The sequence below is a fragment of the Streptomyces sp. NPDC005866 genome (assembly GCF_040629895.1).
In the GTDB taxonomy this organism is placed as follows: domain Bacteria; phylum Actinomycetota; class Actinomycetes; order Streptomycetales; family Streptomycetaceae; genus Streptomyces.
Genome location: NZ_JBEXWP010000012.1, coordinates 1 through 111,153 on the forward strand (window position 1 = coordinate 1; position 111,153 = coordinate 111,153).

Consider the following 111,153-nt stretch of genomic DNA (forward strand, 5'->3'; position numbering starts at 1 on the left):
TGGTACTGCAGGGGGGACCCTGTGGGAGAGTAGGACACCGCCGAACAAACATTGGGAAAGGCCCACGCCATGACGGCGTGGGCCTTTCTGCGTTTACGGCTGCGTTTAAGCTCGGTGGCATGCGCTACGACCTGGTCATCCTCGACAACGACGGCGTGCTCGTCGACAGCGAGCCCATCTCCAACCGTCTCCTGGCCGCCTATCTCACCGAGCTAGGGCATCCCACCTCCTACGAGGAATCCATACGGGACTACATGGGATCCGCGATGCACCGGGTCCATGACCTCGTCCAGGAGCGCACGGGTCAGCGGCTGCCCGACGACTTCGACGACGTCTTCCATGCGCGGGTGTTCGCCTCCTTCGAAGAGGAGTTGAAGCCCGTCGCCGGGGTGGCGGAGGTGCTTGAGCAGCTGGCGGCGGACGGGGTGCCGTACTGCGTGGGGTCGTCCGGGAGTCATGAGCGGATTCGGGTGGGGCATCGGGCGACCGGCCTTGACCGGTGGTTCGACGAGTCGCGGATCTTCAGTTCGCAGGACGTGGGGAGGGGCAAGCCGGCGCCGGATCTCTTCCTGTACGCGGCCGAGCGGATGGGGGCCGCGCCGGGGCGTTGTGCCGTCGTGGAGGACAGTCCGCTGGGTGTGCAGGCGGCTGTCGCGGCCGGTATGGACGTGTACGGGTTCACGGCTATGACGCCGGCCGACAGGCTCCGAGGGGCAACTCAACTCTTCTCTGATATGGGGCAGTTGGCTGACCTGCTGGAATGACTGAGGGCATCGCGGCGGCGCTGACAATTGTCATGCCGAGCTCCGGACGATCGTTTCTACTGGGGAACCCCGCCCCGGCGTGAAGCTGAGGGCATGACGAAGACGACGAACGCCGGGTCCCGGAACAACAACCAGGGCAAGCAGCAGCCCAGCGTGCTGGTGAACTTCAAGCCGCTGATCGTGGACGTGGCGGTTCCCCTCGGGTCGTACTACCTCTTCAAGGGCGCCTTCGGGATGAGCACCTTCGCGGCGCTCGCCTGGAGCAGTGTGGTGCCGGCTCTGCGGACGGTGTGGAGCGTGGTCAAGGAGCGGCGGGGCAACGCGTTCGCGGGGCTCATCCTGCTGGTGAACCTGGTGTCGTTGGCGCTGAGCTTCGTCTCCGGGGACCCGCGGCTGATGCTCGCCAAGGACAGCGGGGTCAGCAGCGCGATCGGGATCGCGATTCTGGTGTCGGTGGTGATGGGCCGGCCGATGATGACCGAGGGTCTCAAGCCGTTCGTGCTGAAGGGCGACGAGGCCAGGGCGGCGGCCTTCGAGGGACTGCGGTCCGGGTCCGCCGCGTTCCGGCGGTCGGAGCGTATCTATTCGCTGGTGTGGGGTGTGCTGCTGCTCGCCGAGTGTGTGGTGCGGGTCGTGGGGGCGTACACCCTGCCCGTGGACACCATGGTGTGGCTCGGCACGGTCATTCTGGTCAGCGTGATCGTCATCGGGATGGTGGTCAGCGGGGGACTCGCCGCCGAGCCGATGGCCCGGATGATCTCCGCCGAGGTGAAGGCCACGGAGGATGCCGCGGAGGACTCCGAGGAGGACGCTTCGGAGGATGCCGAGGACACCGTGAAGCGTGAGGTGGCCGTCGCCGCCTGACGCCACCGACAGTAAAGCTGAAGGGAATTCATCTTTGGCTGGATCTACCCACGAGTACGCCGGGGCCCTACGCTCGCCGCCATGACAGATGTGCTGCGGCGCGGTAGGGCCTCGTTGGCGTTCAGCTTCTTCACGCAGGGCGCCACGTTCGCGCTGCTCGTGACGCGCATTCCCGCCATCCAGGACCGGTACGGCGTCTCCGACGCGCTGCTGCCGGTCTTTCTCGCCGCCGTGCCGATCCTGGCCGGCGTCGGCAGTGTGACCACCGAGCAGTTGGTGAAGCGCATACGGCCCAGCCGGCTGCTGCGCTGGTCCCAGCCCGTGGTGATGCTGGCGCTGCTCGGGGTCGGAGCCGGCGGGAACATGGCCGAGTTGGCGGTCGCGCTGGGAGTGTTCGGGCTGGCCGTGGGGGCGCTGGACGCCTCGATGAACATGCTCGGGGTGAGCCTGCAGCGGACGTACGGGCGCAGCATCATGCTCAGCTTCCATGCCGTGTACAGCCTGGGCGGGATTCTGGGGGCTTCGCTGGCGTGGGTGGGGGCGCACTGGCATCTCACGCTGTGGGTGTCGTATCTGCCGGTCGCGGCGGTGCTGTTGCCGGCGGCGCTGGTGGGGAGCCGGTGGTATGTGGACGGCGAGCCCGCGCCGGTCGAGGACGGGGCGCGTACGAGTGCGGGCGGCGGTGTCGTCTTCAAGCTGCTGCTGCCGCTGTGTCTGGTGATGACCTTCGCCTACATCGGGGACTCGACCGTCTCCAACTGGAGTGCGAAGTATCTGAAGGACGTGCTGGGGAGCAGTGAGCAGATGGCCACCGTGCCGTACAACGTGTACATGGTGACCACGCTGGTCGGGCGGGCCATCGGGGACTTCGGGGTACGGCGGTTCGGGGCCGTGGCGGTCGTACGGCTGGGGACGCTGGTGGCGGCCGCCGGGTTCGCGGTGGTGGCGGGTGCGTCCGGGGCGTGGGTGGGGATGGTCGGGTTCACTCTGCTGGGGCTGGGTTTGTGTGTGCTGGTGCCGCAGACCTTCGCGGCGGCCGGGCGGTTGTTCCCGGCGCATTCGGATGCGGCCATCGCCCGGCTGAACATCTTCAACTATGTCGGGTTCCTGATCGGTTCGCCGTTGGTGGGCGCTCTGGGCGACGCGTGGAGCTATCGCGGGGCGATGCTGGTGCCGATGGCGTTGGTGCTGGTGACGTTGGTGTACGCCCGTTCGTTCGCGGCTCGGCCGGACCGATACGGTGGCGGGCATGAGCGGCCGCGCACAGCTGATGTGGGACGAGGCAGTAACGGGCTATGACTTCGGTCCGGGCCATCCGATGGATCCGGTCCGGCTGGCGTTGACCCGGAGACTCGTCGACGCCTTCGAGCTCGATCGGGTGGTGGATGTCGTCGCGGCGAAGCCGGCCGGGGAGTCGACACTGCGGCTGGTGCACCGGGAGGACTACATCGAGGCGGTGAAGGCGGCTTCGGCGGATCCCGCGGCGGCTGATCAGTCGTATGGGCTGGGGACGCTGGATGATCCCGCGTTCGCCGGTATGCATGACGCGTCCGCGTTGATCGCCGGGCAGTCGGTGGGGGCCGCGGAGGCGGTGTGGCGCGGGGACGTCGAGCACGCCGTGAACTTCGCGGGTGGGTTGCATCACGCGATGCCGGGGGCGGCTTCGGGCTTCTGTATCTACAACGACGCTTCGCTTGCCATCGCCCGGTTGCTGGAGCTCGGGGCCGAGCGGGTCGCCTATGTCGACGTCGATGTGCATCACGGGGACGGGGTGCAGGCCGCGTTCTGGGAGGATCCGCGGGTTCTGACGATCTCGCTGCATGAGCATCCTCGGACGCTGTTCCCGCAGACCGGGTGGCCGGAGGAGGTCGGGTCCGGGGCGGGGGAGGGCGCCGCGGTGAACCTGGCGTTGCCTGCGGGGACCGGGGACGCGGGGTGGTTGCGGGCGTTTCACGCGGTCGTGCCGGAGCTGGTCGCCGACTTCCGGCCGCAGGTGCTGGTCACCCAGCACGGCGCCGACACGCATTTCGAGGATCCGTTGGCGCATCTCGCCGTCTCGCTGGACGCGCAGCGGGCTGTGCAGGTGGCCTGCCATGAGCTGGCGCACGAGTACGCCGGGGGGAAGTGGGTCGCGTTGGGGGGCGGAGGGTACGAGGTGGTGGATGTCGTGCCTCGGTCGTGGACGCATCTGGTGGCGATCGCCGCGGGGCGGGAGATCGAGCCCGGGACGCTGGTTCCTGAGAGGTGGCGGCAGGAAGTGTTCGCCCGGACCCGGCAGTTGGGGCCGGGGCGGATGACGGACGGGCGTTGGCCGGTGGGGTGGGCGGAGTGGGAGGCGGGGTACGACCCGGCTGATCGCCTGGACCAGGCGGTGCTGGCCACTCGGCGGGCTGTGTTTCCGTTGCGGGGGTTGTTGGCGTAGGGGTTTTCTCGCCCCCGCCCCGCCACCGCCCTGGGATGTGCCTAATCCTTACGCCAACCGTGCGGTGTTCGTCTGTTCTCGGGTTCTTCGGGGGCTGTGTCCGTCACCATCTCAGCCGTGTGGAGTGTCGGTGAGCTTCGGGCGTATCTGGTGGCCGTTGGGCTTGCCGGGGTTGTGGCTACCTCCCGGGAGCGGAGTCTTCGGTGTTATCGGCTGTTCGCGGCTCGGGATCCTCGGGCGTTGATCGGTATTGATCCGCAAGGCGGGTGGAGCGAGCGCGAGTTGGTTCGGTTGATGGCGGGCAAGTGTGGGGTTTCGGACGATCCTCGGTGTGTTTCAGGGCATGATGTGATCGATCCTGAACTCACCGTGGCTGCGCTGGATGCCTTCGCGGAGCGGGTGGGGGATGTGGCCCGGCGGCGGGCGCCCGTGTTGTTCGGGACCGGGCACCCGCATCGGCTGATCGGCTTCTACGCCGGTCTCGCGGACGCGTTGTCGGCGGCGGGATGTGAGGTCCTCACCCCCGCGCAGGGTCGCTGTGTCGACATAACGACCCGGTTCGGTCTACGTACATGCAACCTTGATTACGTACAAGGTGTCGGGTTGGTGCGGGAATCGGGAGGTGAACGCCCCGGTTGTGCGCCGGGTACGCACACGCATTCACCGCTGCCGGTTCGCGTGGCGCTGGATGCGGCGGCCGGCGGTGGCGGGCCGTTGCCCGAGCTGGTGGTGGGGGACCACGGGTGGGTCTGCGGTGCTGGTCAGCTGGGGTTTGAGGCCATTGGGCTGGCGGATACGGATGACCCTGCGCTCTTTGTGGGGGAGGCCGAGGGGGTCGTGTCCGTCGCCGTTCCGGTTGATGACGGCGTGCGGTCTGATTACTACACGCCGCTCACCCGCTACGTACTCAATCGAGCGTGTCTGTCACAGTAGGCCGCCGATGGGTGCACCTCTTCCCCACTCGCATCACACGCCCCTACATTGGGGAGTGAGCACGCAACGACGAAGAGTCACCGGAAGGGGAAGCCGGTGGCCCGTCGAGTGCGGAAGGTTCAGGTGTTGTCATGGCAGCTGGCGAGAGGCCTCTCAACGAGGTTGTGTTCCTTACCGTGGCGGAGGTTGCCGCGGTGATGCGAGTGTCGAAGATGACCGTGTACCGGCTGGTGCACAGCGGTCATCTGCCCGCGATTCGGGTGGGGCGGTCCTTCCGCGTGCCCGAGCAAGCGGTACACGAGTACCTTCGCGAGAGCTATGTGGGGGTGGAGACCGCCTGACGACGGTTTCGGGATACCCGGAGCACCTCGATTACGACCTCAGCGCTCGGGCGGGTAGGCTGGCCCCTCGTAGGTCGTATGGGCCCATGGCGCCCAGCACCGAGTGATGAGAAGTGAGCGAGGGTAGTCGTGGGCTCTGTTATCAAGAAGCGGCGCAAGCGGATGGCCAAGAAGAAGCACCGCAAGCTGCTCAAGCGCACGCGCGTTCAGCGCCGTAACAAGAAGTAATTACGGCGCCGAGCCGCGAGAGCTTGTGTATGGCCCCCCACCGCTACGGTGGGGGGCCATACACATTTTCCGGCCGCGATGACTCGCCCTGGCCCGCTTGGGGGCATGCCGGCGCAACCTCAACCCGCTAAGTTGGCCCGCATACGGGAACACGGAAGAAAGGCGCTGATCTTGGGGAAGGTCGTGCTCGTGACCGGAGTGGCCCGTCAACTTGGGGGCCGGTTCGTCCGACGGGTCCAGCGTGATCCCGAAGTGGACCGGGTCGTAGCCGTGGACGCGGTGCCGCCGGGGCACCACTTGGGCGGGGCCGACTTCATCCAGACCGACATCCGCCAGCCGACCATCGCCCGCGTCCTCGCCGAGACCGGCGCCGACACCGTCGTCCACATGGACGTGACCGGTACGCCCCTCGGCAGCGGGAGCCGGGCCACCGTCAAAGAGACCAATGTCATCGGCACCATGCAGTTGCTCGGCGCCTGTCAGAAGTCGCCGAACGTCAAGCGGCTGGTGATCAAGTCCAGTACGAACGTGTACGGCTCCGCGCCGAAGGATCCCGCGGTCTTCACGGAGACCACCCCGCCGAAATCGCTGCCCAGTGGCGGGTTCGCCAAGGACACGGTCGAGGTGGAGGGATATGTGCGCGGGTTCGCCAGGAGGCGACCCGATGTGGCGGTGTGCGTGCTGCGGTTCGCCAATATTCTCGGGCCGACCGCCGATACTCCGCTCGCGTCCTATTTCTCGCTGCCCGTGCTGCCCACCGTCTTCGGGTACGACCCCCGGCTGCAGTTCGTGCACGAGGACGATGTGATCGACGTCCTGCGGATCGCCTCGCGCGAGCCGGCGCGGGGGACCCTGAACAGCGGCACGTTCAATATCGCGGGGGACGGCGTGCTCCTGCTCTCGCAGTGTTCGCGGCGGCTGGGGCGGCCCACCGTGCCGCTGCTGCTGCCGGCGGTCACCTGGGCCGGGTCCCTGGTGCGGACGCTCGGCATGAGCGACTTCTCGCCCGAGCAGATCCGGCTGCTGACGCACGGCCGGGTGGTCGCCACCGACCAGATGCGCGAGACGCTGGGATTCCAGCCGAGGTACACGACGGCGGAGACGTTCGCGGACTTCGTGCGCGCCGGAGCCCCGGGGCTGCTGCCGCCGCAGGCGGTGGCCGCGGCCGTCGACCGGATCGCCGCCCTGCCCGTCCTGAGCGGCGGGAAGACACCGACGCAGAGCGCCAACTGAGGAGCGCAACACGATGGCGGACGCCAAGGTCATTCCGTTCGACGACGACCGGTCCCGCGGGGCCGCCGTGCAGCGGCCGGCCCGGCGCCGGGGTCCGGGGAGCCGGCGCAAGGGCGGCGGCGAGCAGGCGGCGGTGCGCGAGTCCGGGGTGGTGCGTGAGGTCCAGCCTCTCGCCGGGCGGACCCCCACGCAGGAGGATGAACATGTGACCCGGGAGAGCCCCGAGACGGGCGTGGAGGAGCCGCACGACGACGCCGGCCTTGAGCAGCGCGTCGCACGCGGTCTCGCGTTTCTGCGGCGCCGGCTGACCGGGGACTACGAGGTCGACGACTTCGGGTACGACGAGGAGTTGACCGACCACGTCCTGATGTCCATGCTGCGGCCGGTGTACGAGAAGTACTTCCGGGTCGACGTGAAGGGCATGGAGAACATCCCGGCCGAGGGCGGTGCGCTGATCGTCGCCAACCACTCCGGGACGCTGCCGCTTGACGGGCTGATGATGCAGGTCGCCGTGCACGACCAGCACCCGGCGAATCGTCACCTCAGGCTGCTGGCGGCCGACCTGGTCTTCGTGCTGCCGGTGGTGAACGAACTGGCGCGCAAGCTCGGGCACACGCTCGCGTGCGCGGAGGACGCCGAGCGGCTGCTGGGTCAGGGTGAGCTGGTCGGGGTGATGCCGGAAGGGTTCAAGGGCATCGGGAAGCCGTTCAGCGAGCGGTACAAGCTCCAGCGGTTCGGGCGGGGCGGGTTCGTCTCGACCGCGTTGCGGCAGGGGGCGCCGATCATTCCCTGCTCGATCGTGGGGGCCGAGGAGATCTACCCGATGCTCGGCAACGCGAAGACGCTGGCGCGGGTGCTGGGGATTCCGTACTTTCCACTGACGCCGACGTTTCCCTGGCTCGGGCCGCTCGGGGCGGTTCCGCTGCCGACGAAGTGGACGATTCAGTTCGGGGAGCCGATCCCTACGGAGGGCTACCCGCCGGAGGCCGCCGAGGATCCGATGCTGATGTTCAATCTGACGGATCAGGTGCGGGAGCAGATTCAGCACACGCTGTACAAGTTGCTTGTGCAGCGGCGGTCGGTGTTCTTCTGAGTGGCGATACGTCGAATGGGGTGCCCCTCGATTGAGAGGCACCCCATTCGACGTCAGTCGCTCGCGTCCTGGCTGTCGATGCCCAGGCCCGGCAGCAGACCCGGGAGGAGCGGCGGCAAGGTGACATCCGGTTCCGCGGACGGGGACTTGCCCGTCGACGGGGTCGCGCTGCCGCCCGTGCCGGTCTTCGGGGGGTCCAGGAGGCCGCCCGTCGTACCGCCGATCAGGCCGTTGTCGGCGTTTCCGGAGGCCGAGCCGCTGGGGCTGCCGGTGCCGGACTCGTGGCCGGAGGAGGAACTGCCGGAGGACGACGGGGCCGTCGACCGGTGGCTGCCGGAGGAACCGGTGGACGCCGTGCCGGAGCCCTCCCTGCCGGTGCCGCCCCCGGTGCTCTGGGACGGCTGGGGGAGCAGGGACTGCAGCGGGGCGACCTCTTCGTCTATGGCGTCGAAGACCGACGACACCTGCTGGCTGACGTCCCCGAGTTGGACCGGGAGCTTTTCGCGCAGGGCGCCCCAGGCATCTCGGTGGGACTGGGCGAAGGCGGACAGGGCCTGGATGGGGCCCAGCGAGTTCGGATCGCGCTCGTACGCCTCGTGGAGCAGCCGGTGCCCCTCGGTGACGTCGTGCTGCATACCGGACAGGGTATGGCGGATCTCGCCGATGGACTCGTGGTCGAGGTGGCCGCCACGGCCCCGGTCCATCAGCCGGCGGGCCTCCATCAGCCGGGTCGAGGCCTGGTCGAGGTAGGTCTGGCCGCGTTGGTCGTTGCCGTCGGACAGACAGTTGAGCTTGAAGTCCTCGATGCCGCGTTTGAGGCCGTAGAGCGAGTCGCCGGGCAGCGCGTCGGAGCTGGCGGCGGCCACCCCGCCGAAGGCTCCGGCGGCCACACCGACGCTCAGGCCGCCCGCGGCGAGCCCCTTGGTGAGCCGGGAACGCGGTCGCAACTTGCCCAGCGGACTGGCCCGGTGCGCGCCCTTGGACCGGTGGGTGCGCTGCTCTGGAACCGACGCGTCCGCCGCCCCGCCCAGGGTGCCCTCCGCCAGCATGGCCTCCATCGCGGCCACCAGCTGGGCCCTCTGGACGACCTTGACCTCCGGGTCGAGCACCGGCTTGGGCAGCTCGGCGAGCCCTGTCGCCAGGGCCAACAGCTCACCCTGCTCGGTCCGTTCGGCCCGATCCGCCGCGGCCGGCGGATCGCCCGCCGGTCCCTCGGACCGCACGGCCGCCGGGTCCCGGTCGGGCTGCTCCTCCAAGGCCTGGGCGAAGGCGTTCGCCCGCCGGTGCGCCGATACGTTCGCGATCACTGGCGGCACCTCCTCTCGTCATGACGGTCGACTCCCCAGGGGGTCCTGAGGGTTGCACGCCCTCGACCGATCCACACGATCGTGTGATCGGGGTCTACCAGGACGTGACCACAGGGAGCCTGTATCCCGCACAACGAGCGGCTCGGCACTTGGGTTACGGACGACCGTTGATCGGCTGAGAAAGGCAACAGGCCTTCACCGACCGTGAGTTGGGTATCGCTGAGCGTGCCCGGCTCAGCGTGCGTCGTCCGGAAGGAGCCGGGCGAGAGTGCGCACGGCCCGGTACTGGAGGGTCTTGATGGCGCCCTCGTTCTTGCCCATGACGCGGGCGGTCTCGGCGACCGAGAGGCCCTGGAGGAAGCGGAGCGTCACGCACTCCTGCTGCTGGGGGTTGAGGCGTCGTACGGCGTCGAGCAGTGCCGCGTTCGAGAGGGACTCCAGGACGGAGTCCTCCGGGGAGCGCTCGACCTCGTTGGCGTCGAGCATCTCGCCGGTGGTGACCTCCAGCCGGAAACGGCTCGACTTGAAGTGGTCGGCGACCAGGTTGCGGGCGATGGTGACCAGCCAGGCGCCGAAGTCGCGGCCCTGCCAGGTGAAGGTGCCGATCCTTCTCAGGGCGCGCAGGAACGTCTCGCTGGTGAGGTCCTCGGCGGTCGCCTTGCCGCCGACGCGGTAGTAGATGTAGCGGTACACGGTGTCGCTGTACTGGTCGTAGAGGCGGCCGAAGGCGTCGGACTCGCCGGCCTGGGCGCGCTCCACGAGGTCCATCATCCGGGCGCTGTCGCTGTCCGCCGCCGGGCGGCGGGCGGTGGCGGCGGTGCTGGTGGCGCGGCCGCGTCTGACGACGGCCGCGCTGCTGTCGGCCAGTGCGTAGCACGGGCCGATCGGTGCGGCGGTGGCGAGGGCGGTGTACGCGGTCGGGACAAGGCCGCGCAGCGTCTCTTTGACCGTTGCGCGCAGCGTAGCCAGGCCCGAGGCGTCAACCCCGACGTGTGGGTACACGGGACTCCCAGAGGCAGAGCTTCCATCACGTGCAGTGCGGGACCGTTCACCCGTCGTAGCGACGGAGGGGTACCGGTTTGCGTCTGAGGAGAATAACGCTTCGTGCAGGCACTGCTACACCGAGTTGCTCAAATCATCGATTGCGTCGCTTCTGTAACCGGTTTGGGATGGTTCAAGAGCCGCAACGTGATCAGTTGTTGATCAGAAAGATGCGTGTTGAGGCAGAGTCGAGGGCGTGTTGGGATGACTGCGCGATAATTCGGGCGCGCGAGGATTTTGGGGGGCGGCGTGTCGTACGGGTGAGCGGGGGGCGGGGAGGGGGCCGCTCACCGGCGCCGGCGGGGTGCCGCCCCTTCAGGTGAGCGGGGAACCGCGCAACCAGCCCCCACCGGGCCGCGGTGGCGTACGGCCCGGGCTATCGACGCCGTCGGCTCAACGCGATCGCCGCCGCTGTGCCACCGGCGACCGCGCCCACCCCGGCCGCCGCCGGGATGCCCACCTTCGCCGCCTTGCGGCCCGTCCGGTAGTCCCGGAGCCGCCAGTCCATCTCCCGTGCGTGCTTGCGCAGCTTCGTGTCCGGGTTGATGGCGTACGGGTGGCCGACCAGGGACAGCATCGGGATGTCGTTGTGGGAGTCGCTGTAGGCCGCGCAGCGGGAGAGGTCAAGGCCCTCGGCGGCGGCGAGGGCGCGTACCGCCTCGGCCTTCGCAGGACCGTGCAGGGGCTCGCCGACCAGCTTGCCCGTGTAGACGCCGCCGACCGACTCGGCGACCGTGCCGAGCGCTCCCGTCAGGCCCAGGCGGCGGGCGATCACGCCGGCGATCTCCACCGGCGCCGCCGTGACGAGCCACACCTTCTGGCCCGCGTCAAGGTGGGCCTGGGCGAGGGCGCGGGTGCCGGGCCAGATGCGCTCGGCCATGTACTCGTCGTAGATCTCCTCGCCGATGGTCTGGAGCTCGGCCACCCGGTGGCCCTTGACGATGGACAGGGCGGAGTCCCGCGCGTCCTGGATGTGCTGCGGGTCCTCGACGCCGGCCAGCCGGAACCACGCCTGCTGCCAGGCGAACTTGGCCAGGTCGCGGGTCTCGAAGAACTTCCGCTTGTACAGGCCCCGGCCGAAGTGGAAGATGGCGGCGCCCTGCATCACCGTGTTGTCGAGGTCGAAGAACGCGGCGGCCTTGTCGTCGCCGAGTACCGGGAACTGCGGTTCCGCGGCGTCCGGGGACAAGGGCCTCACGGCCGGAGCCGACGCGTCCTCGGCCAGGGCTTCCTGGCTCTTGCGCGCGGCCTCCGCCGAGGCCTCGCCTGCCAACACGCTCCGCGCCGTGGCGGAACGCCTACGGGGAGTGAGCCATCCGAGAGCGGCCATGTCGTGAGCATAGCCAGTCTGTTCGGTGGTCCCGGAGTCGCGCGAGTTGGGTGGGCATGAACTCTCCGCGACCGGTCCGTTAAACAGGCAGTCGAAAAGGGCGCGGCAGGGCAGGACAATGGACCGCATGAGTCCTCTCTTCGGCCGGAAGGCACCTGCGTCTCGTGCGCATCTGGTCACTCTGATCCGTAAGCCGGGTTGTCATTTGTGCGATGACGCACAGGTCGTGGTCGAGAAGGTGTGCGGCGACCTGGGTGTTGCCTGGGAGCGGAAGGACATCACCCAGGATTCGCAACTTCACGATCTGTACTGGGAGCAGATTCCGGTCGTACTCGTCGACGGTGAACAGCACACCTTCTGGCGTGTGAACGAAGAGCGGCTCCGCAAGGCACTGACTGACTAGTCCAAACGGGCCGGAAAGTCGCTTAGGATCGACGGCGGCTGGTCTCGGGGGCGGGATTCATGAGGAGTGTGTACCGTTTTGCCCCCATGCAAGAAGGAGCGCGAGCGCGTCTGCGCCGGTTCCCCGCGAACGCGCGGGGGGCGCGTGACCCCGGTCACGTTGGCCGGGCAAATCGGACATCATCTTTGTGCACGCGTTCACAAAGACATAGCCTGCTGTGGACGGGGCGGTCTGGGAACGTGTGACCGTCCGCAGCCCCGCTCTACCCGCAGGAGCACCGTGGCAACTGGCCGAACTCACCGACCGGCGACCCGCAGCCGAGGGATCCCCGAGGCCACCGTCGCCAGGCTTCCGCTGTACCTCCGTGCCCTGACCGCACTGTCGGAGCGCTCGGTACCCACGGTCTCCTCCGAGGAACTGGCGGCCGCCGCGGGGGTCAACTCCGCGAAGCTGCGCAAGGACTTCTCCTACCTGGGCTCGTACGGAACGCGCGGTGTCGGCTACGACGTCGAATATCTCGTCTACCAGATCTCCCGTGAGCTGGGTCTGACCCAGGACTGGCCGGTCGTGATCGTCGGTATCGGAAATCTGGGTGCCGCCCTCGCCAACTACGGCGGGTTCGCCTCCCGTGGCTTCCGGGTCGCCGCCCTCATAGACGCCGACCCGGCGATGACCGGGCGGCAGGTCGCCGGGATCGCCGTGCAGCACAGCGACGACCTGGAGAAGATCGTCTCCGACAACGGCGTCTCCATCGGCGTCATCACCACCCCGCCGGGCGTCGCCCAGCAGGTCTGCGACCGGCTCGTGGCCGCCGGGGTCACCTCCATCCTGAACTTCGCGCCGACCGTGCTGACCGTCCCGGACGGCGTCGACGTGCGCAAGGTCGACCTCTCCATCGAGCTGCAGATCCTCGCCTTCCACGAGCAGCGCAAGGCCGGCGAGGAGCAGGAGGCGGCGGTCCCGCCCGTCGCCGCGCACCGGGAGGCCACCGAGCAGGGACCCGACGGGGACGTACCCGCCGTGATGCCGGCATGAGTGTCCTCGTCGTCGGGCTGAGCCACCGCAGCGCCCCGGTCAGCGTCCTGGAGCGGGCCGCGCTCACCGCGGACGCCCAGGTCAAGCTGGTCCAGGACACGGTCGCCGCCGAGCCGGCCAGCGAGGCCGCGGTGCTCGCCACCTGCAACCGCATCGAGCTCTACGCCGACGTGGACAAGTTCCACGCCGGTGTCGCCGAGCTGTCCACGCTGCTCGCCCAGCACAGCGGGGTCGGCCTCGACGAGCTCACCCCTTATCTCTACGTGCACTACGAGGACCGGGCCGTCCACCATCTGTTCTCGGTGGCCTGCGGGCTGGACTCGATGGTCGTGGGCGAAGGGCAGATCCTCGGCCAGATCAAGGACTCGCTAGCCCTGGCACAGGAGCTGAACAGCGCCGGCCGGCTGATGAACGACCTCTTCCAGCAGGGGCTCAGGGTCGGCAAGCGCGCTCACTCCGAAACCGGGATCGACCGGGCCGGACAGTCCCTGGTCACCTTCGGTCTGGAACAGCTCGCCGCCGGCACCGACCCCGAGGCCTGGGCGCAGGGCAGGAAGGCGCTGGTCATCGGCGCCGGTTCGATGTCCTCGCTGGCCGCCGCCACGCTGGCGCGGGCGGGCGTCGCGGAGATCGTGGTGGCCAACCGCACGTACGACCGTGCGGAGCGGCTCGCGCAGATCCTGAACGAGGCCGACGACACGGACGTGGTGGCCCGCGCGGTACCGATGGACTCGGTGCCGGTCGAGCTGACACGTGCCGACGTCGCCGTCTCCTGCACCGGGGCGACCGGGCTGGTCCTCACGGCCGACGCGGTCGCGGCGGCGGTCGAGGGGCGCACCGGTGAGCCCGTCGCGCAGATCGAGGACGACCGTCCCGCGCAGACCGTGCAGCGGCCCACCGGCATCGGCGCCGACGAGAACTGCCCGCTCGACCTCACGGCCGCGCAGAGCGGTTTCTCCGTGATGGGCGAGGCCGCCGTCGCCGGGATGGCCGCCGCCGAGCTGGAGCAGCACGCGGCCTGGGTGGACAACGGCACGGTCGACATCCGCGAGGCCGGACGCCATACGCCCGACGCGGAGCTGATCGGCGCGCTCGCCGCGACCGCCGCCCGGATGGGGCGCATCCCCGAGCTGCGCAAACCCGAGCCGGTCGCCGGCTTCGTCCGGCCCGCCCCCGCACTCTTCCTCCTCGACCTCGCCATGCCCCGCGACATCGACGCAGCCGCGCACCGGCTGGCCGGGGTGCGGCTGGTGGACATCGAGTCGCTGGCGGAAGCCTCCGCCGACGCGCCGATGGCCGCCGACGTCGACCAGGTCCGCCGTATCGTCGCCGACGAGGTGGCCGCCTTCGGGGCGGCGCAGCGGGCCGCGCACATCACACCGACCGTGGTCGCGCTGCGCACCATGGCCGCCGATGTGATGGCCGGCGAGATCGCGCGGCTCGACGGGCGCCTGCCGGACCTGGACGAACGGCAGCGCGGGGAGATCAGGCAGGCCGTGCACCGGGTCGTCGACAAACTGCTGCACGCGCCGACCGTACGGGTCAAGGAGCTCGCGGCCGAGCCCGGCGGTGCCGGGTACGCCGACGCGCTGCGGACCCTGTTCGACCTCGACCCCGAGACGGTGGCCTCCGTTTCCCGGGCCGTGGACAGCACAGACAAGAAGGACCGACCGGCATGAGTGACAACCCACTGCGACTGGGGACCAGGCGATCCAGACTCGCCCTGGCCCAGTCCGGGCGAGTGGCGGAAGCCGTGAGCCAGGTGACCGGACGGCCCGTCGAGCTCGTCGAGATCACCACCTACGGCGACACCACCCGCGAGCACCTCGCACAGATCGGCGGCACGGGAGTCTTCGTGACCGCCCTGCGGGACGCGCTGCTGCACGGCGAGGTCGACTTCGCGGTTCACTCGCTCAAGGACCTCCCGACCACGCAGCCCCAGGACCTGGTCCTGGCCGCCGTACCGGTGCGCGAGGACCCGCGCGACGTGATCGTCGCCCGGGACGCGCTGAAGTTCACCGACCTGCCGCGCGGGGCGCGCATCGGCACGGGTTCGCCGCGCCGGATGGCGCAGCTGAACGCGTACGCGCGCGGCCACGGGCTGGACGTCGAGACCGTCCCGGTCCGCGGGAACGTGGACACGCGGATCGGACATGTACGCGACGGCGAACTGGACGCGGTGGTGCTGGCCGCGGCCGGACTGAGCCGCATCGGCCGCATCGACGAGGTGACCGACTTCCTGTCGGTCGACACGGTTCTGCCCGCCCCCGGCCAGGGGGCACTGGCGATCGAATGCGCCGCGGACAACGCGTCGCTGGTCGCCGCGCTCGGGGAACTCGACGACCCGTTCACGCGGTTCGCCGTGACCGCCGAGCGATCACTGCTCGCCGCCCTGGAGGCCGGCTGCTCCGCCCCTGTGGGCGCGCTGGCCGACCTTCTGGCCGACGGGCAGACTGTCAAGGAAATGCGCCTGCGTGGCGTCGTCGGCACGACCGACGGCACACGGATGGTGCAGTTGTCCACCACCGGTCCCGTGCCCGAGACAAACGACCAGGCGACGGCGCTCGGTCGCGAACTCGCCACCGAGATGCTTGCCCAGGGCGCGGCCGGTCTGATGGGGGAGCGAGCACATTGAGCCCCACCAACCTTCCCGCCGGCCTTGAACACGGGCACGTCACCTTCCTGGGTGCCGGACCCGGGGATCCGGGACTGCTGACCTTGCGTGCCGTGGAGGCACTGTCCAGCGCGGACGTCCTGGTCGCCGAGCACGATGTGCTCGACGTGATCAGAGCACACGCCAGGCAGGGCGTCTCCGTCGTGCCGACGGATCCGGATCCTTCGTCGGAGCCGTATCCGGGCACAGGCACGCCTCAACTAACGGTTGTTGACGGAGCGTCAACCACCGCTGCGCTCCCGCCCGCGCGGGATGCCGCTCATCTTGTCATGGAGGCCGCGCGGGGTGGCAGGCGGGTCGTCCGTGCGGTGTCCGGGGACCCGGGACTTGATACGTACGCGACCGAGGAAATGCTCGCCTGCGTCGCCGCCGGTGTGCCCTTCGAGGTCGTACCGGGTGTAGCGACGGCGGTGGGCGTACCCGCGTACGCCGGTGTGCCGCTGCGGGACGCGCAGGGCGCGGATGTCCGGTTCGTGGACGCGCGGACGGCCTCCGACCGGTGCTGGACCGAGGTGGGTGCCTCGGACGGCACGGTCGTCGTGTCGACGACCCTCGACTCGGTGGCCGCGGCCGCCGGGGAACTGGTCGCCGCCGGCCGTAAGCCGGACACCCCGATGACGGTCACCGTCGCCGGTACCACGACCCGGCAGCGGACCTGGACCGCCACCCTCGGCACCGTCGCACAGACCCTGAAGCAGGCGAAGGTACTGCCCTCGCCGGACGGCGGCCGGCAGGTGATAGCCGTGGTCGGTGACCGGTCCGCCGCCGCACAGCGCGACCAGCTGTCGTGGTTCGAGTCCAAGCCGCTGTTCGGCTGGAAGGTGCTCGTGCCGCGGACGAAGGAGCAGGCGGCGACCCTCTCCGACCAGCTGCGCTCGTACGGCGCCGTACCGCACGAGGTGCCCACGATCGCCGTCGAACCGCCGCGCACCCCCCAGCAGATGGAGCGCGCGGTCAAGGGCCTGGTCACCGGGCGGTACGAGTGGATCGCCTTCACCTCGGTGAACGCGGTCAAGGCCGTGCGGGAGAAGTTCGAGGAGTACGGGCTCGACGCGCGCGCCTTCGCGGGCATCAAGGTCGCGGCGGTCGGGGAGCAGACCGCGAAGGCGCTGGTCGCCTTCGGCGTGAAGCCGGACCTGGTGCCGTCGGGTGAACAGTCCGCCGCCGGACTCCTTGACGACTGGCCGCCGTACGACCCGGTCTTCGACCCGATCGACCGCGTGTTCCTGCCGCGGGCCGACATCGCCACGGAGACGCTGATCGCCGGGCTCATCGAGCTGGGCTGGGAGGTGGACGACGTCACGGCCTACCGGACCGTGCGGGCGTCGCCGCCGCCGGCCGACACCCGGGAGGCGATCAAGGGCGGTGGCTTCGACGCGGTTCTCTTCACGTCGTCGTCCACCGTGCGGAACCTGGTGGGTATCGCCGGGAAGCCGCACAACGTGACGATCATCGCGTGCATCGGTCCCGCCACGGCCAAGACGGCCGAGGAACACGGGCTGCGGGTGGACGTGATGGCTCCGGAGCCGTCGGTCGCGAAGCTGGCGGAGGCGCTGGCGGAGTTCGGGCTGCGGCGGCGGGCCGCCGCGGTGGAGGCCGGGGATCCGGTGACGCGGCCGAGCGAGCGGCGGCCGGGGGCCCGGCGGCGGCGTAGCACCACGTGAGGCACCGGGGGCTGGGGGCCGCGCCCCCCAGGCCCCCGGCTCATGAGCCAAGGGCTGCCGACGCCACGTCGGCAAGTGCGCCCAGGTGACCGGCGTAGCGTAGGGGACATGACGAAGTACGGCTCCTTCCCCGGCACGCGGCCGCGTCGGCTGCGGACCACCCCCGTCATGCGGCGCATGGTCGCCGAGACGCGGCTGCACCCCGCGGACTTCATCCTCCCGGCGTTCGTGCGCGAGGGTGTCGGCGCACCGGTGCCGATCGCCGCCATGCCCGGCGTCGTGCAGCACACCCGGGACACCCTGAAGAAGGCGGCCCTGGAGGCCGTCGAGGCGGGGATCTCCGGGATCATGCTGTTCGGTGTGCCGGAGGAGGGCAAGAAGGACGCCCTCGGCACGCCCGGCACCGACCCGGACGGGATTCTGCAGGTCGCGCTGCGGGACGTGCGGGCCGAGGTCGGCGACGAACTGCTCGTGATGTCGGACCTCTGTCTGGACGAGACGACCGACCACGGGCACTGCGGGGTGCTGGACGCCGAGGGGCGCGTCGACAACGACGCCACCCTTGAGCGGTACGCCGAGATGGCCCAGGTGCAGGCCGACGCGGGCGCCCATGTCGTCGCGCCCAGCGGGATGATGGACGGGCAGATCGGTGTCGTCCGCGACGCCCTCGACCAGATCGGGCGGGAGGACGTCGCCGTCCTCGCCTACACCGCCAAGTACGCCTCCGCCTTCTACGGGCCCTTCCGGGAGGCCGTCGGCTCGTCCCTCGAGGGAGACCGGAAGACCTACCAGCAGGACCCCGCCAATGTGCGGGAGTCCCTGCGGGAGCTGGCCCTGGACCTGGAGGAGGGGGCCGACATGGTGATGGTCAAACCGGCCGGGCCCTACCTCGACATCCTCGCCCGGGTCGCCGGCTCCGTGGACGTGCCGGTCGCCGCCTACCAGATCTCCGGCGAGTACTCGATGATCGAGGCCGCCGCCGAGAAGGGCTGGATCGACCGCGACCGGGCCATTCTGGAGACACTGACCGGCATCAAGCGGGCTGGCGCGCAGAACGTCCTCACCTACTGGGCCGTGGAGGCCGCGCGGATGCTGGGCTGATCCGTTAGGGAGCAGAGGTGGTGCCCGCTGTGAGTTCTCGCAGCGGGCACTGCCAAGTCCCCTGCGCAGTTAGGTTGTCGACCCCGGAGGATCGACACCACCAGGGCACACCCGGCCCGCGTCTACGACGTCTTCCTCGGCGGCCAGGATCACTACCCCGCCGACCTCGCCGCGGCTCCGCCGCGCTCTCCGCCAACCTGCGCGGCTACCTCGACGTCCGGCACAACCGGGACTTCCCGTGGCCCGCCTAAGAGTTCCCGCTGGGCGGCGCGGCCTGGCGGGCCGCGTCGTCGGCGGGCTGAGCGAGGGAGGCGGCGGAGGGGCCCTCGTCGCGCACGCCCTCGCCGCCCCGGCAGCCGCTGAGGGTGGTCGCGGCGACCAGTGCCAGGGCCGCCGCCAGGAAACGGCGGCGGCGAGCCGCCGGGGTGGGACGCGTGGCGGACATGCGAGGGCTCCCTTGACGTCGTCGGCATGATCGGCGCGGTCGGCGATCTCGTGTGCCCCCAGCCTGTGGGGCAGGGCGCCCGGACCGCCAGACCCCGCGGGCGATTTGGGACGAGTCAGCCCGGTCCACGCGCCTGACCTGCACGGATCCCACCCCGTGGGACGGCAGTACGGGACGCCTGCGGAGCCGGATAAGGGGGCATGTCCCTCTGGCGCCGGTGAGCCCTTCCACACCGGCGAGGGACTCAGCGGCTGAGGCGGGTCAGTCCCACCAGAAGTGCCACAGCCGCTCGCCGACCAGCTGCTCGGCGTACGACGAGAGGGTGTCGTCGGCGCCGGACAGCACGGTGTCGGGGCAGAACGCGAAGTGCTCGGCGGCGACCGCCTCCGCCTCGTCGAGGTCGGCGGGCGGGGCGGCCACGGAGACGGCGAGATGGTCCAGGCCGAGGGCCACCACACGTATGCCGAAGCGGTCCTCCCAGGAGCGCAGCACCGCGCACAGCCGGGCCACGTCCTCCTCGTAGTTCACCGGACCGCTCCAGCCGATGGCCGCCGGTATGTCCGCGCTGCGCCGGGCCGAAACCAGCGCCAGATGCGGCTCCTTGAGCCAGGGCCGACCCTGGCTCAGCGCGTCGGCGACATCGGCGGCCCGCGCGTCCGGGTCGGCGACCAGTGCCGGGGCGAGGGCGAGCCCCGGCCACTCCTCGCCGTCCGGCGGGTCCTCCTCCCAGTAGTCCTCCAGCACCTCGTCGGCGTCGTGATCCCCGGGGTACGACGTCTCCCCGGGCGCGAAGTCCCAGTCGTCGACCTCGGTCACGTCGATGAGCACCGGCAGCAGCCCCGCGCGGGCGGCCGGCGCGCCCAGCGCGGTCCAGGTCCCGGGTCCGGCGGGCTGCCCGGCGTACCACAGCAACGGCTGGTGCCAGGGGCCGTCGAGGGTGTCGTCCAGCAGTGTCCCGGGCGGGAGTTGGAGCCCCAGGGAACGACCGCTCGGGTCGGTCGCCAGCCTGGGCAGCGGGTTGGGAAGAGTCGCCATGCCACAGACTGTAAGGGCGCCCACTGACAACGACGGTTGCGATCACATGAAGCGTCAGGTCAGCCCCCGCCGCAACCTCGGCGCCGGTGCCGTCGACGGAGTCGTCGGAGCCCACACGATCCGCGGCGTTGCAGCGCTACCTGAACTGGTTCGGCTACAACCTCGCCGTCGACGGCGCCGCAGGACCGGCGACCAGGGCCGCGTTCTGAGACTTCAACTCCAGCGGCTGCTGAGCCCGCGAACACGGACGGTCCGCCCCCTCTCAAGGGGCGGACCGTCCGTCGTCGTCTGGTTCAGAGGCGCTCGGGCGTCCTGATGCCGAGCAGGGCCATGCCCTGGTGGAGGGTCCGCGCCGTCACGTCGCACAGGAACAGGCGGTTCTCCACCTGCTCCGGCGTCTCCGCCTTCAGCACCGGGCACTTGTCGTAGAACGTCGTGTAGAGGGACGCCAGCTGGTACAGGTAAGCCGCCAGCTTGTGCGGGGCGTACTCCGTCGCCGCCTCCGCGACCGTCTCCGCGAACGCGTCCGCGTGCAGGCCCAGCGCCCTCTCCGCCTCGTGCAGTTCCAGCTCCGGGTGCGCGGCCGGCCCCACCTCGCCCGCCTTCCGCAGGATCGAGCGGACACGGGCGTACGCGTACTGGAGGTAGACGCTCGTGTCGCCGTTCAGCGAGACCATCTGGTCCAGGTCGAACTTGTAGTCCCGGTTCGCCGACGTCGACAGGTCCGCGTACTTCACCGCGCCGATGCCCACCTGGGCGCCCCGCTCGGCGATCTCCGCCTCGGACAGGTCCTGAGCCTTCTCCCGTACGACGGCGGAGGCGCGGTCGATCGCCTCGTCAAGGAGGTCGACCAGCCGTACCGTCTCGCCCTCACGGGTCTTGAACGGCTTGCCGTCCTTGCCGAGGACCGTGCCGAAGGCCAGCTGGTACGCCGCCACGTCGTCGTTGAGCCAGCCCGCCCTGCGCGCCGTCTGGAACACCATCTTGAAGTGCAGGGACTGCCGGGCGTCCACGACGTAGAGGAGGCTGTTCGCCTTCAGGTTGAAGACCCGGTCGCGGATCGCCGACAGGTCGGTGGCCGCGTAGCCGTAACCGCCGTCCGACTTCTGGACGATCAGCGGGACCGGGTTGCCGTCCGGGCCCTTGATGTCGTCGAAGAAGACACAGAGGGCGCCCTCCGAGCGGACCGCCACCCCGGACTCCTCCAGGAGACGGCAGGTCTCGGCCAGCATGTCGTTGTACCCGGACTCGCCGACGATGTCGGCGTCCCGGACCTCCATGTCCAGCTTCTCGAAGACCGAGAAGAAGTAGATCTTCGACTCGTCGACGAACTTCTGCCAGGTGGCGAGCGTGTGCGGGTCGCCGGCCTGGAGGTCGACCACCCGACGCCGGGCCCTGGTCTTGAACTCCTCGTCCGAGTCGAACAGCTTCCGCGCGGCCTTGTAGAGGCGGTCGAGGTTCGACATCGCCTCCTCGCCGCTCACCTCGCCGGCCTTGTGGTCCAGCTCGTGCGGGTGCTCGTCCAGGTACTGGATGAGCATGCCGAACTGGGTGCCCCAGTCGCCGATGTGGTGGCGCCGGACCACGTTCTCGCCGGTGAACTCCAGGAGCTGGACGAGTGCGTCGCCGATCACCGCGGAGCGCAGATGGCCGACGTGCATCTCCTTCGCCACGTTCGGCTGTGCGTAGTCGATCACGGTGGTGCCGGGGTGCGCGGCGAGGGGCACGCCGAGGCGGCCGGTGTCGTCGGCGTAGCGCGCGGCCAGGTTCGACGTGATCGCCCGGTCGGAGATCGTGATGTTGAGGAAGCCGGGGCCGGAGACCTCGACGTCCTTGATCAGGTCCTCGCCGGTGACGATGTGGGAGACGACCTGCGTCGCCAGCTCCCGGGGGTTGGCCTTAGCCTTCTTGGCGAGGGCGAGGATGCCGTTCGCCTGGTAGTCGGCCCGGTCGCTGCGTCGCAGCAGCGGGTCGACGGCGGCCTCCGGCAGGGTTGCCGAGAGGGCGTTCGCGAGGCGCTGATTGACGAGACCGGTGAGCGACGTGACCGAGGCCATGGAGTGGGAGCCGTTCTCCTCGTGGATTGATGGATGGAGTCAGTATCCCACGGAGGGTAAAGCGGTTTTCCGCCCGCGGATCGCGGCAGCACACGCGTGGGCGCCGGTGACGAAAAGCCGTTTTCGTGGATGCGGCCTCGGCTGGGACAATGGAGCGGTCAGCCGTGCGACCGTACCGGCTGCCCCATGTCAGAAAGAAGGACGTGCCGATCGTGGCTCAGAGCACCGAGACCACCGACTGGGTCTCCCGTTTCGCGGATGAGGTCATCGAGGAGTCGGAGCGTCGGGCCCCGGGCAAACCGGTCGTCGTCGCGTCCGGCCTCTCCCCGTCCGGCCCCATCCACCTCGGGAACCTGCGCGAGGTCATGACCCCGCACCTGGTCGCGGACGAGATCCGGCGGCGCGGGTACCAGGTGCGGCATCTGATCTCCTGGGACGACTACGACCGGTACCGCAAGGTGCCGGCGGGCGTCGCCGGCGTCGACGAGTCCTGGGCCGAGCACATCGGCAAGCCGCTCACCTCCGTGCCCGCCCCCGAGGGGTCCGCGTACCCGAACTGGGCCGAGCACTTCAAGGCCGCGATGACCGAGTCGCTGGCCGAGCTGGGCGTGCAGTTCGACGGGATCAGCCAGACCGCCCAGTACACCTCCGGGGTGTACCGGGAGCAGATCCTGCACGCCATGAAGCACCGCGGTGACATCGACGCGATCCTCGCCCAGTACCGGACCAAGAAGGCCCCTGCGAAGAAGCAGCAGCAGAAAGCCGCCGACGAGGCCGAGCTGGAGGCCGAGGAGGGCTCGGGCGCGGCGAGCGAGGACGACGGTTCCGCGGGCTCCGCCGGATACTTCCCGTACAAGCCGTACTGCGGCGGCTGCGGGAAGGACCTGACGACCGTCACGTCGTACGACGACGACACCACCGAGCTGACGTACGTCTGCACCGCGTGCGGGTTCGGCGAGACCGTCCGGCTGAGCGAGTTCAACCGCGGCAAGCTGGTCTGGAAGGTCGACTGGCCGATGCGCTGGGCGTACGAGGGTGTCATCTTCGAGCCGAGCGGTGTCGACCACTCCTCGCCGGGGTCGAGCTTCCAGGTGGGCGGGCAGATCGTCGGGATCTTCGGCGGGAAGCAGCCCATCGGGCCCATGTACGCGTTCGTGGGCATCAGCGGAATGGCGAAGATGTCCTCCTCGCGCGGTGGCGTGCCCACGCCCGCCGACGCCCTGAAGATCATGGAGCCGCAGCTCCTGCGCTGGCTCTACGCCCGCCGCCGGCCCAACCAGTCCTTCAAGATCGCCTTCGACCAGGAGATCCAGCGGCTCTACGACGAGTGGGACAAGCTGGACGCGAAGGTGAGCGAGGGCACCGCGCTGCCCGCCGACGTCGCCGGGCACTCGCGTGCGGTGGGCACTGCCGCCGGTGAGCTGCCGCGCACCCCGCGGCCGCTGCCGTACCGCACGCTGGCGTCGGTCGCCGACATCACCGCCGGACACGAGGACCAGGCACTGCGGATCCTCAGCGAGCTGGACCCGTCGAACCCGCTGGGGTCGGTGGACGACGCGCGGCCGCGGTACGACAAGGCCGAGGCCTGGATCAACACCCAGGTGCCGGCCGATCAGCGCACCATCGTGCGGGACGAGCCGGACGCCGAGCTGCTGAAGTCCCTCGACGAGGCGTCCCAGCAGTCGGTACGGCTGCTGCTCGACGGGCTCGCCGACCACTGGTCGCTGGACGGGCTGACCCACCTCGTGTACGGCGTGCCCAAGGTGCAGGCCGGGTTCTCCGCCGACGCGACCGCCAAGGAGCTGCCGGCTGAGATCAAGACGGCCCAGCGGACGTTCTTCGCGCTGCTGTACCACCTGCTCGTGGGACGCGACACCGGGCCCCGGCTGCCCACGCTGCTGCTCGCCGTGGGGCAGGAGCGGGTGCGGCGGCTGCTCGGGGAGTAGGCCGACACGAACAAGGGGCCCTCTGGTCAGAGGGCCCCTTTTTCATGACGTAGTACGCCCTACGCGATGTGGTCTTCCTGCAGTTCCGCCGTGTGACGGTTGGTGAAGCGGTTGACCATGCGTTCCGCCTCGCGCTGCGGGAGGGTGGTGCCGTACGTCGCCTCCACGTCGCCCCTGAACTGGCTCGAGCTGGGGTAGCCCCCGTCTATGGACTTCTTGAAGACCAGGTAGAAGTCTTCCTCGGTCGGCTCCGGGGGGCCGCCGCCCTCGCCGAGCTCACGGGTCCGGCCGGGGCCGGAGGGGATGGGGAAGCTGCCGGTCGTCTCCGAGGGGGACTCCTCGGGGAGGGGCCGCTGCTCCGGCGGGAACTGTTCTTCCGCGAACTGGGCCGGCGGGAACTGCTGTTGCTGCCTGATCAGTTCCTGCTGGTACTGCTCCTGCTGGTACTGCTGCTGTCGCTGCCAGGCGGCGTACTGCTCCTCCTCGGTGTACTGGGGCTCGAACGTCGGGTCGTAGTCGCCCTGGTACTCGATCTGCTGGGGGTCCCTCGCGTGCAGCCAGGGGTTCAGCTGAGGGTCGGGCTCCGGCTCCGCTTCGTACGCGGGCTGCTCGACGTGGCGGCTGGGTACCAGTTCGGGGCGCTGCTCCCCGGGAGGTGCCGCTTGCCGCGGGACGGGCGCCGCCCCAGCGGAGCGACTGCCCGCGGCTACGGCGGGTGCCTCCGCAGCCGAGATGGCCGGCCGTGAGGGCAGCTCTATGCCCGCCGCCGCCAGGCCCTCCGGGGCCGTCTCCGCCAGGGGGACGCCGTAGCGGGCCAGCCGCAGGGGCATCAGGGACTCCACCGGGGCCTTGCGGCGCCACGCCCTGCCGAAGCGGGAGCGCAGTCTCGCCTGGTAGACGAGACGTTCCTGCTCCAGCTTGATGACCTGGTCGTAGGAGCGCAGCTCCCACAGCTTCATCCGGCGCCACAGGAGGAACGTGGGGACCGGGGAGAGGAGCCAGCGGGTGAGGCGGACCCCCTCCATGTGCTTGTCCGCCGTGATGTCCGCGATGCGGCCGATCGCGTGGCGGGCGGCCTCGACGGCGACCACGAACAGGATCGGGATCACCGCGTGCATGCCCACGCCCAGCGGGTCCGGCCAGGCCGCCGCGCCGTTGAACGCGATCGTCGAGATGGTCAGCAGCCAGGCCGTCTGCCGCAGCAGCGGGAAGGGTATGCGGATCCAGGTGAGAAGCAAATCCAGGGAGAGCAGGACGCAGATGCCCGCGTCGATGCCTATCGGGAAGACGTAGGCGAAGTTCCCGAAGCCCTTCTTGATGGCCAGCTCACGGACGGCCGCGTACGAGCCGGCGAAGCCGATACCGGCGATGATCATCGCGCCGGCCACGACCACGCCGATGAGAACGCGGTGCATCCGAGTCAGCTGCATTGGCGCGGCCACCCGTACTCCCCTCCCCTTGCGTGTTGTTGCGCGCAACAGGGTGGCACATGAGTGCGGCGCGTGTGTTGCCGGTCAGCCCTTCTTGGCTGACGACTTGGAGGGCGACGCACTCGCGGAGGGTGATGTGGAGGCCGATTTCGAGGGCGTCGCGGCAGGTGAACTCGGAGTCGTACCCGAGCCGTTGGCCGTTGCCACCGAGGTCACCGCCTCCTTGGCGGCCTTCTCCGCCGCCTTCGTGAGGGTGGCGGCGTCCGGCGTCTTCTCGCCGGCCAGACCCGCGCCGTTGTAGTCGACCGTGACGACCACGTTCTCGACCCGTGCCACGACCGTCTGCTGCCTGAAGGCGCCCTCCTTCTTCTTCAGGTCGTAGCGCACGACGGTCGCCTGGTCACCGATCCCGGTCACCGGCTGGGTCCTGGTGTTCTTGGCGCCGCTCACGGACTGGGCGTCCTGCACCTGGCTCGTGTAGTACGCCGCGGCCTGCTTCGCGCCGGAACCGCGGTTGGTGTCCGAGTCGAAACGGAGGAAGGCGATGTTGAGCCAGCGGAACTGCGAGCCCTTGACGCCGTTGTTGTCCAGGCTGCTCCACGAGCAACTGCCCCGCGTGGCCACATTGTCCGAAGAGCCCTCCTTGCCCGACTTCGCGCCCTTCGGTGCGAGTGCCGTGAGCGTCTTCTGTGACAGCACCGCGCACGGCTTCGGCAGCTTCTGGTACTTGGCCGCCTGGACGGTCGGCGAAGGGGCGGCAGCGGAGCTGCCGGGTGCGGTGGCCGGGTTCGAGCCGCCACCCGTCTCCTTCGCGGCGCTGCCGGAGTCCGAGGAGCAGGCCGCCGCGAACAGCGCCACGGCGGGGACGGCGGCCGCGCAGACGAGGCCGCGGCGGAGGCGCCCCGCCCGTCGCTGTGCGTTCCGCTCGTTCCGGGCGCGCTGGTCGTCTCGCTGGACTGCTACTCGCTGCATGGTTCCTTCACTCATACGTCCGGGGTTCCTGCGGTCGGATCGGGTCCGAGGGGCCACGGTACGCGGTGAGGGAGCTGTGCGGTTTCGGTTCGCGCGCTTTGCGGGCGGCGTGGAGAGGACGTGTCCGGGCGCTCAGCTGTTGAGGGCCTCGGCCAGGTGGGCGGCCAGATTCTGGGCCCTGTCCTGCAATTCCTTGCTGTCCGGGACGGTCCCGGCGGCCATCGGCTGCTCCTCGTACTGGATGGTCACCACGACGTTGGACGTGCGGAACACCACAGTCACCGTGCGCTGTTCGGCCGTCGAACCGGAGCCGCTGAGCTGGTCGTCGAGATACGCCTGATCGCCGAGGTTGACGAGGGCACGGGGCTGGAGGTCGGCCGGGGTGGTCGAGGGAGAGGCCGAGGTGGACGTCGAGGTGGACGCCGAGGCGGAGGGGCTGGTGGATCCCGAGGGAGACGTGGACGGAGACGGCGTCCCGGTCGCCGAACCGGTCGCCGAACCGGACGGCGAACCGGACGGCGAGTCCGTCTCGGTCGCGCTCGAGGGCGCCGACTCGGGGATGCCGGCCGCCGACTCCCGCTGCGTGTAGATGGTCTGTGCCTCGCCGTCGTCGCTGACCGCGTTGTCGTAGGACACCACGCGTTCGAAGTCGACGTAGAGCCGGTCCGTGGCGGCGGTGGACTCGACCTTCCAGTGGCAGCCGACCTTGCGGTCCGTGTCGTAGGTGAGTGTGGCCTCGCCCTGGTAGGCCTTGTTGCGCTGCTCCTCGTCGGTGATCTGGGCGATGCCCGGGAGCAGGGAGTCGAGGGTGTCGTGCCTGACCGCGCCGCAGGCCTCGGGGAGCGTGCGGTACTTGCCCGGCTGGGCGGCGGTGGTGGGGGTGCCGGTGTCCGCGTTCTTGTCGCTGATGTCGGCGCCACCGCTGGAACCGCTCGTGCAGCCGGCCAGCAGGGCCGCGAGGAGGGCGGCGGTGCCGGTTACGTACGCCTTCCGCTGCACGGTCAGGCTCCTTTCCGTTCGGCTGGGTCGCTCGGTCCTGCTCCAGTGTCCCCGCTGGTTAATCGCTTGCCGCAGCGGGGCGCCCCCTGGAGACAATGTGTATCGCACGCACTGCTGTGAACGCCGGTCCCATGTCTGATTTCAGTGACCTTGGCGACGCATTTGCGTTCTGTGCCTATTAAGTCTTTTTGTCCTTTTTGTTTGTTGTCCGCGGGGGAATGAGGAAGTCATGTCGTACGTGGAGATACCGGGCGCGAAGGTGCCGATCCGGATGTGGACCGACCCGGCGGCCGTCGAGGATGTGGCGCTCCAGCAGCTGCGCAACGTCGCGACCCTGCCGTGGATCGAGGGCCTGGCGGTCATGCCGGACGTCCACTACGGGAAGGGCGCGACGGTCGGTTCGGTCATCGCCATGCGGGGGGCCGTGTGCCCGGCGGCGGTCGGCGTCGACATCGGCTGCGGGATGTCAGCGGTGAAGACGTCGCTCACGGCCAACGACCTGTCCGGGGATCTGTCGCGGCTGCGCTCGAAGATCGAGCAGGCGATTCCGGTGGGGCGGGGGATGCACGCGGATCCGGTGGAGCCGGGGGACTTCCACGGGCTGGCGACGGCCGGGTGGGGGGAGTTCTGGGGAAGGTTCGACGGGGTCGCGGAGGCGGTCAAGTTCCGTGAGGGGCGGGCACATCAGCAGATGGGAACGCTCGGAAGCGGCAACCATATGATCGAATTGTGTCTCGATCAGTCAGATTCCGTCTGGCTCATGCTGCATTCCGGTTCCCGGAACATCGGCAAGGAACTCGCCGAGTACCACATCGGCGTGGCCCAGACGCTTCCGCACAACCAGGGGTTGGTCGACCGTGACCTGGCGGTGTTCGTCTCGGACACCCCGCAGATGGCGGCCTACAGGAATGATCTCTACTGGGCGCAGGAGTACGCCAAGTACAACCGTGCGCTCATGATGGCACTCCTGAAAGACGTGGTCCGCAAGGAATTCAAGAAGGCGAAGCCGACCTTCGAGCAGGAGATCTCCTGCCATCACAACTATGTCGCGGAAGAGCGGTACGAGGGTATGGACCTGCTCGTGACCCGCAAGGGCGCGATCCGGGCCGGCTCAGGTGAGTTCGGGATCATCCCGGGTTCGATGGGTACCAGCTCGTACATCGTGAAGGGGCTCGGAAACGAGAAGGCCTTCAACTCGGCGTCCCATGGCGCGGGTCGGCGTATGAGCCGTAACGCGGCGAAGCGTCGCTTCACGACCAAGGATCTGGAGGATCAGACGCGGGGTGTGGAGTGCCGCAAGGACTCCGGGGTGCTGGACGAGATTCCGGGCGCCTACAAGAACATCGACCAGGTCATGGACCAGCAGCAGGACCTCGTGCAGGTCGTGGCGAAGCTGAAGCAGTTCATCTGTGTGAAGGGCTAGGAACAGTGATGGGCGCGCGCGGTGTTCGTGGCCGCGCCCATCACGTGTCGCTCAGTCTGGGAGCGGTACTACACCGATAAGCAGTTTCCACCGGCGGTTATGGCAGGGGCTCGGCGAGTAGCCGAGTTCGGCCGCTGCGTGGGCGATGGTCGGTGCGGCGAGCAGGATCCGGTCCATTTCGCGGGTCCAGTCGATTCGCGGCGGCCTGCGTTGCATGCCTGCTGGGCGAACCCAGGAGCTGAAAGAACCGGCGGCGACCTGCTTCCGTACCAGTGAGAGGCAGCTTGGGTAGTAGAGATCGGCTGCCAACTCCTGAGCGCTTCCCTTCGTGTAGAGGATGTTGTAGATGCCGTCTCGCGCGTTGCGCTTGAGCGTGCGCTTTGCCTCTGTGACCTCCTGGACGTAGGAGCAGAGGCAGGTGCCGATGGCTGTGCTGGCTGTCGTCAAGGAGACGAAGGGAAAGCCCTGGTTTGTGTAGCCGACCGAACCGTCAGCGTCGATGATGCCTCGAAGGTAGCCGCGTCGCGAGAACTGACCGCGGGGCGGAGCGATCGTCTTTGACTTGCGGCGTAGGGCAGGCCGAGTTCGTTGAGTGTGGTCCCAGCTTCCAGGGAACAGAGGGTCCAGATCGCCGAGGTGTGAGTCTCGGCGAAGTTCGTGGACCGGGTGCGCTGGGTGACGCTGCTGTTGTACGGCGTCAATTTCTGGAAGGCTCGCAGGACATCGGCGCCTCGGGCGCTGAGCTCGACACTCAACCTGCCCTTCTGCCCGACGCCCTGTTGTAGATGCCCGTCCGCCTGCAAGAACCCGAACATGTACGCGTACTCGGGCACTGTGAGGTCCATGAACCGGTGCGCGTTAGGCTCGCATTCAGCCGCAGGGAAGCCTCCACTTCCATGATGGTGAAGCCCTCGGCCGGGAGTGCCATCCCTGCCGAGGGCCGTCGAATTGATCGTGTGGTGCGAGCCTAGGGTGGATGTTCGTGTGGCGGTCGGGTGATCGACGAGGTTCGCCCGTGTGGGTTACCCGCCGCTCACTTCGCGTGCCGGACCGCGTAGATCATGATGAACGCGAGGAAGTGGATGCCGAAGAGGAAGTAGGCCAGGAAGTACCAGACCTGGCGTTCGTTCTTGGTCTCCTGCTCCAGGCGGCGTTTTTCCAGTTGCCTCTCCAGCGCGGCCGCGGGGTCCTCTTCCGGACGGTCGTGCATCACAGTTCCCGGTGGACCTTGGAGTTGGAGGCCTGGGCGCGGGGGCGCACCACCAGGAGGTCGATGTTGACGTGGCTGGGGCGGGTCACCGTCCAGGTGATCGTGTCCGCCACGTCCTCGGCCGTCAGGGGCTCGGCGACGCCCTGGTAGACCTTCGCCGCCTTCTCCTCGTCGCCGCCGAAGCGGGTCAGCGCGAACTCGTCCGTCCTGACCATGCCGGGGGCGATCTCGATGACACGGACGGGCTTGCCGACGATCTCCAGGCGGAGCGTCTCGGCGAGGACATGGGCGCCGTGCTTGGCGGCGACATAGCCGGCGCCGCCCTCGTAGGTGGCGTGGCCGGCGGTGGAGGAGACGACGACCACCGTGCCGTCGCCGCTCGCCTCCAGCCTGGGCAGCAGGGCCTGGGTGAGGTTGAGGGTGCCGATGACGTTCGTCTCGTACATCGTGCGCCAGTCGGCCGGGTCGCCGGTGGCCACCGGGTCGGCGCCGAGGGCTCCGCCGGCGTTGTTCACCAGGACGGCGACCGTCTTGAAGGCGGTCGCGAACTCGTCTACCGCCGCGCGGTCCGTCACGTCCAGCGGGTAGGCGGTGGCCTCGTGGCCGGCCTCGTTGATCTCCTTGGCCAGCGCCTCGATGCGGTCCTCTCGGCGGGCCGTGACGACCACGCGATAACCGGCCTCGGCGAGCTTGCGGGCGGTGGCGGCGCCGATTCCGCTGCTTGCGCCGGTGACGACCGCGATGGGGGAGGGGGCCATGGGGTGCTCCTCGGCGGGGTGAGGGTGCGGCTTGTCCGGGAAAGTCTAGGCGTCGTCCCCGGTCGCGGATTCGGCGGCTGCGGGTGGCTCCGGGGGCCGCTCAGGGTCTGCTGCGGGTCTGTCGTGTGACGGTCTCATCCTCCGTTGCGTGGGGCCCACATGATCACCGCCATGCCCGCCAGGCAGATCGCCGCGCCTGTGAGGTCCCAGCGGTCCGGGCGGTAGCCGTCGGCCACGACACCCCACAGGATCGAGCCCGCCACGAAGATCCCGCCGTACGCCGCCAGGATGCGGCCGAAGTGGGCGTCCGGCTGGAACGTGGCGACGAAGCCGTAGGCGCCCAGGGAGAGGATGCCGCCCGCGATCCAGAGCCAGCCCCGGTGCTCCCGTACGCCCTGCCAGACCAGCCACGCGCCGCCGATCTCGAAGAGGGCGGCGACGATGAAGAGGGTGGCGGAGCGGACGATCAGCATGCCCGCAGCCTGCCATGTCGTCCGGCTGTCACCTGTTGGAGGGCGCCTGCCGCGGGGTTCGGGTGGCATACATCCGTACGAACGCCGGAGACGGACGGGATGGACGGGATAGACGGGACGGGTGCCATGGCAATGCGTCGTTGCGGGCTTGCGGTGGTCGGTGCGGTGGCGGTGGGTGCGCTGGTGGTCGGGGCGGGCGGTACCGCGTGGGCCGGGGACGCCGATATTGAGGTGCACGGGTCGGCGGTGATGAGCGAGGACCTGGTGGAGGTCCGGGTGACCCCGCGCAATCTCGGGCCGGACACCGTGTCCGACGCGACTGTGCGGCTGAGCTGGTCGGCGGCGCTGGCGGACGCGCAGCAGCTGCCGGCCGCCTGCGCGCGCACCGGCGACCGGGAGGTGGTGTGCGGCACCGGGCCGCTGACCCTCGACATGCCGGGCGAGCAGCTGGTGGTTCCGGTACGGCTGCGGGAGCGGCCGTCGGAGGTGACGCTGGGGGTCGACGTGGCGTGGGGCGGGGGTGCGGAGGACCACGACCGTACGAACGACAAGCAGCGGGTACTGGTGCTGGCGACCGGGGATCCGTACGCCTTCTGACGGGAACACCAGGAGCCGATCCGGCTGACGGTGTAGGCGCTGATCCCCTTCGCACCAAGGGACGCGATACCCGTCCGCGCACGGACGGTACGGCGGCCGCGGCGGCGGGCCGGGTCTTCCGGGCGGCACGCCGAGCGCATGCCCGGTCCGCGGTCAGCCGTTGGCCGCGTATGCCGTCGGTGGCACGCCGACCGTCGCCTTGAAGTCACGGATCAGGTGGGCCTGGTCGGCGTAGCCCAGTTCGGCGGCCAGGGCCGCCCAGTCCACGTCCTCCTTTCCTTCCCTCCCCGCCCGTTCCAGGGCCTCGTGGATCCGGTGGCGGAGGATGGCCCACTTCGGGGTGATGCCGACGTACGAGGAGAACAGGCGTTGCAGGGCTCTGGTCGAGAGGCCCTGGCTCTCGGCGAAGTCGGCGACCCGGCTGACCGTGCGGTCGGAGCGGATGCGGTCGGCCAGGGCCATGGCCCGGTCGGCCTGGGGGTCGGGGACCGGTGCGCGGGCGAGGAGGAAGGCGTCCAGGGCGACCACCCGGTCGTGGTCGTCGGCCGGGATGACGATGTTCCGGGCCGTGTCGGCCGTGGCCTGCGGGAACACCTCGCTCGCCCGGAGCGCCCGGCCCGTCCAGTGGGAGACCGGGTGGGCCGGGGCGTACGGCCGGAAGCCGCCGGGGCGGAACTTCACGCCGCACACCCGGCCGCGGCCGGTCAGCTTGCGGGCGTAGAGGCCGAGCGCGACGCCGGTCAGTTCGGCGTAGGGCGCGCCCTCGTCCTCGTCCCACTGAAAGGTGAGGTTGACGGACGGGTGCGGGACCAGGTGGGAGACGTACGGCTCGGGCAGGTCCCAGTCGATGAGCCAGTACGTCTCGATGTGCCGGCGCAGCGGCTCGGCGGGCCGGTGGCGGCGGAACCGGACGCGGGACAGGAGTCCGGCGGGGTCGACGATCCCGCGGGTGTCGTGGACGGGGGCGGCGGCCATGGCCGGATCGTACGTCCGGACGCGGCGTGTCGTGTTCGTCCGATGCGGCGTCGCGTTTGTTCAAGAGGGGCGGCTGTGGGCGTTCGTACGGTCGTGGGCATGGAGACGAACACGGACAGCGCGCAGGAGTACGGCATCGGTGAGCTGCTGGGGAGGGCGCGGGACGGGGCCCTGCCGGTGGTGCGGGGGATCTCGGACGGGACGCTCGGGGGGCCCACGCCCTGTGCCGAGTACGACGTGAAGGCCCTGGTCAACCATCTCTTCCAGGTGATCGTGGAGTTCCAGAAGCTGGCCGAGAAGGGGTCGGTGGACTTCACGCGGACCCCCGACCGGGTCGGGGAGGGCGCCGACTGGCGGGAGCGGTTCGCGGACGAGGCGGAGCGGCTGGTGGCGGCCTGGTCCGTGCCCGGGGCGGAGGACGGCAAGGCGGGGGCGATGGACATGCCCGCGCGCACGGTGGGCGCGATGGCGCTGCTCGATCTGACCGTGCATGGGTGGGATCTGGCCCGGGCCACCGGGCAGCGGGAGCCGTCGGCCGACCCGGCGGTGGTGGCGGAGCTGGCGGGGCAGGTCGCGGGGCTGGCGCCGACCGCGCGGGCGATGGGGGTGTTCGGGGAGCCGGTTGCGGTGGCGGAGGGAGCGTCGGCGTTCGAGCGGCTGCTGGCGGAGACCGGGCGGGACCCGGGCTGGAAGGCGTAGGGAATACCGGTGGGTGGGGTCTCGTTCTCCGGGTATAGTTGAATCGTAAACAACCTGGAGGGTGAGCGAGCATGCAGTTCGGGATCTTCACGGTCGGCGATGTCACGCCGGACCCCACGACGGGTCGGACGCCGAGCGAGCGGGAGCGCATCAAGGCGATGGTCGCGATCGCGCTGAAGGCCGAGGAGGTCGGCCTGGACGTCTTCGCGACCGGTGAGCACCACAACCCGCCGTTCGTGCCGTCGTCGCCGACGACCATGCTCGGCTACGTGGCCGCGCGGACGGAGAGGCTGATCCTCTCCACCTCCACCACCCTCATCACCACCAACGACCCGGTGAAGATCGCAGAGGACTTCGCGATGCTCCAGCACCTGGCCGACGGTCGGGTGGACCTGATGATGGGCCGCGGCAACACCGGCCCGGTCTACCCCTGGTTCGGCCAGGACATCCGGCAGGGCATCAACCTCGCCATCGAGAACTACGCCCTGCTGCACCGGCTGTGGAGCGAGGACGTCGTGAACTGGGAGGGCAAGTTCCGCACACCGCTGCAGGGCTTCACCTCCACGCCGAGGCCGCTGGACGGGATCGCCCCGTTCGCCTGGCACGGCTCGATCCGCTCGCCCGAGATAGCCGAGCAGGCCGCCTACTACGGCGACGGCTTCTTCCACAACAACATCTTCTGGCCCGCCGACCACACCAAGCGGATGGTCGAGCTGTACCGGGCCCGGTACGCCCACTACGGGCACGGCACGCCCGAGCAGGCGATCGTCGGCCTCGGCGGCCAGGTGTTCATGCGCCGCAACTCGCAGGACGCGGTGCGCGAGTTCCGGCCGTACTTCGACAACGCGCCGGTCTACGGCCACGGGCCCTCCCTGGAGGACTTCACCGAGCAGACCCCGCTGACCGTCGGCACGCCCGAGCAGGTCATCGAGAAGACGCTGGCCTTCCGGGAGTACGCCGGGGACTACCAGCGCCAGCTGTTCCTCGTCGACCACGCGGGGCTGCCGCTGAAGACGGTGCTCGAGCAGATCGACATGCTCGGCGAGGAGGTCGTGCCGGTGCTCCGCAAGGAGTTCGCGAACGGCCGTCCGGCGGACGCCCCGGAGGCGCCCACGCACGCGTCGCTGCTGGCCGCTTCGGAGAAGGCCGCCGCTTCCGAGAAGAAGGAGGTCGAGGCATGAAGCTCGTCGTCGTCTCGGCGGGGCTGAGTGTGCCCTCGTCCACCCGGCTGCTGGCCGACCGGCTGGCCGCCGCGGTGGGCCGGCAGGCCGCCGGTGTCGAGGTCGAGGTCGTGGAGTTGCGCGACCTCGCGGTCGAGATCGCCCACAACTTCACGAACGGATTCCCGGGGCGCAAGCTGGCGGCCGCGCAGGAGGCGGTGACGGAGGCGGACGGCGTGATCGCGGTCTCGCCGGTGTTCACGGCCTCCTACAGCGGCCTGTTCAAGTCGTTCTTCGACGTCCTGGACAAGGAAGCGCTGGTGGGCAAGCCGGTGCTGATCGCGGCGACCGGGGGTACGGCCCGGCACTCGCTGGTGCTGGAGCACGCGCTGCGGCCGATGTTCGCGTACCTGCGGGCGGTGGTCGCACCGACGGGCGTGTACGCGGCGTCGGAGGACTGGGGCGCGGAGGGCCTGGACGACCGGATCGAACGGGCGGCGGGGGAGCTGGCGGCGCTGATGACGGGGCTCAGCGGGGCCAGGCCGGAGAAGCTCGAGCCTCTGCCGGTCGTGCCGTTCGAGGAGCAGCTGGCGAGGTTGGCCGTGAGCTGAGGTGAGCCCCGTAAGCGACAGTCAAAACTCCAGGCCCGTTGCTTCTGTAAGGGTGAGAGGCAGGTAAAAAGGGTGATCGTAGGCCCGCTCACTCCGGCCGAACCCCCGGAGCCTTGGCAGACTGGGGGCGTGCCCCAGACTGTGCTGCTCGCCGAAGACGACCGCGCCATCCGACACGCCCTCGAGCGGGCGCTCACCCTGGAGGGTTATGAGGTGACGGCGGTCGCGGACGGCGTGGAAGCCTTGGCGCACGCCCACCGTGACCGGCCCGACGTCCTCCTCCTCGACGTGATGATGCCCGGCATCGACGGCCTCCAGGTCTGCCGCGTGCTGCGCGCCGAGAGCGACCGCACCCCCATCCTGATGTTGACCGCGCTGGTCGAGACCGCCGACCGGATCGCGGGACTGGACGCCGGCGCCGACGACTACGTCGTCAAGCCCTTCGACGTGGAAGAGGTCTTCGCGAGGCTGCGGGCCCTGCTGCGGCGCACCTCCCCGGTGACCACGGGCGTGGGGTCCGGCGCCGTCGCCGACCCCGGCCGGGAACCGCAGGTCTCCGACCGGCAGGTCGAGGCGGCCGGCCTGCGGATGGACCTCCAGGCCCGCCGGGTCTGGCGCGGCAGCCGCGAGCTGGAGCTGACCCGCACCGAGTTCGAGCTCCTGGAACTGCTCGTCCGCAACGCCGGGATCGTCCTCGACCACTCCACGATCTACGACCGTATCTGGGGCTACGACTTCGGCCCCGGCTCCAAGAACCTCGCCGTCTACGTCGGCTACCTGCGCCGCAAGCTCGACGAGCCCGGCGCCCCGCAGCTGATCCACACCGTCCGGGGCGTGGGTTACGTGCTGCGGGAGGACTGAGTGGTCCGCCTTCAGCGGCTCCGGCGGGTGCTGCTGCGGCGTCGGCCCAGACTCGTCTCCCTGCGCACCACCTTCGTCGTCTCCTTCGCGGCCGTCACCGCCGTCGTCACGATCGTCGTCGGCATCCTGTCCTACAACGCCGCCGCCCGGCTGGTCCGCGTCGACGAGCAGTCGGTGTTCACGCAGGTCGTCTCCGACGTCCAGGACGAGGTCAAGCACCAGAGGATGGTCCCGGAGGACTTCTCCTCCTCCCGGTCGGGACATGACGTGGTCCGCCCGGCCCGCACCGACGTCCAGGTGCTCGGCGCGCAGGGCCAGATCGTCGACCACGGCAGGCCGGTGCTGCCCGTCACCGACGAGGACAGGGCGGCGGCCACCGCGAAGACGGCCGGGAAGACGGTCCAGCGCAAGGACGTCCGGGTCGGCGACGACCTGTTCCGGATCGCCACGGTCGCGCTCGGCGACGGCCGGGGCGCGGTACAGGTGGCACAGGAGTTCAGCGAGACGGAGGACCTGCTGCGGGCGCTCCAGCAGCGGACGCTGGTGCTGATGGCGGTGGTGGTCGTGGCCGCGGGGCTGTTCGGCTGGTGGCTGGCCCGCCGGATCACCCGGCGGCTGGTGATCCTCACCTCGGCCGCGGAGGACGTGGCCCGCACCCGGCAGCTCGACGTCCAGGTCCCCGTGACGGGACTCGACGAGGTGGGCCGCCTGGGCAGGGCCTTCGACCGGATGCTGGGGCGGCTGGCCCAGTCGGAGGAGGACCAGCGGCGCCTGGTCCAGGACGCCGGCCACGAACTCCGTACCCCCCTGACCTCCCTCCGTACGAACATCTCCCTCCTGCGCCGTATCGACGAACTCCCGCCCGCCACCCGCGACGAACTCGTCGCGGACCTCGGCCAGGAGGCGCGCGAGCTGACCGACCTGGTCAACGAGCTGGTCGACCTCGCGGCCGGGCAGTCCGACGCGGAGCCGCCGCAGCGCGTGGACCTGGCCGACATCGCGGAGGACGTCGCCGGGCTGTCCCGCCGCCGTACCGGCCGCGAGGTCCTGGTCCGCGCCAGTGGCGACACCATCACCGACGGCCGCCCCGGCATGCTCCAGCGGGCGGTCTCCAACCTCGTCGAGAACGCGGCCAAGTTCGACCGGTACGGCAAGGCCCCCATCGAGATCAACGTCACCGGCCCCGCCCGGCCGGGCACGGTCCGCGTCGAGGTCCTCGACCGCGGCCCCGGCATCGCCGAGGGCGACCTGATCCGGATCTTCGACCGCTTCTACCGCGCCGCGGACGCCCGCTCCCTCCCCGGCTCGGGCCTCGGCCTCTCCATCGTCCGCGAGGTCGCGATGGCCCACGGCGGAGCCCCCTTCGCCTTCCGCCGCGAGGGCGGCGGCGCGGTGATCGGCTTCACGGTGGGCGGGGGATTCGCGGGCGGCGCAGCCCCACGCGCGTGAACCGCCGCTTCCCGTCCGGCCCGGTCACGCCCCCCAGGGAATCGTGAGGAACCCCTCGGCGCGGGCGCTCGCCAGGCCGATCCTGGGGATGTCGCTGCTCCTCGCGAACAGCAGGTAGCGCGGTTCCCACACCGGGCGGTACTTCGCGTTCGCGCGGTACAGGGACTCGATCTGCCACCAGCGGGAGAAGAAGGTCAGGGTGGCGTGCCAGAGGCGCAGGACCGGGCCCGCGCCGAGGCGGGAGCCGCGTTCGAAGACCGAGCGGAACATCGCGAAGTTCAGGGAGACCCGGTCCACCTTCAACTCGGCTGCCCTGAGCAGGAGTTCCACGACCATGAACTCCATCAGGCCGTTCTCGGAGCCGCGGTCGCGGCGCATCAGGTCCAGGGAGAGGCCGTGGTCGCCCCAGGGGACGAAGCTGAGGAGGGCGCGGGGCACGTCGTCGGCGTCCCGGCACTCCAGCATCACGCAGCGGCCGTCCGCCGGGTCGCCGAGGCGGCCCAGGGCCATCGAGAAGCCCCGTTCCGTGGTGCCGTCGCGCCAGTGGTCGGCTCGGTCGATCAGAAGAGACAGCTCGTCGGGCGGGATGTCCTCGTGGCGGCGGATGCGGACCGTGTAGCCGGCTCGGCGGACCCGGTTGTGGGCCTGGCGGACGACCCGCATCGGACGGCCTTCGAGGGTGAAGTCGGCGATGTCGACGATCGCCTCGTCGCCCAGTTCCAGGGCGTCCAGGCCGTGGCGGGCGTAGATGGTCCCCGCTTCCTCGCTCGCGCCCATGACAGCGGGGGTCCACGCGTGCCGGCGCGCCTCCGCCAGCCAGGCGTCGATCGCGCCGGGCCACGCCTCCGGGTCACCGATCGGGTCGCCGGAGGCCAGGCTGACGCCGCCGACGACCCGGTAGGTGACCGCCGCCTTGCCGGTGGCGGAGAAGATCGCCGCCTTGTCGCGGCGCAGGGCGAAGTAGCCGAGGGAGTCGCGGGCGCCGTGCCGGTCCAGCAGACACCGCAGCTTCGTCTCGTCCTCCAGGCTCAGCAGGCGGCGGCCCCGGGGGGAGCGGAAGCAGGCGTACAGGACCAGGCAGAAGGCCGCCGCGAGGAGGACGTTGATGATGATGTCGGTCCAGCGGGGGGCGTGGACCGCGGTGACGTGGTCGGCGAGCGGGCCGACGCTGACGCCCCGCAGGAGCGTGTAGGCGATCTCGTCGGGGAGCGTGGCGCCCGGGAGCTTGTTCGTCGCGTGGACCAGGAGCGTGCCGAGGCCGCCCGTGACGGCCACGCCGCCCACGCCCACCGCCAGCGCCAGCCTCGGGTTCGACGGGTCGCCCACCGCGTTGAACTCGCGGCGGCTGATCAGCAGCGCGGCCACGAACAGGCCGGTGAGGGCGGCGGAGACCCAGTTGAAGACGTGGGCGCGGTACTCGTGCTGGGTGAGGGCGAGGACGTAGAGGGCGAAGAGGGGCGTGGACAGGAGTACGTTGACCACCCATGCCGCTCGCTTGCGGCGGCGCATCACCAGGACGAAGAAGATCGCCAGGGCCGCCGAGACCAGACCTGCCGTGGCCAGGTACGGCGTGAAGAACTGGCCGGAGTGGTGGGCGTGCTGCCGGTGGAGGTGGAGGGTGATGCGACCGTTGTTGTGTTCGTCGACCTCCTGGCGGAACGGGAGCGACATCACTGCCACTATGTTCAGCACGGCGATCAGACGCAGGTACCAGACGGTGGCGTCGGCGGCCCGTCTGCGCAGTGCGCCGCCGGAGGCGGCGGGGGCGCGGCGGTCGGTGGACGCGCGTGGGGGGATCAGGGCCGACAGGTGTGGGGGCATGGTGACAGGTCACCTTGGGGACGGGAACGATGACGGAGGGGGCTGACGCTACAGGCTGTAGGGTAACGGCGGGAGTGGGGGGAGCGGCCGGCCGCGGTGCGGAAAACGGTGTGAAAGGGGCCCCGGATTCTTACGGGCACTCCCGCTCACGAGCATTCGGGACCAGGGCACTCCCGCCCGGCCCGCCGCCGTGCCACCAGCACCCACGCCAGGTTCCCGACCGCCGCGCCCGCCAGCACCGCCGCGACGATCACCCCGCCCGTCGCCAGCCCGTCGCTGAACAGGTGCGGGCGCCGGTCGAGGCTGTGCAGGCCGAAGCCGGACAGCTCGTACACGCCCACCGCCGCGACCAGCAGGCTCACCACCAGCATCGCCACCGTGGGGGCGAGGCTGCGCCGCGCCTCCTGTGTGTCCGTGCCCTGCATGAGTACCCCCGATGAGCTGACGTGCCGCCGTGGCCGATGGGGAACCTACAATACGTAGGGTCTGGATGGTCTCAGCGCGTGCGTATTTACCTCAGCGTGGACATGGAAGGCATCACCGGGCTCGTCGACCGGGACGATGTGCAGCCCGGCGGCCGGGACTACCAACGCGGCCGGACGATGATGGCAGAGGACGTGAACGCCGCACTTCGCGGCGCGGTCGCCGCCGGGGCCACCGACTTGCTCGTCAACGACGCCCATGGCCCCATGCGGAACCTGCTCCCCGAGGCCCTGCACCCCGCCGCCCGCCTGGTACGCGGCAAGCCGAAGCGGATGGGCATGCTGGAAGGGCTCACCGACGGGCACGACGCCGCGATATGTGTCCGCTATCACGCCCGGGCCGGTGCCCTCGGAGTGCTCAGCCAGAGCTTCATGGGCCACTAGATCGAGGACATCTGGCTGGACGGCCGCCCGGCCGGCGAGATCGGGCTCGGGCACGCCACCGCCGCCGCGCTCGGCGTCCCCGTCGTGGCCCTCACGGGTGACGACGCGGCGTCGAGATGACGGCGTGGGACGAATCGGTCGCCACCGTCCCGGTGAAGTACGCCCGGGACCGGTTCGCCGCCGAGTTGCGCCCGTCCGAGGAGGCCCGCCGGGCGTTCGAGGAGGCCGTCGCCGAGGCCCTCTCGCCCGCGCCGAAGCGGCCCGCCCCGCCGGACGGCGACTCCACGCTCGCCGTCCGCTGGCAGTCCGCCTCGGTCCCCGCCGTTCTCCTCGGCATCCCGGGAGTGACGGCCACCGACAGCCGTACCGTCCAGGCCCGTGGCCAACTCCCGGCGCTGTAGCGGCAGTTCGGCGTCTGGATGCGGGTGGCCGCCTCGCTCACCAACCAGCCCCCGTACTGCTGAGCCGGCTCAGCCGAACCGGCCCGCCACGTAGTCCGCGGTCCGCTGGTCCTGCGGGGAGTTGAAGACGGCCTCCGTGGCGCCGTGTTCGACGATGCCGCCCGGGGTGCCCTGTTCGGCCAGGAAGAACGCGCACTGCTGGGAGACACGCGCCGCCTGCTGCATGTTGTGGGTGACGATCACGATCGTGACCTGGCCGGCCAGGTCCTGGATGGTCTCCTCCACGCGCCGGGTGGAGGTGGGGTCGAGGGCCGAGCACGGCTCGTCCATCAGCAGGACCCGGGGGCGGACCGCCAGTGCCCGCGCGATGCGCAGGCGCTGCTGCTGGCCGCCGGAGAGGGCACCGCCAAGGAGCCTGCGAGCGAGCCGAGTTCGGCCAGGGGTCGGGGGTCGACGGCTGCGGCCGGGTGACGGGGAAGTTAAGTCTCGGGCGACGTCGGGGAGTTGAGCCACGGCCGGGGCGGGGGAGCCCGGGCGACGGGCGGCCGAGGAAGTCAAGCCAAGTGCCGGGCGGGCGAGTTCGGCCCCCGGCCGGGCGAAGGAGCCCGGAGTCCGGCGACGGGCGGGTGAGGGAGTGGGGCAAGCGCCGGGGCGCCGACTTCGGCACGGGCCGGGGGAGGTCCGGTCGTAGGGGGAGGGCAGGGACCGGGGCGGGGCGTGGGTCAGCTCGGCTCGGCGCAGAACTGTGACGCGGGTCGTCGCCGTTGCCCGAGCGGCCGGCCTCGCGCCGGGCGTGTCGCGCGCAACCCCGCTGCGAATGCCGGGCGGCCCGGGTATAGCGTCGCGCAGTGGGTCTGACCTGACCCGTTTCGTCCCGAACCCAAGAAGGGGGAGCCGGATGGCCGAGCTGACCGCGGACCGGCTGCTGACGTCGTGGCAGCTGGACGTACCGGCGCTGCTGCTGGTCGTGGTTCTGGGCGGCCTGTACGGCTGGGGCGTGCTGCGCGTACGTGCCCAGGGCGAGCCCTGGTCGCCGGTCCGCACGGTCGCCTTCACGTTCCTGGGGCTGGGCACGGTGGTGGTGGCGACGATGTCCGCCCTCGCCGTCTACGACCACGTGCTGTTCTGGCCGGCTGCCGTCCAGAACATCCTGCTCGACCTGGTGGCGCCCCTGGGCCTGGCGTTGGGCGATCCCCTCCGTCTCGCGGCGGAGGCGCTGCCGGAGCCCGCGGCGGCGCGGCTCCGCCGCACGATGACCGGCCGCCTGGTCCGCTTCCTGACGTTCCCTCTGGTCAGTACGGCGCTGGTGCTCACCGCCGAGTTGACGATCTACTTCACCCCGTATTTCGCCACCGCGCTGCGGGTGGGCTGGCTGCACGAGCTGATGTATCTGCACCTGCTGGTGGTGGGCTGTCTGTTCGTCGTACCGGTGCTGACCCGGGAGGAGACCCTCCCGGCCTGGTGCACCCACCCGGTCCGGGCGGCCCTGGTCTTCCTCGACGGTGTGATCGACGCGATCCCGGGCGTGGTCGTCATGACGCACGGCACGCTGATCGCCGGCGCCTGGTATCTGCACCACCACCCGTCCTGGTCCCCGGACGTGCGGCACGACCAGCAGATCGGCGGCGGCGCGATGCTGACCATCGCCGAACTGGTCGCGCTGCCGTTCCTGCTGTCGATCCTGTTCCAGTGGGCGCGGGCGGAACGCGTACAGGCGGCGGCTCTGGACCGCCACCTGGACCTGCAGCAGGCCGCCGCGATCCCCGCCCCCGCTCCGTCCAGCCCGTCTGCCCCGTCCGCCCCCTCTTCCCCGTCCGCCCTGTCCGCCGAACGGGTCCGCCCCTGGTGGGAGACGGAGGAGAACGAGGTGGCCGCGAGGATCCGCCGACAGCGCGGCGAACACTGACCGGCTCTGAAGGGCCGTCACGCGGTCGCGAGGGACACCTCGGTCGACTTGATCAGGGCCACCACCGGTGAGCCGGCCGTCAGGCCGAGGTCGGTGACCGCGTCCTTGGTGATCGCGGCCGTCAGTTCGCCCCCGTCGACCGTCACCTTGACCGTGGCCATCGCCCCGCCCGTGGTGACGTCGCTGACCGTGCCGGGCAGCTGGTTGCGGATGGAGACGCCCGACAGCCGGCCGGTGGCGAGCGCTACCTCGGTGGACTTCACCATCGCGCGTACGGCCGAGCCCTCGGCGAGCGCCAGCTCCCTGACCGCCTCCAGGGTGATCGCGGCGGTGAGGTCCTGGCCGCCGTCGAGGCGCACCTTCACGGTCGCCATCACCTCACCGGGGATGACGGCCGTGACGGTGCCGGGAATCTGGTTGCGGATGCTCAGGCTCATGACGGACCGCCTCACAGAAGAGAGGAAAGGGGTGGATTGCCTGCTTTGCGACGACTGCGAATCCACACGTTATCCGGCAGCGCCCGTCATGACCCGCGTCTACGTCCGTCCCTGGATCTGAGGGCGGGGCCGTAGGGCGCGCTTCGCTGCTCAGGGGGCTGCGGGCGGCACGGCCCGCCGGCGGGCGCTACGGCGCAGGCGGCCTGCTCGGCGGTTCCCAGCCGTGGGTGAGGATGTCGAAGACTGCCTCGACGGCGGCCCGGCGGTCCTGCCGCCCGCGAGCGAGGGCCGGGATCTCGAGAACGAATCGGGCGAGGGCCACGCAGGCTAGGTTGTCGTGCTCCACGCCGAACTCGTCGGCGATGGCCGCGCTGAGGCTGTCGGTGTACCGGGTCCACATGCGTTCGGCGTACGCGCGCAGCACCGGCGTGGAGTTCACCAGGTTGGTGAACTCGGCCGACTGAGGATGTGCCTCGATCGAGGGCCAGGTGTTCAGGACGTGCTCTCGGAGGGCGTCGGGGACGGTCTGACCGGAGGGCCGCTGCCGCACCACGGCGATCAGTTCCGACTCCCGGTCCTCCTCCTGGTCGAACACCAGCGCTTCCTTGCCGCTGAAGTGCTTGAACACCGTGGCGGTCGACACGTCGGCGGCGTCGGCGATGTCACGGATGCTCACCTGGTCGTAGCCGTGCTCCAGGAACAGTCGCAGTGCGGCGTCGGCGATCGCCTGCCGGGTGGCCGCCTTCTTGCGGTCGCGGCGGCTGACAGAGGGCGCGTTCATGGCTGGAGCGTACCCGATAGTCGAATCAATCGCTAAGTAGAGTCGTTGCACTTTTCCATTCGCTCTGTTTTTATCTTCATTGCGAGTACTGGAGCGGTGCCCGCTCGCCCCTCCTTCACCCCCTCCGCCACCTCCTCACCCCTCTTCGCCGACGAAGGGAACCACCAATGAACTCCCCAGCGCCCACCCGTGCCCGCATCAGCATCATCGGCGCCGGACCCGGCGGACTGACCTGCGCCCGCATCCTCCAGCGACGCGGCATAGCGGTCACCGTCTACGAACGTGACCCCGGCCCCGAGGCGCGCAACCAGGGCGGCACCCTCGACCTGCACGCAGACAACGGTCAGATCGCCCTGCGGGAAGCCGGCCTGCTCGACGAGTTCTTCACACTGGCCCGTCCCGAGGGCCAGGAAATGCGCCAGATGGATCCGGCCGGCACCATCACGTCACATCAAGTCCCGCAGGCCGACGAGCTGTTCAAGCCGGAAATCGACCGCGGCCAGCTGCGCGACCTGCTGCTCGACTCTGTACAGCCGGGAACCGTGCAGTGGGGCCGCGGCCTCGACATGGTCAGCGGACCCGCCGACGGGCCGCGGCGGTTGCACTTCGCCGACGGCACCAGCGTCGAGACCGATCTGGTCATCGGCGCCGACGGCGCCTCCTCCCGGGTGCGCCCGGCCGTGTCCCCCGCCGTCCCCGGGTACACCGGGGTGAGCTTCCTGGAGGCCTGGTTCGCCGACGTCGAGAACCGGCACCCGGACATCGCCGAACTCGTCGGCCAGGGGAGCGCCCACGCGGCCGACGGTGAGCGAGCCCTGTTCGCCCAGCGCAACAGCGGAAACCACATCCGCGTCTACATCATCCGACGAGTCCCGGCCGGCTGGATCAGCGCGAGCGGCCTGCGGACCGAGGACACCGACGGCATCCGCGCCCTGCTTCTCGGCGAGTACGGCCACTGGTCACCCCGTATGCGCCGGCTGATCGCCGAGAACGAGGGCCGCTATGTCGACCGCCCGATCTTCGCTCTCCCCGTACCGCACACCTGGGAGCCCAACCCGACGGTGACCCTGCTCGGCGACGCCGCCCACCTCATGCCCCCGCTCGGCGTCGGCGTCAACCTCGCCATGCTCGACGCCTGCGAACTCGCCCTCGCTCTCGCGAACGCCGCCACCGTCGCCGACGCGGTCCGCACCTACGAGAAGACCATGCTCGGCCGCTCCACCGAGACGGCCAGGGCCCTGGAAGGCGGTGCCGAAGACCTGCTGTCCGCCGGAGTACCCGACTTCGGCAGCGACGCCTGACCGTGCGTTACGGCGGCCTGCCCGACCCGGTCGCTCAGCGGGCCGTTGCGACGAGTCGCCGTAGGGCCGCCCGGGCCGGCGGGCCCCAGCTGGGCTTGCCGCCGGGGCGGCCGTGGATGCCGGCGTCACCGATGAGGATTCCGCCGAGGGCTTGCCGCACGGCCCAGCCGCGGGCCCGGCGCAGGGTCGCGGCGTCCGGGGCCGGCCGGTAGGCGTCAAGGAAGCGGTCGACGGCGCCGTCCGGCAGCAACGACCAGGGCGCGGCGAGGTCGCGGGCCGGATCGCCCACGCAGAGGTCGCCGAAGTCGATCACGCCGCAGAAGGTGCCGTCCGCGGTGAGGACGTTGGCCGCATGCAGGTCGCCGTGGATCCACAGGGCCGGACCCGTCCACGCGGGCGCGGCGACGGCGTCCTCCCAGACCGCGCGGACGGCGTCCGGGTCGGGGATCAGCCCCAGCTCGGTGGCCGAGGCGAGGCCCGCGGCGAACTGCTCGGTGAGGGGGGCCAGCGGCCCGCCGTTGCCGTCACGGCCGGTGGGCGCCCCGTCAGGTGCGGGCCGGTGAAGGGCCGTCAGGAAAGCGGCCAGGGCGTCGGCCGCCTCCGCGGCACGCGTGACAGGGGCGTGGTCGGCGGGCGTGCCCGCCACCCAGGTGGTGACGATCCAGGGCCGCGGAAACCGCTCGGAGGGCTCGCCGAGCCGCTGTGGGACGGGGACCGGCAGGGGAAGACACGGCGCGAGGCCCGGCAGCCAGGCGTGTTCCTTGCGCAGCAGGTCGTCCGCGGACCGCGTCGCCCACGGCAACCGGACCGCGAGGTCGTCGCCGAGCCGCCACAGCTGGTTGTCCCAGCCACGCGCGCCGAGCCGCAAGGGGCGATCGGCCAGGCCGGGATGCTGCTCGCTCAACAGATCCCGGACCAGTTCCGCGGTGATCTCGATCTCGGTGAGGGCCATACGGGGCGACGCTAGCAGCACGGGTGGCTCACCCTGCCCTTCCTCCGGTCCGGATGCTCCCGCTGCCGCGTCCCGCGCACGGTGTCGTTCGCCCCCGGGGCCGACGTCACTGTCGGCCGGCGGTCAGTACGTCGGCCAGCTCCCGCAGGTCCCCTGCGGCGTAGTCGGGCCGGGTCATCGTCTGTGGGTACATACAGGCTCCACGGCGCAGCCAGGCACCGGCCAGTCCGGCGCGCCGGGCGCCGTCGATGTCCCAGGGGTGCACGGCCACCAGCAGAGCCTGGTCGGGCCGTACCCCGGCGCGCCGGACGGCGTAGTGGTAGGCGGCCGGGGCCGGTTTCCAGCAGCGCGGGCCACCCACGTCCCATACGGCCTCGAAAAGATCCAGCAGCCCGGCCCTGTCCAGCAGCCGCTCGGCCAGGTCGGCACGGCCGTTCGTCATGGCCGTCAGCCGGTACCCCGCGTCGCTCAACTTCCGTACTCCGTCGGGCACATCGGGATGCACGTCCAGTTTGGCGAAGCCGTCCAGCACATGCCGGACCGCGCCCTCCTCGTCCCCCGACCAGCCCGCCAGCCCGGACAGCACCGCTCGCACACCGTCCTCGGCGACGGCGCCGAAGTCGGCGTACCCACCGGCGGCCGTCAGCGCGAACCCGTCCCGCAGCACCCCGGCGAACCAGCCCGGCATCAGATACCCGGGTACGCCGATGTCCTCGAAGCGGTTGCCCAGCGAACCGAGATCACTGAGCGTCTCATTGACGTCGAACACGATGACCTGATGCCGGTCGTCAGACATGCTCTCCTCCGCTTCACTCACGCGCGCCGTGCCCTCGCGATGCGAGTCCCGTCAGACGCGAGTACCCACCGCACGCCGATTGGCGCGGCGGCCGGCCCGGTTCACCGAAGACCACCGGAGACAAGGCAGTACGGCTGATGCCCCGCCTGGTGTTTCGCGAGGGAGTCCGCGTTGACCTGGGAAAGCTCCTCTCCGTAGTTATCACGGGTCAACGCCGTTTCCCAGGCTCATGCGCCCTGGACGTGCCCTCTCCGGCGTCCAGCGCAGCACATCGATGCCGGGCACCCGAGTCAGGTACTTCTCGTCCACGATGCCGTCTTCGTCACGCCACCGGACGCGCCCGCGCCCAGCGCTGCTCAAGTCGCCTTCTCTCCACGGCGGATGAGATGACGAGTACGATCACCGCGAACTGGCTCTGTAGTTCTCACCGGCGCGATGGAGTTGCCATGACGACCAATCCTCAGCCGTCTCCGTCGATCGACACCAGTAGGGCACACCCTGCGCGGGTCTACGACTGGCTGCTCGGCGGCAAGGACAACTACCCGGTCGACGAGGCGGTCGGTGAGAAGCTGCCGCCGGAGGCGAGGGACGCCGCCCGGCAGAACCGTCAGTTCATGCACCGGGCCGCCGCGTGGCTCGCCGGCCAGGGCGTCGACCAGTTCCTGGACATAGGCACCGGAATTCCCACCGAGCCGAATCTCCACCAGATCGTGCAGAACGTCGTGCCGTCGGCCAAGGTCGTCTACACCGACAACGACCCGATCGTCCTGCGGCACGCGGAGGCGCTGCTGATCAGCCGCCCCGAGGGGACGACCGACTACATCCAGGCGGATGTGCGCGACCCGGAGGCGATCGTCCGGCACGCCCGGCACGTCCTGGATTTCGACCGCCCCGTAGCGCTGTCGCTCATCGCGCTGATGCACTTCATCAGCGACGAGCAGGACGCCCACGGCATAGTCCGTGCCCTGGTCGACACGCTGCCGTCGGGCAGCCACCTGATCCTGTCGCACGCCGCATCCGACCTGTTCCCGGACCTTGTCGAACAGGTCGTCGCCGAGTACGCCAAGGGCGGCATCCGACTCGCCTTCCGTACCCGCCCGGAAGTGGAGCGGTTCTTCGAGGGCATGAGTCTCGTGTCACCGGGCCTGGTCACGGCGACGGAGTGGTTCGCCACCACCCCGGCCCCGGCCCCCGAGGGCAGCGGTATCTACGCGGGCGTGGCCCGCATCCGCTGAACCGGCGCGTGGACGTCCGCTTCGGGCACACGAAAAAGGCCGGGTTCGAAAACCCCGGGCACTTCGCCGGCTCCCACGGCAGTTGAGAGCCCGGTCAGCCGGCGTCTATGCGCCCGCTCGGTCGGCGAGCGAGTCCAAGGCGGCAGTCACCGTCTTCCGCAGCGTCGCGGCATCGGCACCGGCACGGGAGCGCAGGTTCACGCCGTAGGCGAGCAGCGCCAGCAAGTCGGCGGAAGCGCCGGGGTCGGTGCCGGGGGCGAGTTGCCCTTGGGCCTCGCCGGCGACGAGCGCCGCGTACAGCGCGTCCCGCAACTGCTGGTGATGCCGGTCCAGGACGGCACGCACCTCCGGATCGGTGTTGTCGGCCCCGGCGTGGGCGTTGGAGACCATGCATCCCCAGCGGGCGTACTCGCCGGAGCAACGCGCCTCGATCAGCCCACCGAAGAACTCGGAGACGGCGGGGAGTCCGCGCCCGTCCTCCGCCAAGCGCCGGAACATCGGCTGGGACCGCTGCTCCAGGTAGCGGTGCAGCGCGGCGAGGTAGAGCTCCTGCTTGCCGCCGAACGTGGCGTACAGACTGGAGCGGTTGAGCCCGGTCGCGGTCACCACGTCCTGGATCCCGGTCGAGGCCACGCCCTGCCGCCAGAACAGCCGCACCACGGTCTCCAGGGTGGCTTCCGGATCGAAGTGCTTGATGTCCGGCATGTCTCACCCCGCCATCTTGAAATAGAGATTCCAAGATACTGCCCGTGCACCGCGCCGCAAAGGTGCTGACGGGTACAGAGCGGGGCAGGCCGCCCGCCTGCGCAACGGCGTCCGGCTTCGTCCACGATCCGCCTTGGAGCCTTGGAGCCTTGGAGCCTTGGAGCCTTGGAGCCGAGAGCATGCCCCATGAATCGCGTACCAGCCCTGTGGGCCGCCGCGCTCGCCCTGGCTGATCGCCACCCGTTCACCAGCCTCTGACTCATCGCCGCCTCCGCACGGCTGGCGCGGAGTCACGCATGCCCTTATCTTGGAACGGCCATTTCAAGATACGTTCACCTGTGCCGCCCTGCCCCCGGGTGGCGTCCGGCTCCGCGTCAGCCACCAGCCAGGAGGAACAAGCGCCATGACCACCCTCAACGCCCAACTGCGCACCTTCTACGAGGCTCGCCAGCAGCAGATCCCCGCCGAGGTCCGGGAGATCATGCGGCGCGCCGGCCAGGAACTCGCCGACTCCGGCCAAGCCGACCGCGCCCTGGCCGTCGGCGCCCAGGCCCCGCGCTTCAGCCTCCGCTCCGCCACCGGGCAGGCCGTGGCTCTGGACGACCTGCTTGCTGACGGCCCGGTCGTCCTGACCTTCTACCGGGGCGCCTGGTGTCCGTACTGCAACATCGCCCTCCGCGCCCTCCAGCAGCACCACGACGCCGTCACCACGCGCGGCGCCCGGCTCGTGGCCGTCTCCCCGCAGATCCCCGACGAGTCCCTCACCCTGGCCGAGAAGCACGCCCTCACCTTCGACGTCCTCAGCGACATCGGCTCCGACACCGCCAAGCAGTACGGCCTCACCTTCGACCTCCCCGACGACCTCGCCGCCGTCTACGACAAGCTCGGTGTCGACCTCCAGCGCGTCAACGACGGCCATCCGCGCACCCTGCCGCTGCCCGCCACTTACGTCATCGACCGCGAGGGCGTGATCCGCTGGGCCTTCATCGACACCGACTACACCACTCGCGCCGAACCGGCCGACATCCTCGCCGCCCTCGATGCCTTGTGCTGATCGTCCTGCTGAGAGGGCACATGGTGCCCCCGGCGAAACCCATGTGCCCTCAATGAGCCCCGGCCGTCCGACGGCCCGTCCCGGCGCATGACAAGGGCGGAGCCCGAAAGCCCCGCCCGCACACAATGACGCCCCGGCTCAGGGCCAGACAAGGCAATAAGGCTGATGCCCCGCCTCATGCAGCCGATGGCTGAAGTCCTGCCACTCGTGCAGCAGTTGGTACACGTTGAACGCGTCCCTCGGCCCGCCCCGGTCCGGGACCGTCGACCAGATGAAGGCTGCCGCGCCGACCGCTTCCTCGCCGACGCCGCGCAGGGGGTCGACGACCGTCATGGGGAGCTTGACCACCGCGTAGTCCGGGTGCAGGACGACCAGCTCCAGGGGTGGCACCTTGTTCAGAGGTACGCCTTCGATGCCCGTCAGCACCATCGCGGCCATGGTCTCCGGCTTGATCTTCGTGAACATGCCGTTCATGCCGAGCTCGTCGCCGCCGAGTTCCTCGGGGCGCATCGAGATCGGGACACGGGCCGCGGTCGCGCCGTCCGGTGCGCCGAAGTATTTGTACGTCACCCCCACCCGACCACCATTCCTGCTCCCGGTCTGCAGCCGGTCGATCCGGCGATCGATCCGCTGGCCCCTCTGGTCCCACTGATCGATACGTCGGTCGCGCCGATCGGACTCACTCGGTACGCCGCCCTGTTCCTGACGTGCTGCCTCAGCCGCTTCCTCCGCGTCGCGTCGGTGCCTTCCCTGCCGGGCACGTCGAGGACCCAGGTCATCAGTCCCCTCGCCCAGTCCGCCACCGCGATGCATATCTCCACCCGACTGCTTTTCTAGGACGCGTGGCCCCCGCCGCGCAACCCGATCATCGTGTCAGTGACCTCCCCCGCGGCCGCCCGCCGAAACGTGCGTCGAAACATCAGTCCGCAGGATCTTTACAGCCTCAGGCCGGCTATGTGCCGGATGAGCTGGGTGTATCGGGTCACAGTCTCGCAGATGCCCCGCGCACCGCGCGGAGACCGCCGTCCTCGCTGCGAGAAGACCACCGTCCTCCGCCTACCCTGAGGAGGACACCCAGCAACCGGAGTCCGAGAAGTCGGAGAAGTCGCACGTCATGAGCGCCCAGAGCGAAACGCCCTATCCCTACGACGCGCCCGTCTCACAGGCGCTCTTCGACCGCGCCTCCGCGGTCACGCCCGGCGGCGTGAACTCCCCGGTGCGTGCCTTCCGTGCCGTCGGCGGGACCCCCCGCTTCATGGTCTCCGGCAAGGGGGCCTACCTCACCGACGCCGACGGCCGCGAGTATGTCGATCTTGTCTGCTCCTGGGGGCCGATGATCCTCGGGCACTCCCACCCAGAGGTCATCGCCGCCGTCCATGACGCCGTCTCCCGCGGTACCTCCTTCGGTACGCCCGCCGAGGGCGAGGTCGCCCTCGCGGAGGAGATGGTCGCCCGGATCGAGCCCCTGGAGCAGGTGCGGCTCGTCAGCAGCGGGACCGAGGCCACCATGAGCGCCATCCGGCTCGCCCGCGGGTTCACCCGGCGCAGCAAGGTGATCAAGTTCGCCGGGTGTTACCACGGGCACGTCGACTCGCTGCTCGCCTCGGCCGGCAGTGGCGTGGCCACCTTCGCGCTGCCCGACACCCCCGGTGTCACCGGTGCGCAGGCCGGGGACACGATCGTGCTGCCGTACAACGATCTCGAAGCCGTGCAGGAGGCCTTCCACCGGCACCCCGGCGAGATCGCCTGTGTCATCACCGAGGCCTCGCCGGGCAACATGGGCGTCGTGCCGCCCGAGCCCGGGTTCAACCAGGGGGTCAGGGACACCTGCTCCCGCAACGGCGCCCTCTACATCTCCGACGAGGTCATGACCGGCTTCCGGACCAGCCGCAGCGGGTGGTTCGGAATCGACGGGGTCGTGCCCGACCTCATGACGTTCGGGAAGGTCATGGGCGGTGGGTTCCCGGCCGCCGCCTTCGGCGGTCGTGCGGACGTCATGGCCCATCTCGCTCCCGCCGGGCCCGTCTACCAGGCCGGCACCCTCTCCGGGAACCCCGTCGCCACCGCCGCCGGGCTGGCCCAGCTGCGGCTGCTCGACGACGCGGCGTACGAGAAGGTCGACGCCGTCTCCGCGCAGATCCAGGCCCTGATCACGGAGGCGCTCGGCAAGGAGGGCGTCGCGCACCAGTTGCAGACCGCCTCCAACATGTTCTCGGTGTTCTTCACCAACCGGCCGGTGCGCAACTACGAGGACGCCAAGCGGCAGGAGTCCTTCCGGTTCACCGCCTTCTTCCACTCCCTCCTCTCCAACGGCGTCTACCTGCCGCCGTCGTCCTTCGAGTCCTGGTTCGTCTCCACGGCCCACGACGAGCGGGCCATCCAGAAGATCGCCGACGCCCTCCCGGCGGCGGCCCGAGCGGCCGCGGAGGCCACGGCAGAATGAGCGAGCAGCAGGACGTCACCGTCGTCCATGTGATGCGGCACGGCGAGGTCGCCAACCCGGACGGGGTGCTGTACGGCAGGCTCCCCGGCTACCACCTCTCCGAGCTCGGCCGGCAGATGGCCGACCGGGTGGCCGAGTACCTCGCCTCGCGGGATGTGACGTACGTCGTCGCCTCGCCGCTGGAGCGTGCGCAGGAGACCGCGACCCCGATCGCCAAGGCGCACGGGCTCGACCTCGCCACCGACGAGCGGCTCATCGAGGCGGAGAACATCTTCCAGGGCAAGACCTTCGGCGTCGGTGACGGGGCGCTGAAGAAGCCCGCCAACTGGAAGTACCTCGTCAACCCGTTCCGGCCGTCATGGGGTGAGCCGTACGTCGAGCAGGTCGGCCGGATGAGGGGCGCGCTGGACGCGGCCAAGGACCAGGCGCGCGGTCATGAGGCCGTGCTGGTCAGCCATCAGCTGCCGATCTGGATCCTGCGCTCGCACGTCGAGAACCGCCGGCTCTGGCACGACCCGCGCAAGCGGCAGTGCACGCTCGCTTCCCTGACGACTTTCACATACCAGGGGGACAGGATCATCTCCGTCGGGTACAGCGAGCCGGCCATCGACCTCGTCCCGGCCCACCTCCGCGCCGGCGCCAAGCCGGTGCAGGGGAAGGACAAGGCCTTCGGGGCGTAAGGCTCTTGTGACGTACGGCACTTGTCCATACCTTTTTCATATTTCACGTAAAACAGCAGAGAAGTGAAGGAACCCGTTCGTTCGTCACGCCCTCTGACTGGGTGACCACCAGAGGACGTGACGAATCGGGGAACCATGCGCACCTTCACCCGAAGGGGAATGCTCGGCCTTGGCGCGGGCGCCACGGCCGGACTCGGCCTCGCCGGCTGCGGCACTCTCACAGCATCGGACGGGGCCAACCACGCCGCCGGTTCCACCAAGGGGCCGTCGGGCAAGCCCTCGCACAAGCCCAACGCCCGCCCCCTCGGCGACGGCTCCACCTCGAACACCGGCAAGCAGCCCCACCAGCCCGGCGCCCCCGAGCCGCTGGAGCCGGGCCAGACCCCGCCGCAGTTCGTGATCTTCTCCTGGGACGGCGCCGGCGAGGTCGGCAACGGCCTCTTCCCGCGCTTCCTCGACCTCGCCAAGGAGCACGGCGCGTCGATGACGTTCTTCCTCTCGGGTCTCTACCTCCTCCCCGAGTCGAAGAAGCGGCTGTACAACCCGCCGAACAACCCCCGTGGCGCCTCCGACATCGGCTACCTCACCGACGAGCACATCAAGGCGACGCTCACCAACGTCCGCCGCGCCTGGCTCGAAGGGCACGAGATAGGCACCCACTTCAACGGCCACTTCTGCGGCGGCTACGGCACCGTCGGCAACTGGACGCCCAAGCAGTGGCGCAGCGAGATAGACCAGGCCAAGGCGTTCGTGAAGGAGTGGCGGAGCAACAGCGGCTGGACCGATCTGCCGTCGCTGCCCTTCGACTACGACAAGGAGCTGGTCGGCGGCCGCACGCCCTGTCTCCTCGGCCAGAACAACCTGCTGCCCACCGCCCGCGAACTCGGCTGGCGTTACGACGCCTCCTCGCCCGGCGGCCGCCAGGTCTGGCCCGAGAAGAAGCTGGGCGTCTGGGACCTGCCGTTGCAGCAGATACCGTTCCCCGGGCACTCCTTCGAGGTCCTGTCCATGGACTACAACATGCTCGCCAACCAGTCGGTCAACTCCACGAAGGCCCCGGCCTACAACTACCCGGGCTGGCGGCGGCAGTCCGCCCAGTCGTACATAGCGGGATTCGAGCGGGCATACACGACAAACCGGGCGCCGTTCTTCATAGGCAACCACTTCGAGCAGTGGAACGGCGGTATCTACATGGACTCCGTCGAGGAGGCCTTCAAGCACATCGCCCGTGAGAAGGAGAAGGGCGCCGACGTACGGCTGGTCTCCTTCCGCCAGTTCGTGGACTGGATGGACGTACAGAAGCCCGAGGTCCTGGAGGAGCTGCGCACCCTGGACGTGGGTCAGCGTCCGACGGGCGGCTGGAAGACGTTCCTCAAGCAGGGGGTCGCGGCCTGAAAGGGACGCTTCCCGGACCAAGGGGGGTGCGCAAGATCCTCAGAACGGGCATGCGAAACTTTTCACATGAGTACCCGTAGCCGCGCCGTCCTGCTCGGCGCCATGGCCGCCGCGGCGGCCCTGACCCTGTCCGCGTGCGGCAACGGCGGCACCTCCGGCGGAGGCGGCAACACCAACTTCGTCACCGGCAAGAACGGCATCGACACGGTCGCGAAGGGCCACCGCGCGGCGGCCCCCGACCTGTCGGGCAAGACCATCGACGGCAGGACGCTGGACGTCGCGGACTACAAGGGCAAGGTCGTCGTCCTCAACGTGTGGGGCTCCTGGTGCAGCCCGTGCCGCGCCGAGGCGCCCTACTTCGCCTCGGTCTCCAAGGAGTACGCGAACAAGGGCGTCCAGTTCGTCGGCATCAACACCCGTGACACCAGCACCGGTTCCGCGGTCGCCTTCGAGAAGCAGAACGGCATCGGCTACCCGAGCCTGTACGACCCGACGGGCAAGCTGATGCTCCGCTTCGACAAGGGCACGCTCAACCCGCAGGCGATCCCCTCCACCCTGGTCCTCGACCGGCAGGGCAAGGTCGCGGCGCGCTCGCTGGCGGCGCTCAGCGAGGAGAACCTGGTGAAGATGATCAAGCCGGTCCTCGCGGAGAAGTGACGTGAGCGCGCTCCTCACCCTCGCGGCCGCCACGGGCCGGAACGAGACCGTCCTCAACGGCGCCCTGCTGATCGCCCTGCCGGTCGCGCTGCTCGGCGGAATCGTCTCCTTCTTCTCCCCGTGCGTGCTGCCCCTCGTACCGGGATATCTGTCCTACGTCACGGGGGTTGCCGGTACGGACCTCGCCGAGGCCCGGCGGGGCCGGATGGCCACCGGCGCCGCCCTCTTCGTGCTCGGCTTCACCGCGGTGTTCGTGTCGGGCGGCGCGCTCTTCGGGTACTTCGGCTCGACGCTCCTGGAGCACTCCGGCACGCTCAGCAAGGTGCTCGGCGTGCTGATGATCGCCATGGGGGTGTTCTTCATGGGCCTGATGCCCTGGTTCACCCAGCGCGAGTTCCGCTTCCACCGGCGGCCGGTGGCCGGTCTGGTCGGGGCGCCCCTGCTCGGCGCGCTCTTCGGGATCGGCTGGACGCCGTGCATCGGCCCGACGCTCGCCTCCGTGCTGACCCTCTCCTCCCAGCAGGGCAGCGCCGGGCGGGGCGCCATACTGACGGTCGCGTACTGCCTCGGTCTCGGTGTGCCCTTCGTGCTCACCGCGGTCGCCTTCCGCAAGGCGCTCGGCGCCTTCGGCTGGGTCAAGCGCCACTATGTCTGGGTGATGCGCATCGGCGGCACGATGATGATCGTGACCGGTGCGCTGTTGCTGACCGGGGCCTGGGACAGCCTCGTGCAGCAGATGCAGGGCTGGTCCAACGGCTTCACTGTGGGGATCTGATCGATGAGCACGACTTCGAAGAACGCGGCCGACGATCAGGATCTCGGCGCGGCCGCCTCCCAGCTCTCCACCGCCCCCTCCCAGGACGAGCCGCCGATCGCCCCGGGCATCGGTGTCATCGGCTGGGCCCGCTGGTTCTGGCGGCAGCTCACCTCCATGCGGGTCGCGCTGCTGCTGCTCCTGCTGCTGTCGCTGGGCGCGATCCCGGGCTCGCTGATCCCGCAGTCCGGCGCCGACATCTCCAAGGTCGACGCCTTCCGTAAGGCCCACAAGACGCTCTCGCCGGTCTACGACAAGCTCGGCCTGTTCCACGTCTACAGCTCGGTGTGGTTCTCGGCGATCTACATCCTGCTGTTCGTCTCGCTCATCGGCTGCATCGTGCCGCGCACCTGGCAGTTCGTGGGCCAGCTGCGCGGCCGTCCGCCGGGCGCGCCCAGGCGGCTGGACCGGCTGCCGGCGTACACGAACTGGCGTACGACGGCCGAGCCCGAGCAGGTCCGTGCGCACGCCCTGGCGCTGCTGAAGAAGCGGCGCTTCCGCGCCCACCTCGCCGGGGACGCGGTCGCCGCCGAGAAGGGCTACGTCCGTGAGTTCGGCAACCTCGCCTTCCACATCGCGCTGATCGTGCTGCTGGTCGCCTTCGCCACCGGTCAGCTGTACAAGTCGGACGGCACCAAACTGGTCGTCGAGGGCGACGGGTTCGCCAACTCGATCCTCCAGTACGACGACTTCAAGTCCGGGTCCATGTTCAGCACCGACGACCTGGTGCCGTTCAGCTTCGACCTGAAGAACTTCCACGCCACCTACCAGACCAGCGGCCCCAGCAAGGGCACCGCGAGCTCCTTCACGGCGGACATCACCTACAACGAGGGCGCGTACGGCAAGACGAAGAAGACCACCATCAAGGTCAACCAGCCGCTGCACATCAGTGACTCCAAGGTCTACCTCGTCAGCCACGGCTACGCCCCGGTCATCACGGTCCGCGACGGCAAGGGCAACGTCGTCTACCACGACGCCGTACCGCTGCTGCCGCTGGACGGCAACGTCACCTCCCAGGGCGTGATCAAGGTGATGGACGGCTACAAGAACGCCAAGGGCGTCAGCGAGCAGCTCGGCATCTCGGCGTTCTTCCTGCCGACCTACGGCGGCGGCTCCTCCGTCCTGTCCACCTTCCCGGCACTGAACAACCCGGTGCTGAACCTGATGCCGTACCACGGCGACCTCGGGGTCAACTCGGGCATCCCGCAGAGCGTGTACCAGCTCGACAAGACCCATATGACGGAGTTCAAGGACTCCAATGGGCAGCAACTGCGCGGCAACCTCAGGCCCGGGCAGACCATGCGGCTGCCGAACGGCGCCGGTTCCGTGACGCTCGAGAAGGGCGTCAAGGAATGGGCCGGCTTCGAGATCGTCCAGGAGCCCGGCAGCGGCTGGGCGCTGGGCGGTGCCCTCACCGCGATCTTCGGCCTCGCCGCCTCGCTGTTCATCCAGCGCCGCCGCGTCTGGGTGCGGGCCGTGCCGGGCCCCGACGGCGTCACCGTCGTCGAGATGGCCGGGCTCGGCCGCAGCGAGTCGGCGAAGGTGCCCGAGGAGCTGGGCGACCTCGCGGGAATCCTCTACGACCAGGCGCCGGGGGCTCCCGACCCCGACGACGACCCCGATCCAGCAGCATCCCCCGTACCTGCCGAAGGGGCTGAGAAGCGATGACTTCCGCCGCCGCAACCACGCTCGCCGCCGCGACCAACGAACATCTCGCGAGCATGAGCAACACGCTCATCTACTCCTCGATGGCCGTCTACACGCTGGCCTTCTTCGCCTACATCTTCGAGTGGCTGCTGGGCAGCCGCAGCCGGGTGGCCCGTACGGCCCACGCGCTCACCACCGACGCCACGGCGACGCAGGCTCCGGCGGTGACGGTCAAGAAGGCCGGCGGCACCGCCGTGCTGGAGCGGCCGAAGGTCGTCGTCCGGTCCGCGGCCGGCGCCCGGGACGTGCCGGACGGCCCCGGCGCCCACGGCGGCGACGAGCAGGGCGACCTCTACGGCCGGATCGCGATCTCCCTCACGGTTCTCGCCTTCCTCGTGGAGCTGGCCGGCGTGATCGCCCGCGCGGCCTCCGTGCAGCGGGCGCCGTGGGGCAACATGTACGAGTTCAACATCACGTTCTCCACGGTCGCCGTCGCCGTCTATCTGACCCTGCTGGCCCTGAAGAAGAACGTCCGCTGGATGGGCCTCTTCCTCATCACCACGGTCCTGCTCGACCTCGGTCTCGCGGTCACCGTCCTCTACACGGCGAGCGAGCAGCTGGTCCCGGCCCTGCACTCGTACTGGCTGTACATCCACGTCTCCACCGCGATCTTCTGCGGTGCGGTCTTCTACGTCGGCGCGGTGGCCACGATCCTCTACCTCTTCAAGGACTCCTACGAGAACAAGCTGGAGACCGGCGGCACCCCCGGCCGCTTCGCCACCTCGGTCCTGGAGCGCCTCCCGGCATCGGCCTCGCTGGACAAGTTCGCGTACCGGGTGAACGCGGCGGTCTTCCCGCTCTGGACCTTCACGATCATCGCGGGCGCGATCTGGGCGGGCGACGCCTGGGGCCGCTACTGGAACTGGGACCCCAAGGAGACCTGGTCCTTCATCACCTGGGTCGCCTACGCCTGCTACCTGCACGCCCGCGCCACCGCCGGCTGGAAGGGCCGCAAGGCCGCCTACCTGGCGATGCTCGCCTTCGCCTGCTGGCTGTTCAACTACTACGGCGTCAACATCTTCGTCACCGGCAAGCACTCCTACGCGGGCGTGTAACCCCCTTGCGGCAGCGGCCGGTTCCCGTGACCCGGGTCACGGGAACCGGGGCGGGTGCCCCCTAGGGGTGCGGATCCCGCGGGCGGGGGTCAGTCTGGTGTCATGACCGGTTCCATCGCGCAGGGCACCAGTCAGACCCACGGGAACACGCACATCCTCCACTTCCTGGTGCGGCTCCCGAGACCCGTGGGCCAGGTCTGGCCGAGCCTGTCCACCCCGGAGGGCCTGGCCGCCTGGTTCACCCCGGTCGACGTCCTGCAACCGAGACTCGGCGGCACGGTCACGCTCCGTGACCTGGGCACGGGCAAGGTCACCGCCTGGGATGTCGACCGGGTCGTGGAGTACACGGTGGAGGGCGGCGGCAGGATCCGCTTCCACCTGGAGCGGGAGAGCGATGGCGGCAGCGCCCTGCGCTTCACACACGAGTTCAAGGGCGAGGCGACGACGGAGCAGGCCTGGCGAACCCGCTTCGAACGTCTGATCGACCTGTTGGCGGTATGAGAATCAGGGCGCGCACCGCCCCACGATGACATCGCGCAGCCGCTCGACGTAGAGCCGCAGGTTCTTGTAGGCGATGTCGGTGTCCGGGTAGCGGCTCGCGAACCACAGCCCCTCGTGCAGCCGTTGCACCCACGCGCACAGCTGGTCGCCGTACGACACCCGGATCAGGCCGTACGTCTTCAGCTCGGCCCAGCGTTCGGAGCCGGGGACGCCCCGGCTGTCGACGTACGAGACGATCGAGTACAGGTCGGGTGAGGTGGGCCGGAAGTCCGTGCCCAGCAGGTGCAGCACGCGGGCCAGCGGTATCCGGGCCAGCGGCCGGGCCGCCTGCAGTTCGGCGCGTACGGCCCGCAGGGCGCCCGGGAGGTCGGCGGCCACCGGGACCTCCAGGGGTGCCCCGCCGACGTACCAGCCGACCGACTCCGACCAGCGGGACCTCGTCCGGGTGTGGAACGGCACGATCGTGCGGTACACGGACTGCCCGCCGAGCTCACCGACGATGAGGCTGGTGGCGGCGAGCAGCCCGACGAGGCTGCCGCCGTAGGGCCGGCAGTACGCCTCGAAGGCGGCGGCCGCCGCCGCGTCGACCAGCGGCTCGCACAGCATCTTCTGCGCGGGCAGCTCGCCGCCGGGCGGCAGGCCGAGGTCGACGGGGAAACGCGGCAGCGTGCCGTCACAGCGCCGGAGGAAGTCCCGCCAGCGGGCGACGATGTCATGGCCGTCGTCGATCCGGTCCGCGTCCGCCCGCTCGGTCTCGCAGAAGTCGATGTAGCTGGCGGCGGCCGGCCGCGGCTCCGGCAGACCGGGACCCTCGGCACGGCCGGCTGTGTACAGCTCGTGGATCTCGGCGGGCAGTGCCTGGAGGGAGTAGGCGTCGACGTTGCTGTGGTCGAAGGCCAGGTAGACGCTGGTGGCGTCGTCCCGGACTACCGCCGCGTAGATGATGTTCGGCCAGCGCAGGGCGTCGGCGGTGACGTCGAAGCGGTGCTGGAGATGCCGGACCAGGGCGTCCGCGTCGGTGAAGTCGCCGACCACCTCGCGGCGTAGGGACACGGCGCCGGCGTCCAGGGTGAACCGGCGCAGTTCGTCTCCCGAGGGGCCCGCCCAGCGGAAGCCGCTGCGCAGGGTCTCGTGCCGCACGGTCCAGGCGCGCAGCGCCTCCTGGAGGGTGTCGAGGTCGGCCCGGCCCGGGAGGTCGAAGGCGGTACCGAGCCAGGTCGGCACGAACAGCCCGTCCTCGCGTACGGATCTGGCGGTGCGGATGTGCGACTCCTGGATGTAGGCCGGCCGTCGGGAGTCCTCCGGCAGCGCCAGTGCCGTCTCGACGGCCGCCGGGCTCAGCGTCCATTCGACGAGCAGCCCCGGCCGGACCTCGCAGCGCTGGATGTCGGTAATGCGCACGCAGTCTCCGATCGCAGTAAGGGGCCCCAGGAGTTCCGGGGCCCCATACAAGGGAAGGACGGCCGTCCGGCCGGGACATGCCCTGTTCCCGCTTTTCAACGGATCGGATGGCACCTCAAACAGAGAAGCGATCAATCGACCGTGATGGAGTCCAGCTTCTCCCGCAGGTAGACGTGCGAGTCGACCGGCGGGTACGCCACCCGCCCGACCGGCGCCGGCACGGACTCGACGACCGTGCCCGGGGTGCACTCGCCGAAGTAGACGAGGGACATCAGCTCCTCGCCCGGCGCGTCCGTGGGCGGCGGCAGCACCCGGTGCCGCCCGGACCGCCACCGGTCGCCGGTCCAACGGGCCATCAGGTCACCGATGTTGATGGTGAAGGCGTCCGGGTCGAAGGGCGCGTCCTCCCAGCCGCCCTCGTCGGTGCAGACCTGGAGTCCGCCTTTGCCCGCCTGCCGGTCGAGGATGGTCACCGTCCCGAAGTCCGTGTGCGGCCCGATCCGGAACTGCCCCGGCTCGGGCTCGCCGACGACCTCGGTCCCCGGATACCAGTTGATGTTGAAGCCGTACGTCGGATGGTCCATGTGCCGGGAGAAGAAGTCCCGTTCGAGCCCGAGCGCGTACCCCAGCAGCTCCAGCAGTTCCTTCTCCAGCTCACCCATCCTCCCCAGGTACTCCTCGCAGACCGCCCGCAGCTCCGGCACCTCGGCCGGCCAGACGTTGGGCGCGTACCACTCCGCGTTGGTCACCGGGTCCTCGAAGGGCTCGTCGGTCGCGAAGGTCAGCGACTCCTTGAGGTCCGGCGGGGTCTCGGTGCCCTCCGAGTAGGCGTTGGCCTCCGCGCCGGGCCCGAGCCAGCCGCGCCCGCCGACCTTCGCCGCGTAGGCCGCCTTCACCTCCGCCGGCAGACCGAAGAAGACCCGCGCGGCCTGCCGTACGGCGCTGCGCAGTTCCGCCTCGACGCCGTGCCCGGTGACGAGCAGGAAGCCGGCGGTCCGCAGGGCCGCGTCGACGGTCCGGGCGGTCTCCTGCCGGGTGTCCTCGTCGCCGCCGAGCCAGGGCCGCAGATCGATGGTGGGGATACGGGGGCTGGGGCTCGTGGTGTCACTCATCACCGATGTCCTCGTTCCACAGGGCCGGATTGTTCTTGATGAAGGCGCGCATCACATCGACGCACTCCGGGTCGTCCAGCAGGACGATCTCCACGCCGTGCTCGGCCAGCCAGTCGTGTCCGCCGTGAAAGGTGGCCGCCTCGCCGATCACGACCCGGGAGATCCCGAACTGGCGGACCAGACCCGAGCAGTACCAGCACGGCGACAGGGTCGTCACCATGGTGGTGCCCCGGTACGACCGCAGCCGCCCCGCCGCGCGAAAGGCGGCCGTCTCGGCGTGCAGGGACGGATCCCCGTCCTGCACCCGCCGGTTGTGCCCGCGTCCGAGCAGCGTGCCGTCGGCGCCGTAGAGCGCGGCGCCGATCGGGATGCCCCCCTCCGCGAGCCCGGCGCGGGCCTCGGCGACGGCGGTGGCGAGCCAGGTCCGTGCTTGCAGCTGATCCATGCCTTCACTCTCCTGTGACCGAAACACGAGGGCAACGTGCGGAAAGTACCCTCCGGGCAACCCGCGGCCGGACGAAATGTCAGCGCCCGCGCCCGACCCCTGGAGGTCCCCGTGCCCGCACTCACCCTCCGCGAAGTCCTGGCCCTCGACCCGGTGCGGGCGGCCGGCCCCGAGCTGCTCGCCGGTGCGGACGCCCTGGACCGGCCCGTCCGCTGGGTGCACTCCAGCGAGGTCTACGAGGGCGCCAACTTCCTCGACGGCGGCGAACTGCTGCTCACCAACGGCTTCGGGCTGACCGACGCCGGTGACGAGGTCCGCCGCCGTTACGTCCGTGAACTGGCCGCGCGCGGTGCCGCCGGGCTCGCGGTGGAGGTCGGCCGCTCCCTGCCGAGCATGCCGCCCGAGGTGACCGACGAGGCCCGCGCCCGCGGCCTGCCCCTGCTGGCCCTGCACCGGGTGGTGCCCTTCGTGCGGATCGCGGAGGCCGCCAACCGGGCGATCGTGGCCCGGGGCCTGGCTGGCCGGCGTACGGTCGTACGGCCCTTGGGGGACGACCACGCGGCCGCGCTGCTCGCCGACCTCGCCGACGGACAGGCCCTCAACCAGCCCGAGGTGGAGGCACGGGCCGCGCTCGCCGGGTTCCACCCCGGCCCCGGCGCCCGGCTCCTCGGCGTCTCGCTGCACGGCACCCGGGGCGTGGGCGCCGTGGACCGTGCGGTACGGGTGCTGGGCGGGGCCGGGGTGCTGCGGGCGGCGTTCCCGGGGGACGTCCTGGCGCTGCTCGCGGTGCCCGCCTCGGTCCCCGGCGATACCGCCTGGGCCGTGCAGGAGGCGTTCCGTACGGCCACCGAGCCGGGCGCGACGGCCGCCGTGGGCCTCGCGGTCGCCGCCCGGGACGGCTGGCTGCACTGGAGCGAGACGCTGCGTGCGGCACGTACGACCCTGGAGCTGGCGCTGACCGTGCCGCCCGCGGAACCGGCCCCGGCGGAAGGCCCGTTGGTCACCTCCGCCCGCGCCCTCGCCCTGGAACGCGAGCTGACCCGGGGCGGTGTCACCGCCAACCGCGAACGCCTCACCGCGCTCGTCCAGCACACCCTCGGCCCGCTGCTGGCCTGGGAGGCGGCCCACGCCAGCGACCTGGTCCGCACCCTGGAGACACATCTGCGGCACGGCTGCTCCCCGACCCGCACGGCGGCCCTCCTCCACATCGGCCGCCAGTCCCTCTACCAGCGCCTGGAGCGCATCGAGTCCCTCCTGGGCCTGGAGATCGACGACCCGGACGTCCTGGGCGAGCTGCTGACGGCGGCGTGCGCGCACCGGGTGGTGCGGGGGATGGGTGCGTCCACGGCGGGCAGGCTCCGGCGCGCCGTGGCCTGACCGCGGCGCCGGTCCCCGCGGTCAGGCCGACGACAACTGGGACACCCGCGGGCGCAGTCGCAGGGCCGCGTACAGCAGCGCGCTCACCGCGAACCCGACCACCGGAGTGATGTCGCCGAAGGCGGGGTGGTGCTGGGGCACCCAGCCCACGTAGTCCTCCTGGTTGGAGAAGAGCGGGACCGACACCGCCACACCGATCAGCAGGGCGGCGAGACCCGGCCAGTTGGTGAAGGTGCGGTCGGTCAGCCGGGCGGCCAGCTCCGTGTCGGTCGCCGTACGGCGCTGGAGCCGGCGCTCCACCAGGACCACGCCCAGCCAGGGCGCCACCCAGTACGCGATGACCAGCAGGAACGCCTCGTACGCCGCTCCCGCGTCGTCCAGCGAGGCCCAGGCCGCCGCCGTACCGGCGAGGCCGGACACCACGACCAGCGCGCCGCGGCTCAGCCAGGTGGGGAGCTTCAGGCCGAAGGAGGCGATGGACATCGCCCCGGAGTACACGTTGAGGGCGTTCGCCGAGACCCCGCCCAGCATGATGGCGAGCAGCACCAGGTCGCCGAGCCAGCCGGGCAGATGACCGGTGAAGGCCGCCGTCGGGGTGGCGTCCTTCGGCGCGATGATCGTGGCCGAGGCCGCGCCGACGACCGCGACGATCGAGACCGACACGAACAGGCCGACGGCCGGCCACAGGACCGTCTTCAGCTTGCTCGCCGTCCGCGGCAGATAGCGCGAGTAGTCCGTGGCGTACGGGTTCCAGCCCGCCGCGTACCCCCAGGCCGCGCTGAACGCCAGCAGGAAGCCGCCGACGCCGCCGCCCGAGCCGCGCCCGCCGAGGTCCGCGTCCTTGAAGGTCCACACCCCGGCCAGCAGGAAGATCACCGCGAGCGCCGGGAACGCGTACTTCTCAAAGGTGTGCACGAAGTTGTGGCCGATGAAGCCGATCAGGATCTCCGCGACCACGACGAGGAGGAGGGAGGGGAGCGGTCGTAGTCCCGTCAGCGTGTTCAGGGCGAAGGCCGCGCTCACGCTGTTCACCGCGAACCAGCCGACGCCCGCGAGCAGGCCGTTGGCGGCGGAGGGCAGGATGTTGCCGAGGTAGCCGAAGGAGAGGCGGCCGATCACCATCTGCGGGACGCCGAACCGCGGCCCGTCCAGCGAGAGCACGCCCTGGGTGACCGCGCCGATCGCCGTGCCCAGCAGGATCGCGCCGGTCGCCGTCCAGAAGTCCAGGCCGAAGAAGAGGACCGCGATCACGCCGATGTAGACGGTCGCGAACTCGATGTTGGGGGACGCCCACGTCCACAGGAGCTGGAGTGGGCTGCCGTGGCGTTCGGCGTCGGGGATCGGTTCCGAGCCCGCCGCCTCCACGGCGATGACCCGGTCGCCGTACTCGGGCGCGACACTGGTGGTGGAACCGGCGGGAGCAGTCGTCATACGAGGTAAGTGTCGGGATCGCGCCCGGTCCGGCCCAGGGGCGCATCGTCCGTTTCGGACGGCTCACCGGCGTACAGCCTGCACGCATGCGGGGGGTTCCGGAGGCTCGTGGTCCTCCGGACCCACCCCCGCACCGGAGCTGACGGGTCGTCCGTCAGTCGTTGACGCAGACGTTGCCGGCCGTCGGGTTGAGCAGGCCGATGATGCCGATGCTGTTGCCGCACACGTTGATCGGGATGTCGATCGGGATCTGGACGACGTTGCCCGACAGTAGGCCCGGGCTGCCGACCGCGGCGCCTTGGGCGCCGGCGCCGTCGTCGGCGCAGGCCGCGGTGGTGCCGGCGAGGACAAGGGCGGTGGCGAGGGCGCTGGTGGCGGCGAGAGCTCGGATGCGCATGAAGGCCTCCTGGTAGCGGGGTGAGAACTCGTTCATCAGAACCGCCCGCCACCGGGACCGCATGCGCTGCTGGGCCGATCGGCGCAATTCATGGTGGATCCGCGCCGTCCAGGTGGACGGGGGCTACGCGGCGAGACGCTCCGCCAGGGTCTTGCCCTTGGCCGCCGCCTCCTGCAGGGCACGCTCGCGGGAGGCCTCGTAGAGCGGCACGAGCTCGGCCATCGCCGGGTTCTGCGGGGCCATGGTCAGCTCCGGCACGATGAAGTCGACGTCGAGGCCGAGGCCGTCGCCGAGAACCGCGGTCAGGTAGTTCTGGACGTACTCGAACGGCTCCCGCGGAGTGCCCGGCGCGTAGGAGCCGCCGCGGCTGGCGACGACGGTGACCGGCGTGCCCTTGGCGGACGGGGTCTCGCCCATCGTGCGGCCGAACAGGACCACGTTGTCCAGCCACGCCTTGAGCGTGGACGGGATCGTGAAGTTGTACATCGGCGCCCCGATGAGCACCGCGTCCGCCTGCTCCAGTTCCTCGATCAGCTTCACCCGGTCCGCGAAGGCGTCCGCCTGCTCGGGCGTGTGCGTGGCGGGATCGGCGAAACCGGCGCTGTGGGCGGCCGCGGTGATGTGCGGTACCGGGTCGGCCGCGAGGTCGCGGTAGATCACCGTGCCGCCGGGGTGCTGCTCCTGCCAGGCCGTGCGGAAGGCGTCCGTGACGGCACGGGAGGCGGAGGCCCCGCCCGGGAGGAGCGACGAGTCGATGTGGAGAAGGGTGGCCATGGGTGTCTCCAGACACGGGATGACGAGCCCGGCGCGAGACGCCAGGGGCTGAGGATTCGTACTCAGCTATAGATAGCATAGGTACTTACTTTTTTTCACCCCTTTCGTGGTGGGCCTGTACCCTGATCCCATGGCGGTGGAGCAGGCCCATGACCCGGAACAGTGCAAAGGTGTGGACGCCGGCATCACGCGCGTCTTCCAGGTGCTCGGCAAGCGGTGGAACGGCCCGATCCTCTCCGTCCTGATGAGCCAGCCCACCCACTTCGCGACCCTCCGCCGCGCCATCCCCGGTATCAGTGAACGCATGCTCTCCGACCGCCTCGCCGAACTCGGCGCCGCGGGACTCGTCGTACGGGAGGTCGACGAAGGGCCCCCACTGCGCGTCTCCTACCGCCTCACCGCGGCGGGCGCCGCCCTTGGGCCCTCCCTCAGGGAACTCGGCGAGTGGGCGAAGGATCACCTTCCCGACGACCAGTCCTGCTAGGGCCTGTCCGGCGGATCATGCCGCCGACGCGGGGTGTGGCACGCCCTCCCCCAGAGGGGGTGCCCCCAGCGGCGTTGTCGTCGGTCGCCGACGTCCCCCAGCCTTCGGCCGGGGGTGCCCCCACCGCGTCGCCCGCCGCGGTGGCGGCTGATTGTCCACGCCTCCTCCGCCTTGCGGCTGCACGCACCACACCCCGCTCACCGGCGTCGATGAGTGACCGCTGATTTCCTGCGACTTGATCCGCCGGACAGGCCCTATCGGGCGGCGGCCTGCGGCTCCAGGACCGCGTAGTCGGTGAAGCTGCGGCGGTAGCGGTGGTGCCCGGTGGCCTGGGTGTGCTTGCGCTGCCATTCCTCGACGGCCTCCGGAGACCCGCAAGGCCCCGACGCCGCCGCGCAGTCCGCCTCCTCCCCGGACACGCAGTACGCCTCGTACTCCGGCTCGGCGGTGTCGTCCTGGGCGATCAGGTACGGCACGAAACGGAAGACGCGACGGGGCCGGGTGCCCCAGTGGTCCCGGCGCAGATGCCTGCGGAGCAGTACGTCGGCGTCGGTCGCCCCGCTGGCGTCGGACCGGGCCTGCGCCTGCTCCCGCTTCCCGGCGAACTCCGCGCAGGCGGCACAGCCGGGCACCGGTTCCGGAGCCGGGGTGTCCATGACCGGGTAAGTGAACGCGGTGGAACGGTGGTTGGCGGCCCGCACCTCCGCGCTGAGCCGTTCCTCCGCCGTCGCAGGGCGGATCGACTCCGGCCGCGCCTCCCACTCCCGGCCGCCGCCGAGCGGTCGTAGCGAGGCGTACGGGCCTGCCTTGCCCTGGTACTCGCCGACCTTGTTCATACGGGTGTCGTAGACGACCGTTCCCGCTTCGATCCCGTTTTCGATCTGTTCAGTCATGTGCGCTCCGACGCCACTTCGTGACTCTGGGTGTATCGAGCGTCGCGGACGGGCACCGTCGGTATCAATGCCCGAGGCGTGCCACCGGGCGCTGTCACGGAGGGGGCCGGAGTTGTGACCACCAATGCCGAGTTCTTCGGAGAGCTGCTGCGGCACTTCCGCGAAGCCGCGTTCCTCACCCAGGAGGCGCTGGCCAAGCAGATCCCCTGCGACCGGTCGTTGGTGGCCCGGGTGGAGGCGGGCACGCGGGTGCCGTCGGACGCGTTCGCGAAGAAGTGCGACGAAGTGCTGGGCACGGGTGGGGCGTTGATGCGGTTGTGGGGGCGGGTGGACTGGTATCCGGACGTGGAGCATCCGGACTGGTTCCAGCGCTGGGTGGATATGGAGGCGAGAGCCGTCACGCTGTACGACTACCAGGTCATGGTCGTGCCGGGTCTGTTGCAGACACCGGATTACGCGCGGGCGCTGCTTTCCCGGAAGGCCACCGGTGAGCTACTCGAAAATCGGGTCAGGGCTCGACTGAGTCGACAGCCACGTTTCCTCGCAGAAGGTGGACCTACGTACATCGCTGTACTCGACGAGAGCTGTCTGCGTCATGCGGTGGGCAGTCCTGCCGTGATGCGGGATCAGTGCGCGCACCTGCTGAGTGTGGGGCAACTTTCCAACATCCGCGTCCAGGTGGCTCCAGCCGGTTACTTCGAACTAACGCCACCCAACCAGCCGATGTCGCTGATCGTGTTGCCCGATGGCGAACACTGGATCTACTCGGAGTCGCTGACTCGCGGCCACTTCAACAACGATCCGGATGTCTACGCCGAGGCGAGCCGAACCTATGATGTGCTCAGGGCAGACATCTTGTCGGCTCGCGAATCGGCCGCTCTGATCGGCAAGTTGATGGAGGGGTACGGCGACGATGAACCAGCAGCAGCTGAGCGCGGCGACCTGGATCAAGAGCAGCTACAGCGGCGACAACGCCGGGCAGTGCCTCGAATTCGCCCCCGGGTTCACCTCCGTCGTCCCCGTCCGTGACAGCAAGAACCCCGACGGCCCGGCGCTGTTCATCGCGCGGAGCGCCTGGGTCGCGTTCGTGGGTGGCGTCCGGCGCTGACCGACTTCCGCATACCGCTGGAGCGATGAAGCTGACAGCGGAAGTCCCCACCGCATTACGTGTCATGTCTCCGTCGATTCATGCGTGGCCGTCAATGTCCTGACACAAAGCCACCAACTGGAGGACACGTGACCGGTCAGTCGAACCGCTGGGTTTCCGTGGGGCTGCGTACGGCACAGATGGGCACGCTAGCCGTCTGCCTGGCGCTCACCATCGCCGGCGCCGGAGGCGGCACGGCAGTCGCCGACGCCACCGGAACGGAAACGCTTCCGCTCTCGGGCGCCACCACGTCCGGCCTGCACAACACCTACGATCCCGCCGCGTTCAGCTACCTCGCGCAGGCGCTCGACACGGGCACCTCGATGATCGAACTGGACGTCTGGGACGACTTCTTCACCCAGGAGTGGAAGGTCAGCCACGACAGCCTGACGAGCAACAGCAACAACTGCGTCAACGCGTCCACCCCCGCCGATCTCTACACCGGCAGCGCCAACAAGGACCTGGAAAGCTGCCTGGACGACGTACGGGTCTGGCTCGGCGCGCACCCGGGGCATGCCCCCCTGATCATCAAGCTGGAGATGAAGTCCGGCTTCCAGGCCAGCCTCGGGATGAGCCCGGCCAAGCTCGACCAGTCGATCAGCAGCCACCTCGGCAACCTGGTCTTCAAGCCCAACGACCTGCTCAACAAGCCCGGCGGCGGCCAGTACGCCACCCTGAACGACGCGGCCGACGCCAACAACTGGCCGGCCCGGCAGGCGCTCGCCGGCAAAGTGATCTTCGAGATCATCCCGGGCACCGTCGAGGAGAACAACCCGAGCGACACCCTGTGGACGGACAAGGAGTACGCAGGCTACCTTCGCGACCTGCACACCCAGGGCAGGACCGCACAGGCGAACATCTTCCCGTCGGTCCACAACGCCCAGGCCGGCGACCCGCGCACCCGCTACTCCGACACCTCGCTGCGCCCCTGGTTCGTGGCGTTCGACGGCGACGCGGCCACGTACCTCGGCGGCTCCATCGACACGAGCTGGTACGACACCCACCACTACCTGCTGGTCATGACCGACGCGCAGAACGTGCCGCCCACCCTGAACGCCACCAACCCCTCGGACGCGGACGCCCGGGCCCGGATCACTCAACTGGCCAAGGCGCACGCCACGGTCGCCTCCAACGACTGGCGTGGCCTGACCGACGTCCAGTCGATGGTCGTACCCCGCGGCTGACCTGACAGCGGTCACGCGGTACGACCAGGTGCCCCCACGCGTCCGCCGGCCGTGGGGGCGCCGCCGCCCATCCTCACTCGCCCTGAGGGTCCTGTAAGTCAACTCCCGTCCCTTGCGTGGTGGTTGATGCTTGAAAAATTCACAGCTCAAGCACAGGCTTTACCAATGCCCGGTAGTGCCTTGGGGTGGGTGCTCACTACCTTCGGCGAGGCCACCACTGACGAGGTGACGGCTCACAGCCAAGGACGCACGCCATTCGCAGCCCACCGGCACAGCGATACGTGCTGTCCGAAAGCGATCAATTGGCATGCTCGTGACAAATGAGCATTGATCCCCATGGAGGGCAGTCTCTTGCGATCGCAGAACGTCGACCACGCGAGACCCGACCGGCTCCGACGGCTCACCCGCCGCGGGGCCACCGCCCTGTTGTCGGCCGCGGCCCTGATCACCGGCGGCATGCTGGCCGCCGCGCCTCAGGCGGCCGCCGCGCCGACGGCGTCCCACGCGCCGAGCAGCTCCGTCGCCAACCCCTACAGCCCCGCGTACCAGCACGCGTATCGGCACGGCGTGGTGCCGACCCTCCAGCAGCACGCCAAGATGAAGGACTGGGCCGCCTCTCATCCGGCCGCAACCGCGGCGACCGGACCGCAGACGCTGTCCTACGGCGGCGGCGTCGACGGCATCGGCGTCCAGAGCGGCCACTCGAAGGTCTACCTGGTCTTCTACGGCACGCAGTGGGGCACACAGAGCACCAACAGCAGCGGAGACCTGACCTTCTCCGGCGACTCGTCGGGCGCCGCCCCCGTCGCCCAGGAGATGTTCAAGGACATCGGCACCGGCAACGAGCGGTGGTCCGCTGAGCTGACCCAGTGGTGCGACGGGCCCAACGTCGCGGCGGGCGCCACCAGTTGCCCCGCCAACGCCAACTTCATCCCCTACCAGAGCGGCGGCGTGCTCGCCGGCACCTGGTACGACAACGCGGCCGCGTCACCGAGTGCCGCCACCGGGCACCAGCTCGGCGTCGAGGCCGTGAAGGCGGCCAGCCACTTCGGCAACACCACGGCCGCCGCCAACCGTGACGCGTACTACGTCATCCTCTCGCCCCACGGCACCAACCCGGACGGCTACCAGGGCCAGTACTGCGCCTGGCACGACTGGAACGGTGACACCACGCTGACCGGCGGTGCGGTCTCCTCGACCGTCGGCGACATCGCCTTCAGCAACCAGCCGTACAACATCGACTCGGGCGCGGGCTGCGGCGTCGGCTTCGTCAACTCCCCCGGCACACTCGACGGCTGGACCATGACGCTCGGCCACGAGTGGCAGGAGATGATGTCGGACCAGAACCCGGCCGGCGGCTGGACCAACCACACCGGCAGCTCGTACAACGGCCAGGAGAACTCCGACGAGTGCGCCTGGATCGCAGCAGGCAGCACGGGCGGAGCGGCGAACATCACGATGGGCACCGGCACCTTCGCCGAGCAGGCCAGCTGGTCCAACGACACCAACTCGTGCGCCATCACCCACGCGATCGTCGGCGGTAGCACCGGGAACACGGTCACCGTGAACAACCCCGGCAACCGGACCAGCACCGTGGGCACCGCCGTGTCCCTGCAGATGACGGGCTCCGACTCCGCCTCCGGTCAGACCCTCACCTACACCGCGACCGGTCTGCCGGCCGGGCTCAGCATCTCCTCCAGCGGTCTGATCAGCGGCACCCCGACCACGGCCGGCACCTCCTCCGTCACGGTCACCGCCAAGGACAGCACGGGCGCATCCGGCAGCACCTCGTTCACCTGGACCGTCAGCACCAGCGGCGGCGGTGGCTGCGCCGCCCCCGGCCAGAAGCTCGGCAACCCGGGCTTCGAGACGGGCACCGCTTCCCCCTGGACAGCCGCCAGCGGCGTGGTCGACAACTCCAGCGGTGAGGCTGCCCACTCCGGCAGCTGGAAGGCCTGGCTGGACGGCTACGGCAGCACCCACACCGACACCCTGTCCCAGTCGGTGACCATACCCGCCGGGTGCAGCGCCACCTTCTCCTTCTACCTGCACATCGACACCGCCGAGACCACCACGACCTCGGCCTACGACAAGCTGACCGTCCAGGTCGGCAGCACCACCCTGGCCACCTACTCCAACCTGAACGCGGCCGGCGGCTACGCGCTCAAGTCCTTCAACCTCTCCAGCTACGCCGGTCAGACGGTCACGCTGAAGTTCACCGGCACCGAGGACACCAGCCTGCAGACCAGCTTCGTGGTCGACGACACCGCTCTCAACGCCTCCTGACCCACCAGGCCCCCTGGGCACAGCACGACGCGTTCCGCCCCGGCAGGGAACCCCGGCCGGGGCGGAACCGTCCCATCGACGCAAACCGCCTGGAAGGGGTCCCGTTCATGGCGCTCCCGCGCACCCACCTCGCAGCCCGCTTCGCCGCATGCCTGGCTCTCGCCGTCATCTCGGCCTGCGGCTCCGGCGCCGCGCCGACCACCGCGCCGACCACCGCGCCGACCACCGCGCCGACCACCGCGCCGACCACGCAGGCGCCCACACCCCTCCGGCTGGACGAGCGCGCCAACCACACCACTGTCTCGGCCACGGTGGGCACCTCGGTGGTGGTCACGCTGCACAACACCTACTGGTCCGACCTCACCAGCGCAACGCCGGATGTCCTGACCGTAATCGGCACCCCGCGGGTCGCACCGGCCCACACCTGCGTCCCGGGCGGCGGCTGCGGCACTGTCGAACTCACGCTGCGCGCCGTCGGGGCCGGCTCAGCGAACATCGCAGCCAGCCGCACCAGTTGTGGCGAGGCCCGCCGCTGCACCGGCGACGAGGGCCGGTACGGCGTGACGGTGAAGGTCCGCGGATAAGCAGTGCCGCTCCGCCCGCACGCCGGTGTCAGTCGGTACGCGGATCGTCCGGCTTCAGGGACTGCAGGAACTCCGGGTTGTCGTCCGGTGCGACCCACCGCTCGCGCGGATGCCGTGCCCTGCCCGCGATCAGCCAGGCCAACGGGCCGACCAGCACCTCGCCGAAGAGCAGGATGATCAGCACCCACACCAGTTTCGGCAGGGCGCGGACCTCGTCCTCGGGGGTGTTCAGGCAGTCCACGAAGGCATAGATCCACAGCGCGAGGACCAGCAGGAAAGGCAGATACCTGAGCATGGCGGCCAGAGTAGCGGCTGGGCGACGTCCGGTGACTGGGCCGCGGGCACGATGGGTGGACGGGCCCCGGTGACCGGGCCCTGACCCCCGGTGGCCGATACTGGGACGCATGGCTTACGACGATCTTCGCTCCCTGCTCAGGGCACTGGAGCGCGAGGGAGACCTCAAGCGTGTCAAGGCCGAGGTCGACCCGTATTTGGAGGTCGGGGAGATCGTCGACCGGGTGCAGAAGGCCGGCGGCCCGGCGCTGCTCTTCGAGAACGTCCGCGGCTCCGCCATGCCCCTCGCCATGAACGTCTTCGGCACCGACCGGCGGCTGCTCAAGGCCCTGGGCCTGAAGTCGTACGGCGAGATCTCCGAGAAGATCGGCGGGCTGCTGCGCCCCGAACTCCCGCACGGGTTCGTGGGGGTTCGGGAGGCCTTCGGGAAGCTCGGCGCGATGGCCCACGTACCGCCGAAGAAGGTCAAGGAGGCGCCGGTCCAGGAGGTCGTCCTGCACGGCGACGACGTCGATCTGGACCAGCTCCCGGCCCTCTTCACCTGGCCGCAGGACGGCGGCTCCTTCTTCAACCTGGGCCTGACCCACACCAAGGACCCCGAGTCCGGCATCCGCAATCTGGGTCTCTACCGGCTGCAGCGCCACGACAGGCGCACCATCGGCATGCACTGGCAGATCCACAAGGACAGCCGCAACCACTACCAGGTGGCGGCCAGGCGCGGCGAGCGCCTCCCGGTCGCGATCGCCTTCGGCTGCCCGCCCGCCGTCACCTACGCCTCCACCGCCCCCCTCCCCGGCGACATCGACGAGTACCTCTTCGCCGGGTTCATCGCGGGCCGGCGGATCGAGATGGTCGACTGCAAGACGGTCCCGCTCCAGGTCCCGGCGCAGGCCGAGGTCGTGCTGGAGGGCTGGCTGGAGCCGGGCGAGATGCTGCCCGAGGGTCCCTTCGGCGACCACACCGGCTTCTACACCCCGCAGGAGCCGTTCCCGGCGCTGAAGATCGACTGCGTGACGATGCGGAAGCGGCCGCTCCTGCAGTCGATCGTCGTAGGCCGCCCCCCGACGGAGGACGGACCCCTCGGCCGCGCCACTGAACGGTTCTTCCTCCCCCTCCTGAAGATCATCGTCCCGGACATCGTGGACTACCACCTGCCCGAGGCAGGCGGTTTCCACAACTGCGCGATCGTCTCGATCGACAAGAGGTACCCGAAGCACGCGCAGAAGGTCATGCACGCGATCTGGGGGGCGCACATGATGTCCCTCACCAAGCTCATCGTGGTCGTCGACTCCGACTGTGACGTCCACGACCTGCACGAGGTCGCCTGGCGGGCCCTCGGCAACGCCGACTACGCCCGTGACCTCACGGTCGTCGAAGGCCCCGTCGACCACCTCGACCACGCCTCCTACCAGCAGTTCTGGGGCGGCAAGGCAGGCATCGACGCGACGAAGAAGTGGCCCGAGGAGGGCTACACCAGGGACGGGGGCTGGCCGGACATGGTCCTGTCGGACCCGGATACGGCGGCGAAGGTCGACCGCCGCTGGAAGGAGTACGGCCTGTGAGCTCCGCCTCCGCAGCACTCCCGCAGCCGGGACGCACCAAGGCGTTCCTCCGCCTCGTGATGATCGAGCACTCGGTCTTCGCGCTGCCCTTCGCGTACATCGCCTCGCTGACCGCGATGTACGAGTGGGACAGGAACATCCACTGGGCCCGGCTGCTCCTGGTCACGATCTGCATGGTCGGCCTGCGCACGTTCGCCATGGCGGTGAACCGGATCATCGACCGCGAGATCGACGCCAGGAACCCGCGCACGGCCCACCGTGAACTGGTCACCGGCGCGATGAGCGTCAAGCACGCCTGGACCGGCGCGCTGATAGCGGTCGTGGTCTTCCTCGGCGCGGCGGCCCTCCTGAACCCCCTCTGCCTGGCCCTCGCGCCCGTCGCGGTGATCCCGATGGTGGTCTACCCCTACGGCAAGCGGTTCACGAACTTCCCCCAGGCCATCCTCGGCCTGGCCCAGGCGATGGGCCCGATCGGCGGCTGGCTGGCGATCACCGGCGAATGGTCCTGGGACGCGGTCATCCTCGGCCTCGCCGTCGGCATCTGGATCGGCGGCTTCGACCTGATCTACGCCTGCCAGGACGTGACGACCGACCGCGAGATCGGCGTCATGTCGGTCCCGGCCCGCTTCGGCATCCCGGCGGCGATCTGGGGCGCCCGGGTGTGCCACGCGATCACGACGGCCCTGTTGGTCTGGTACGCCGTGGCGACGGACGCGGGCGCCTTCTTCTGGCTGGGCCTGGTCGTCGTCGCGGGCGCCTTCGCCTACGAGCACTCCATCGTCCGCCCCCACGACCTCTCCCGTCTCGACCGCGCCTTCTTCAGCGTCAACGGCTTCATCGGCATTGCCCTCTTCGGGTGCGCACTCCTGGACCTGCTGGTCCGGGGCCTGACGGTCTGAGTGCGGTCGGCCACCGCGGCCCCGTCCTGAACTCGGTCGGGCCCGCCGGTACGCTCAAGGTGTGAACGCAGGAGAAACGCAGCGCGTGCCTTGGATCGTGGGGGTGTCCGGGGCGTCCGGTACGCCGTACGCGGCCGCGGTGCTGCGTGCGCTGCTGGCGGCCGGGGAGAGCGTCGACCTGGTGGTCAGCCGGGCCTCGCGGCTCACCCTGCTGGACGAGACCGGGATCTCCTTCCGGGACGCGCACTGGAAGGACGACCTGGGGGAGTGGCTGGCGCGGGGGGCCGACGGCAAGCCGGGGACCTTCCAGGTGGACCTCGGGCGGGTGCGGTACTGGAACGCCGGGGACCTGGCCGCCGGGCCGTCCTCCGGGTCGTACCGGACCAAGGGCATGCTGATCGTGCCGGCGTCCACCGCCGCCGTCGCCGGGGTCGCGCTCGGGCTCTCCAAGGACCTGCTCCAGCGGGCGGCCAGTGTCAACCTGAAGGAGCGCCGCCCGCTCGTCGTCGCCGTCCGCGAGACCCCGCTCGGCGGTCAGACCCTGCGCCACCTCGTCACCCTGGACGACCTGGGGGCGGTCGTCGTCCCCACCTCCCCGGCGTTCTACGCGGGCGCGACGCACATCCAGGACCTGGTGGACTTCGTCGCCGGGCGGGTGCTGGACGCGGCGGGTGTCGGGCACCGGCTGTACCGCCGCTGGGAGGGCGACCTCGGCGGCGCCGGCAAGTAGCAGTACCTGGCAGTACCGGCACTACCACTGCACTACCTCTGCACCACCCCTCATCTACTTCGGGAACTTTCAGCGGAAGGCTTCGATCGCATGGACGCCGTGGACAGGCAGCTCATCCAGGCCCTGAGGGAGAACGGCCGGGCCTCGTACGCGGAGCTGGGGCGCCTCGTCGGACTTTCGGGACCCAGCGTCACCGACCGCATCAACCGGCTGGAGGCGGCCGGTGTCATCACCGGCTACCGCGCCACTGTCAACGCCGTCTCGCTCGGCCTCGGCGTCATCGCCCTGATCGGCATCTCCCTCTCCGACGCGGCCGACCACGAGGACGTGGCACAGCGGCTGCGGGACCTTCCCGAGATCGAGGACTGCTGGTTCATCGCCGGCGACGACTCCTTCATGCTCAAGGTGCGTTCGACGGACGTCGACGGCCTGGAGAAGACCATCCGGCGGCTGTCCGGGACCAAGGGCGTCTCCCGGACCCGTACCACGATCGTGCTGTCCACGAAGTGGGAGAACCGGGTCGGGGAACTGCCCGAAGAGGCGTAGCCGTACCGTTGTCGGAGTCGTCGGAGAAAGGTGTGGCCATGGATGTCGGGCTCAAGCGCGAGCTGGAGGAGAAGGTCAGGGCCGGTGAGCGGCTGACCCGTGAGGACGGCATCGCACTGTACGAGTCGGACGACCTGGCCTGGTTGGGCGGCCTCGCCCACGAGGTGCGGACGCAAAAGAACGGTGACGTCGTCCACTTCAACGTCAACCGCCACCTCAACATGACCAACGTGTGCACCGCGTCGTGCGCGTACTGCTCGTTCCAGCGCAAGCCGGGCGAGAAGGACGCGTACACGATGCGCATCGAGGAGGCGGTGAAGCTCGCCAAGGCGATGGAGTCGGACAACCTCACCGAACTCCACATCGTCAACGGCCTGCACCCCAACCTGCCATGGCGGTACTACCCGCGCTCGCTCAGGGAACTCAAGGCGGCCCTCCCGCATGTCTCGCTGAAGGCGTTCACGGCCACGGAGATCCACCACTTCGAGACGATCAGCGGTCTGTCGGCCTCCGAGATCCTCGACGAGCTGATCGACGCGGGTCTGGAGTCCCTGACCGGCGGCGGTGCGGAGATCTTCGACTGGGAGGTCCGTGAGCACATCGTGGACCACCGCACCCACTGGGAGGACTGGTCCCGCATCCACCGCCTGGCGCACGAGAAGGGCCTGAAGACCCCCTGCACCATGCTCTACGGCCACATCGAGGAGCCGCGCCACCGGGTGGACCACGTCCTGAGGCTGCGCGAACTGCAGGACGAGACGAACGGCTTCCAGGTATTCATCCCGCTCCGCTACCAGCACGACTTCGTGGACATGAAGGACGGCAAGGTACGCAACCGGCTCCAGGCGCGGACGCAGATGGCGACCGGCGCCGAGGCCCTGAAGACCTTCGCGGTCTCCCGGCTGCTGTTCGACAACGTCCCGCACGTCAAGGTCTTCTGGGTCATGCACGGCGTCCAGACGGCGCAGCTGGCGCTCCAGCACGGCGCCGACGACATGGACGGCTCGGTCGTCGAGTACAAGATCACCCACGACGCGGACAACTACGGCACGCCGAACAAGCTGACGCGCGAGGACCTGCTGGACCTCATCCGTGACGCCGGCTTCCGGCCGGTGGAGCGGAACACGCGCTACGAGATCATCCGGGAGTACGACGGCCCGGACCCGGCGCGCAGGGAGGCCCCGCAGCCGATGCGGGTGTGAGGCACGGGGCCCTGCCCCCGGTCCCCCGCGAGGTACTGCACCGACGGGCCAGGGCCCACCCGCGGTCGGGACGAGTCCGCGCCGCTGCGGCGGGTACCCGGCCCTCATGTCCACCACCAGCACTCCGGAGGACGCCTATACCGCCGCCCCCTTCCTCCCCGACCGGCTCAGCCTCGCGGCTCTCCGCCGGGCCGCCGCCTGCTGCCGTGGCTGTCCCCTGCACCGCGACGCCACCCAGACCGTCTTCGGGAAGGGCAAGGCGCCCGCCCGGGTCATGCTCGTCGGAGAGCAGCCCGGCGACCAGGAGGACCGGCAGGGCGAGCCCTTCGTCGGGCCCGCCGGGCGGCTGCTCGGCAAGGCTCTCGACGACGCCGGCATCGACCCGGCCGAGACCTATGTCACCAACGCCGTCAAGCACTTCAAGTTCACCCGGACCGAACCCCGTAAGCGCCGTATCCACAAGGCCCCGACCCTGCGGGAGATGGCGGCCTGCGCCCCCTGGCTCGCCGCCGAGCTGACCGTCGTGGCGCCGGAACTGGTCGTCGTGCTCGGTGCCACCGCCGGCAAGGCCCTGCTCGGCTCCTCGTTCCGGGTGGGCGAGGTGCGCGGGACCGTGCTGGAGCGGGAGATCCACGGGCGTATGGAGCGGCTGGTGCCCACCGTCCATCCCTCCTCCGTGCTGCGCTCGGAGGACCGGGAGCAGGCCTACCAGGGATTCGTCGCCGATCTGAAAGTGGCTGCACAGGCGCTCTCGTAATAGATACCATGCGCCCATGCCCCTTACCTTCACCCTGGATCCCGCCGTCACCCCCGCCCTCCGCGACGGCATCCTCGACCTGTGGACGGACGTCTCCAACGCCGGCGGAGCCGTCGGCTTCGTCGCCCCCGTGACCCCCGAGGACATCCGCCCGGAACTGGTCAAGCACTTCGTCGCCATGGCCGAGGGCCGCAACCGGCTCCTGGTCGGCCATGACGAGGCCGGTACCGTCGCCGCCACCGCCTTCTTCTCCTTCAACACGCACCGGCTCATGAAGCACTGGGTGTGGCTGTACACGGTGATGGTGCACCCGAAGCACCAGGGGCAGGGCTACGGCCGTGACCTGCTCGCGGCCGCCGCCGACGCGGCCCGCGGATTCGACGGCATGGACGCGATACGCCTCGGCTGCCGCGGCGGCCACGGCCTGGAGAGGTTCTACGCCTCCTGCGGCTACCAGGAGGTCGGCCGCGTCCCCGCCGCGATCCGCGTCGCACCCGGCGACGACCGCGACGACATCACCATGCTGCTCCCCCTGACCTGACTGACCTGAGCAGACCCCGGTGCAAGATCGGTCCCGCACCGTGCTTCACTGGACGGTGCCCCTTTTCGTCATCGGAAGACTGGATTGAGATGCTCCGCTACACGCTGATGCGCCTCGGTATCTTCGCGGGCTGCCTCCTCCTCGTCTGGGGCCTCGTCTACGCCGGCGCGTTCCCGCGTGGCTTCGGCGACTCCAACTTCCTGTGGGTCCTGCTGCTCTCCTTCATCCTGTCGGCGCCGGTCAGCTTCGTCCTGCTGCGCAAGGAGCGGGACCGCGCCTCGGTCCAGGTCGCACAGCGGGTCGACCGGATGAAGGCCAACATCGAGGCCAACCGCAGCCAGGAGGACGACGCGGTCGACGAGGCGGCGCAGGCCCAGTCCCAGGCTCAGTCGCAGCCCCAGGGGCAGGCTCAGACCTCTTCCTGAGGTTCCCGGGCGACTCGCTTGCCCCCCGGCCCCCTTTACGCTTTCCCTCATGGGTGCCGTGAAGACCAAGCGCATGCCGCGGGCGGTCCGGGAGCAGCAGATGCTGGACGCGGCCGTGCGGACCTTCGGGCAGCGCGGCTACATGGCCGCGTCGATGGACGAGATCGCCGAACTCGCCGGTGTCTCCAAGCCGCTGGTGTATCTGTACCTCAACTCCAAGGACGACCTGTTCACGGCGTGCATCCGCCGTGAGGCCAAGGCGCTGACCGAGGCGATCCGTACCGGCGTCCGCCGGGACCTGCCCGCCGACCGTCAACTCTGGGACGGCCTCCAGGCGTTCTTCGCGCACACAGCCGAACACCCCGACGGCTGGTCGGTGCTGCATCTGCAGGCGCGGACGCACGGCGAGCGGTTCGCCTCCGAGGTCGCGGCGATGCGCACGGAGATCGTGGAGTTCGTGACCCAGCTCATCGTCGTTGCCGCGCGTGACGCGCGGCGCGATCCCGACCTGCCCGAGCGTGAGGTCGCCGGGCTCGCCGAAGCCCTGGTCGGCGCCGCCGAGTCCCTCGCCGCCTGGGCGAACGTCACTCCCGGTGTCACCGCGCGAGAGGCGGCGGCGACCCTGATGAACTTCGCGTGGGCGGGCCTCGGCAACCTGATGGACGGCCGGCCGTGGGTGCCTCCGATCACGGTTTCCTGATCACCGTAAGCCGCCCGAACGGCGGCCCGCGTCACGCCTCAGGCGGTGAGCGGCAGTACCCGCCCCTCGACATGCACCCGCTTCGCGCCCCGCAACTCGAACCGCCCGGCCCCGTCCGCCGCGTACGTCACCGTGCCGGGCAGCAGCACCGGCGCCCGGAACTCCGCCTCCACCCGGGTCCGTTCGGGCACACCGTGCGCGGCGAGACACCGGGCCACGGTCCACATGCCGTGCGCGACGGCGCGGGGGAAGCCGAAGAGCCGAGCGGTGAGCGGATGGAGATGGATGGGGTTGCGGTCCCCGGAGGCGGCGCCGTACCGCCGGCCGACATCCCCGGCGATCCTCCACTCCTCGACGACGGGCAGGGGGTTCCGGTCCTCCCGGGGCGCGTCGACGCGGCCCGCCGTGGTCCGGTGCCGCGCCAGATACCTGCTTCGCGACTCCCATACGACGTCGTCACCGACGCGCGCCTCGGTGACGACGGTGGCCTCGGTGCCGCGCCGATGGGGGGTCAACTTCTCGATGCCGACGGAGAGTTCGTACGTCCCGTCACCGGGCAGCCCGGCATGCCGCTCGATCTCGACGGAGGTGTGCACCAGCCCCAACAACGGCAGCGGAAAGTCCCGGGCGCTCATCAGCCGCATGGCCAGCGGAAACCCGAGGACGTGCGGGTAGGTGATGGGCAGCCCGTCGTCGCCGGTGGCGAATCCGCAGACGCGTTCGTAGGCGGCGAGCCTCCCCAAGTCGGGGCGGAGCGAGGGCAGTACGAGGCGGGTGCGGGGGAACGAGGCGTCGGCGGCCGGCTTCTTGAAGGGTGACCGCAACGCGCCACGGGCGAGCAGGGGCGCGAGGGCGGGCGCGCTACCGAGGACGATCACCGGGCAGGCCTTTCCGGCGCCCGCCGGCCCGGACAGCGGTCCGTCATTCCGTCCCCCAGATCGCCCGATTGCTGACTCTGGAGTAAGGTTACCGCAGGTAAATCTACGTCACAGCCGTCAGGTCCTGCAGTGGGGCCTAATGTGAGAGTCCCTCACGTAACCTCCGGGATTGCACAGCCCCGGCCCCGTACCATCCCCGAAACCCCACAACCCCGCCACAGCGGCCCCGTACGATCTCCAGAACTAACCCCCGGTAACCCTTTTCCGAGGCCCGGCCTGGTGAACGCCTCGGTGTGCGAGGCGCGTACGAGATGCAGCAAGCAGTTCACCCGCTGCACGCCCGAGGAGCCGCCCCGTGTCCATTTCCTCTTTCCAGAACGCAGCCCCCGTCTCCTCGGGCGCCGCGATCCAGGCCACGGACTACGACGGGAAGCCGATCCTGGTCGAGCCCCACGTCCAGCGGTTGGGCGGGGTGGTACGGGAGGCCTCCGTACCACCGTTCTCGCCACTGGTGCGGCACGGCTCGCTCGCCGACCTGCCGTTCGAGAACGCGGAGGCGGATCCGGGCACGATCGTGCTCAGCCGCAAGCCGGCGGCGGGTGAGGGCCGTTGGGAGCAGGTGACGGCGGCCGGGTTCGCCGCGCAGGTGCTGGCGGTGGCCAAAGGGCTGATCGCGGAAGGGCTGATGCCGGGCGACCGGATCGCCGTCATGGCCCGGACGACGTACGAGTGGACGCTCCTCGACTTCGGCGCCTGGGCGGCCGGTCTGGTGACGGTCCCGGTCTACCCGACCTCGTCGGTCTTCCAGACCCGCTGGATCCTGCACGACTCCGGCGCGGTCGCCCTGGTCACCGAGGAGTCCGCCCAGGCCGCCGCGCTCGGCCCCGAACTGGACCGGCTGCCCGATCTGCGCCACCTGTGGGTGATGGAGAAGGGGCACGTGGACCGGCTCGCGGAGGCGGGCGGGCACATCCAGGACGCCGAAGTGGCCGTACGGCGGGGCATGCTGGGCCCGGACACGATCGCCACCCTCGTCTACACCTCGGGCACCACCGGCCGCCCCAAGGGCTGCGCCCTCTCGCACGGCAACTTCTTCGCCGAGGTCGACAACGCGATCGAACTCCTCTACCCGATCTTCAAGGCCCGCAACAACGAGGAGGTCTCCATCCTCCTCTTCCTCCCCATGTCCCACGTCTTCGGGCGGATGGTGGCGATCGCCTGCATCCGTGCCCGGGTCCGCCTCGGCCACGCCCCCAGCCTCAAGGCCGAGGACCTCCTCCCGGACCTGGCGGCCTTCAAACCGACCTGTCTCCTGACCATCCCGTACATGCTGGAGAAGGTCTTCAACGCCGCCCGGGCCAAGGCCGAGTCGGGCGGCCGGGTCTCGGTCTTCGACCGGGCCACGAGCGTCGCGCAGAAGTACGGCGAGAGGCTGGAGGCCAAGCAGACCGGCACCGGCAGCGGCCCGAGCCGCGCCCTGAAGACCGCCCGCGCCTTCTACGACCCGCTGGTCTACCGGCGTATCCGCAGCGCCATGGGCGGCCGCGTCCGCCACATCATCTGCGGGGGCTCCCCGCTGGGCCGCCGCCTCGCCGCGTTCTACACCGGCGCCGGCATCGAGGTCTACGAGGGCTACGGCCTGACCGAGACCACCGCCGCCACCACGGTCACCCCGCCCCTCAAACCCCGTCTGGGCACGGTGGGCTGGCCGATGCCCGGGACCAAGGTCCGTATCGCCGCCGACGGCGAGATCCTCGTCGCCGGTGACCATGTGCTGCGCGGCTACTGGGACCCGCAGGCCGGCGGGGTCGTCCCGGCGACCAGGGACGGCTGGCTGGCCACCGGAGACATCGGCGAACTCGACGACGAGGGCTACCTCACCATCACCGGCCGCAAGAAGGAGATGCTGATCACGGCCGGCGGCAAGTCGGTGGCCCCCGCCCCGCTGGAGAACTGGCTGCGCTCCCACCCGCTGATATCGCAGGTGATGCTGGTCGGCGACGGCCTGCCGTACGTCGCCGCGCTGGTCACCCTCGATCCGCAGGGGCTCACCCACTGGCGGCAGATGAACGGCAAGCACCCGGTCCCCGCGGAACTCCTCCTGGACGACGCCGAGTTGCAGGCGATCCTGCAACGGGCCATCGACGACGCCAACAAGCTGGTCTCCCGCCCCGAGTCCATCCGCCGCTTCACGATGCTCCCCGTCGACTTCACCGAGGAGGCCGGGCACCTCACCCCCTCGATGAAGCTGCGCCGGAAGGCGATCATGAAGGACTTCGCGACGGAGATCGAGAGCCTCTACACAAAGCACAGGTAGCCCGCCGGGCTGCCGGGATGCCCTCGTCCCCGGCCGGGTGCCACCGGGTGCCCGGCGGTGCCTTCTCCAGCGCCGGCCGGAAGGCCCGGGCCACATCGAGGGTGTGGCCGGAAGGCCGGCGGTTCGTGCCGTCCCGCGCAAGCGGTGCTGCGCGATCTGCAGGAACGGGCGGCGGAGCTGGGCGCCGAGGGGTGGGTGCTCTAGGCTCCGTCGGCCAGGCGGTCCAGCCACTCGCTCATGAGGTGCTGTTCCGCGCGGCTGAGGGTCGTCTGGTCGGGGAGGCTGGCGCGCAGGGCGCGGGCGGCACCGGCCGGACCGGCGGTGCGTACGGCGGGCTTCTCGTTGGTGATGGCCGTGACCATGGCCTCGCGGAGGGTCGTCAGCAGGGCCGGGTCACGTTCGGACTCCGGCGTGGAGAGCCAGGTGAGGACGGCGCCGCGGGCCGTGGCGTGGATGACGTTGGCCGCGAGGGCCTCGCTGACGCGCAGCCGGCCACCGGCGGCGAGCCGCCGGACGCGGCTCTTCAGTATCCCGAGTCCCGTCCGGAAGGCGGCCGAGTCACTGCGCGTGCTGTCGCTGTACATCAGTGAGTAGAGCGCGGAGTTCTCAAGGCCGAACTCGACCGCCAGGTCCCAGCTGTCCCGCAGGTCCTGGATCAGGTCCTCGGGGTCCGGGTCGATGCGCTTGCTCGCGAGGAACGCGGCGAAGCCGTGCTCGGCCACCGCTTCCAGCAGCCCCTCCTTGTCGCCGAACAGCCGGTAGATGGCCGGGGGCTGCAGCCCCGCGGCGACGGCGACCGCCCGGGTGGTGACCGCGTCCCGCCCCTCGCGCTCCAGCAGCCCGATGGCGGCGTCGATGACGCGCCGGCGGGTGTCGGAGGCGGCGCCGCTGGCAGCGCTGGTCGTGTCACGTGATCCGGAGGCCATGTATCAATGATATCGCGTACTTGATTCCAGCGTTAGTATCGATGTTACGCTGAAAGTGTTTCCGGCGATAGCGGATCATCCGTAGCGCCATCGGGAGCGCCATCGCGCCATCGACAAACCCCCCTCTCTGGAGGACATCGTGATCATCGTGACCGGAGCGACCGGACAGCTCGGAAAGCAGATCGTCGAGCGGTTGCTGGACCGCGTACCGGCAGAGAGGGTCGGTGTCAGCGTCCGTGACCCGGAGAAGGCGCAGTCCTTCGCCGCCCGGGGCGTGCGGGTACGGCAGGGCAGCTTCACCGACCCGGCCGGCCTGGCCCACGCCTTCGAGGGCGCCACTCAGGTCCTCGTCGTCTCCGTCGACAAGATGGGCGAAGAGGCCGTACGACAGCACCGCACCGCGATCGACGCGGCCGTGGCGGCCGACGCCCGCCGCATCCTCTACACCAGCCATATGGGCGCGAGCCCCACCTCCCGCTTCCAGGCCTGCCGTGACCACGCGGCCGACGAGGAGGCGCTCCGGACCTCGGGCGTTCCCCACACCTCGCTCCGCAACGGCTTCTACGCCACCAGCGCACTCCAGTTCCTCGGCCATGGCCTGGAGTCCGGAGAAGCCGTCCTGCCGGCCGACGGCGCGGTCAGCTGGACGGCCCACGCCGACCTGGCGGAGGCGGCCGCCGTGATCCTCGCCGACGAGGGCCGCTTCGAGGGACCGACACCCCCGCTGACGGGCGCCGAGGCGCTCACCTTCGCGGACATCGCCGCCCTGGCCACGGAGATCACGGGCCGCACCATCACCATCACCAGCACCACCGCTCCCGACGACAAGTTCCGCGCTCAACTGGTGGACAGCGGCGCGCCCGCCGACCTGGCCGACCAACTCCTGAGCATCTTCGCGGCGAGCCGGGAGGGCGAGTTCGCGACCGTGGACCCGACCCTGGCGGACCTGATCGGCCGCGAACCCGTCAGCAGGCGCACCCTGCTGCGCGAGCGGCTGTCCGGCTGGTGAGAGGCAGCGCCGGCCGGGCCGGGGCACGCCCCGCCCGTCTTCACCACGCGCACGGTGACCGGCGTGCGTCGCCAACCGCAGCGCGTCCCGTACGTAGTCGTCCTGGTCGAAGGTGGTGACGACGACGTTCGGCCCGTAGCCGCTGCTTCGTCCGGCGGTCGGCGTCCGGGTGACCTCCAGTCCGCCCAGCCGGGGCATCCGGATGTCGACCAGCACCACATCGGGCCTCAGCCGCCGGGCCGGCTCGACACACTCGGCGCCGTCGATTGCCACCCCCACGACCCGGATGCCCGGCTGGGCGCCGAGGATCATCTGGAAACCGGCAGCCGACGGATCAGGCCCAGTTGCTGCGGACCCAGGTCGAGGACGGCGTGCACGGCCCACCCAGCGAGACGGCGACGTCCTCCCCCTCGGGCCGGGCCCGGAGGTGCCCGGCGAGCACGCCGACGGTGCGCTCGACCGGGTCGAGCAGGATCGCGTCCTTGTTCGCGAAGTACCGGCAGACCGTGGAGACCGCCGTCTCGGCCCGCTCGGCGACCCGCTCCAGCGCGGCCGCCTCGTACCCGTCCCGCTCCGCGAGCGCGATCATCGCGTCGTAGGTCGCCGCCCGGACCTTCTGCGCCGTCTTCTCCCTCAGCCCGTCGCCAGCAGAAACGCCTGGGGGCTCGATTCGCTGAGGGCCGTATCGGCTTCCCGGACCGTGCGGGAGCGGAGCGTGAAACCGGCCTCCGTCAGCAGCCGTGCCATGTCCTCCGGCCGCCGCCTCTCGAAGTCCAGCGCCACCGGGTGCCCCCATGGATCCTCGTGCCGCCGTGCCGCGTCCCCCACCTGGAACGCCAGCAGCAGCGGGCCTCCCGGCCGCAGCACCCTCCGGAACTCCCCGAACAACACCGGAAGCTGGTCATCAGGCGTGTGGATGGACGAGTACCAGCACAGCACCCCGTCGAGCGCCCCGTCGGCCACCTCCAGCTCCAGCATCGAGCCCTGTACGAAGCGGAGGTCGGGGTTCTCCCGGCGGGCGATGGCCAGCATCGACGAGGACAGGTCGAGGCCGAAGACCGACAGCCCCAGACGGGCCAGCCGGGCGGTGACCCGGCCGGGGCCGCAGCCCAGGTCGGCCACCTCGCCGCCCTCACCGACCAGTTCGGCGAACGCGGCCAACAGGGCCCGCTCCAACGGCCTGGGGGTGAGGTCCGCGCGGAAGTGGTCGGCGTAGTCTTCGGCGACCGTGTCGTAGAAGGTGCGGGTGGCGGCGAGGAAGTCGGCAGTCATGTCGGCGGACCCTAGCCGCCGCCACTGACAACGGACGGCTGTCCGGCTCCCGCTGTCCGCAGACCCCATGGCCAGTAGGCCACCTCGGCCGGCACGCCGGCCCCGGTCAGTGCGCCGGTCGCCAGGAGAGCCATCAGCAGTCACCAGCAGTCATCGGCAGAGCCACCGGCAGGACCACCGCCCCCGCCGACGCCGGCTTCTGGACGCGGCCGGGATCTCCGCCCGGCCGTGCAGGGCCGCGCGTCGTACGCCCGCGTACCGGGGGAGCAAACGACGAGATGTCCGCGACGTCCGAGACACCCGACCGGCCTGACGTCCGGGCCGGGCATTCGGGGGACCGCCGAGCATCTCGTCGCATGCGGCGGACAGTGAAGGCGGGGCCACGCGAAGAGACCGTCGAATGGAACCCCGGGGATTACCTGACGTATCGCGGGGATATTCCGTATTCCTGTAGGGCGCCGATGCCCGGCATCACTTCTGTGCTCGTTATGCAGCACATCGAGGTCGGCGTGAAAAGGGCAGGAGCCCCATCGCCGGAAGGCGCGGGGCTCCTTGGGTACTGCACTCAGTCTGCGATCAGACTTGGGTTTGTCTGGATCAGTGGGATCAGACGGGGGTGACGTTCTCTGCCTGAGGGCCCTTCGGACCCTGCGTGACGTCGAAGCTCACCTGCTGGTTCTCCTCGAGCGAACGGAAGCCGCTCGCGTTGATCGCGGAGTAGTGAACGAAGACGTCGGGGCCGCCGCCCTCTTGGGCAATGAAGCCAAAGCCCTTTTCGGCGTTGAACCACTTAACGGTTCCGGTAGCCATAAGCCCTCCTTGGGCTCAAAAGGGTCGCCCTGCTCCAGAACCTGCAAGTGTGAAAACAAACTAAGTGCCGCACAACTGCATACGTCTGAAAACGACGAGAGCCCGCGGTTACATGCTCCGCAGGCTCTGTACTGCAAGGGAAACCAAACTGCAACTTGCGGCGAGCCTAGCATGTGGGCAGCCGAAAGCAACAGAGGCCAAGATCACGTCACCCGGACGTTTGAACGGCCTCGCGAGTGGGTTGACGCCCGGGGTGGCTTCGGTGCCGACGGCGGGGGCGGTCCAAGCACCGTACCCCATGGGGTCTAGTGTCGCGATGTGGACAATTCTCGCACCCGGCCGCGCGTCGGCCACATCCAGTTCCTGAACTGCCTGCCCCTCTATTGGGGGCTCGCGAGAACCGGCACCCTCCTCGACTTCGAGCTGACCAAGGACACCCCTGAGAAGCTCAGCGAGCAGTTGGTGCGCGGCGACCTCGACATCGGGCCCATCACCCTCGTCGAATTCCTGCGTAACGCCGGCGACCTGGTCGCCTTCCCGGACATCGCCGTCGGCTGCGACGGCCCGGTGATGTCCTGCGTGATCGTCTCGCAGGTCCCGCTGGACCAGCTGGACGGCCGCAGGGTCGCCCTCGGCTCGACCTCGCGCACCTCGGTCCGCCTGGCCCAGCTGCTGCTCGCCGACCGCTACGGCGTCCAGCCCGACTACTACACCTGCCCGCCCGACCTCAGCCTGATGATGCAGGACGCGGAGGCGGCGGTGCTCATCGGCGACGCGGCCCTGCGCGCCAACCTGCTGGACGCCCCTCGCTACGGCCTCCAGGTGCACGACCTCGGCGCGCTGTGGAAGGAGTGGACGGGCTTGCCGTTCGTCTTCGCCGTGTGGGCGGCGCGCCGGGACTACCTGGAGCGCGAGCCGAACATCACCCGCGAGGTGCACGGCGCCTTCCTCGCCTCCCGCAACCTCTCCCTGGAGGAGGTCGCCAAGGTCGCCGAACAGGCCGCCCGCTGGGAGGCCTTCGACGAGGCGACCCTGGCCCAGTACTTCACCACCCTCGACTTCAGCTTCGCCGCACCGCAGCTGGCCGCGGTAACGGAGTTCGCCCGCCGAGTGGGCCCGACGACCGGGTTCGCCGCCGATGTGAAGGTCGAACTGCTGGAGGCCTGACAGGCAATAGGCTGCTGCCCGGACTCTTACTGGGGGGTGGGGGCATGCAGCCGCTCGCGGGTGACGAACCTACGGCCGTCGGGCCGTACCGGCTGCTCGGCCGGCTCGGCTCCGGCGGCATGGGCCGCGTCTATCTGGGCCGTTCGGCCGGCGGCCGGACGGTCGCCGTGAAGAAGTCGGTGACCGCCGAGAAGCTCGTCGCGTCCACGGCGGGTACCGAGGGCAACCACGACGGCTGCGACCCCGGCCCGAACACCGTGTACCTGACCCCGAGCGACGGCGAGCTGATCTACACGTCCAACAGCTCGGCGGAGGGGAATGCGGTGGCGATGATGTCGAGGGCGGGGGGCTGAGCCCCCCCGTACGACTACTGCGGGGTGGTCACCGTGACGTGCTCCCCGCTGCCCAGATGCAGCATGCCCCTGCCGGGCTGGATCGGCCCGCCCACCATGGCCCGTGTCGTCCGGATGCCGATCAGCTCCCCGGAGCCGGACTCCTGCGGGGAGAGCAGGATGCCCCGGCGGGCCTTCTTCGCGTCGACCTGCCAGCCGGAGAAGCCGTCGCAGATCTCGTCCTCGTCACCGGCGATGACGACGGCGAGACCCTCCTCGGTCCCGCTCTCGACGATCCGCTTGAAGACATCCCCGGCGTCGCAGTCGTCCAGCACCTCCGCGTCGTCGACCAGGACGACGATGGGCTGGGCCGGGGACGCCGACGCGATGACCTCGGTCAGCTCGTCCTCGTCGATGTCCCGCCCGGTGAAGACCTTCAGCACGCCTTCCTGACCCTCGAGTCCGCGCAGCGGAGACATCCTGGGCGCGGCGACGACGATCCGCACGCCGTTGGCGAGGTAGGAGCGGGCGAAGCCCAGCAGGGTGGTGGACCGGCCCGACTTGGCGGGACCGCCGATCACGAACGCGGGCACGCCCTGCGCCAGGTCGGGTCCGAAGGCCGTGAGTTCGTCGCCGCCGACACCCACTAGCGCCCACAGCGGAGCGGCGGCCGTGGCGGGATCCCGCATCGCCCACGCGTCCTCGAAGGAGATCCGGCCGGGCAGCACGTCCACCCGGAACGGGCGCCGGGAACGCGGCACCTGGGCGTCCCGGGCCTCGGCCGCCTCGCCGATCGCGACGATCGCGGCGGCCTGGCCCTGACCGGTGGTGTCCGCGGACAGCAGCGCGAACTGGGTCTCCGCGGCCGTCTCGCTGCGGAAGGCGCGGCCGGGCGGGATCTCCTCGGGAACCTTGCGGGAGTTGATGTCCAGCATCGAGAAGTCGGCGCGGTCCGCGAGCCGCAGACCGTACTTGTCCTCCGTGAGGGAGGAGATCCGGCCGGCCAGGATCTGCCGGTCACCGGTGAGGACGAGATGGATACCCACGCTCGCGCCCTCCCGCATCATCACCATGATCTGGTCGGTGAGATCACCGTGGTTCAGCTCGCCGAGGGTCGGCAGCCAGCCCTCCCAGCGGTCGAGAAGCAGCACGATGTGCGGCAGCCGCTCCGCCTCCGGAACGGCGGCCCGCTGCTCCCCGATGTCCGCGAACCCCTTGTCGGCCAGCGACTCCTGACGGCGGCTCAGCTCACCCGACAAGCGGGCCATGAGCCGCTCGACGCGCTCGGTCTGGTTACGGCCGACGACCGCACCGCAGTGCGGCAGCCGGGTCAGCGCGTTCAGCGCGCCGTTGCCGCAGTCGATGCCGTACAGATGCACGTCCGCGCAGGAGTTGGTGCGGGCCAGCGAACCGGCGATGGTGCGCAGCACCTGCGAACGTCCGGTGCGCGGGGCACCGGCGATGATGAGATGCCCGAAGGTCGCGAAGTCGACGGCGACCGCACGGCGGGCCTGGTCGGCGGGCAGGTCCTCGACACCGTACGGGGCGGCGGGCAGCGCACCCTGCGCCGGGGCGGCCGGCACGTCGTCGAGCAGCAGCATGTCGTCGAGGGCGGGCAGCCACGGCGAGTGCTGCGCCGGGATCGCGAGCGCGGTGTTGGCCTCGCGTACGGCGTCCACCAGCACCTTCAGGTCCGTGATCTCGTCGTCCTCCTTGGTCTCGGACTTGGGCTTGCGCAGCGCGGCCCGCCCGAGGTCCTGCCAGGACAGCGCACCGGCCCAGGGCGCGAGGGTCGCCGGGTCCGCCGCCCCCGGCCGCCTGCCGCCGACCCGTCCCGACTGGAAGGGAATCAGCGAGGCATGCCCGAGCCGGACGTACGCCCGGCCCGGCGTGCTCTTCGCGATGTGCCCGGCGTCCGGCGCGTCGATGACGTCGGTCGACTCACCGGCGTCGGTCACGCGCAGCGCGATACGGAGGTTGGTGTTGGCACGGATCTCGGGGGACACCACACCGGAGGGCCGCTGCGTGGCGAGGAGGAGGTGGATCCCGAGGGACCGCCCTCGCTGGGCGATGTTGACGAGACCGGTGACGAAGTCGGGCAGGTCCCGCACCATCGACGCGAACTCGTCGATGACGATGAGGAGTCGGGGCACGGGGGAGCGGGACGGATCCCTTCTCACCAGGTCCTGGTAGTCCTCGATGTCCTTGGCGTCGGCGGCGGCGAGGATGTGCTCGCGCCGCTTCAGCTCCGCGCCCAGGGACTCCAGTGCCCGCTCCACGAGGTGGGCGTCGAGGTCGGTGACCATACCCACGGTGTGCGGCAGCTTCACACAGTCCTTGAACGCCGAGCCACCCTTGTAGTCGACGAGCACGAAGGTCATGTTCTCCGGCGTGTTCGCCACCGCCAGCGCGGCCACGATGGTCTGCAGCAGCTCGGACTTACCGGAACCGGTCGTACCGGCGATGAGGCCGTGCGGCCCGTCACGCCGCAGGTCGATGCCGAACGCACCGTCGTACGACTCCCCGACGACCGCCATGGTCGACTGCCCGCCCATCCGCCACCGCGCGGCGATCGCGTCCCGCGTGGGCGGCTCCAGCTGGAGCACGTCGAGCAGCCGGCTGGCGGCGGGCAGCGCCGAGTCCTCGGTCTCGCCGCTGATGTCACGCAGGGGCGCGAGGGAGCGGGCGAGGCGGGCGCACCAGGCGGGGGAGACGAAGTCGGGCCGTACGTCGCGCTTGCGCAGCGCCCCGCTCTGCTCGACGCGCAGCCGCAACTCCAGCTGCTGCGAGGCCTGTTCCTCGGCCTGCTGGGCCTGCGAATGCCAGGCCTGGAAGGAAGGGAAGCCGCCGGCCGCCTGCTGCGCCACGGCCGTGGCGGGGGCATCCTTGGCCGCCCGTGGCTCGGCGACGACGACACCCTGGCACTCGCCCGGCAGGAACCGCTCCTCCTCGTCGAGACAGATGGAGCGCAGGGCCACCCCCGGCCCTTCCTTCAACAGCCTTACGACACCGGGCATGGACCGCAGCCGCCGCGACCCGTCCCACACGATCACGATGTCCGGATCGGAGAAGGCCGGCCCGTCGGTCTTGTTGCGGCCGCCCTGCTGGAGGGCCTTCTGCCGGCCGTCGAGGAGCTGGGTGAGCTCGCCGACGCGGGCGGCGACGGTCTCGGAGTCGGTGCCGATGAGGACGTTCACGTCCTGGCCGCCGCCGGGGCGGGAGTGCGGCAGCCAGCGCACCCAGTCCCAGCGGGCGCCGGCGTCGTTGTCGGTGAGGACGTAGAACTGCACGTCCATGGGGCTGTGCAGGACGGCCGTCTGGGCGACCGCCCAACGCCCCAGCGCATGCGCCGCGTCACCGGGCCCGGCGACGCCGATGACCCCGAGATCGCGCAGCGACAGCGCGACCGGGGCGTCCTCGATGTACCAGCGGACCTTGCGCTTGTGCTCGTCCTGCTCGGGGTCGTCGAGTTCGACCTCGGAGGGGACGCGCCCGGTGCCGAAGCGGATCAGCAGATGGTCGGCGTCGGTGCGGCGCCGTTCCCAGAGCCGGGTGCGCGGTCCGGTGCCGTACGTCAGCACGGCGGCGGGATCCGGTACGGCGGCCCGACGGTCGCTGCGTTCGGCCGCCAGGGCGTCCTGCGCGTCCTTGTCGATCCGGGCCTTGTGCTCCTTGTACTCCTTGAGTTGCTTCGCATGGGACTTGCGCCCGTGCTTCTTGTCCATGAAGTAGTTGCCGAAGAGCATGACCGGGCTCATCACGGCCATGATCAGGTAGTACCAGCGCCCGAACATCATCACGGAGACGACGGCACCGACGAGCGGCAGCAGCGCCATCAGCCAGGGCAGCGGACGGGCCTCGTAGTCGCTGAGCGGGTTCGGCAGCGAGAAGTGCGTCTGGCGCTCGGCGGGGCGCAGCCGCGGGGGCCTGTTGTAGTCGAGCCCGGCACCGTCGTCCGACCACTTGAGGGCCGCGTTGGGCGGGGAGTACCCGGTGATCTCGAGAAGGGTGTTGCCGAGGGCGAGCTGGGAGTCGAGGGGCCAGTCACCGCCGCTCTCGAACTCCTCCCCGTCCAGCCGGGCGTCGTCGCTGTGTATCTGGACTTTGCAGGTGCCGTCGATGGCGATGGCGAGGGTGGCGGCGCGGGCGGGCAACTCGGGGTCCTCGACGCGGATGTGGCAGGCGGGGCCGGTACCGATGTCGTACCGCCCGACGCCGAGGCGGTGCACGGCACCGGCGGCGGGACCGCCCGCGACCCGGAACTCGACGATTCCGGTGGGCTCGCCGAGCACGCACCCGGCCGGGTCGTGCAGGCTGACGACGACACCGTCGCGCAGCGGCGATCCGACGACGGTGGCGGCGGGATCGAGGGCGTAGCCGTCGACGTAGGCGAGGGGACCGGACGTCTGGACAGCCGCGGCCCCCCTGTGGGCGCCGATGGGTATGACCTGGGCGCCCTCGCTGCCGTCCGGGTAGCCCAGACCGACCTGCCGGGCCAACTCCCGGGCGACGTCACCGACCGTCGACTCGGGATCTGCGTCGAGCACGACGTCGGCGGTGGCACCGCCGACCGGGTCGACGACGGTCAGACTCAGGCGCACGTTCGTCCTCCTCGCAGGCCCGGCACATTCGAAGTGACCTTAGCCGGACCCTAGCCGGATGGGCTTTCCAGGATGCAACGGGACTGCTGCGGTTCACGATTCCTCGCACGGGGACCGTGCGGTCCCGTGCGTCCCACCCGTAGGATCTTTGCTCGTGCGGACGGCCGAGCCATGGCCGCGGATCCGTGCGAAGAGTGCCACGGGGGAAGGCCCTGCGGCCACACCAACGGGAGGGAGCCGTCATGGCCGGCAAAGACACGGACCTTACTTATGCCGAGATGGAGAAGGTCGCAGGCGACCTGATCAAGGACATGCACGACCTGGAAGACAAGATCAAGAACGTCGAGAAGCGCGTCTCCGCCCTGGTGGAGAACGGCTTCACCACCCAGAAGGCCTCGGGAGCGTACGACGACTCCATGAAGGACTTCACGAAGGGCGCGACGAAGACGATCCAGGGTCTGCACGGTCTCTCCGACTTCCTGAAGAAGGCCAAGGAAGCGTACGAGCAGCTGGACGACTCGCTGGCGAAGCAGGCCAAGGGTTAGTAAGTCCGAGGTCTTCGAACGACCGGGTGCGACTGAGCGCGTCAAGTGCTCGGTGGCACCCGGCTGTCAGGCTTCGGTGGCTCGGGTCTCGCCCGGCTTCGGATGGCGCATCAGGTAGGTGTGCAGCTCGCTGCGCCACTCCTCGGTCGTCAGAGTGAGCCACGAGCCGTCCTTGAAGCGCAGGAGCAGCCGGTCGTTCTCGAACTCGGGGAGGGGGTCCACAAGGACGGCGTCCCCGGCGGGAATCTCGTCGACGACCTGCATGAGTGCATCCCGGCGGATGGACACGCGCTTGGGCGGAGCGGCCAGCACGATGTGGTTCCCGGCAAGGGCGACCAGGCGTTGGTGGTGGGAGGAATGGCTGTACCACTGCAGGAGGAGGCGACCGGCGGCCCCGTTCCAGTCGCCGTCGAACGTCTTGTCGAGACCGAGTTCGACGATGGCCTCGTCTCGCCGCTTCTCGTCGAGTTTCGCGGCGCGGTGACGCTCCTGTTCCCCTGTGGTGGACAGCATGCGCCTGAGGGCCTCCTCCCCCGCGCCCAGGAGACTCAGCAACTTGCCGATGAACAGCAGGGGCGTTCCCACAGCGACGCCGAGCATGCCGAGCGGCCTCACGGAGGAAGGACGCAAGGGCTCGGACCCGGCTGCCCGGTGTACTTCGGCGGGCGGCTCGGGGATCTTGCCGATCGTGCACCAGGCCGCTGCGTCGGGTGTGACGCCGAGTCGGTCCCGTACGGTGCGGTCGGTGCTCGTGGACAAACCCGTCCCACCTTCCAAGTCGTTTGCCGAAGGAAGTCTCGCGGCAGTGTCTCCTGAAGGACGCTTTCGGCGAGGGACTGACGGACCGGTCGAGACTAGTTGGGGGACGGTCGTCGCGAGGTCGGCCGCGCCGGGACAGGTCTGCACCGCACGTCGGATTCAGATCGGATTTCGAACAGGTACAGCCGCCGACCCGCGCCGCGCCTCGGGTGCGAGCCGCGAGATACGAGTGGATGGGCCGGCCTTATACGAACACGCTCGGCATCGCTGTCTCCTTGTGTTTGTGAGGATGCTGTAGGCGACAGGAAATAGGGCTTCCGGCTCCCGGAGCCCCTCCCTAGCCTCCGGTACTCATGACAACAGAACACGCGCAGCAGTCTCAGGGCCACAACGGACACAGCCGCAGACGCTTCCTGACGGCGACCGGGGGAGCGGTCGCCGGAGTCGTCGGAGGGGGAGCGGTCGGCGCCTTAGGGGCTGCCGGCAGCGCGGCCGCGGCCTCCTCCGGCAAGCGCGTCGCCGTCCTCGGCGGCGGAGTCTCCGGCCTCAGCGCCGCTCACGAACTCGCCGAACGCGGCTACCAGGTCACGGTCTACGAGTACTACGACGCCCTCGGCGGCAAGGCCCGCTCAATGGACGTCCCCGGCACCGGAACGGGCGGCCGCAAGCCGCTTCCCGGCGAGCACGGCTTCCGCTTCTTCCCCGGCTTCTACCGGAACCTGCCGGACACCATGCGCCGCATCCCCTTCCCCGGCAACGCCAACGGCGTCCACGGCAACCTCCGTAACGGCACGGAGGAGTTGTTCGCGCGCGACTCGGGCCGCCCGGACCTGCACTTCCCGCTCCGCCGGGCCACCACCCCGCCCGCCCCCGGCGACCTCACCCCGTCCTGGATCCGCGACCAGGTCCTGTCGGTTCTCGACCTCGGCACTCACCTGCCCGCCGCCGAGGCCGCCTACTTCGCCGACCGCCTCCTGGTCCACCTCACCAGTTGCGACGCCCGCCGCGAGGGCCATTGGGAGAAGGTCGCATGGTGGGACTTCATCCGCGCCGGCGAGATGAGCCGCGAGTACCAGGTGCTGCTCGGCATCGGCCAGACTCGCAACCTCGTCGCCACCCGTGCCGAGATCGCCTCCACCCGCACCGTCGGCCGCATCATCATCGAGGCCCTCATCCTGTGGGGCCTGCTCGGCCGCGGCATGGACGGCGACGCGGACGTCGACCGGGTGCTGAACGCCCCGACCAGCGAGGCGTGGATCGACCCCTGGGAGACGCATCTGCGCTCCCTGGGCATCGAGTTCGTGCTCGGCACCGAGGTCCAGGAGGTGTTGTACGACGGCGGCCGGGTGACCGGCGTACGGGTGGCGGCGCGCGACGGCAGCAGGCAGCGCACCGTCACCGCCGACCACTACGTCTCGGCCCTCCCGGTCGAGCACGCGCGCGTGACCTGGGGCCCGGCCCTGCGCGCCGCCGACCCGCAGCTCGGGCGATGCGACGCGCTGAAGACGGACTGGATGACCGGCGTGATGTTCTACCTGCGCACGCCCACCCCCGTCGTGCACGGCCACATCAACTGCCTCGACTCACCGTGGGCGGTCACCGGAATCGGCCAGACGCAGTTCTGGGACGTACGGGACTTTTCGCGCGACTACGGAGACGGGCAGGCCCACGAATGCCTGTCCACGATCATCTCCGAGTGGGACAAGCCCGGCATCCTGTACGGCAAGACGGCCCGTGAGTGCACCAAGGATGAGATCGTCGCCGAACTGTGGGCCCAGCTGAAGGACGGTCTGAACGACTCAGGCAAGACGACGCTCAGGGACGAGGACCGGCTCGGCTGGTTCATGGACCCGGCGGTGACCGGCCTCGGCGGCCCCGACCCCCAGAACCGCGAACAGCTCCTCATCCACCCCACCGGCACCCTCTACAACCGCCCATCGGCCAGGACAGCGGTGCCGAACTTCTTCCTCGCGGGCGACTACGTCCGCACGGATGTGGACCTGGCGACCATGGAGGGCGCCAACGAGTCCGCGCGACGCGCCGTCAACGCACTCCTGGATGCGGACAATTCGGGCGCCCAGCGGTGTCACATCTGGGAGTTGTTCCGGCCGCCGGAGATGGAGCCCCTGAAGCGGGTCGACGAGGTGCGCTATCGGCTGGGGCTGCCCAACACCTTCGACCTGGGGTAGCACCTGGAACCGAGTTGCGACGGAAGGGCGTCTGCCGGTCAGGAGCTTGAGCTTGCCGCGGTGCCTGGTCACCCCGCCCTGCGCGTCGAGCTTGTAGGCGCGCAGGGTGAGGCGGGAGCGGCGGCGGGTGGAGTCGAGGGCCGTACTCGTCCTCGTAGTGGCGTTCAAGTGGCTGGTGGTGTTGGTGTGACCGCGAGTTCGCCGAGGTGAATTGCCAAAGGGCAAGCGGTCGGTGATTTCTGTACTTCGTTGTGGAGGTTTGCGTTCGGTCGGGCGTGCGGGGCGAGGGGTGAACCCCGTGCCCCGTTCCGCCTCTACGGGCCGCGGGATGGTCCGGACGGACACCATGGCCACTTGTAACGTGTGTGCTGCAATGGATCGGTCGGCAGGCGTCGTACGCGTGACGGGCAGTACGCTCCGACGGTCGCATTGCAAAGGCGACTTGCGCTACGGCAGCACATTCTGGGTTATTGGGGGAAAACCAGACATGCCTAAGGGTGATCTCGTCCTGAGCCTCGCCGGGCTCGACGACTTGGCAGGGCAACTGCGGTCGATCAAGCAGCGCATGGACGACACCGGCCAGGTCGACCGGAAGCTGGGCAACGGCGAGCTGGGCTCAAGTGCGGCTTTCGACGCGATGGAAGACTTCATGCACGGCTGGAAGGACGGCCGTAAGGAGATCGACGTCGGCCTTGAGAACGTGGCGAAGATGGCGCAGGAGATCGTCGACAAGATGACCAAGCTCGACACCGATCTTCGGAACGCCGTCCGAAAGCACGAGAAGGAGGGCAAGGGTGGAAACTGAGGCCCCCGACGCCGCTGAGCCCACCGCCGAGGACCCCTTCGCAGGAGCCGCCCCCGGGGACGTCATCGGAATCAACATCCAGGTCCCCAGCACGTGGTACGAGTTCGACGTCCACCCGGCCACAGTGAACCGCTCGATCCGCGAGGTCGTGGCGGAGCGCGTCAAGCAGCGGCCGGAACTGGCCCAGCATCAGGCCGAGCTGATCAGGACCCTGAAGAAGGTGGCGCGCGAGGCCCGGAAGGCCAATGTCGTCTACTCCGGCTCGATGTGCGAGATCGTCGATGACGAGCCGATGGTGGCCAGCCTCACGGTCAGCGTGAGCACGGCGGTGAACGAGACCACCGGCGAGACCGCCGTCACCGGACTCGACACGCTCATGGGCGTCCTGACGCCGATCGCCCCCGGCCGTCGGCCCACGGATCCATGGCGCCGAGTGCGCCTGGTCGAGCTACCGGACGCCGGCCAGGCCGCGCGTACCGAAGGCATCGAGGACATCGAGATCCCCGACGACAACCGCAGCTACCGCGCGGTGATGATGCAGACCCTCGTCCCCTTCCCTGGCGGCAACCCGAAGGTCGCCGTCATCAGCGCCAGCACACCCCAACTGGCCCTCGCAGAGCCCATGCTGGAGCTCTTCGACCTCATCACCAGCACCTTCCGCTTCGTCCACCGCGCCGACCTCGACACGGAGAGCTGAGCTCAATGGTCCGCCCCACCGACTGGCACAACCTCGACCTGCACGACGACCCGACGCCCGGCGACCCGCACGAGGTCAAACTCCAGGGCCAGCGGTACAAGACCTTCGTCGAAGACGTCGCCACGGTGCTCAGGGGCATACGCTCCGCCTCGAAGGACTCCGTCCTCAAGGAATCGGCCGGCAAGGCCACGGACGCGTTCAAGGACCAGATCGGCAAGCTGCCCGGACAGTTGCAGAAGCTGCACGACTCGTACGACATTGTCTCGGGCGCTTTGCTGACCTACGCCGGGACGCTGGAGCACGTCCAGACGACGGCGGACCACGCACTCGCCAAGGCCCGGACCCTGCGCGGAGACCTCTCCCGGGCGCAGTCCCGGCTGGCCGGTGCCACCACCGCGGCGAACAGCGCCAAGTCAGCGCAGGACAAGCTCAACAACCCCACCGGTGGTGCACCCGCACCCGACCCGGAGAAGGTCCGCAAGGCTACCCGCGACGCCCAGCACGCCAACCAGCACCAGACGGCGATGCAGAGCCAGGTCAACAACCTGCAGTCCCAACTGGCCGAGCTGAGGACGAAGGCGGAGAACGCGGGCAAGGACCAGGACAAGGCAGCCACGAAACTCGTCCACGACATCCACAGCGCCTCCGACGCGGGGATCCACAACAAGAAGTGGTACGAGAAGGTCGGGGACTGGGTGGCGGACCACTGGGACGGCTTTGTCACGTTCTGCAAGGTTTTCGTTGCAGTCGCCGGTATTTTGTTGCTCTTTTTCACCGGCCCCATATTTGCTCTGATCGTCTTAGCTGCCGCCCTGGTCGTACTGGCAGATACGATCGCGAAGTTCGCACAAGGCAAGGCCGGCTGGGGAGATCTTCTCTTCGCGGTACTGGACTGTATCCCGGTAGTGGGCAAGCTGGCCATGTTGGCCAAAGCCGGCAGGCTTGTGAAGGGGATCAGCTTTGCCATCAAAGTCAGGAAAGCGGAAGTCGCCTGTAGCCGCCTGATCAAGCTGTGGCACATGGGCGAGGATCTCAAGGGTTTCCGGAAGGTCGCCTTCACCTTTGCCAAGGGAGAATTCAAGAACACGCTCAAGGACGCCCTGAACGGCGGCTGGGGCGATGTAAAGAAGAATGCTCTGGGTAACGCCGTCAGTAACGCCATCGGTGTGGGCACCGGCTCGCTGGTGAGCAAGGGCTTCAACAAGGTCGGACAGGTCATGTACAAGAACAGCGTGATGAACATGACGCGTCGGCAGTATCAGGCGCTAGGTATGACCTTGGCTGGGAAAACCCCGACGGGCAAGGCCGTCGTGGGAGCCACTCAGGGATTCCTCACAAGTGTCACCAAGGCCACGGTCAACACCGCGTTCTTCGGTGCCAAGTTTGATACCAGCGGAGTATTGATGGACACCGTCGGTGGCTATGGTGACAGCGGCGTCGGTTACAAGCCCGGTATCCTGTCTGCCAGGGCGGCTTTCAGTAGTTGATTCGCTCCCTCGACGCGTTGAACCGCGTCATGGATTCCTTCACCTGGACGCGGAAGTCGATGTATCTGATGGTTCCGTCATCGGCGATTTCGGTGTGTCCAGTAGGTTCCGTGATGCGGCCGAGGAGGTTTCCGGTCAGCTGCTGCGCCGCCGTCCAGAGGGCGGTGGCTGTGGACTGCGCCGATGATTCGTCGACCAGCGTCCAGCGATGACTGATCGTCATACGGCCGTCCTTGAGCTTGAACTTCAGCGGCAGTCCGATGACGTCGGTGCACTTGAACGTGCCCCGCCCGCTCTGCAGCAGTGCGCCCACACCGTCGAGCGAGTCGACCAGTGCCGGGAAGAGGATGATCCCTATGCCGCCATCCGGTTTCTTCGGGTTTCGCGAAGTGGCCTTTCCGGAACTCCCCATGACGTCCAGATGCCCCTGAAACATACCGTCGAGGACGTCCTCTTGACGGTCGAGTGGGGTGTACAGGAACTCAGGCACTGGAACGTCCCTCTCGTCTCTTTGGGCTGTCTTAACCGCGAATTGTCAGTGGGTGATCCCAGCCGCCTGCGCCTGCTGCCAAGAAACTTCATCCACTCCATTCGGGCGTCCGCTGGTGAGCGGTGGGTGCTTGGGACGCACGGCGACAAATGCATGTTGGCCTCGCGGTGTGATCACTACGCCGAAGCGTGGGTCACCGGCGAGAGCGAACCCCTGGGCTCGGGCATCCGTCATCGAGGCCCGCCAGCGCTTACCAAGCCCGTATCGCAGAGCGACGACACTGACCTTCTTGCTCGAGGCATCCGGATCGGGAAGTTGAAAGTGCGCCACGTCTCCGGGAAGAACGCTCTGGAGCGGCGGGTGGTCTTGCCACGCGTAGACCGTCAGGATGCCCTTCATCTGCTTGACGTGTGACCGTCGGCGCTCCGACAGGCCGATTCCGACAGCTGACACAAGGACCAGTGGAACCATGACGTACACGGGGAGTGATCCCCCCACCATCGACTCCCACAAGAGTGTGGCCAGTACCCAGAAGCCGGGCAGGGAGAGGCTCCAGAAAGTCAGTGCGGCCGTGGACCGCCGTCGCGCACGCTGCCACGCGCGCAAGGTGTCCGGATCATCAAAGGCGGTACGACGTGTTTCGTCACCCATGCAGTGAACCCTCCCCACAGCTGGTTAATTGGTCCCGTCCGTCGCGGGCTTGACGGAATCGGCAAGCTTTTCGTGCGACAGGCCGACGGTATCAGGACGGTGGCGTTCCGCCAGCGGGGCGAACGGGATATGAGACTGGTGTGACTCTTTCTATGCCTCGCCCAAGGGCGATTGGAAGCTGGTGAGTTCCGCGATGTTGCGAAGGATCGCCCGGTATTGGACACGTCGCTCCGTCGCGGTCGTGCTCAGTGTGAGGACGGCCATGCGCTTGTGGTCTGGGTGGGGAAGGTAGGCGTGGATCTGGAGCAGTGGGGTCGACGGGAGACCGGACTCAGGGGACAACGGGGTGTGCACGGTCTCACTCATGGACGCCGGTCCGCTTGGCAGGTCCAGGTACTCGACGTGAGAATGCTGCCCTGCCGTCGCCACCGCTCGCGCCGCACTCACCGACCGCGGGGCCCAGGCGATGTCCCGCCACGTCACGGTGAAGAGGGAGTGCAGAGTTTCGCCGCCGCCCGCGACGTCGTCGCGGTGGATGCCCAAGGCGCAGTGGACAGTGCCCACCTCCCGCAGGGCGCGAAGAAGCTGTTGTCCAGATGCCAACTGGGCGAAGAACTACTGCTGGTGACGCCGTCCGGGAGGGTCTCCACCAAGGTGGCCACCGCCTGACGCAGCCGGTCCGCCTCGGTGGAGCCGGGGCCGGCGAGGAGGGCGTCGATGGGCAGCTCTCTGAAACCGCCGGGTACGGCGAACCAGATACCGGCGTTCGGGTCGCTGGCCGAATCGTCGATGATGACCTTGGGTGCTGTGTCCATGCTTCTCGAAGTTTTCGTCGGTATCGGGAATTCAAGGACGGGCAGGCACGATCCCGGCGCGACGACCGCGTTCGATGTCCTCGGCGGCGGCCCCCCAGTCGGCGACGCCACGAAGTCCCCAGTCCGCCCCGGTCTGCTGATGAAGGAAACGGAAACGGCGCGGCGTCGACCCGTCGGACGCGGGCGCGGCCAGCACCCCGATGAAACGGGGGTCGCCGGCGAGCCACACCTCGCCGATCTGGGCCTTGAGCTCCGCTCCCACACGCGGCGACATACGGCGGCTCCACCAGCCGACTCCCCAGTGCCGACCGAACACCATGGGTAGCGCTTCCCCCGGCCGGGCCGGGTTCGGGAACTCGAACCAGCCGAACTGCATGAACGCGTAGTGGGCCTTCTTGGCCTCCACCAGGAACCGGGCGTGATCACGCTGGGTGTGCAGGGCGTCTGCGGTCACGGTGATACCGGTCAGGTCGAACGGTTCCAACAGGGCGGCGAAGCAGGTGATTTCGTTTGTCTTGTCCGGCACGCGCAGCTGGGTGACGGTCTGCCCGCCGCCGGTCATCGCGGCAAGCAGATGGGCGGCTGCGGTAGTGCCATGGCGCGAGCCGCGGGCGCTCTTGCCGTCCACAGCCACCGTCTCGCTCCCGTCCGGCTCGCATCCCAGCGGGTCGGCGAGGCCGCCGGGGCAGGTGTGAAGAATGACCCGGCGATTCGTCGCTCCACTTGGTGCCACCCGCACACCGAGCACGGTGGCGGTGCGGGCCCCGAGCCGGGTCAGGACGTCCTGCGGCGCGTTCTTGGCCCACTGCCCGATGGCCGCGAAGGACTGCGCTCCGGCGGTCACTGCCGAGCAGGCCACCAGCAGCACCGCCACGAACGGGTGACGCTTCCCGCGCCGCGAGCGCGGATCAGCCAGCGTCTGCAGCTGCAGCGCCAGCGCACCGATCGACCGATGCTGACGGGTGGGCGACTTGGTCAGGCAGACGGTGGCAGACTGGCCGCACATCGAAGCTCCTTTGAGCGAAGGCGACTTGGGAAGGTCACCTCCACAACGGAGCTTCGTTGCGTTGCGTCGCGCACCCAGCACACATCGTCACACCGCCGTGACCTGCACGCTTCCAAGATCACTCAGACTCTGAAATCACCCTGATCACTCAAGGCTTTGCGTAGGCCCTTCAATGAGCTGCTTGATTTATTCAGGAGTTTCATGAAATAGGCGAGTTCGCCGCCGTCCACGACCAGCCGGTCAGCCATGCACCGATTCCCCTCCGCATACAGAGCCAGCGGCAGTCGGCCGCCCAGCGCTCTTCGCGTTCACGGCAGGAAGGCACCCGACGGGGGAGGGGCGCCGTCGGGCGCAGGAGTCCGCCCGGTCCTTTCGGATCTGCAGTCCGGGCCACGGTGTCCTTCGCTGGAACGCGTGTGCGGCAGCGTTCAGCGGCGCTTCAAGAGTCGACTCCCCCGAGAGTCAGAAGTTCGTCAAGAGATTCCTACGCTGGCTCCAAGGACTCCGGTTCGCCAACGCGAACTTCCCTACGAATGTGGCCATTGGGGAGTCTATGGGGTGCTTCGAAGACCTGGTCGGGGCCGTGGGCGCGGAGGGTCGGCCTCCCCTCCTTGGCCCTGGCGTGCCCCGGCCCGTTCAAACTGGCGTCGATTACCTCACGGTGATCCCGCCACCGGCCACCCCGTTTCGGTGTCCGGTCCGGGAGTAACGGCTCGATCCGCGCCCACAGCCCGTCAGTCAACGGCACACCCGGACCAACGATCAGATGATCCGAACGAAACGCCCTAGCGGCTTGCCCGCTCCCCGAGTTGACGAACTCCGTGTACAGGAACCACTGGAAGGGCTGAGCCCCCACGAAAGCGAACTGCTTGCCCAGTGTCACAGTCGCGGACAGCCGTGGAAGACGGCGGCATCCGGGTGTCAGGTGGCTCCGTCAGACGTATGCCTCGCCGGGCCGGTCGCTGTCGGACATTTCCTCGGCCGCATCCGGGAACGAGACGGTCTGGAGGACAGCCGTCATCATGTTGCAGAACTCGTCCCAGTAGTCGATTGCGGCGGTGTCCAGAGTGAAGACAGCCGTGTAGGACCCCTTCGGAAACGGTATGTGGACCTGGATCTGGCCGGTGTGGAGCGTGGTCTGCTCACCGCTCGCCGTAACCTCGGGATTGAGGGTGAGTTCCCGCACCGTGATGCTGACGACGGACGGGCCGCAGGGCAGGTCGAGCCACCGCGCGTCGTTCGTCGCCTCGGAGGTGAGGACCGCCAGAATGCCCTGCGCGGCGATGTCCGGGTCGGGGTGATCGGTGAGGTACGCCGCGACGCTCAAGGAGCAGTGCGCCACCCCACCGGAGTCCAGGGAGAAGAGACCGAACGCCGAGTAGGCGAGCCCCGCGGTTGCCATGGCTTCCGCGACCAGTTCGTAGAAGGGCGCCGTCGACTGCCACAGGACGTCGTCGCCGCCGGGATAGACGCCGCGTACGAACTCTGCGGTCGCTGACGCTCGCTCGTCGTCGGGGATGCCCACAGGTAGGGCGTGGAAACCGTCCGGGACGACGAACGACATCGGCGGGATGTTCTCTTCGGCCGCAGTCGCGGTCAGCTGGATCGGTTCCGTCATGGGAGGCGGTCCTTCGTGATGTCGTCCGTACCGTCCAGGAACAGATAGCGAGTGACGGTTTTGACGGTGCCGTTGGAGATGGGCACGCGCAGTTCGACCATCACAGTGCCGTCCGAAAAGCGTTCCAGAGACGGTGGCTCCGTGACGGGAAGCACCTTGCCGATCGACCGTGAGACGTACAGGGGAGGGGATGCCACAAGCGCTGTGAGGCGCTCGCGCTGCTGCGGCGTGAGGTCGCCCTCCGCCACCGGCTGCCGGTCGTTCTGGAAGCGTCCCACGAGCTTGAGCGGCTCCTCGACCTTCCAACGCGTCCAGGATCCGTCCGTGAAACGGACTCTGACGTCCGACCCTCCTTCCGAGTACGGCATTCGCTCGATGTGGGCGACCGCATCGCGGGCAGTCGCCCACAGTTCCTCGGCGGGCTCAGGCTCGGCGGATGTGTCCCCTCCCAGGATGAGGAGGCGCTGGTCGGTGAGTACCAGCTCCGTCCGGTACTTCTTGGGCTGACGGGTGGGGTCGAGCTGCCAGGGGAGGGTTCGTGCCGCGCCGGCAGGAGCCGCCCACATCACGGGAAAGTCATCCACCTCGTTCTCCGGTTCCCGCGGCTTCCCGACGTCGACCGGCTCACCGAACAGAGTGCCACTGGCCGCGCCCGCGTTCGCGACCATGTTGAGGAGGCGCGGAATACCGAGCAGTGCGATGTCCAAGGCCCGCACTCCGACTCGGTCGGGCTTACTTCGCAGGGTGAAACCGGGACCTGGCGGCCAGCCGAGCTCGGCTTCGATGTCGCGCCTCTCTGTGTCTCGAAAAGAGCGCAGTCCCGCGACAGGGGGTGCGATGCCGGTCGCAAAGGCCACCTCGACCCGCATGCGCGGAGTCTCCCCAGGAGCCGGATACCAGTCCACAGCCTTGTGTCCTCTCAGTGTGCCTTGGCGGATTCGTGGAAACGGTCCCCCAGGTCACCGATGTGCGACGGAATCGAGAACGCCTTCGGTGCGATCTTGATCGCCGAGTCGATGCCTCGTCCCAGCACGCTCATGGAGTCGATCTTTTTCAGGCCAGGGATGCCACGGGTTCCGAGCCACTGCCCGTTACGGATGTTTTTCTCGGCGACAAGACTCATCCGGTTCATGATGCCCTCGGCCTTGATGACTCCTCCGGACTTGCTGCCCCACAGACCGACCGTCTTGCCGAATACCTTGAAACTCTTGGCGCCGGCGACCCTGTTGCCCACACCGATGATGTTCCGGCCGCTGGTCCCCGCCCCCTCGAAGCCACGGCCGAGTTTGGCCGCGCGGGCCACCGCGGTGGCCTCGTCGGCGACCTTGACGCCCTTGCTGAAAGCCCCGATGCCCGGGATCGCCCCCAGCGCGTCGAGCCCGATGCTCGTCCAGCCGACGTCCGCGCCCGCTGCTTTCGCCACGAGGTGGGTGACAAGTGCCAGTCCGCTGCTGACCACCGCAGCGACGGCAAAGATGGCACCGAGCGGTTCGAACGGCGCGGTGATGATCGCCAGTACCGTCAGGATGCCGCTCAGGTCACCCAGCAGGTCACCGACCAACTTGATCAGGTCAGCGTGTTCCTTGATCCAGTCACCGGTGGCGTCCCACGCGTTGGCGATCCCGTGTCCCAGCTTGTCCCAGAAGCCGGGTTCGTCAGGAGCGATGTCTCCTGCCTTGTCCAGCTCCTTGCTGATCTGGCGGGCGGCCGCTCGGTAGTCCTCCTCCAACTCGTGGACCTTCTGGATGACTCCGTCCACCGCGCCGGAGGCCTTAGCGAGTTCGTCGCTGCCTTTGCCGGCCGCTTTCCCCTCGGCTGTCGCCTTGGCGTCGAGCTTTTCCCCGGCGCTCTTCTCCAGCCGGTCCGCACGGTCCTGGAAGTCCTGGAGATCGCTGGCCCAGCGGTGGAGTGCGCGCGAGGCTTTGTCGAAGGAGTCGTGGCTCTTGCGGACGAGCGGGGTGACGTCCTTGCCGATGTACTCGGTGAACGCGAGCGCGGTCTTGCCCTTCCAGGCCCCGCACTCTATGCGCTCCAGCTCGTACAGCGCCGTACCCAGCTCGCCTGCCAGCTTGCCGAGTTGCTTTGCGAGATCCCGGGTGTCCTCCACGCTGCCGGGCGTGGGGTCCCAGCCTATGTGGGGGAAGGCCGGTCGCTGCCCAGCCACGTCACTTGCCCTTCTGCTTCGGAGCCTTGAGGGACTCGGCCAAGTCCAGGTCGAGCTTGCCGAAGCTTTCCGCGATCTTGTTGATCATCTTCACGGCACCCTGGGTGTGCTTGCCGAGCTGCTTGATGCCGTATTCCCAGTCGTCGGCGAAGTCCTGGACGTTTTCGACGAGTTGCTTTTCGCCGACCGCTGAAGCATCCGCGCTGCGGAGCGTGCGGCGGGTCGTCTCCATGCGGTCGCTGATGGACGAGAAGGTCTTCTTCAGGTCCTGGAAGATCGTGTCTTCGAGGCGCAGGTCACTCATGTCGGATTCCACTCGTCGGGCGGGGTGGTCTGGCTGGTCCCCGTGCCTTCGCCGCCCGACCGGGGGTCACCCGCGTAGGCCGGGAAGCCGATCCCCGACGCAGCCACCAGAACTGGCGCCGCGGCCACCGGGATGACCGCCCGGAGAGCGTAGGCCCTCAGCCCTGGACGCACGTAGCGTCCCCCTTCTTCCAGTTCTGCTGCGTGACCTGCCAGTCGCCGGCCGAATCCCGCGCGGCCTGGAGCGTGTACAGGACGAAGTCTTTGTCGCTCGGCTCGGTGCGCCGCACCTTGTTGGTCTTGATCTCCTTGCCGAAGGCCTGGCTCTGGTCCTCGCAGTAGTGAGCCGCCGCGGTCTTGCCGTTCGTGACGTCCGTGACCTCGAACTTGTAGTACCGGTAGTCACCGGTGAGCGTGAGCCCGTCCTTCTTGAGGGTCTCGACCCGCTGGGACCAGTAGGTCAGCGCGGAGCCCGCGAAATAACGGTCCAGGTTGGCCGCCTGGCTGTCGCCCTTGGTGAACGCCTCGACGTTGGCCTGGGCCGAATAGGCCACGTCCCGAAGGATCGCGTCCTTCGTCGCGTCTCCTGTCGACTCCCCGTCGACGGTCACCTTGATGTCCGACGGGAAGTCGAAACTCGGCGCGTTCTTCTCAGCCGGTACCGACGCCGAGGGCGCCGGAGATCCTGACTCTCCGGCGCCTGCCCCCGTGATCTTGTCGCTGCCCTTGGAGCCGTCGTCGTCCCCGCTCCCGCACGCCGTCAGTAGCAGTGCGGCGGTCGCCGCCAGCGCGGCGGCCACGGGCAAAGTGCGGCGCTTCACTGTGGACTCCCCCGTGAGTCAGAAGTGTGTCAAGAACCCAACGCTATCTGGGGGATTCCCGGTTCGCCAATGCCCACTTCCTAGCCAAATTGGATAATATGTAGTGAATTGGACACTGAAGAATGATCCGTTTCCCGATTGTGCCCAAGCGCCGCCGGGGGCACCGAGACGGCTCCGCGGATGCGCAGCCAGGCTCTTCATCGATCAGCGTCTCTCCAGTCACGACAGCCTTCCCCAAGTCCTTCATGATTCGGCGCCGTTTAAGGTCATTTCCGGTTGCGGCCACGGGGGTGGGCCCGCATATGATTCGCGGCAAGCCGACCGACGATCGTGTGGGAGACGACGACCTCGACGAATGGGAATTCATCGGTCGCCGGGGCGCAGAGCCCGTGCGGCTGGTCCCTGGGGAGGTGATCGCCGCCGCCCCTGCCGTCAAGGCGCTGGCAGAGCAAGTCGGGCAGAGAACTCCGCTTCGACTTCCTCCACGACCGGGCGGCCCTTCCCATGCTGCGGATTCGGCATGAGGACAAGACCGCGACGTTCGATGCGGGGTTCAAGATAGGCGCACCTCTGGCGATCACCGGTTTCGGTGCGGCGGTGTACTGGGGCGGCGTGGTCCAGTACTGGGAGTCGAGTACGGCCCGAGTTGCCTATACGGTCGTGGCCGCCGCCGTCGTACTGATCCTGCTCTTTATTTATGTACGCACCGCCGTGTCCCACTGGGCAAACCCTGCGCGCCAGAATCTCCGGGCCCGGGCCCGGAGCTATCGTGAGTTGGCGCATCTTGCGCGCAAGGGGGGGGGCGGACATTCCCTCCCACTATCCGCACTATGGGCCGTATCCGTTCGCGGCCACCTTCCACCCCGAAGCCGACGAAGCGGAAACGGAAAGCGTTGATGGAGAAGGCCTGTCGTGAGTGGCGTGAATGTGGAAGAGAATGTTCACAGTTCGGTCGGCGGGCGGGCGGCGGCGACCATGCACTGATGTCGGGTGGTTCACGCCGGAGGCCGCCTTCGAGGCGCAACTTGAGTGCGCGGTCACGGTCGCCGCGCGCTACGACTCATGCCGCGTGTCGTGACTTGATGCCTCCGGCGAACGCATCGGTGTGACGACAGCTGTCTTCCTGCCGTCCAACACGTCCTGCATGTCCGATGGCAGGGTGTCCGTGGGGCGTCTCGCTCCTGACGCGCTGGGTGAGGCGGACGCGGACGCGGACCTGTCGCCGGAAGCCGCCCGCCCCGGCTTCCTTGTCGTCGGCGTTTGAACTGCTGTCGTCCCGGCCCCGCATGCCATCAGTGGGCAGCGCTGGGGTCGCGGCGAGCGCGACGGGCAAGGCCGGCGCTTCGCAGTGGACTCCCCGTGAGACAAGTGTTGTCGAGAATGCGAAATACGATCTGTGGGCCGTTCGGTTCGCGGGCGCGGTATGTCCGTTCCGGCGCCGGTTGAGGAGGCCTTCGGGGTGGCATCGGGAGACACTGCAAACCCTTGTAACGTGTGTGCTGCAATGGATCGGTCGGTGGCCCAAACGCTATCTGTAGGCTTCCGAGTTCGCCAACGCGAACTCCCATACCATCTCAAGCCCGGAGACCGGCTGCCCTTCCCCGGGCTTCGCGAGACTTGGCCCCGGGCCTGGCCATGTCCAGACAGGCTGTCCCCGCTCAGCTCCGCAGACCGCTTCCGGTAGTGTGCTTCTGCCGTTGTGACACGGTCACTTACTCGTTGTTCAGTGCACAGTGGATGAGTCGCACAGCGGCGGGTACGGCCGCTGTGGCGTACCTCAGTCCTTTGGTCTCCCTTTGCACAGCCGACCGGTCCACCGGCGCTTCCTTCGCCTGCCGAATGCCACATCTGCCCCGAGGGCGCCGTGATCGAGGTGGGGGCTCAGGGGCGGGCGCGCAGCAGCGCGTATGCGAAGGCCAGGCGTCGGTCCAGCCACGCCGCCCGGACCAGGAAGCGGCGGTCGGCGTCGGATGTCAGGACCAACTCGCCACCGGCCCTCCATTCGAGTGTGCGCGACTTGGCGGGCTGGTCGCCGCCTTCGGCCCCCATGTCGGCCATGGCCTGCAGGGCGCCCAGCAGAAACCTGCCAGTACCCTTCTGGACCATTTCGGTGAGCCCGCCCTTGACCCACTCGGCACTGCTCACGATCTCGGGATGACCGGGCTGTTCGATGCGCCACGTCGGCTTGAGGGCGTGCTTGAGCGGCGGGATACGGCGAACGGTGCCGACGACCTGGCCCTGCCGGTCACGGACTCGGTAAGGGCGGGCGCCGTCCGCCCCCTCCAGATCATCCACCGAGCACAGGAGGCTCTCGGTCTCCGTGTCCTCGTACAGACACAAATCGTTGGTCGCTGCCTGCGGGGGAAGGAACGCGCAAGGAGCGTTGACCCGCTGCGCACCTCCACCGCGCGGAACCCTGACAGCGCGGATGCCGAGCACGGGACGCCCCCGATGGGGTGTGACGGGACGTTCCACATCAGTGATGCTGAACTCCCAGGCGTCTGCCCAGGGCACGACGGGGACGGGCGGCTCGTCGACGCTCTTGCTCTTGCCGAACACCATCTATCTCCAGGATCCCTGGGGTGGGCCACTGTTCATACCAGCGCGCTGGGCAACTCTAGCCTCGGCTCCAGACGGGCCGGCTTTTCCCGAATCCCCTTCCGCCGGGTGCTGCAGCGCGGAGGGTGCGAGGAGCGCCGGTAAAGCCATCGGCGGACTGTCTGGCTCAAACGGGCAACAGATCCGTGGACGCCTGGGCCCGGGCACTTCGGATCTGGCCACTGTGTCGCCATCCGCCACCGGGCCAGGCGAGGCATCGGTGGGGCGACTGGCGCTCCTTCACGAACACGTACGGGTTCCCGCATGTGAAGGTGTCTTCACGAACTTTACGGAGTCGCATCAGCCTCTGGAACCGCTTGGCCGCGCGCCCGTCCCTCATGGGATCATCTTCCGGCAGGCCGATCATCTACCTCGGGGGACAAGCACCCATGCTGACCACGCGACGGAGGACCGCAGGGGCCGGCGTTCTTGCCGCTCTTGTCATCACTGTGACCGGTTGCAGCAGCGACTCCGGCAACAGCTCGGCGAACGACAAGATCAAGGGGGCGGGGAGCAGTGAGTCGGCTTCCGCGTCGCCGTCGGCCTCCGCCTCGGCCGAGAAGAACGCGCCGAGCTTCGACTTCCCGTCGGACATCACCGTGGCCGTCGACCGGAAGGAGACGGGGGACGCGACCAAGGACGCGATCCTGCGGGACGTGGGATACGCGTCCCAGGCCCGAAT

109 protein-coding genes and 7 pseudogenes (1 of these 116 only partly in view) are annotated in these 111,153 nt (G+C 69.5%); 64 read left to right on the forward strand and 52 right to left on the reverse strand.

From position 1 onward, the window contains the following. Positions 1 to 119: 119 nt before the first annotated feature. The 9 genes from ABZ396_RS19025 (at position 120) to ABZ396_RS19065 (ending at position 7,878) form a co-directional block, all read left to right on the forward strand. The gene (locus ABZ396_RS19025) at positions 120 to 764 is read left to right on the forward strand and encodes an HAD family hydrolase (RefSeq protein WP_358924153.1); all 645 of its coding nucleotides are present in this window, start codon (positions 120 to 122) and stop codon (positions 762 to 764) included. 93 nt (positions 765 to 857) lie between these two features. After that, entirely contained in the window at positions 858 to 1,628 is a 771-nt protein-coding gene (locus tag ABZ396_RS19030; protein WP_358924154.1) for a VC0807 family protein, read from the forward strand. A gap of 81 nt (positions 1,629 to 1,709) precedes the next feature. Next, a complete protein-coding gene (locus ABZ396_RS19035; protein ID WP_358924156.1) occupies positions 1,710 to 2,927 on the forward strand; it encodes an MFS transporter in 1,218 nt (405 codons plus the stop codon). Continuing rightward, entirely contained in the window at positions 2,878 to 4,050 is a 1,173-nt protein-coding gene (locus ABZ396_RS19040) for an acetoin utilization protein AcuC (protein ID WP_358924158.1), read from the forward strand. Before ABZ396_RS19035 ends, ABZ396_RS19040 begins: the two co-directional genes overlap by 50 nt. Before the next feature lie 117 nt (positions 4,051 to 4,167). Continuing rightward, positions 4,168 to 4,983: a phosphatase gene (locus ABZ396_RS19045; protein WP_358924246.1), complete on the forward strand. Its 816-nt coding sequence runs from the start codon at positions 4,168 to 4,170 to the stop codon at positions 4,981 to 4,983. 131 nt (positions 4,984 to 5,114) lie between these two features. After that, positions 5,115 to 5,324 (forward strand): helix-turn-helix domain-containing protein, encoded by a 210-nt coding sequence (locus ABZ396_RS19050; RefSeq protein WP_067299677.1) that lies wholly within the window; start codon positions 5,115 to 5,117, stop codon positions 5,322 to 5,324. A 129-nt stretch (positions 5,325 to 5,453) separates the two neighbouring features. Then, the gene (locus ABZ396_RS19055; protein ID WP_003948845.1) at positions 5,454 to 5,552 is read left to right on the forward strand and encodes an AURKAIP1/COX24 domain-containing protein; all 99 of its coding nucleotides are present in this window, start codon (positions 5,454 to 5,456) and stop codon (positions 5,550 to 5,552) included. A 171-nt stretch (positions 5,553 to 5,723) separates the two neighbouring features. Next, complete coding sequence (locus tag ABZ396_RS19060) at positions 5,724 to 6,785, forward strand: NAD-dependent epimerase/dehydratase family protein (RefSeq protein ID WP_358924160.1); 1,062 nt, start codon at positions 5,724 to 5,726, stop codon at positions 6,783 to 6,785. A gap of 13 nt (positions 6,786 to 6,798) precedes the next feature. Continuing rightward, positions 6,799 to 7,878 carry a lysophospholipid acyltransferase family protein gene (locus ABZ396_RS19065; protein ID WP_358924162.1) on the forward strand — a complete coding sequence of 360 codons (1,080 nt, stop codon included), beginning with the start codon at positions 6,799 to 6,801 and terminating at the stop codon, positions 7,876 to 7,878. Between the two features lie 53 nt (positions 7,879 to 7,931). On the opposite strand, the gene ABZ396_RS19070 is transcribed toward ABZ396_RS19065, so the two are convergent. The 3 genes from ABZ396_RS19070 to ABZ396_RS19080 all read right to left on the reverse strand — a co-directional run bounded on the left by ABZ396_RS19070 (position 7,932) and on the right by ABZ396_RS19080 (position 11,556). Beyond that, positions 7,932 to 9,185, reverse strand: coding sequence for a DUF5667 domain-containing protein (locus tag ABZ396_RS19070; RefSeq protein ID WP_358924163.1), 1,254 nt, complete (start codon positions 9,183 to 9,185; stop codon positions 7,932 to 7,934). Between the two features lie 234 nt (positions 9,186 to 9,419). Next, the gene (locus ABZ396_RS19075; RefSeq protein ID WP_358924164.1) at positions 9,420 to 10,187 is read right to left on the reverse strand and encodes an ECF subfamily RNA polymerase sigma factor, BldN family; all 768 of its coding nucleotides are present in this window, start codon (positions 10,185 to 10,187) and stop codon (positions 9,420 to 9,422) included. A 415-nt stretch (positions 10,188 to 10,602) separates the two neighbouring features. After that, complete coding sequence (locus ABZ396_RS19080; protein ID WP_358924165.1) at positions 10,603 to 11,556, reverse strand: HAD-IB family hydrolase; 954 nt, start codon at positions 11,554 to 11,556, stop codon at positions 10,603 to 10,605. Between the two features lie 127 nt (positions 11,557 to 11,683). Between ABZ396_RS19080 and ABZ396_RS19085 the strand changes: the two genes are divergently transcribed. From ABZ396_RS19085 to ABZ396_RS19115, 7 genes and pseudogenes are all read left to right on the forward strand, one after another. Further along, on the forward strand, positions 11,684 to 11,959 hold the full coding sequence (locus ABZ396_RS19085; RefSeq protein ID WP_358924167.1) for a glutaredoxin family protein: 276 nt from the start codon (positions 11,684 to 11,686) through the stop codon (positions 11,957 to 11,959). A gap of 279 nt (positions 11,960 to 12,238) precedes the next feature. Then, positions 12,239 to 12,994 (forward strand): redox-sensing transcriptional repressor Rex, encoded by a 756-nt coding sequence (locus ABZ396_RS19090; RefSeq protein WP_358924169.1) that lies wholly within the window; start codon positions 12,239 to 12,241, stop codon positions 12,992 to 12,994. Continuing rightward, positions 12,991 to 14,673 carry a glutamyl-tRNA reductase gene (locus ABZ396_RS19095; RefSeq protein ID WP_358924171.1) on the forward strand — a complete coding sequence of 561 codons (1,683 nt, stop codon included), beginning with the start codon at positions 12,991 to 12,993 and terminating at the stop codon, positions 14,671 to 14,673. The genes ABZ396_RS19090 and ABZ396_RS19095 overlap by 4 nt, the downstream gene beginning before the upstream one ends. Continuing rightward, positions 14,670 to 15,629, forward strand: a complete 960-nt coding sequence (gene hemC, locus ABZ396_RS19100; protein ID WP_358924173.1) for a hydroxymethylbilane synthase — start codon at positions 14,670 to 14,672, stop codon at positions 15,627 to 15,629. Before ABZ396_RS19095 ends, hemC begins: the two co-directional genes overlap by 4 nt. Next, positions 15,626 to 17,332 carry a uroporphyrinogen-III synthase gene (locus ABZ396_RS19105; RefSeq protein ID WP_358924175.1) on the forward strand — a complete coding sequence of 569 codons (1,707 nt, stop codon included), beginning with the start codon at positions 15,626 to 15,628 and terminating at the stop codon, positions 17,330 to 17,332. The genes hemC and ABZ396_RS19105 overlap by 4 nt, the downstream gene beginning before the upstream one ends. A gap of 108 nt (positions 17,333 to 17,440) precedes the next feature. Continuing rightward, complete coding sequence (gene hemB / locus ABZ396_RS19110; RefSeq protein WP_358924177.1) at positions 17,441 to 18,433, forward strand: porphobilinogen synthase; 993 nt, start codon at positions 17,441 to 17,443, stop codon at positions 18,431 to 18,433. 90 nt (positions 18,434 to 18,523) lie between these two features. After that, positions 18,524 to 18,669, forward strand: a pseudogene (locus ABZ396_RS19115) (SAM-dependent methyltransferase); the annotation flags it as partial. An 11-nt stretch (positions 18,670 to 18,680) separates the two neighbouring features. Here the strand turns inward: ABZ396_RS19115 and ABZ396_RS19120 are convergent. Together ABZ396_RS19120 and ABZ396_RS19125 are read right to left on the reverse strand one after the other, a co-directional pair. Then, entirely contained in the window at positions 18,681 to 18,878 is a 198-nt protein-coding gene (locus ABZ396_RS19120; RefSeq protein WP_358924178.1) for a hypothetical protein, read from the reverse strand. A gap of 261 nt (positions 18,879 to 19,139) precedes the next feature. After that, entirely contained in the window at positions 19,140 to 19,913 is a 774-nt protein-coding gene (locus ABZ396_RS19125; protein WP_358924179.1) for a DUF4253 domain-containing protein, read from the reverse strand. Between the two features lie 86 nt (positions 19,914 to 19,999). Here ABZ396_RS19125 and ABZ396_RS19130 point away from each other — a divergent pair, with 86 nt between their 5' ends. Next, positions 20,000 to 20,122, forward strand: coding sequence for a peptidoglycan-binding domain-containing protein (locus ABZ396_RS19130; RefSeq protein WP_358924180.1), 123 nt, complete (start codon positions 20,000 to 20,002; stop codon positions 20,120 to 20,122). 84 nt (positions 20,123 to 20,206) lie between these two features. Here the strand turns inward: ABZ396_RS19130 and argS are convergent, their stop codons facing one another. Continuing rightward, positions 20,207 to 21,970, reverse strand: coding sequence for an arginine--tRNA ligase (gene argS, locus ABZ396_RS19135; RefSeq protein WP_358924182.1), 1,764 nt, complete (start codon positions 21,968 to 21,970; stop codon positions 20,207 to 20,209). A gap of 203 nt (positions 21,971 to 22,173) precedes the next feature. Here argS and lysS point away from each other — a divergent pair, with 203 nt between their 5' ends. Continuing rightward, complete coding sequence (gene lysS / locus ABZ396_RS19140) at positions 22,174 to 23,916, forward strand: lysine--tRNA ligase (RefSeq protein WP_358924248.1); 1,743 nt, start codon at positions 22,174 to 22,176, stop codon at positions 23,914 to 23,916. Between the two features lie 59 nt (positions 23,917 to 23,975). Here the strand turns inward: lysS and ABZ396_RS19145 are convergent, their stop codons facing one another. The 3 genes from ABZ396_RS19145 to ABZ396_RS19155 form a co-directional block, all read right to left on the reverse strand. Then, the gene (locus ABZ396_RS19145; RefSeq protein ID WP_358924184.1) at positions 23,976 to 25,331 is read right to left on the reverse strand and encodes a DUF2637 domain-containing protein; all 1,356 of its coding nucleotides are present in this window, start codon (positions 25,329 to 25,331) and stop codon (positions 23,976 to 23,978) included. A 99-nt stretch (positions 25,332 to 25,430) separates the two neighbouring features. Beyond that, positions 25,431 to 26,318, reverse strand: a complete 888-nt coding sequence (locus ABZ396_RS19150; protein WP_358924186.1) for a DUF3558 family protein — start codon at positions 26,316 to 26,318, stop codon at positions 25,431 to 25,433. 132 nt (positions 26,319 to 26,450) lie between these two features. Then, positions 26,451 to 27,317 carry a DUF3558 domain-containing protein gene (locus tag ABZ396_RS19155; protein WP_358924187.1) on the reverse strand — a complete coding sequence of 289 codons (867 nt, stop codon included), beginning with the start codon at positions 27,315 to 27,317 and terminating at the stop codon, positions 26,451 to 26,453. 229 nt (positions 27,318 to 27,546) lie between these two features. Between ABZ396_RS19155 and ABZ396_RS19160 the strand changes: the two genes are divergently transcribed. After that, positions 27,547 to 28,740, forward strand: a complete 1,194-nt coding sequence (locus ABZ396_RS19160) for an RtcB family protein (RefSeq protein WP_358924189.1) — start codon at positions 27,547 to 27,549, stop codon at positions 28,738 to 28,740. A gap of 51 nt (positions 28,741 to 28,791) precedes the next feature. Here the strand turns inward: ABZ396_RS19160 and ABZ396_RS19165 are convergent, their stop codons facing one another. From ABZ396_RS19165 to ABZ396_RS19180, 4 genes are all read right to left on the reverse strand, one after another. Continuing rightward, positions 28,792 to 29,187 carry a hypothetical protein gene (locus ABZ396_RS19165; protein ID WP_358924190.1) on the reverse strand — a complete coding sequence of 132 codons (396 nt, stop codon included), beginning with the start codon at positions 29,185 to 29,187 and terminating at the stop codon, positions 28,792 to 28,794. 586 nt (positions 29,188 to 29,773) lie between these two features. After that, the gene (locus tag ABZ396_RS19170) at positions 29,774 to 29,950 is read right to left on the reverse strand and encodes a hypothetical protein (RefSeq protein ID WP_358924192.1); all 177 of its coding nucleotides are present in this window, start codon (positions 29,948 to 29,950) and stop codon (positions 29,774 to 29,776) included. After that, positions 29,950 to 30,708 (reverse strand): SDR family NAD(P)-dependent oxidoreductase, encoded by a 759-nt coding sequence (locus ABZ396_RS19175; protein ID WP_358924194.1) that lies wholly within the window; start codon positions 30,706 to 30,708, stop codon positions 29,950 to 29,952. Before ABZ396_RS19175 ends, ABZ396_RS19170 begins: the two co-directional genes overlap by 1 nt. Positions 30,709 to 30,842: 134 nt before the next feature. Next, on the reverse strand, positions 30,843 to 31,181 hold the full coding sequence (locus tag ABZ396_RS19180; RefSeq protein ID WP_358924196.1) for a YnfA family protein: 339 nt from the start codon (positions 31,179 to 31,181) through the stop codon (positions 30,843 to 30,845). Between the two features lie 126 nt (positions 31,182 to 31,307). Between ABZ396_RS19180 and ABZ396_RS19185 the strand changes: the two genes are divergently transcribed. After that, on the forward strand, positions 31,308 to 31,778 hold the full coding sequence (locus ABZ396_RS19185) for a hypothetical protein (RefSeq protein WP_358924198.1): 471 nt from the start codon (positions 31,308 to 31,310) through the stop codon (positions 31,776 to 31,778). 153 nt (positions 31,779 to 31,931) lie between these two features. On the opposite strand, the gene ABZ396_RS19190 is transcribed toward ABZ396_RS19185, so the two are convergent. Continuing rightward, entirely contained in the window at positions 31,932 to 32,753 is an 822-nt protein-coding gene (locus ABZ396_RS19190) for a DUF6597 domain-containing transcriptional factor (RefSeq protein WP_358924199.1), read from the reverse strand. A gap of 99 nt (positions 32,754 to 32,852) precedes the next feature. On the opposite strand from ABZ396_RS19190, the gene ABZ396_RS19195 reads away from it, so the two are divergent. From ABZ396_RS19195 to ABZ396_RS19215, 5 genes are all read left to right on the forward strand, one after another. Beyond that, positions 32,853 to 33,452, forward strand: a complete 600-nt coding sequence (locus ABZ396_RS19195; protein ID WP_358924201.1) for a TIGR03086 family metal-binding protein — start codon at positions 32,853 to 32,855, stop codon at positions 33,450 to 33,452. Positions 33,453 to 33,523: 71 nt separating this feature from the next. Beyond that, positions 33,524 to 34,633, forward strand: a complete 1,110-nt coding sequence (locus tag ABZ396_RS19200) for an LLM class flavin-dependent oxidoreductase (RefSeq protein WP_358924203.1) — start codon at positions 33,524 to 33,526, stop codon at positions 34,631 to 34,633. Further along, on the forward strand, positions 34,630 to 35,223 hold the full coding sequence (locus ABZ396_RS19205) for an FMN reductase (RefSeq protein ID WP_358924205.1): 594 nt from the start codon (positions 34,630 to 34,632) through the stop codon (positions 35,221 to 35,223). Before ABZ396_RS19200 ends, ABZ396_RS19205 begins: the two co-directional genes overlap by 4 nt. Positions 35,224 to 35,352: 129 nt before the next feature. After that, a complete protein-coding gene (locus tag ABZ396_RS19210) occupies positions 35,353 to 36,084 on the forward strand; it encodes a response regulator transcription factor (protein ID WP_358924207.1) in 732 nt (243 codons plus the stop codon). Further along, on the forward strand, positions 36,085 to 37,533 hold the full coding sequence (locus ABZ396_RS19215) for a HAMP domain-containing sensor histidine kinase (RefSeq protein WP_358924209.1): 1,449 nt from the start codon (positions 36,085 to 36,087) through the stop codon (positions 37,531 to 37,533). Between the two features lie 24 nt (positions 37,534 to 37,557). Here the strand turns inward: ABZ396_RS19215 and ABZ396_RS19220 are convergent, their stop codons facing one another. Beyond that, a complete protein-coding gene (locus ABZ396_RS19220) occupies positions 37,558 to 39,354 on the reverse strand; it encodes a phosphatidylglycerol lysyltransferase domain-containing protein (protein ID WP_358924211.1) in 1,797 nt (598 codons plus the stop codon). A 146-nt stretch (positions 39,355 to 39,500) separates the two neighbouring features. Beyond that, positions 39,501 to 39,779 carry a hypothetical protein gene (locus ABZ396_RS19225; protein ID WP_358924212.1) on the reverse strand — a complete coding sequence of 93 codons (279 nt, stop codon included), beginning with the start codon at positions 39,777 to 39,779 and terminating at the stop codon, positions 39,501 to 39,503. Between the two features lie 78 nt (positions 39,780 to 39,857). On the opposite strand from ABZ396_RS19225, the pseudogene ABZ396_RS19230 reads away from it, so the two are divergent. Beyond that, positions 39,858 to 40,684: pseudogene (locus ABZ396_RS19230) on the forward strand (M55 family metallopeptidase). 6 nt (positions 40,685 to 40,690) lie between these two features. Here ABZ396_RS19230 and ABZ396_RS19235 read toward each other — a convergent pair. After that, a pseudogene (locus ABZ396_RS19235) lies at positions 40,691 to 41,029 on the reverse strand (ATP-binding cassette domain-containing protein); the annotation flags it as partial. 490 nt (positions 41,030 to 41,519) lie between these two features. Here ABZ396_RS19235 and ABZ396_RS19240 point away from each other — a divergent pair. After that, entirely contained in the window at positions 41,520 to 42,527 is a 1,008-nt protein-coding gene (locus ABZ396_RS19240) for a cytochrome c oxidase assembly protein (protein ID WP_358924214.1), read from the forward strand. Positions 42,528 to 42,544: 17 nt separating this feature from the next. Here the strand turns inward: ABZ396_RS19240 and ABZ396_RS19245 are convergent, their stop codons facing one another. Both ABZ396_RS19245 and ABZ396_RS19250 read right to left on the reverse strand, forming a co-directional pair. After that, positions 42,545 to 42,964 (reverse strand): TOBE domain-containing protein, encoded by a 420-nt coding sequence (locus tag ABZ396_RS19245; RefSeq protein ID WP_358924215.1) that lies wholly within the window; start codon positions 42,962 to 42,964, stop codon positions 42,545 to 42,547. Between the two features lie 187 nt (positions 42,965 to 43,151). Continuing rightward, positions 43,152 to 43,745 (reverse strand): TetR/AcrR family transcriptional regulator, encoded by a 594-nt coding sequence (locus ABZ396_RS19250; protein ID WP_358924217.1) that lies wholly within the window; start codon positions 43,743 to 43,745, stop codon positions 43,152 to 43,154. Positions 43,746 to 43,912: 167 nt separating this feature from the next. On the opposite strand from ABZ396_RS19250, the gene ABZ396_RS19255 reads away from it, so the two are divergent. Further along, complete coding sequence (locus ABZ396_RS19255; RefSeq protein ID WP_358924219.1) at positions 43,913 to 45,046, forward strand: NAD(P)/FAD-dependent oxidoreductase; 1,134 nt, start codon at positions 43,913 to 43,915, stop codon at positions 45,044 to 45,046. A gap of 34 nt (positions 45,047 to 45,080) precedes the next feature. Here the strand turns inward: ABZ396_RS19255 and ABZ396_RS19260 are convergent, their stop codons facing one another. Together ABZ396_RS19260 and ABZ396_RS19265 are read right to left on the reverse strand one after the other, a co-directional pair. Continuing rightward, complete coding sequence (locus tag ABZ396_RS19260) at positions 45,081 to 45,998, reverse strand: aminoglycoside phosphotransferase family protein (protein WP_358924221.1); 918 nt, start codon at positions 45,996 to 45,998, stop codon at positions 45,081 to 45,083. Between the two features lie 106 nt (positions 45,999 to 46,104). Further along, positions 46,105 to 46,794, reverse strand: a complete 690-nt coding sequence (locus tag ABZ396_RS19265) for a haloacid dehalogenase type II (protein ID WP_358924223.1) — start codon at positions 46,792 to 46,794, stop codon at positions 46,105 to 46,107. Positions 46,795 to 47,240: 446 nt separating this feature from the next. Between ABZ396_RS19265 and ABZ396_RS19270 the strand changes: the two genes are divergently transcribed. Continuing rightward, positions 47,241 to 48,029 carry an SAM-dependent methyltransferase gene (locus tag ABZ396_RS19270; RefSeq protein WP_358924225.1) on the forward strand — a complete coding sequence of 263 codons (789 nt, stop codon included), beginning with the start codon at positions 47,241 to 47,243 and terminating at the stop codon, positions 48,027 to 48,029. Between the two features lie 105 nt (positions 48,030 to 48,134). On the opposite strand, the gene ABZ396_RS19275 is transcribed toward ABZ396_RS19270, so the two are convergent. Next, positions 48,135 to 48,734 carry a TetR/AcrR family transcriptional regulator gene (locus ABZ396_RS19275; protein ID WP_358924226.1) on the reverse strand — a complete coding sequence of 200 codons (600 nt, stop codon included), beginning with the start codon at positions 48,732 to 48,734 and terminating at the stop codon, positions 48,135 to 48,137. A 403-nt stretch (positions 48,735 to 49,137) separates the two neighbouring features. Between ABZ396_RS19275 and ABZ396_RS19280 the strand changes: the two genes are divergently transcribed. Next, on the forward strand, positions 49,138 to 49,788 hold the full coding sequence (locus ABZ396_RS19280; RefSeq protein ID WP_358924228.1) for a peroxiredoxin-like family protein: 651 nt from the start codon (positions 49,138 to 49,140) through the stop codon (positions 49,786 to 49,788). Between the two features lie 138 nt (positions 49,789 to 49,926). On the opposite strand, the gene ABZ396_RS19285 is transcribed toward ABZ396_RS19280, so the two are convergent. Next, entirely contained in the window at positions 49,927 to 50,601 is a 675-nt protein-coding gene (locus ABZ396_RS19285) for a hypothetical protein (protein WP_358924230.1), read from the reverse strand. A 301-nt stretch (positions 50,602 to 50,902) separates the two neighbouring features. On the opposite strand from ABZ396_RS19285, the gene hemL reads away from it, so the two are divergent. The 8 genes from hemL (at position 50,903) to ABZ396_RS19325 (ending at position 59,040) form a co-directional block, all read left to right on the forward strand. After that, entirely contained in the window at positions 50,903 to 52,231 is a 1,329-nt protein-coding gene (hemL, locus tag ABZ396_RS19290) for a glutamate-1-semialdehyde 2,1-aminomutase (protein ID WP_358924232.1), read from the forward strand. Then, the gene (locus ABZ396_RS19295; protein ID WP_358924234.1) at positions 52,228 to 52,911 is read left to right on the forward strand and encodes a histidine phosphatase family protein; all 684 of its coding nucleotides are present in this window, start codon (positions 52,228 to 52,230) and stop codon (positions 52,909 to 52,911) included. The genes hemL and ABZ396_RS19295 overlap by 4 nt, the downstream gene beginning before the upstream one ends. 135 nt (positions 52,912 to 53,046) lie before the next feature. Further along, on the forward strand, positions 53,047 to 54,306 hold the full coding sequence (locus ABZ396_RS19300; protein ID WP_358924236.1) for a hypothetical protein: 1,260 nt from the start codon (positions 53,047 to 53,049) through the stop codon (positions 54,304 to 54,306). Positions 54,307 to 54,372: 66 nt separating this feature from the next. Next, complete coding sequence (locus tag ABZ396_RS19305; protein ID WP_358924238.1) at positions 54,373 to 54,963, forward strand: TlpA disulfide reductase family protein; 591 nt, start codon at positions 54,373 to 54,375, stop codon at positions 54,961 to 54,963. Between the two features lies 1 nt (position 54,964). Beyond that, positions 54,965 to 55,738, forward strand: a complete 774-nt coding sequence (locus ABZ396_RS19310; protein WP_358924240.1) for a cytochrome c biogenesis protein CcdA — start codon at positions 54,965 to 54,967, stop codon at positions 55,736 to 55,738. A 3-nt stretch (positions 55,739 to 55,741) separates the two neighbouring features. After that, entirely contained in the window at positions 55,742 to 57,445 is a 1,704-nt protein-coding gene (locus tag ABZ396_RS19315; protein WP_358924242.1) for a cytochrome c biogenesis protein ResB, read from the forward strand. Further along, positions 57,442 to 58,539 (forward strand): c-type cytochrome biogenesis protein CcsB, encoded by a 1,098-nt coding sequence (gene ccsB / locus ABZ396_RS19320; RefSeq protein ID WP_358924244.1) that lies wholly within the window; start codon positions 57,442 to 57,444, stop codon positions 58,537 to 58,539. Before ABZ396_RS19315 ends, ccsB begins: the two co-directional genes overlap by 4 nt. Positions 58,540 to 58,641: 102 nt before the next feature. Next, positions 58,642 to 59,040 (forward strand): SRPBCC family protein, encoded by a 399-nt coding sequence (locus ABZ396_RS19325; protein WP_358918896.1) that lies wholly within the window; start codon positions 58,642 to 58,644, stop codon positions 59,038 to 59,040. Positions 59,041 to 59,043: 3 nt separating this feature from the next. On the opposite strand, the gene ABZ396_RS19330 is transcribed toward ABZ396_RS19325, so the two are convergent. From ABZ396_RS19330 to ABZ396_RS19340, 3 genes are all read right to left on the reverse strand, one after another. Further along, complete coding sequence (locus tag ABZ396_RS19330; RefSeq protein ID WP_358918898.1) at positions 59,044 to 60,441, reverse strand: condensation domain-containing protein; 1,398 nt, start codon at positions 60,439 to 60,441, stop codon at positions 59,044 to 59,046. 131 nt (positions 60,442 to 60,572) lie between these two features. Further along, the gene (locus ABZ396_RS19335; RefSeq protein ID WP_358918900.1) at positions 60,573 to 61,553 is read right to left on the reverse strand and encodes a 2-oxoglutarate and iron-dependent oxygenase domain-containing protein; all 981 of its coding nucleotides are present in this window, start codon (positions 61,551 to 61,553) and stop codon (positions 60,573 to 60,575) included. Continuing rightward, positions 61,546 to 61,998: a nucleoside deaminase gene (locus ABZ396_RS19340; protein ID WP_358918902.1), complete on the reverse strand. Its 453-nt coding sequence runs from the start codon at positions 61,996 to 61,998 to the stop codon at positions 61,546 to 61,548. Before ABZ396_RS19340 ends, ABZ396_RS19335 begins: the two co-directional genes overlap by 8 nt. Positions 61,999 to 62,109: 111 nt before the next feature. Here ABZ396_RS19340 and ABZ396_RS19345 point away from each other — a divergent pair, with 111 nt between their 5' ends. Next, positions 62,110 to 63,375, forward strand: a complete 1,266-nt coding sequence (locus tag ABZ396_RS19345; RefSeq protein ID WP_358918904.1) for a PucR family transcriptional regulator — start codon at positions 62,110 to 62,112, stop codon at positions 63,373 to 63,375. A 21-nt stretch (positions 63,376 to 63,396) separates the two neighbouring features. Here the strand turns inward: ABZ396_RS19345 and ABZ396_RS19350 are convergent, their stop codons facing one another. From ABZ396_RS19350 to ABZ396_RS19360, 3 genes are all read right to left on the reverse strand, one after another. Beyond that, entirely contained in the window at positions 63,397 to 64,806 is a 1,410-nt protein-coding gene (locus tag ABZ396_RS19350; RefSeq protein ID WP_358918906.1) for a cytosine permease, read from the reverse strand. A 154-nt stretch (positions 64,807 to 64,960) separates the two neighbouring features. Then, a complete protein-coding gene (locus ABZ396_RS19355; protein ID WP_358918908.1) occupies positions 64,961 to 65,203 on the reverse strand; it encodes a chaplin in 243 nt (80 codons plus the stop codon). Between the two features lie 123 nt (positions 65,204 to 65,326). Beyond that, a complete protein-coding gene (locus tag ABZ396_RS19360) occupies positions 65,327 to 65,977 on the reverse strand; it encodes an NAD(P)H-dependent oxidoreductase (protein WP_358918910.1) in 651 nt (216 codons plus the stop codon). A gap of 130 nt (positions 65,978 to 66,107) precedes the next feature. Here ABZ396_RS19360 and ABZ396_RS19365 point away from each other — a divergent pair, with 130 nt between their 5' ends. Beyond that, positions 66,108 to 66,461 (forward strand): helix-turn-helix domain-containing protein, encoded by a 354-nt coding sequence (locus tag ABZ396_RS19365; RefSeq protein ID WP_358918912.1) that lies wholly within the window; start codon positions 66,108 to 66,110, stop codon positions 66,459 to 66,461. A gap of 254 nt (positions 66,462 to 66,715) precedes the next feature. Here the strand turns inward: ABZ396_RS19365 and ABZ396_RS19370 are convergent, their stop codons facing one another. After that, the gene (locus ABZ396_RS19370) at positions 66,716 to 67,354 is read right to left on the reverse strand and encodes a hypothetical protein (protein ID WP_358918914.1); all 639 of its coding nucleotides are present in this window, start codon (positions 67,352 to 67,354) and stop codon (positions 66,716 to 66,718) included. 114 nt (positions 67,355 to 67,468) lie between these two features. On the opposite strand from ABZ396_RS19370, the gene ABZ396_RS19375 reads away from it, so the two are divergent. The 5 genes and pseudogenes from ABZ396_RS19375 (at position 67,469) to ABZ396_RS19395 (ending at position 72,555) form a co-directional block, all read left to right on the forward strand. Next, the gene (locus ABZ396_RS19375; RefSeq protein WP_358918916.1) at positions 67,469 to 68,383 is read left to right on the forward strand and encodes a helix-turn-helix transcriptional regulator; all 915 of its coding nucleotides are present in this window, start codon (positions 67,469 to 67,471) and stop codon (positions 68,381 to 68,383) included. After that, a pseudogene (locus ABZ396_RS19380) lies at positions 68,352 to 68,462 on the forward strand (DUF397 domain-containing protein); the annotation flags it as partial. The gene ABZ396_RS19375 and the pseudogene ABZ396_RS19380, both read left to right, overlap by 32 nt. A 128-nt stretch (positions 68,463 to 68,590) precedes the next feature. Further along, positions 68,591 to 69,685: a phosphatidylinositol-specific phospholipase C domain-containing protein gene (locus ABZ396_RS19385; RefSeq protein ID WP_358918918.1), complete on the forward strand. Its 1,095-nt coding sequence runs from the start codon at positions 68,591 to 68,593 to the stop codon at positions 69,683 to 69,685. A 351-nt stretch (positions 69,686 to 70,036) separates the two neighbouring features. Next, positions 70,037 to 71,971, forward strand: a complete 1,935-nt coding sequence (locus tag ABZ396_RS19390) for a putative Ig domain-containing protein (RefSeq protein WP_358918920.1) — start codon at positions 70,037 to 70,039, stop codon at positions 71,969 to 71,971. 107 nt (positions 71,972 to 72,078) lie between these two features. After that, positions 72,079 to 72,555, forward strand: a complete 477-nt coding sequence (locus ABZ396_RS19395; RefSeq protein ID WP_358918922.1) for a hypothetical protein — start codon at positions 72,079 to 72,081, stop codon at positions 72,553 to 72,555. A gap of 28 nt (positions 72,556 to 72,583) precedes the next feature. On the opposite strand, the gene ABZ396_RS19400 is transcribed toward ABZ396_RS19395, so the two are convergent. After that, positions 72,584 to 72,850 carry a PLD nuclease N-terminal domain-containing protein gene (locus tag ABZ396_RS19400; protein ID WP_358918924.1) on the reverse strand — a complete coding sequence of 89 codons (267 nt, stop codon included), beginning with the start codon at positions 72,848 to 72,850 and terminating at the stop codon, positions 72,584 to 72,586. 109 nt (positions 72,851 to 72,959) lie between these two features. On the opposite strand from ABZ396_RS19400, the gene ABZ396_RS19405 reads away from it, so the two are divergent. The 9 genes from ABZ396_RS19405 to ABZ396_RS19445 all read left to right on the forward strand — a co-directional run bounded on the left by ABZ396_RS19405 (position 72,960) and on the right by ABZ396_RS19445 (position 80,211). Then, positions 72,960 to 74,411: a menaquinone biosynthesis decarboxylase gene (locus ABZ396_RS19405; protein WP_358918925.1), complete on the forward strand. Its 1,452-nt coding sequence runs from the start codon at positions 72,960 to 72,962 to the stop codon at positions 74,409 to 74,411. Beyond that, positions 74,408 to 75,310: a menaquinone biosynthesis prenyltransferase MqnP gene (gene mqnP / locus ABZ396_RS19410; RefSeq protein ID WP_358918927.1), complete on the forward strand. Its 903-nt coding sequence runs from the start codon at positions 74,408 to 74,410 to the stop codon at positions 75,308 to 75,310. The genes ABZ396_RS19405 and mqnP overlap by 4 nt, the downstream gene beginning before the upstream one ends. A gap of 85 nt (positions 75,311 to 75,395) precedes the next feature. Continuing rightward, complete coding sequence (locus tag ABZ396_RS19415) at positions 75,396 to 76,040, forward strand: UbiX family flavin prenyltransferase (RefSeq protein ID WP_358919093.1); 645 nt, start codon at positions 75,396 to 75,398, stop codon at positions 76,038 to 76,040. A gap of 90 nt (positions 76,041 to 76,130) precedes the next feature. After that, on the forward strand, positions 76,131 to 76,586 hold the full coding sequence (locus tag ABZ396_RS19420) for an Lrp/AsnC family transcriptional regulator (RefSeq protein WP_358918928.1): 456 nt from the start codon (positions 76,131 to 76,133) through the stop codon (positions 76,584 to 76,586). Between the two features lie 38 nt (positions 76,587 to 76,624). Next, a complete protein-coding gene (mqnE, locus tag ABZ396_RS19425) occupies positions 76,625 to 77,788 on the forward strand; it encodes an aminofutalosine synthase MqnE (RefSeq protein ID WP_358918930.1) in 1,164 nt (387 codons plus the stop codon). 106 nt (positions 77,789 to 77,894) lie between these two features. Beyond that, entirely contained in the window at positions 77,895 to 78,545 is a 651-nt protein-coding gene (locus ABZ396_RS19430; protein WP_358918932.1) for a UdgX family uracil-DNA binding protein, read from the forward strand. Between the two features lie 16 nt (positions 78,546 to 78,561). Then, positions 78,562 to 79,086 carry a GNAT family N-acetyltransferase gene (locus tag ABZ396_RS19435; RefSeq protein WP_358918934.1) on the forward strand — a complete coding sequence of 175 codons (525 nt, stop codon included), beginning with the start codon at positions 78,562 to 78,564 and terminating at the stop codon, positions 79,084 to 79,086. An 89-nt stretch (positions 79,087 to 79,175) separates the two neighbouring features. After that, complete coding sequence (locus tag ABZ396_RS19440) at positions 79,176 to 79,511, forward strand: DUF4229 domain-containing protein (RefSeq protein WP_358918935.1); 336 nt, start codon at positions 79,176 to 79,178, stop codon at positions 79,509 to 79,511. Between the two features lie 49 nt (positions 79,512 to 79,560). Beyond that, complete coding sequence (locus tag ABZ396_RS19445) at positions 79,561 to 80,211, forward strand: TetR/AcrR family transcriptional regulator (RefSeq protein ID WP_358918937.1); 651 nt, start codon at positions 79,561 to 79,563, stop codon at positions 80,209 to 80,211. 38 nt (positions 80,212 to 80,249) lie between these two features. On the opposite strand, the gene ABZ396_RS19450 is transcribed toward ABZ396_RS19445, so the two are convergent. Further along, positions 80,250 to 81,089: a MaoC/PaaZ C-terminal domain-containing protein gene (locus ABZ396_RS19450; RefSeq protein ID WP_358918939.1), complete on the reverse strand. Its 840-nt coding sequence runs from the start codon at positions 81,087 to 81,089 to the stop codon at positions 80,250 to 80,252. 406 nt (positions 81,090 to 81,495) lie between these two features. Here ABZ396_RS19450 and ABZ396_RS19455 point away from each other — a divergent pair, with 406 nt between their 5' ends. Continuing rightward, a complete protein-coding gene (locus ABZ396_RS19455; RefSeq protein WP_358919094.1) occupies positions 81,496 to 83,406 on the forward strand; it encodes an AMP-dependent synthetase/ligase in 1,911 nt (636 codons plus the stop codon). Positions 83,407 to 83,419: 13 nt separating this feature from the next. Here the strand turns inward: ABZ396_RS19455 and ABZ396_RS19460 are convergent. Beyond that, positions 83,420 to 83,539 (reverse strand): annotated as a pseudogene (locus ABZ396_RS19460) (3-beta hydroxysteroid dehydrogenase); the annotation flags it as partial. Positions 83,540 to 83,606: 67 nt separating this feature from the next. Beyond that, positions 83,607 to 84,332, reverse strand: a complete 726-nt coding sequence (locus tag ABZ396_RS19465; protein WP_358918941.1) for a helix-turn-helix domain-containing protein — start codon at positions 84,330 to 84,332, stop codon at positions 83,607 to 83,609. Between the two features lie 139 nt (positions 84,333 to 84,471). On the opposite strand from ABZ396_RS19465, the gene ABZ396_RS19470 reads away from it, so the two are divergent. After that, positions 84,472 to 85,341 carry an NAD(P)H-binding protein gene (locus ABZ396_RS19470; protein WP_358918943.1) on the forward strand — a complete coding sequence of 290 codons (870 nt, stop codon included), beginning with the start codon at positions 84,472 to 84,474 and terminating at the stop codon, positions 85,339 to 85,341. A 75-nt stretch (positions 85,342 to 85,416) separates the two neighbouring features. On the opposite strand, the pseudogene ABZ396_RS19475 reads toward ABZ396_RS19470, so the two are convergent. The 4 genes and pseudogenes from ABZ396_RS19475 to ABZ396_RS19490 form a co-directional block, all read right to left on the reverse strand. Then, positions 85,417 to 85,653: pseudogene (locus ABZ396_RS19475) on the reverse strand (response regulator transcription factor); the annotation flags it as partial. 22 nt (positions 85,654 to 85,675) lie between these two features. Beyond that, positions 85,676 to 85,930 (reverse strand): helix-turn-helix domain-containing protein, encoded by a 255-nt coding sequence (locus tag ABZ396_RS19480; protein ID WP_358918945.1) that lies wholly within the window; start codon positions 85,928 to 85,930, stop codon positions 85,676 to 85,678. 44 nt (positions 85,931 to 85,974) lie between these two features. Next, on the reverse strand, positions 85,975 to 86,613 hold the full coding sequence (locus tag ABZ396_RS19485; protein ID WP_358918947.1) for a class I SAM-dependent methyltransferase: 639 nt from the start codon (positions 86,611 to 86,613) through the stop codon (positions 85,975 to 85,977). 606 nt (positions 86,614 to 87,219) lie between these two features. Further along, positions 87,220 to 87,423 carry a cold-shock protein gene (locus ABZ396_RS19490; RefSeq protein WP_003992177.1) on the reverse strand — a complete coding sequence of 68 codons (204 nt, stop codon included), beginning with the start codon at positions 87,421 to 87,423 and terminating at the stop codon, positions 87,220 to 87,222. Positions 87,424 to 87,741: 318 nt separating this feature from the next. On the opposite strand from ABZ396_RS19490, the gene ABZ396_RS19495 reads away from it, so the two are divergent. Next, entirely contained in the window at positions 87,742 to 88,590 is an 849-nt protein-coding gene (locus ABZ396_RS19495) for a menaquinone biosynthesis protein (RefSeq protein WP_358918949.1), read from the forward strand. A 44-nt stretch (positions 88,591 to 88,634) separates the two neighbouring features. Further along, positions 88,635 to 88,943, forward strand: coding sequence for a hypothetical protein (locus tag ABZ396_RS19500; protein WP_358919105.1), 309 nt, complete (start codon positions 88,635 to 88,637; stop codon positions 88,941 to 88,943). A 14-nt stretch (positions 88,944 to 88,957) separates the two neighbouring features. Here ABZ396_RS19500 and ABZ396_RS19505 read toward each other — a convergent pair whose 3' ends face one another. After that, the gene (locus ABZ396_RS19505; protein ID WP_358918951.1) at positions 88,958 to 93,523 is read right to left on the reverse strand and encodes an FtsK/SpoIIIE domain-containing protein; all 4,566 of its coding nucleotides are present in this window, start codon (positions 93,521 to 93,523) and stop codon (positions 88,958 to 88,960) included. Between the two features lie 242 nt (positions 93,524 to 93,765). Between ABZ396_RS19505 and ABZ396_RS19510 the strand changes: the two genes are divergently transcribed. Continuing rightward, on the forward strand, positions 93,766 to 94,068 hold the full coding sequence (locus ABZ396_RS19510) for a WXG100 family type VII secretion target (protein ID WP_358918953.1): 303 nt from the start codon (positions 93,766 to 93,768) through the stop codon (positions 94,066 to 94,068). 66 nt (positions 94,069 to 94,134) lie between these two features. Here ABZ396_RS19510 and ABZ396_RS19515 read toward each other — a convergent pair whose 3' ends face one another. Next, positions 94,135 to 94,827: a hypothetical protein gene (locus ABZ396_RS19515; RefSeq protein WP_358918955.1), complete on the reverse strand. Its 693-nt coding sequence runs from the start codon at positions 94,825 to 94,827 to the stop codon at positions 94,135 to 94,137. A gap of 353 nt (positions 94,828 to 95,180) precedes the next feature. Here ABZ396_RS19515 and ABZ396_RS19520 point away from each other — a divergent pair, with 353 nt between their 5' ends. The 4 genes from ABZ396_RS19520 to ABZ396_RS19535 all read left to right on the forward strand — a co-directional run bounded on the left by ABZ396_RS19520 (position 95,181) and on the right by ABZ396_RS19535 (position 100,005). Continuing rightward, positions 95,181 to 97,016 carry an FAD-dependent oxidoreductase gene (locus tag ABZ396_RS19520; RefSeq protein WP_358918957.1) on the forward strand — a complete coding sequence of 612 codons (1,836 nt, stop codon included), beginning with the start codon at positions 95,181 to 95,183 and terminating at the stop codon, positions 97,014 to 97,016. Between the two features lie 487 nt (positions 97,017 to 97,503). Beyond that, entirely contained in the window at positions 97,504 to 97,821 is a 318-nt protein-coding gene (locus tag ABZ396_RS19525) for a hypothetical protein (RefSeq protein WP_358918959.1), read from the forward strand. Beyond that, complete coding sequence (locus ABZ396_RS19530; protein ID WP_358918960.1) at positions 97,811 to 98,518, forward strand: hypothetical protein; 708 nt, start codon at positions 97,811 to 97,813, stop codon at positions 98,516 to 98,518. The genes ABZ396_RS19525 and ABZ396_RS19530 overlap by 11 nt, the downstream gene beginning before the upstream one ends. A 5-nt stretch (positions 98,519 to 98,523) precedes the next feature. Then, positions 98,524 to 100,005 (forward strand): hypothetical protein, encoded by a 1,482-nt coding sequence (locus ABZ396_RS19535; RefSeq protein WP_358918961.1) that lies wholly within the window; start codon positions 98,524 to 98,526, stop codon positions 100,003 to 100,005. Here the strand turns inward: ABZ396_RS19535 and ABZ396_RS19540 are convergent. From ABZ396_RS19540 to ABZ396_RS19595, 12 genes and pseudogenes are all read right to left on the reverse strand, one after another. Continuing rightward, positions 99,995 to 100,495, reverse strand: a complete 501-nt coding sequence (locus ABZ396_RS19540; protein ID WP_358918963.1) for a hypothetical protein — start codon at positions 100,493 to 100,495, stop codon at positions 99,995 to 99,997. The genes ABZ396_RS19535 and ABZ396_RS19540 overlap by 11 nt on opposite strands. A gap of 45 nt (positions 100,496 to 100,540) precedes the next feature. After that, positions 100,541 to 101,146, reverse strand: a complete 606-nt coding sequence (locus ABZ396_RS19545; RefSeq protein ID WP_358918965.1) for a hypothetical protein — start codon at positions 101,144 to 101,146, stop codon at positions 100,541 to 100,543. 479 nt (positions 101,147 to 101,625) lie between these two features. After that, a complete protein-coding gene (locus ABZ396_RS19550) occupies positions 101,626 to 101,961 on the reverse strand; it encodes a hypothetical protein (protein ID WP_358918966.1) in 336 nt (111 codons plus the stop codon). 31 nt (positions 101,962 to 101,992) lie between these two features. Further along, positions 101,993 to 102,967 carry a transposase family protein gene (locus ABZ396_RS19555; protein WP_358918968.1) on the reverse strand — a complete coding sequence of 325 codons (975 nt, stop codon included), beginning with the start codon at positions 102,965 to 102,967 and terminating at the stop codon, positions 101,993 to 101,995. A 122-nt stretch (positions 102,968 to 103,089) separates the two neighbouring features. Then, a complete protein-coding gene (locus ABZ396_RS19560; protein WP_358918970.1) occupies positions 103,090 to 103,215 on the reverse strand; it encodes a hypothetical protein in 126 nt (41 codons plus the stop codon). Positions 103,216 to 103,613: 398 nt separating this feature from the next. Continuing rightward, a pseudogene (locus ABZ396_RS19565) lies at positions 103,614 to 103,730 on the reverse strand (IS5/IS1182 family transposase); the annotation flags it as partial. 171 nt (positions 103,731 to 103,901) lie between these two features. Continuing rightward, entirely contained in the window at positions 103,902 to 104,585 is a 684-nt protein-coding gene (locus tag ABZ396_RS19570) for a hypothetical protein (protein WP_358918972.1), read from the reverse strand. Continuing rightward, complete coding sequence (locus tag ABZ396_RS19575; RefSeq protein ID WP_358918974.1) at positions 104,582 to 105,454, reverse strand: hypothetical protein; 873 nt, start codon at positions 105,452 to 105,454, stop codon at positions 104,582 to 104,584. The genes ABZ396_RS19570 and ABZ396_RS19575 overlap by 4 nt, the downstream gene beginning before the upstream one ends. Positions 105,455 to 105,504: 50 nt before the next feature. Further along, positions 105,505 to 106,749 (reverse strand): enoyl-CoA hydratase/isomerase family protein, encoded by a 1,245-nt coding sequence (locus ABZ396_RS19580; RefSeq protein ID WP_358918976.1) that lies wholly within the window; start codon positions 106,747 to 106,749, stop codon positions 105,505 to 105,507. A 1-nt stretch (position 106,750) separates the two neighbouring features. Further along, on the reverse strand, positions 106,751 to 107,053 hold the full coding sequence (locus ABZ396_RS19585; RefSeq protein WP_358918977.1) for a hypothetical protein: 303 nt from the start codon (positions 107,051 to 107,053) through the stop codon (positions 106,751 to 106,753). 157 nt (positions 107,054 to 107,210) lie between these two features. Next, positions 107,211 to 107,873: a hypothetical protein gene (locus tag ABZ396_RS19590; protein WP_358918978.1), complete on the reverse strand. Its 663-nt coding sequence runs from the start codon at positions 107,871 to 107,873 to the stop codon at positions 107,211 to 107,213. A 1,881-nt stretch (positions 107,874 to 109,754) separates the two neighbouring features. Then, positions 109,755 to 110,435, reverse strand: a complete 681-nt coding sequence (locus ABZ396_RS19595) for a hypothetical protein (protein ID WP_358918980.1) — start codon at positions 110,433 to 110,435, stop codon at positions 109,755 to 109,757. 485 nt (positions 110,436 to 110,920) lie between these two features. On the opposite strand from ABZ396_RS19595, the gene ABZ396_RS19600 reads away from it, so the two are divergent. After that, positions 110,921 to 111,153, forward strand: the start of a protein-coding gene (locus ABZ396_RS19600; RefSeq protein WP_358918982.1) for a hypothetical protein. It continues 370 nt past the right edge of the window; 233 of the gene's 603 nt are visible here — the first part of the coding sequence; it begins with the start codon at positions 110,921 to 110,923; the stop codon falls past the right edge of the window.

Excerpts from the sequence above, each read along its gene's own strand:
- ABZ396_RS19500 (WP_358919105.1), top strand. The coding sequence starts at position 88,635 with ATGCAGCCGCTCGCGGGTGACGAACCTACGGCCGTCGGGCCGTACCGG.
- ABZ396_RS19570 (WP_358918972.1), bottom strand. The coding sequence starts at position 104,585 with ATGACGGAACCGATCCAGCTGACCGCGACTGCGGCCGAAGAGAACATC.
- ABZ396_RS19120 (WP_358924178.1), bottom strand. The coding sequence starts at position 18,878 with ATGTCCGCCACGCGTCCCACCCCGGCGGCTCGCCGCCGCCGTTTCCTG.
- ABZ396_RS19150 (WP_358924186.1), bottom strand. The coding sequence starts at position 26,318 with ATGCAGCGAGTAGCAGTCCAGCGAGACGACCAGCGCGCCCGGAACGAG.
- ABZ396_RS19340 (WP_358918902.1), bottom strand. The coding sequence starts at position 61,998 with ATGGATCAGCTGCAAGCACGGACCTGGCTCGCCACCGCCGTCGCCGAG.
- ABZ396_RS19285 (WP_358924230.1), bottom strand. The coding sequence starts at position 50,601 with ATGCATCGCGGTGGCGGACTGGGCGAGGGGACTGATGACCTGGGTCCT.
- ABZ396_RS19510 (WP_358918953.1), top strand. The coding sequence starts at position 93,766 with ATGGCCGGCAAAGACACGGACCTTACTTATGCCGAGATGGAGAAGGTC.
- ABZ396_RS19200 (WP_358924203.1), top strand. The coding sequence starts at position 33,524 with ATGCAGTTCGGGATCTTCACGGTCGGCGATGTCACGCCGGACCCCACG.
- ABZ396_RS19595 (WP_358918980.1), bottom strand. The coding sequence starts at position 110,435 with ATGGTGTTCGGCAAGAGCAAGAGCGTCGACGAGCCGCCCGTCCCCGTC.
- ABZ396_RS19260 (WP_358924221.1), bottom strand. The coding sequence starts at position 45,998 with ATGGCCCTCACCGAGATCGAGATCACCGCGGAACTGGTCCGGGATCTG.
- ABZ396_RS19040 (WP_358924158.1), top strand. The coding sequence starts at position 2,878 with ATGAGCGGCCGCGCACAGCTGATGTGGGACGAGGCAGTAACGGGCTAT.
- ABZ396_RS19560 (WP_358918970.1), bottom strand. The coding sequence starts at position 103,215 with ATGGCTGACCGGCTGGTCGTGGACGGCGGCGAACTCGCCTATTTCATG.
- ABZ396_RS19085 (WP_358924167.1), top strand. The coding sequence starts at position 11,684 with ATGAGTCCTCTCTTCGGCCGGAAGGCACCTGCGTCTCGTGCGCATCTG.
- hemL (WP_358924232.1), top strand. The coding sequence starts at position 50,903 with ATGAGCGCCCAGAGCGAAACGCCCTATCCCTACGACGCGCCCGTCTCA.
- ABZ396_RS19205 (WP_358924205.1), top strand. The coding sequence starts at position 34,630 with ATGAAGCTCGTCGTCGTCTCGGCGGGGCTGAGTGTGCCCTCGTCCACC.
- ABZ396_RS19035 (WP_358924156.1), top strand. The coding sequence starts at position 1,710 with ATGACAGATGTGCTGCGGCGCGGTAGGGCCTCGTTGGCGTTCAGCTTC.
- hemC (WP_358924173.1), top strand. The coding sequence starts at position 14,670 with ATGAGTGACAACCCACTGCGACTGGGGACCAGGCGATCCAGACTCGCC.
- mqnE (WP_358918930.1), top strand. The coding sequence starts at position 76,625 with ATGGATGTCGGGCTCAAGCGCGAGCTGGAGGAGAAGGTCAGGGCCGGT.
- ABZ396_RS19395 (WP_358918922.1), top strand. The coding sequence starts at position 72,079 with ATGGCGCTCCCGCGCACCCACCTCGCAGCCCGCTTCGCCGCATGCCTG.
- ABZ396_RS19325 (WP_358918896.1), top strand. The coding sequence starts at position 58,642 with ATGACCGGTTCCATCGCGCAGGGCACCAGTCAGACCCACGGGAACACG.
- ABZ396_RS19555 (WP_358918968.1), bottom strand. The coding sequence starts at position 102,967 with ATGTGCGGCCAGTCTGCCACCGTCTGCCTGACCAAGTCGCCCACCCGT.
- ABZ396_RS19525 (WP_358918959.1), top strand. The coding sequence starts at position 97,504 with ATGCCTAAGGGTGATCTCGTCCTGAGCCTCGCCGGGCTCGACGACTTG.
- ABZ396_RS19170 (WP_358924192.1), bottom strand. The coding sequence starts at position 29,950 with ATGCACGACCGTCCGGAAGAGGACCCCGCGGCCGCGCTGGAGAGGCAA.
- ABZ396_RS19405 (WP_358918925.1), top strand. The coding sequence starts at position 72,960 with ATGGCTTACGACGATCTTCGCTCCCTGCTCAGGGCACTGGAGCGCGAG.
- ABZ396_RS19220 (WP_358924211.1), bottom strand. The coding sequence starts at position 39,354 with ATGCCCCCACACCTGTCGGCCCTGATCCCCCCACGCGCGTCCACCGAC.
- ABZ396_RS19535 (WP_358918961.1), top strand. The coding sequence starts at position 98,524 with ATGGTCCGCCCCACCGACTGGCACAACCTCGACCTGCACGACGACCCG.
- ABZ396_RS19550 (WP_358918966.1), bottom strand. The coding sequence starts at position 101,961 with ATGGACACAGCACCCAAGGTCATCATCGACGATTCGGCCAGCGACCCG.
- argS (WP_358924182.1), bottom strand. The coding sequence starts at position 21,970 with ATGGCCTCGGTCACGTCGCTCACCGGTCTCGTCAATCAGCGCCTCGCG.
- ABZ396_RS19400 (WP_358918924.1), bottom strand. The coding sequence starts at position 72,850 with ATGCTCAGGTATCTGCCTTTCCTGCTGGTCCTCGCGCTGTGGATCTAT.
- ABZ396_RS19370 (WP_358918914.1), bottom strand. The coding sequence starts at position 67,354 with ATGACTGAACAGATCGAAAACGGGATCGAAGCGGGAACGGTCGTCTAC.
- ABZ396_RS19545 (WP_358918965.1), bottom strand. The coding sequence starts at position 101,146 with ATGGGTGACGAAACACGTCGTACCGCCTTTGATGATCCGGACACCTTG.
- ABZ396_RS19280 (WP_358924228.1), top strand. The coding sequence starts at position 49,138 with ATGACCACCCTCAACGCCCAACTGCGCACCTTCTACGAGGCTCGCCAG.
- ABZ396_RS19030 (WP_358924154.1), top strand. The coding sequence starts at position 858 with ATGACGAAGACGACGAACGCCGGGTCCCGGAACAACAACCAGGGCAAG.
- ABZ396_RS19240 (WP_358924214.1), top strand. The coding sequence starts at position 41,520 with ATGGCCGAGCTGACCGCGGACCGGCTGCTGACGTCGTGGCAGCTGGAC.
- ABZ396_RS19490 (WP_003992177.1), bottom strand. The coding sequence starts at position 87,423 with ATGGCTACCGGAACCGTTAAGTGGTTCAACGCCGAAAAGGGCTTTGGC.
- ABZ396_RS19275 (WP_358924226.1), bottom strand. The coding sequence starts at position 48,734 with ATGCCGGACATCAAGCACTTCGATCCGGAAGCCACCCTGGAGACCGTG.
- ABZ396_RS19270 (WP_358924225.1), top strand. The coding sequence starts at position 47,241 with ATGACGACCAATCCTCAGCCGTCTCCGTCGATCGACACCAGTAGGGCA.
- ccsB (WP_358924244.1), top strand. The coding sequence starts at position 57,442 with ATGACTTCCGCCGCCGCAACCACGCTCGCCGCCGCGACCAACGAACAT.
- ABZ396_RS19445 (WP_358918937.1), top strand. The coding sequence starts at position 79,561 with ATGGGTGCCGTGAAGACCAAGCGCATGCCGCGGGCGGTCCGGGAGCAG.
- ABZ396_RS19305 (WP_358924238.1), top strand. The coding sequence starts at position 54,373 with ATGAGTACCCGTAGCCGCGCCGTCCTGCTCGGCGCCATGGCCGCCGCG.
- ABZ396_RS19315 (WP_358924242.1), top strand. The coding sequence starts at position 55,742 with ATGAGCACGACTTCGAAGAACGCGGCCGACGATCAGGATCTCGGCGCG.
- ABZ396_RS19420 (WP_358918928.1), top strand. The coding sequence starts at position 76,131 with ATGGACGCCGTGGACAGGCAGCTCATCCAGGCCCTGAGGGAGAACGGC.
- ABZ396_RS19440 (WP_358918935.1), top strand. The coding sequence starts at position 79,176 with ATGCTCCGCTACACGCTGATGCGCCTCGGTATCTTCGCGGGCTGCCTC.
- ABZ396_RS19435 (WP_358918934.1), top strand. The coding sequence starts at position 78,562 with ATGCCCCTTACCTTCACCCTGGATCCCGCCGTCACCCCCGCCCTCCGC.
- ABZ396_RS19350 (WP_358918906.1), bottom strand. The coding sequence starts at position 64,806 with ATGACGACTGCTCCCGCCGGTTCCACCACCAGTGTCGCGCCCGAGTAC.
- ABZ396_RS19480 (WP_358918945.1), bottom strand. The coding sequence starts at position 85,930 with ATGATCGCGCTCGCGGAGCGGGACGGGTACGAGGCGGCCGCGCTGGAG.
- ABZ396_RS19265 (WP_358924223.1), bottom strand. The coding sequence starts at position 46,794 with ATGTCTGACGACCGGCATCAGGTCATCGTGTTCGACGTCAATGAGACG.
- ABZ396_RS19365 (WP_358918912.1), top strand. The coding sequence starts at position 66,108 with ATGGCGGTGGAGCAGGCCCATGACCCGGAACAGTGCAAAGGTGTGGAC.
- ABZ396_RS19225 (WP_358924212.1), bottom strand. The coding sequence starts at position 39,779 with ATGCAGGGCACGGACACACAGGAGGCGCGGCGCAGCCTCGCCCCCACG.
- ABZ396_RS19255 (WP_358924219.1), top strand. The coding sequence starts at position 43,913 with ATGAACTCCCCAGCGCCCACCCGTGCCCGCATCAGCATCATCGGCGCC.
- ABZ396_RS19065 (WP_358924162.1), top strand. The coding sequence starts at position 6,799 with ATGGCGGACGCCAAGGTCATTCCGTTCGACGACGACCGGTCCCGCGGG.
- ABZ396_RS19520 (WP_358918957.1), top strand. The coding sequence starts at position 95,181 with ATGACAACAGAACACGCGCAGCAGTCTCAGGGCCACAACGGACACAGC.
- ABZ396_RS19190 (WP_358924199.1), bottom strand. The coding sequence starts at position 32,753 with ATGGCCGCCGCCCCCGTCCACGACACCCGCGGGATCGTCGACCCCGCC.
- ABZ396_RS19465 (WP_358918941.1), bottom strand. The coding sequence starts at position 84,332 with ATGGCCTCCGGATCACGTGACACGACCAGCGCTGCCAGCGGCGCCGCC.
- ABZ396_RS19145 (WP_358924184.1), bottom strand. The coding sequence starts at position 25,331 with ATGCACCGCGTTCTCATCGGCGTGGTCGTGGCCGGCGCGATGATCATC.
- ABZ396_RS19095 (WP_358924171.1), top strand. The coding sequence starts at position 12,991 with ATGAGTGTCCTCGTCGTCGGGCTGAGCCACCGCAGCGCCCCGGTCAGC.
- ABZ396_RS19175 (WP_358924194.1), bottom strand. The coding sequence starts at position 30,708 with ATGGCCCCCTCCCCCATCGCGGTCGTCACCGGCGCAAGCAGCGGAATC.
- ABZ396_RS19080 (WP_358924165.1), bottom strand. The coding sequence starts at position 11,556 with ATGGCCGCTCTCGGATGGCTCACTCCCCGTAGGCGTTCCGCCACGGCG.
- ABZ396_RS19185 (WP_358924198.1), top strand. The coding sequence starts at position 31,308 with ATGGCAATGCGTCGTTGCGGGCTTGCGGTGGTCGGTGCGGTGGCGGTG.
- ABZ396_RS19300 (WP_358924236.1), top strand. The coding sequence starts at position 53,047 with ATGCGCACCTTCACCCGAAGGGGAATGCTCGGCCTTGGCGCGGGCGCC.
- ABZ396_RS19430 (WP_358918932.1), top strand. The coding sequence starts at position 77,895 with ATGTCCACCACCAGCACTCCGGAGGACGCCTATACCGCCGCCCCCTTC.
- ABZ396_RS19585 (WP_358918977.1), bottom strand. The coding sequence starts at position 107,053 with ATGAGTGACCTGCGCCTCGAAGACACGATCTTCCAGGACCTGAAGAAG.
- ABZ396_RS19125 (WP_358924179.1), bottom strand. The coding sequence starts at position 19,913 with ATGGCGACTCTTCCCAACCCGCTGCCCAGGCTGGCGACCGACCCGAGC.
- ABZ396_RS19250 (WP_358924217.1), bottom strand. The coding sequence starts at position 43,745 with ATGAACGCGCCCTCTGTCAGCCGCCGCGACCGCAAGAAGGCGGCCACC.
- ABZ396_RS19180 (WP_358924196.1), bottom strand. The coding sequence starts at position 31,181 with ATGCTGATCGTCCGCTCCGCCACCCTCTTCATCGTCGCCGCCCTCTTC.
- ABZ396_RS19485 (WP_358918947.1), bottom strand. The coding sequence starts at position 86,613 with ATGACTGCCGACTTCCTCGCCGCCACCCGCACCTTCTACGACACGGTC.
- ABZ396_RS19575 (WP_358918974.1), bottom strand. The coding sequence starts at position 105,454 with ATGCGGGTCGAGGTGGCCTTTGCGACCGGCATCGCACCCCCTGTCGCG.
- ABZ396_RS19050 (WP_067299677.1), top strand. The coding sequence starts at position 5,115 with ATGGCAGCTGGCGAGAGGCCTCTCAACGAGGTTGTGTTCCTTACCGTG.
- ABZ396_RS19295 (WP_358924234.1), top strand. The coding sequence starts at position 52,228 with ATGAGCGAGCAGCAGGACGTCACCGTCGTCCATGTGATGCGGCACGGC.
- ABZ396_RS19335 (WP_358918900.1), bottom strand. The coding sequence starts at position 61,553 with ATGAGTGACACCACGAGCCCCAGCCCCCGTATCCCCACCATCGATCTG.
- ABZ396_RS19160 (WP_358924189.1), top strand. The coding sequence starts at position 27,547 with ATGTCGTACGTGGAGATACCGGGCGCGAAGGTGCCGATCCGGATGTGG.
- ABZ396_RS19360 (WP_358918910.1), bottom strand. The coding sequence starts at position 65,977 with ATGGCCACCCTTCTCCACATCGACTCGTCGCTCCTCCCGGGCGGGGCC.
- ABZ396_RS19025 (WP_358924153.1), top strand. The coding sequence starts at position 120 with ATGCGCTACGACCTGGTCATCCTCGACAACGACGGCGTGCTCGTCGAC.
- ABZ396_RS19355 (WP_358918908.1), bottom strand. The coding sequence starts at position 65,203 with ATGCGCATCCGAGCTCTCGCCGCCACCAGCGCCCTCGCCACCGCCCTT.
- ABZ396_RS19245 (WP_358924215.1), bottom strand. The coding sequence starts at position 42,964 with ATGAGCCTGAGCATCCGCAACCAGATTCCCGGCACCGTCACGGCCGTC.
- ABZ396_RS19195 (WP_358924201.1), top strand. The coding sequence starts at position 32,853 with ATGGAGACGAACACGGACAGCGCGCAGGAGTACGGCATCGGTGAGCTG.
- hemB (WP_358924177.1), top strand. The coding sequence starts at position 17,441 with ATGACGAAGTACGGCTCCTTCCCCGGCACGCGGCCGCGTCGGCTGCGG.